Source organism: Streptomyces sp. ERV7 (genome assembly GCF_001653515.1).
Classification (GTDB): Bacteria; Actinomycetota; Actinomycetes; order Streptomycetales; family Streptomycetaceae; genus Streptomyces.
Genome location: NZ_LYOY01000029.1, coordinates 1 through 114304, shown reverse-complemented (window position 1 = coordinate 114304; position 114304 = coordinate 1). Strand labels below are relative to the sequence as shown.

The window sequence follows — 114304 nt, the reverse complement described above, 5'->3', positions numbered from 1 at the left end:
CGGGCGCCGGGGCTCTCGCCGTCGTGCAGTTCCCGCAGTGTCGCCGCCACGCACGCCCGGGCCTCACTGTGGGACCCCGAGTCGAGCAGCGCCTCGGCGCGTCCGATGAGCCCCCACACGATCCACAGACGCAGCCGCAGCCCTCCGGCGATGTCCAGGGCCTCCTGGTACGACTCCAGGGCTTCGTCGAGCCGGCGCCCCAGGCGCAGCGCGTGCCCCAGCATGACCAGGGCGGCGATCGTCTGCCAAGCATCGTCGACCTGACGGGCGGCGGCCAGTGCGGCACGGCTGTGCTCGACGGCCTCCTCGACACGGTGCGCCTGGCGGTGCGCGATGCTCATGCCGAGGAGCGTCACGGCCTCACCGACCAGATCCTCCGATCGCCGAGCGGCCCGCAGCGCCTGGTCGGCCATCGGCAGCCAGCCCTGTACGGGATGCCGGTCCAGGAACGGCGTACGCAACAGGGCGGGCAGCTTCCACGCCACCTCGTGGTGGCCCGCCTCGGCCGCCGTCCTGCTGACCGCCACCAGGTTGTCGGTCTCCACGGTGAACCAGGCCATGGCCCGCTCGTAGTCCGACACGTCCGGAAGCCCCGGCAGATCGGTCCGCGCAGGATGCACATGCCAGTCGTCGGCGTACTGGGCGTCGTGCACCGCGGCAGCCGCCCCCATCGCCTCCAAATACCACTCGCACAGCCGGCGCAGCGCGGACGCCCGGCCTTCCGGCGTCTCGTCGTTGACCGCCTGTTCGAAGGCGAATGCCCGGAGCAGGTCGTGGAACTGAAAGCGGTCGTAGGCGGACGCGGAGATCAGATGCGTGCCGGCCAGGGAGTCGAGCAGCCGCCGTGCGGTGACGGTGGAGACGTCTGCCAGGGCCGCCGCGGCGTGGACCGAGAAGTCCGGTCCGGGGTGCAGGCCCAGCAGCCGGAACATCCGGGCGGCCTCGCTGCCCAAGGCACGGTAGGACCAGGCGAACACGGTGTGCACCGCGTCGCTGTCCTCCTCCTCGTCCGCCGAGAGAGCTATCCACAGGGAGGACTCGTCCTGCAGATCACTGATCAACTCGCTGAGCGGCATGTGCGGCCGGGCTGCCGCCCGCTCGGCCGCGATGCGCAGCGCCAGGGGAAGGCGGGCGCACAGCCGGGCCAGCTGGATCAGTTCGGGCTCGGGGTCCGGGCCGCGGTGCCCCCGGGTGCTGTCCCGTAGCAGCCGCACGGCTTCGTCCTCGGCGAGGACATCCAGGTCCAGGCGGTGTGCGCCGTCCCGGGCCACCAGTCCGGACAACCGGTCACGACTGGTCACCAGCACCATGCAGGAGGCGGTCCCGGGCAGCAGGAGACGCACCTGGCGTACGGCCGCGGCGTTGTCCAGCACGATGAGCATGCGCCGCCCGGCCAGCAGGGACCGGTAGAGCGCGGCCTTGTCCTCGGGGTCGTCGGGGATCGCTCCCGGAGCGACCCCCAGGGCGCGCAGGAACCGTTCGAGCGCCTGATCGGCGGTGACGGGCGGTCCCGCGTCATAGCCCCGGAGGTTGACGTGCAGCTGGCCGTCGGGGAAGCGGTCCTTGACCCGGTGCGCCCAGTGCGTGGCGAGGGAGGTCTTGCCGACGCCCGCGGTGCCGGCGATCGTCGAGATCACGACGGTCTGCGAGCTCTCGACGCCACGGGCCAGGATGTCGTCGAGGCTGTCGAGAGCCGCCTGTCTTCCGACGAATCCCCTCACGTCTGCGGGAAGTTGCCGCGGACTCGGCCCCAGGGCAGGGTCGGCGTGGTGGAAGTGGATGCCACCGCTGACGTCGCGCGCCTGGACCACGTCCCAGGCGTTCCCGGACAACTCCGAGCGCGTGGTCCCGGACCGGTCGGGCTCGCGATCGCCCCGCCCTTCGGCACCCCCCATCGGCACGGCCTCTCGCTCGTACGCGGCTGAGCACCGCCCATGCGGTGTCCTCCTCACAGTCAACCAGCTACCGCGCCCATCAGCGGCTGGATGCACAGCATTTGACGGTCCGTCGATCTGGCTGTGATCCGGGCGAATCCCTAATCTGGAGCGGTGGCTGTCTCAGCGGATCCTGAGGTCATCGTTGTCGGGTGCGGGGTGGCGGGGCTGACGACCGCGCTGGTGCTGTCGGAGGCGGGACGAGCTGTCACCGTCGTCTGCGACCGCGAACCCCAGCGTACGACGTCCGCGGTCGCCGGGGCTTTGTGGGGACCGTACGTCTTCGACGATCCCAGGGTGCTGGAGTGGAGCCTGCGCAGCCTGCCGGACCTGACGGCGATCGCCGCCGATCCGCGGTCCGGCGTGCGCATCACCCCGGGGATCGAAGCCTCGCGCGAGCCGGCGCGGCCGCCGGCCTGGCTGCGTTCGGTGAGCGGATTCGCCCCCTGCGGCCCGTCCGAACTGCCGCCCGGCTTCGGATGGGGGTGGACCTACCGGGCCCCGGTCTTCGACATGCCCGTCTACCTCGGCTACTTGATGGGCCGTCTGCTCGCCACCGGAGCCACCGTTCGGCTGCTGGACAGCCCGTTGCGCGACCTGGACCAGCTGCTGGAGATCGCCCCTGTGGTGGTCAACTGCGCCGGACTCGGGGCCAGGGATCTGGTGGGTGACCGGCAGGTGACGCCGAGTTGGGGCCAGTTGGTGATCACGGAGAATCCGGGGATCGAGGGATTCTTCTCGGACTTCCCCGAGAGCGAGGACCCCACGTACTGGATCGCCCACCCCGACCACGTCGTCCTGGGCGGGATGGTCAGACACGGCAGAAGCGACCTGCGGCCGGACCCGGAGGCCGCCGAGCGGATCGTGGCGCGCTGCGCCGCCGTCCTGCCCGCACTCGGCCACGCCGAGGTCAGGGAGCTCCGGGTCGGTCTACGGCCGGTGCGGCCGCGCGTACGGCTGGAACGCGGCAGCCACCACGGCGCCGTCGTGGTGCACAACTACGGTCACGGCGGCTCGGGCGTCACACTGTCGTGGGGTTGCGCGCGGCAGGTCCAGTCCCTGATCGGTTGAGGAGGAATGCCGTGCCCCTGTCCCTGCCCCGGTCCCTGCCGCTGGACGCCGAGCGCTACCACCCCGACCCGCGAGAACCTGTGGACCGCTGGTTTCAGACGGCGAGTGCCTCCAACGTCCGCACGACGATGGCGGTCGTCGCCGACCTCGTGGGCCCGTCGTGCAGAGCCGTGGTCGATCCCTTCGCCGGCGGAGGCAGTTCGGCGATGGCGGCCCGACTGATGGACCTGCCGTTCTTCGGGATCGAGATCGACCCGGTCCTCGCCTGCGTCAGCCTGGCGAAGAGCCGGGCCACCGTCCGCCATGCCCGGATACTCCGGCGACTGCCGCCGATCCGCGACCCCGAGAGCCTGCTGCCGGTGCTGGCCATGCTCCCCGCGTACGCCAGTGCCGACGAGGTGGCGGTCGCGTCCTGCTTGGCCGTCGTGCTGGCCCTACGGGCCTCGCGCGGAACTCCGCTCGGATACGAGGACGTCACCGGCGATCTCGCGCGCCTGCGGCCCCCCGCCGCCACCGGCCGGGTGGTGTGCGCGGATGCGACAGCCCCGGTCGGCTGGCGCGGCCTGGCGGTCCCGAAGGCGGGCATCGTGCTGTACACCTCGCCGCAGTTCGGACGGCGATCGCCGCTGCTGGGCGCCCCGCCGCGGCTGACCGCGTCGGCTCGCGACGTTCTCGCCGCCGCCGAGGCCGACCAGGGACGCAAGGCGGCTCCGAAGGATTCGGGCTTCGCCGCGACCACCGTGGCCATGCTGCGCCAGGCGGCCGCGATGACGCGGCGTGCGACGGTGATCATCGAGCACGAACCCGACGACGACGGGCACGACGCGACGCGGGAGGTCCTGGAGCAGGCCGCCGCGGCGCTGCCAGGACGGGTGCACGACGCCCGCGTCATCGTCTGCGGACAGTTCACCTGGCGCGGGCCGCTGTCCCTCATTGTCTTCGAGCTGCGGTAAGGGTGCGATGACGTCCTCGACAACCGGCGCTTCGCCCGCTCCCGGCCGAGGCGATGACGGCGGCCAGGGCCGCATGCCACAGGAGGGCACATGAAGGAGCAGCTCATCGTCCTGGTGACCGGAACGGCCGTGGTGCCGCAAGAGGCCCGCCGCCTGATCACCGACCGTGGGTTCGCCCTGCGGGAGGTCACCGACGACCACCTGGGCGCGGACGGCCTGCATACGGCGCTCGACGGCGTCTCCGGGTACCTGATCGGCGGATACGAGGAGCCGCGGCCCGCCCACTTCGAACGAGCCGTGGCCCTGGAAGCCGTCGCGTTCGTCGGCACCGACTTCCGCAGCTATGTGCCCGGCTGGCGCACGGCGTACGACTTGGGGATGGCTTTCGCGAACACACCGGGCGAGAACGCGGCCTCGGTCGCGGAGTTCACCGTCCTGCTCGCGCTCGCCCTGGCCCGCCCGTTCACCGACACCATCATCGGGCCCCGGCATTCCCCGGCCGACCCGAGCACCGCGGTGTCGCCTCCCGAGGGCCGCGAACTGGGCGGCCGCACCCTGGGAGTGGTCGGCGCGGGCCGGATCGGGGCACGCGTCGCCACGATGGCCCAGGGGCTGGGCATGCGCGTGCTGTACACCTCCCCTCGGCGCAACCATGCGCTGGAGGCCGCCTCCGGCATCGCGTACACCGGCCTCGACGACCTCCTCTCCCGGTCCGACGTGATCAGCCTGCACCGGCCGGGGCCCACCGCGGACGAACCGCCGCTGCTCGGCAGGCGGGAGCTGGAGATCTGCAGGGACGGCGCCCTGCTGGTGAACACGGGCCATCACGATCTCGTCGATCCCGTGGCGCTGGCCTGGGCCGTCGAGCACAGGAACCTCCGGGCCGCGGTGGACGGCCTCGGCCCCGGGGACGCCTGGGCCGCGCTCACGGCGCTCGGCCCGGAACGCTTCCTGTCCGTCCCCCAGATGGGCTTCCTCACCCGGGACGCGGGGCTGCGCGCCGGCCTGCGCGCCGCCCGCGCGGTGTGTGACGTACTGTCAGGGGCCGGTTCGCCCGATGTCACCAACCCTGATTTCCGCGAACGGAGGGCAGCCGTGCGGCGCGGCGGCGCGTAGTGCCGCGGCCGAGGCGGAGCTCCGCACTCAGCAGGGCGCGAACGGCTTGGTCTGGTAAGCAACGGCAGCCGTCGTACCGGCGGGACCCTGCGGCCAAGACCTGGCGTACGTCCTGTGCAGCCACCGGTCGTGGCCGTCCCAGCGTGGCGTGAACGCCGTGCGGCCGTGGACGACGCGCGCGTTGTCGAGGATCAGCAGGTCACCGGGGCGCATCCGCACGGTGTCGGTGACCTCGTCCAGCGCCTCGGACAACGCCCGCAGGGCTCGACGGGCCGATGGGTCGCCGGGCTCCAGCAGTTCGCGGTCGAAGGCGAGCCGAGGGTCAGCGGGAACACCGTCGACGACCAGCACGTGTGCCCGCGGGCTCGTTCCGTCCGTACGACGGAAGGCCAGGTCCGTCCCACATGCCATACGGTGCTCGCGCAGGACCTCCAGTTCGACGGCCCCGAGCAGCGCCAGCGCGGCCCGGGCGCCCGCCACGGTCGTCCCCGCAGCGCCGTCGTGGTCCGCGCGTGAGCACGCGAGCAGCAGGAAGTCCGGTCGCCATCGGTGGTAGAGCATTTCCGAGTGCGGCAGCAGCGCAGTGGTCGAGCTCTGGGCCGACAGCGGATGGGCCTGCGGCGACGGACAGATGTCCTGAAGCAGACTGCCCGAGTACAGCTCACGGTAGGCGGTGGGCACACCCATTGCCGTACATGTCGCCAACAGCCAGCCTTCCATGGCAAGCAGAGGTCGCTCGACCGGGGCGGGCCTGATGTCAGGCGTCCTCGGCAGTACGCCGGGTACATGGGGAAGATCCGTCACATGAAGATAGCCATGGCCGTCCTGTCCCGTTCTCAGCGCCTCCAGACGCTCCAGAAGCGGGCCCGGCAGCCTGGCGGCCATCCTGGCTGCGCCGCGCACGAACGCGGCGACATCGCGACGCGGCACCGCAGGCAACTCCACGGACAGGCCACCGAGTTGGTCACGCCATTCTCCACACGAAATGCGCACGGAATGCTCTGCACCCATGGCCCGTCACTCGTCTCCCGACGCCACCAGGGAGTCGTAGAACAGGCAGCGCGCGTCGAGCGCCTCGCTGACGCCGTACTCGATGTCCGCCCTGTTCGAGGGGACTTCCGCAGCGGCGTCGATCAGCGACTCCAGAAGTTCCGTGTGCCGGGTGTCGGCTTTCATGTTCTCGGTGAAGTACGAGAGGTCGGCCGACGGGAAACGGGACCGGACGGCGGCTTCCAGCGGGCGGAATTCGGCGAGCGACAGATACTCGTTCGCGTAACAGAAGGCTCCCACGCCTCGCCAGGCGCTCGACGTCGTGAGTTGGCGCTGCGTCTTGAGGAACGCCAGCGTCCCGTCGGTCGCAGGGCAGTCCAGTCGATCCCTGTCGACTCCCATCGACTCAAGGAGGTTGTCGAGCAGCACGGCGTGGGCCAGGTCGGGATTTCCCTCACCGAACTCCTCCCACAGGTTTTCCGCGAGCACCGTCCTCATGCGGAAGTCATCGGCGCACGAGATCAACAGACCGATGGACCGGGGAAAGGCGTACGACACATGGCGTTCCTGAAGCCCCCAGGCGACGAGATGCCCGGGATCGGCTCTGCCGGAGGACACCAACGTGAGAAAGGGGTGGCGAAGCACCCTGTGCCGATCCACGAAACTCCGCAGATGCTGCGACGTTGCGCGCATGGCGTCCACCTCCGCGGTATCCGATCGCCTCAGCCTTGCGTCGACGGCGTCTCCGCCCCGGGGGCAGGTGGTGGTGGAGCGGTGGTGTTGAAGGTCAGACCGGAGAAGTCCCGCCCTTGCAGCACGTGACCGTACTGGGTGCCGCCGCTCACCGTGTTGTGGACGTCGCCGTCGCGGGTACGCATCGATTCCACCTGTTCATTCCACTGCCGCAGGTCGGTGGAGAACTCCGGATCCACCGCGGCGCGCGTCGCCAGCGCGGTGCTCAACGCCTGTGCACGCGCCGTATCCCCGGGCTCCGCCTGAAGCCGGATCAGCTCCGCCTCTCCGGTGCTGACAGCCGGATCCTGCGCGGACGCGTCGTGGTCGTGCCCGAACGGGCGGCGTACCAGCGCGGTGAGCCCCAACCACGCCTGGTGGCCGAGCGCACCACCGGCTCCACCTGCCAGTTCCGCGAGCAACGCCGTCGACACCGGATCCATGCCCCACCGCCTTCGGCGCATCCCGCCCGACCAGGACTGGACACGTTACCGGCCCGGCGATGCCGCACGGAAGATAAGTGCGGAACTGGCGCATACTGTGGCCGCTCACCGACACGGACGGGATGAGCGGTGCGGTGCTGCACAGTGGACTGGCCGGTCATCTGTCACCGCTCATGCCCAAGCCGGACCTGCGCAGTCGCGCCCAAGCCGTCGTCACGGCCTACGAAACAGGCGGCCACGGTGAACATCATCGAGTGCCGGCACCCGGGACGGTCCGGGCCTGGCGGGGGTCGGGGGGCTCGTCCCGCAGCAACAGGACGGGGGCGCGAAGGGCGAAGGCGCCGGGGAGGTCGAGCCGGCCGCCCCGCTGCTCGGTGAGCGTGACCCCCTGCACCGCGAGGCTCGCGTCGATCCCGCACTCCCCCGACCGGACGCCGATGAGGTGGGCGTCGCGGATGACGCAGACGAGACCAGAAATCCAGAAGACCACGGTCAGCTCCACGTCCAGCGTGCCGATCTTCACACCGTCCACGAAGACATCGACGTACGGCCGGTGCGCCGAGGTGATCCGATGGGTCGCCAGTGCGACGACCTCCTCGCTGCCCGGGGCGTTTCGGGTGCGGCGCGCGGCATCACGCAGGGCGGCGTATCTGCGCCAGCCGTCCGCCATCAGATCGAGCATGTCGAGTCTGAGGAAGTCGTCGATGACGGTGGCCAGCTCGTGTTCGACGGCCCGGTCGGCGGCGGGTGTCCTGCCGCGCACGGGGCCGAGCAGCGGACCAGCCGTTCCATGGGCGCGCAGCGGGGTGTCGAGGTCCCCGCCCGCGCCGAGCAGGAACGAGCGGACGGTCAAGGCGGGCGGGGCCGTCGTCGCGTTCGTGAATGTGGTCATCGGTCCACCTCGTCAATGCTCGCAGAGCCGGGGTCCGCGTGGGGGTCGAGCCGGATCGTGCGGGTGGGGGGTTCGCCGGACGGGCTCTGTTCGGTCAGGTCGGCGGTCGCGGCGGCCGGGCGGAGGGTGGCGCGAACGTGACCGCGCACCCAGCGCGGGCCGCGGTGCAGCCGACCGAAGTAGACGGCCGCGGCGACGGCCAGGATCAGCGCGGCGCCGAGGGAGGCGGGGGCGACGACCCAGGCGACGGCGCCGGCGTTGTCGGTACCGCCGGTACTGCCGGTGTCCGTACCGCCGGTCTGCGTACCGCCGGTGTCCGTACCGCCGGTCTGCGTACCGCCCGTTTCGGTACCGTCCTCGTCCGTGACCGTGAACGGGGCTTCGGCGTACTGGTCGGGATCGGCCGTGCAGACGGCCCGAATCGTGTGCGCGCCCGGCTCTGCGTCGGCTGGGACCGTGATCTCGGCGGTGAAGGCGCGGGAGTCCGGGACGGGGGTGGTAGCGAAGGGCGGATCTCCGCTGTCCCATTGGAAGTCGACGTCCGGGCATGTGAACCCGGTGCCGTCCGCCTGTACGGTCGCGCCTTTCGCGTCCTGCGTGGGGGCGAGGGTGAGTACCGGGTTCGCGGGGCTCTCGACGACGAGGACGGCGTCCGCGTAGATGCCCGGTTCGCCGGTGCACGCGGCCCGGAAGGTGTACGTCTTCGGGGTCGTCTTCTCCCGGACGATCTCCGTGTACGAGAAGTCGCCGTTGCTCGCCACGGGGATCCCGGATGCGATGGTGGTCCCGTCTTCAACCACGTAGAGATCGACGCTCTTGGCGGAACACTGTGTGAACCCCGTGCCCTGGACGTCGATCGAGGTCCCGACCGGTCCGTGGTCAGGATCGAGCGTCAACGTCCGGGTGTCGGCGGGCGTGGTGTCGTCACCGCTGGTCACGGTGAACGGGGCCTCCGCGTGGTAGGCGTTGCCGGAGTCGACGTCCGGGTCGCAGGTCGCCTCGATCGTGTGGTCCGGCCCCACGGTGGCGTCCTGCGGAACCACGATGGTGCCGTAGATCTTGGGATCATCCACCGTCGCAGGTGTCGCGTGTTGGCCATCGAAGGTGAGCGTCGCCTTGCCACAGGTCTCGAAGCCGGTGCCGGTGACCGACACACTCGTTCCGCGCTGCCCCTCACTGGTGGAAAGGGAAAGCTCCGCCGCCTTCAGCTGGGTGCCGGCTGCCGCCAGGGGCGTAAAAGCGAGGGGTCCCACGCTGATCGCGGTGCTCAGAAGTACCGCCATCAACAATCGACGCACCAGTCGCACGGCGGAGAACATGAGGGAGTGGGGGTATTGGGAGGACCACCTCCCATTGTCCTCCCTCGCCGATCAGAGCACCAGCCCGCGCGGGTCCGACACCACCGGCTGGACCGCCGAGCAAAGTTGGCGGCTCAACAATCCGGACTGTTGTTGTAAGCGGGTTTTCCCAACTGCGGCGCGGGCCTTGCCCACGTGGTCGGTGACTGTCATCGTCGGGGCTTGCGCCCGGCATGACGGCCTGGGCGAGGTGAACCGGGGGTACGAGATGAAGATTCTGAAAGGGCGGACGTCGAGACGAAGGGCGTTCGTGCTGGGGACTCTCGTGGTGATCGCGGGGCTGCTGCAGGCGCCGACCGCATCGGCGACCGATCCGGCAGCCGCTCCGCCCGGCTACGGCGGACCCTTCAGCTCGTGCCCGGGCCAAACGTGGAAGACCGTGACCCTGCGCAACGGCACCACGGAACTCGGGTACATGCAGATCTGGTACTCCGGCAGCTACAAGGGGGGTACCTACTGCGCGCGGGCCGGCGACGGGATCTCCGGTGCGCATCACATGGAGATCGTCGTCCGTCGCGGGGACTGGCAGACCTCCTGGTACGACTCGGGCACCTACAACGACTACGCCGGCTACATCGACGTGTACGGCGCGGCGACGAAGTGCGTGCACTTCTTTGGCCGGGTCACGGTGAACGCGGTGAACTACGAGCGGACTTGGCTGACCCCCGAGTGCCTTTGACACACCGACAGCCGTCTACCGGGGCCTGGGCGCGGGTGCTGGGGCGGTGTGACCGTTCAGCAAACGGAGGTCACCCGCCCGGTCCTCCCAAGGTCTCCCCCCGTGCTACGTGGCGGGCACCCGCACGGCGGCCAGCACTGGGAGGTGGTCCGTGGCTGCCCGCAGGTCTCGTTCCCGGACCCCAGTCAGCCCCATCGGCACTCCGCACCCCAGCACCTGAACCCCGTCCGTGGCGAAGACGGCGTCGATGCGCTGGAGCGGGTCGCCCAGCCGGGTGGTGTGCTCCCGCCCCCACGGCTTCGTCGCCCAGCCGTCCTGCAGGGCACCGGCGAGCAGGCCGAAGGTATGGCCGTCGGGCCGGTCGTTGAGGTCGCCCGCCGCGACGGCGTGCGGGACGTGCAGGGCGGAGAGCTGGTCGAGCAGCAGTCGGCCCTGCTCGTAGCGCTCCTGGTCGTTGATGCTCAGGTGACAGCTGAGCACACCGAGGCGGGCCCGGCCGAAGCGCAGCACGGCGGTGGCGAAGCCGCGCTGGTGCAGGCCGGGGGTACGGGGCAACAGAACGTCCTCGGTGTGCTCCACGTGGGCGCGGAGCGAGGCGAGGATCATGGGACCGGAAGCGGTGGCGCCACCCGTCACGTAGACGAGGTCGGAAGTCCTCGCGAGGCGGGCGGCGGCCTTGCGCCAACGGAAGAACCGGGGCGCCTCCTGGATGCAGACGACGTCGGGCCGACAGGCCCGGATCACCCGGGCCAGGGCCGCGACGTCGTCGCGCATCGAGCGGATGTTGTAGCTGAGCACACGCACCACCACGGAACCGTCCGGCTCCGTCACCGACTCGGGCAGATCCTCCACGCTTCCCCTTCCTCCGACGACGGCATGAGCAAGACCAGCCGACCGGAATGGTGTGGCGCGGCCCCGGCTGTACCGCACCCGCCGTCATGCGGGGCCGAAACATCCCCGCCACGGCCGATACGAGCAGATTCTCAACCGGAGCCTAGTGCGTCCGAGCCCGCTCCAGCCGCACGCCTTCCCGACGGTGATACACCGTCAGACGCGGCGCTTGGCGTCGCGCGGCCCACCCGCCTGTGGCCAGTGCCCGCCGTGCCTGTCGCACCGAGCGGCACGCCATGGCCGACACAGCCAGGGCCGGGCCCTTGCGGCCCACGCCGATGCCTGTCGCTCTCATTGCCGTCTCCTGCCTGGAAGTCGGACACGTGCTACGGCTTCCTTCGTCCTTTCCGTACCCCACCCGGCTCATCCGGAGGCGAGCCGATTGAGCCATCCAGGAACGTCGTGCGGAACCGGTGGATGGCCCCACGCCGCTCGGTCGACGTGCGCTGCCCTAGCTGCTGGAAGGCGCGGCGGACAGGGCTGGGTTGGGGGTGAGGATGCGGCGCAGGATGTCCTCGACCTCATCACGCGTGGGAGCTTGCGTGCTGGCCAGGCCGCGCAGGGTCAGTCCGTTCATGGCGGCGGTGGCGGCGCGCGCCGTGGACACGTCGACGTAGCCCAGCAGGAGATCCGTGGTGGTCCGGGTGTACTTGTCGACGAGGGGGCGCAGGGCAGGGCGGCGCAGTGCTGCGACGTAGAGCTCGAGTTCGACGGTCTCGTAGGCGCGGTTGGGCCCGAAGCAGCTCATGAGGACGTCGGTGAGCAGCACGACGAGCTGATTGCTGGTCAGGGTCGGCCGGTGGGCGGCCCACTCATCGAGCGTGGTGGCGTAACGCTGGTAGGCGCGTTCCAGGGCGGCCTGGATCAGGTCGTCCTTGGTCGCGAAATGGTAGGTGGTCGCCCCCAGAGGTACGTGGGCCTCTTCGGCGACGGCGCGATGGGTCAGCCCTTCGATGCCGCGGGCGGCGATGACACGCTCGGTGGCTTCGGCGATTTCCGCGATTCTGCGCTGCGGGTCCCGGCGGCGCCGGGCGGGCTGGTCGGCGGCCATGGCGTCGAAGCCTCTTTTCAGGATCATGGGCAAGCGGAGGTATGTCGGCGCCCGCGCTCATGCGCGGTTGGAGTGCGGTGTTCCCAGTGGTTGGGCGGCCAGTTCACGTTCGAGTGGGGTGCGGTAGCAGGGAATGACGCGGGTGGTGCCGAGGAAGGCGGTCAGACGGTCGGTCTCGGTGGCGATGGCGGTGCGGGCCGCACGGCCCGGGTCGGCGAACAGGTGGTGGTTGATGTGGCCGTCGCGGTGCTGGGCCCAGGACCCGATGATGCGGCCGTCCCACCACAGCGTGGGGCCGATGTTGCCGTTACGGTCGAACAGGGCCTTGGTATGGGCGGGGTCGAGGTAGAAGTCACGGTGGCGCCAGCCCATGGGGGTGGGGTCCAGGCTCGGCAGCAGGACTGCGGCGGGCTCGGATGCGCGGACGGTTTCGGTGTCGTCGGGCAGGACGTAGCCGGTGCCCTCGTCCAAGGCGACTTCGACGGCGTCGGCCGCCGCGAGGGTCTTACGGGTGACGCTCACGCTCCAGCCCGTCCACCACTTGAGGTCCTCGGCTGTGGCCGGGCCGAAGGCGGTGAGATAGCGGCGGGCCAGCTCGGCCTGCGCCTCGGGGGCGGGGAGTTCGGGCAGGGGGTCGGCCGTCGTCCAGCGGAACTGGGCGGAGGTCCAAGAACCCGCCGGGCGGGAGCGGCGGACGCGGCCCTCGGCTGCGAGCACCCCCAAGACGGTCGCGCACACGCGTTGGCGGGACTCGTACGGCTTGCCGGGGAACGTGACGATCTGCTCGGCCAGGTCGGGTACGGCAGCGGCGAGTTCGGCGGCGGTGGCCTCCCCGCGTGCGGCGAGCGCGGCCAGCAGGTCCTGTTCCGCGACGGTGTAGCGGGCCTCGTCCCAGCCGACCGCCGCCCCGAGCCGCTTGACCGCCTCGGGGCGGTGGCGGTGGCGGTCCTTGGCGGCGGCGGCCTGGATCAGGGGCGCCAGGGCGGCCGGGACGGCGAACATGGTGCGGCGCATGCACCGCAGGCGTGTCATTGCCGCGGGGTCGTAAAGCGCCTGGTCGATGTCCTCGACTGTAGGGATGCGCATGCGGGCCGACGCGCTGAGGAAGACGGTCGCCGGGTCGGTCGCGTGCAGACCGATCAGCGCCTGCGCGACGTCCTCGACCCCGGCCACCCTGGCAGCAGGGGTCAGCAAATGGCGACGGGCCAGGCGGGCACGGCGCTCAGCGGGGGTGACACGACGCGAGGCGGTGGACATCGGACTGCTTTCGGAAGCGGGGACGACGGGTGGCCAGAAGAAAGCCCATGACGGCGGATGTCACCAGGTCTGCTTCTGAGTGACGGCGATGACGTAGCCGTGGGGGTCGGAGAAGTAGAAGAGCTTCTGCCCGTGGTGCTCCATCACGTCCTTCTCCACCGTGACGAGGGGACGGATCTTCTTGACGTAAGTGTCGAAGTCGTCGACGGCCAGGTAGAACATGCCGAACGCGCCGACGGGGGTGTCCTTGAGGGAGGGCAGCCAGCCGCGCAGGTGCTCCTCGTGGTAGAGCATGAGGGCGAACTCGCCCTCGAACAACAGGATGCGGAGGTCGTCGTTGGCGTCGTCGCCTGCGGGCAGGGCGGTGAAGCCGAGCTTCTCGAAGAAGTCGACGGCCGCCTGGGTGTCGGGGACGCCCAGGCACGGGGAGATCGCGGGAGCCTTCATCGGGGATCACTCCTTCAGAGACAGGCACGGGGCACAGGTATGCCCCGGCCAGGAGATTCGGGCGGATGGGCCGGCATCACAGGCGACACGGCCAGGGGGCACGCGTGGGCCGGTCCGGCGGGAGCTGCGGGGCAGCATCCCATCCGTATGGGACATAAGTACTATAACCCGCGATCCGGAACAGTGCAATACGGACATCTAGCCTGCCTGTGAGTGGGGCGAAGCCGCGCCGAGGCCCCTGCCGGGCACGGCACTCCGGCTCGGGCCATCGGTACAGTCCGGCGTGTCAGTACATCCGTACTAATACGGCAGCCTTGCACCACCCGAGCCGCCCGTGCGACGCCCGCCCCGAGAGGTCACACCGTGGTCGGAGATGATCCGCTCACCGCGACCTCGCCGTCAGCGAGCGCGGCCCGGCTGTGGCGTCCGGCTCCAGGCCATGCGCGACCACGGCAGCGCCAGGTCGTCGACGGATCTCACGGTGCGGGGTGCGAGACCGGAGGGGACGAGCGCTTCTCGGTGCCGGGCGAAGACCGAGTCGACATACCGGTGCCCGGTGTCGGCGGCGATGAACACGACAGTGCGGTCCGGGGCCTGCGCGCGCTCCCATCCGGCAGCCAGATAGCCCGCCCCGGTCGAGAGCCCCGCGAAGAGCGCGTGCGAGCGCAGAAGGTCGACGCTACCGGCGCGCGCCGCCTCGAAACCGATCCAGTGGATGGTGTCGTACGCCGTGTGCGAGACGTTGCCGAAGGGAATCGAGCTGCCGATTCCGGCGATGATGATCTCCGGGTCGGTGAGGTGTTCGGCGCCGAACGTGACGCTGCCGAAGGGCTGGACGCCGACGAGTTCGACGTCGGGGGTGTGTTCGCGCAGGTAGCGGGCGAGGGCTCCGGTCGAGGCGCCGGAGCCGACGCCGCCCACCAGGGTGAGCGGGTGGCTGCCGGTTTCCGCGCGCAGCCGGTCGGCGACGGCCCGGTAGCCGAGGTAGTGGATGTCGTCGTGGTACTGGCGCATCCAGTGGTACTCGGGGTGTTCCCGCAGGATCTCCTCGATCCGGGCGACGCGCCGTTTCTGGTCGAGTTTGAGGTCGTCACCGCAGGGTTCCATCTGCTCCAGCTCGGCTCCCAGGACAGCGAGTTGGGTGCGCAGGGTGCGGTCGACGGTGGTGGAGCCGACGATGTGGCAGCGCATGCCGTAGCGGTGGCAGGCGAGGGCGAGGGCGTAGGCGTAGATGCCGCTGGAACTGTCGAGGAGGGTGTCGCCGCGGCGTACGGTGCCGGTGTCGAGGAGGTGACGGACCGCCGCCATGGCGGAAACCACCTTCATGGTTTCAAAGCGGAGGCAGAGGAAGCGGTCGTCGAGGCGTACGAGGTCGGGGCGGCCGATCGCTTCGGCGATGTGCGTGTCCATGCGGGGGCTCCTGCGGGGTGGGGTGGATGGTGAAGGTGCGGGTGGTGGGGATTCCTGCCTGGGCCAGGGCGGATCGGCAGCCGTGCAGCCGGTGTGGGAGTGCGGGGGCGGCCGGGTCGAAGAGCAGGCCGGCCACATTGCCGCTGTGGGCGATCTGCACGCCGACGGCGCCGGTGTGCCAGGCGATCCGCAGAAGGGTGGGGAACTCGTGGTGTGGTAGGTGGCGTTGGCCGAGGCGGGCGCTGTGTGTGCTGACGTAGCCGAGCAGTGCGGTGTCGTTGTGCGTGATGGCGAGGCGCAGCAGGTTCCGCAGGCGGGCGTAGGCGGTGATGTCGCTTTCCTGGTAGGTACGTGGGGGCAGGGCGAGGGTGTCGACGGGGCGGCCGCCACCGAGGGTGCAGCCGACGACGACCGCCGGGGGCAGGGAGTGGCCGAGTGCCTCAAGGACGCGGCCCTCGCGCTGGGCGAAGAGCACGGGGCGCCCGTCCAGCATCAGCGGGTCGCAGGCCTGTTCGGCGCGGACGGCCAGGTGGGCGACGGTCTGCTGGGTGAGCTGGACGCCGTGGGCGTCGGCGACCGCGCGGATCGAGGCGATGACATCGCTGGTGGATGAGCCCATGCCCAGGCCCACCGGGATGTCGCCGTCCAGGTGCAGTTCGCCGCCGCAGGCCGCGTCCGTGCAGCACTCGGCGAGCACCAGGGCCGCGGCGCGCAGGGCCTTCGTACGGCCGGGCGGGCTGACCGAGAGGTGCTCGCTCGGGGTGCCCGGGCGGCGGATGAACCGAGCCCGGGTACCGAGGCCGTGCATCGGCAGGGTGACCAGAGCCTCGCAGCGACGGCCGTGGGTATCGAGGAAGAGGCCCTGCAGGATCTCACCGTGGTGACAGTGGGCGTGCCCGGCGCCGAACGTGGTGGGAGTGGCACTCACACGCGGTCCTGCGAGCGGTAGCGGTACAGGGTTGTCTCGTCAGCGCTGAACTGTGAGAAGGGGAAGGGCTCCGCGGACAGTGCGCTCACCCCGTGGTCCAGGAAGGCGCGGGCGATCGCGCTGCCGGTCTGGGCGTAGACGACCAGGGGTATCCGACGGTCGCGGCAGCGTTCGACGATCGTGTCGAAGGAACCGTTGCTCAGGGTCATGCCGGTCGCCACGACGGCGTCCGCCGCGCCGAGTACCTCGTCCATGTCGTCGGTGACGTTCTCGCCCCACTGGGTGGTGCGCAGGTTGAGGTCGCACGGCAGTGGCACGCCTCCACGGTCGCGGATGGCCGCGAGCAGCGGGTTGACCACCCCGATCAGGGCGACCTCGGCGCCCTCCGGGATGTCGAGCAGCCCGGCGATGGCCGCGTCTCTGGCCCGCGCGCGCACTTCGGGCGGCCCGGCGGGCAGGGTGACCGGCTCGGCGTGTGCCGTCTCGCGGTGCGGTGCGGCCTCGGCGAGGTAGGCGTCGAGTGCGGCGATCCGCAGGGGCCGCGGGCTCTCGCGCAGCAGCTCGGCGAGGGAACTGCCCGAGGCGTCCCGGCAGATGGCCGGATCGATCTCCCCGGCCTCGAAGGCACAGGCCCCGAACGACGCGCCGAGGCGGACCAGGACGTATTGGTTGAGGTAGGTCGTGGTGCCGCCCTTGAGGCGGGTGCCGTGGTGGATCCAGAAGACGCTGGTGGCGGTCAGCTCTTCGGGATTCGGGCCGTGTTCACCCTTGAGTACGTCACGGATGAGGGTGTCGACGTTCATGTGCGGTCTCCTCTTGCGGTCATGGTGGTGGTGTTGGGGAGGGGGTCCAGCCGGGGCAGGGGGCCTCGGTAGGTGACGGCGAGCCGTCCGAGGGGGTCGGGGCCGATCTCCGCGTCGACCTCGAAGACCTCGGCGAGGCGAGCCGGGGTCAGGACGTCCTTGGGCGGACCGTCGGCGATCAGGCGGCCGTGGTGGAGGAGGAGCAGCCGGTCGCAGTAGCGGGCGGCCAGGGACAGGTCGTGCAGGGCGACCAGAACCGTCTGGGCGGTGGCGGCGAGCAGCTCCAGCAGGTCCAGTTGGTGTTTCACGTCGAGGTGGTTGGTCGGCTCGTCCAGGAGGATCGCGTCCGGCTGCTGGGCCAGGGCCCGTGCCAGGTGGGTGCGTTGGCGTTCGCCGCCGGACAGCTCCTTCCAGGGGCGTGCGGCCAGGGCGGTGAGGCCGAGGCGGTCGAGGGCGGCGGCGACGATCGCCCGGTCCTGTGCGCCGGGGCCGCGCCAGCGGTCCTGGAAGGGGATGCGGCCGAGTCCGGCCACATCGGCGACGCGCAGTTCGCTGTCGGTCTCGGCGCTCTGCTCGACGAAGGCGAGGCGCTGGGCGATGCGGCGGGCGCCGAGGCCGTGGATCGCCTGTCCGCCGTGGCACACCTGGCCGGCGCCGGGCGTGCGCAGCCCGGCAAGGCAGCGCAGCAGGGAGGACTTGCCCGAGCCGTTGGGCCCGATGAGTCCCACCGTCTCGCCCTCGCCGACAGCCAGGTCGACGCCGTCCACGATGGTCACGCCCCCGGCGCGCCAGGTGAGCCCTTCGGCGGTGATCCTCACAGCTCCCCCCGCTTGCGCAGGACCAGCAGGAACAGGGGCGCACCGAGGAGCGCCGTGAACACTCCGACCGGCACCTCCTGCGGTGCGAACGCGACCCGGGCGAGCGCGTCGGTCCACACCAGGAAGACCGCGCCCAAAAGGGCCGAGAACGGCAGCAGCACCCGGTGCAGCGGGCCGACGAGGAACCGTACGACGTGCGGGACGATCAGCCCCACGAAGCCGATCTGTCCCACGGCGGCGACCGCCACCGCGGTCATCAGGGACGTCACCACCAGCAGTGCGGTGCGTATCGTCCGTACGTCGATACCGAGCGAGGCCGCGGTGTCGGCTCCGAAGGCGAAGCTGTCGAGGGCCGGCGCACTCCCCCACAGCACGGCCAGACCGACCGCGGTGACCGGGGCGCAGACGGCTACGGCGTCCCAGCGGGCCGAGGTCATCGAGCCGAGCAGCCACTGGGTGATCGCCCGCATCACCTCGGCGTCACCCGAGGCCATCAGGATCAGCGAGGTCAGGGCGGTGAACAGCTGGGCCACGACGACCCCGGTGAGCGTGATGCGTACCGAGTCGAGGCCGCTGCGGCCGAGGAGGAGCATCAACAGGCCGAAGGAGCACAGAGCCCCGGCGAACGCTCCGCCGGTCACCCCGAGGGATCCGGCGCCCAGCCCGAGGACGACCACGGCGACCGCGCCGGTGGAGGCGCCCGAGGAGATCCCCAGGAGATACGGGTCGGCGAGGGCGTTGCGGGTGACGGCCTGCAGCGCGGCTCCGCACACCGCGAGCGCGGCGCCGACGCAGGCGGCCAGCAGGACGCGCGGAATACGCAGCTCCCACACGAGCGAGTCGGCCAGCGGGGGAAGCGCCGTGACGTCCAGGCCGCCGTGGGCGCCGACGGTGCGCAGCAGATCGGCGTAGCCGACATCGGTGGTGCCGATGCGGACCGACGCGGCCATGGAGACGAGCAGGACCACGAAGGCGAGCAGCAGGAGCAGGGCAGTGGGGATGCGTCGGGTGCGCATGCCCGCGCCCGTCCGCGTCGTCACGACAGCCCGCCGCCCCGCTGACGCGTGTGACACCCCGCCGCGGGACTGTGCCCGATCGGCCGAAGGCGTGTCCACCGTGCCCAGGGCTTCCGTGGCGGCCTTTCGGCTAGCGGACATAGCCGAGTTCCTTCATCCCGGCGGTGAGGCGCGGCAGGGCGCTGACCGTGCGCACGGAGGGGTCCATCTCGGTGCCGGGGACCTCGATGATGCGCTGGTGGGTGAACGCGTCGAGCTTGGAGACCAGCGGGTTGGCGCGCATGGCCTTGAGCTTGTCGGCGGCGCTGTCGCCGGGCTTGCCCCGCTCGGAGAGGTCACCGACGACGATCAAGTCCGGGTCGCGGGAGGCTATCTGCTCCCAGCTGACCGCGGGCCAGTCCTCGTCGACGTCGTCGAAGGCGTTTTTGGCGCCGACCAGGCGGCTCATCTCGCTGGGCATGGCACTCCTGCCCGCGACGTAGGGGGTGTCGCCGTAGACGGAGTAGACCCAGACGATCCTCGGCGCGCCCTTGACCCGCCCCGCGGTCTTCGCGGCCTGCTCCAGGACGGCCCGCTGCTCCTTGACGAGGGCGGCCGCGCGGTCCTGGACGCCGAAGGCCTTGCCGAGTGCGGTGTAGTCCTGGAAGAGCAGGTCGAAGGGGGACTTGCCGGCCGCGTTCTGCTTCGGGCAGTCAACCGCGCTGACGTAACTGGGCAGTCCCAGCCGAGCCAGCTCCTCGCGGGTGCCGACGCGGTCCTTGGTGAAGTAGTCGGTGAACCCGGCGACCGCGAGGTCCGGGGTGGCGGCGCGCAGCTGCTCACTGCTGAGGATCTTGGGGCTGAGCACCGGGACCTTGGCGTAGGCGTCCCGGAACTCAGGGGCGATCTTCGTCTTGAGGTTGGAGGTGCCCGCCATCCGCTGTTCCAGCCCGAGGGCCAGCAGGACCTCGGTCGAGGACTGGTCGAGGGCGACGGCCCGTCGTGGCGCGGCGTCCAGGGACAGCTCGTGCCCGCAGCTGCGCACTTGCTTGCGGGCCTGCGTCTCCTTGCCCGCCTCATCGCTGTTGTGCGCGGTGTCGGGGGTGTTTCCGCAGCCGACGGCGGCGAAGGCGAGGGCCAGGGCGGCGATTCCGAGGCGGGCAGGGTGGCGCATGGATCCTCCGGGAGAGCGCGTAGGGGCGGCAGGAGTCGCACGTACGGCACAGGGCTGCGGCAAGACCCCCGTGGACGGGCGGCGACGAGACGAAGATACAGTAATGACAATCGTTTTCATCAACCCCCTCACGCCCCATCCCGTTCCGACACCCCTCCGGCTCTCCTCACCCACCTCAACGGGCCGCATCCGTAAGGGGTTTGAGGTCGCCACCCGAAAGGAATCCCCCGCCGTGACCACCACACCCGTCCGGATATCCGAGTCAGAGAAGGCTCCACGCACCCGGTCCGTCCTGCGTGAGGCGGCCTTCCTGCGCCTCTGGTCCGCCACCACCGCCTCCGGGCTCGCCACCTGGGCACTGCCCTTCGTCCTCGGCCTCGCCGTGCTGGACCACACCATTGGTGCGGCCACCCTCGGCCTGCTGCTCGCGGCGCGCACCGCCGGCTTTCTCGTGGCCGTCGCCATCGGCGGGGTGCTCGCCGACCGGTACTCACGCCGGGCCGTCGTCGCCTGGGCCGGGCTCGCCGCGGCCGCCGCAACACCACTGCTCGCCTTTGGGCTCGGCCGCTCCCCGGCGCTCATGGCGGGGGCGGCCCTGGTGGCGGGGGCCGGGCAGGGCGCCTGCCGTCCCGCCTTCCAGGCGCTCACCGCCGAGGTCGTGGACGGCGAGCGCCGTCAGCAGGCCAACGCCGCGATGACCTTGGCGGTACGCGCCACCACGCTCGGCGGGCCCTCTCTGACCGCCCTGCTCGCACTGTGGCTCGATACCAGCACCCTGCTGCTCGGCATCGGTCTGCTCTGGCTGATCGCGGCGCTCGTTCCGGGCCCCGGCGCCCCCAGGACCGCGCCCGCCACCACCGAACACCCCTCCTTCATCGGGGAGTTCACCGAGGGTCTGCGCGAGGCACGGCGCCACCCGTGGTTCCTGGCCGGCCTCTGCGCGCTCACCACGGTCATCGCCACCGGCTACTCGGCGACCGGTGTCGCCCTCCCGCTCATCAGCCGCGACCGGTACGGCACCCAGTGGGTGCTCGCCGCGGCGATGACCGCGTACACCCTGGGCGCGCTCGCCGGCGCCCTCCTCACCGCCCGCCTTCGCCCGCGCGCCCAGGGATGGACGGCCCTGGCGGGGCTCGGCTGCTACGGATTCGCGCCGCTCAGCCTGGTCTTCGACGTGCCGCCCGCACTGGTGATCACGGCCTACGTCCTGGCCGGGCTCGGCATCGAGCTGTTCAACGTGCCCTGGTTCACGGCCACACAGCGCGAGGTCGCCCCCGACAAACTGGCCCGGGTCTCCGCCCTCGACTTCCTGATGTCCTACGGTCTCGCTCCGGCCGCGCTGGCCCTGATGGCACCGGCGATCGACGCCCTGGGCACCAGGACCGTCCTCGCGACCTGCGCGGCGCTGTGCTTCGCCGCACCGGCGGCCGCGGCGCTGGTGCCGAGCAGCCGGGACTTCACCCGGCGACCGGGACAACAGACACCAACCGCCTGACATCCCGCTCGCGGCCCCACTCCACACCCGGCGCCGCGAGACCCATCAGGACGCCGCGCCGGGCCCCTGGAGCGGGCAGGGCGAAGGGGGCTGCGGCGCGGCCGCGTACGGACGACGTATCAGCAGGGAAGCGTCACCTTCTGGCTGTAGGCGTGATACTGGATGAGGTCACTGTCGAAGCCCCAAGCGTGCACCTGGTAGACGTGACTGCCGCCGACACAGGCGACGCCCGTCCCGAACGAGTTGCTGAAGGGGCCGTTCTGCCAGAACTCCGAGGTCTTCACCACAGCGCCGTCGCGGATGATCCTCAGATGGATCTTCGCACCGCCGTCCGCGGGCAGCGTGGAACAGTTCCACTTCGATTCTCCCCAGACGTAGTTACCGGCATGGTTGGGGTTACTGACACTCACCGCGCACTGGCCCAGCGGGGCGGCGCTGTGCGCGACCGCCGGGGCCGCGCCGATCCCCGGCACTGCGGCAGTCAGGGCCAGGGCGGTAACAACGCGCTTGATGAAGGGACTGAGAGGCATCGCGGTCTCCGGCTCTCGGGTGGGCCATCGGGTTCGGGACCCGTACAGCAAGATCACATCTTCGCTACCCACAGTAGCCAATAGAATGCACAGAGTCATGCAACTGTGTGCATTCGCCGGCTCAGGCGGGGGCGCGTGGAGGCGTACGACATGACGAAGCGCGCGGCCGGGCGCCCATGGAGCCCGAGCGCGCATCCCGACGCCGTTCAACCGCGCCTCCTCCCGGATACGCGGGAGGGCCGCGTCCGCCGTCCCGTCGCCGGAAGCGGTAGCCGTCTCCGTGTCTTGTCGGAGAGACTCCTCGGCGTGTCTGACAACTCGTTGCTCGTCGCCTGCCTCACTGGTGTCACGGCCATCGCGGCCAGCTCGCTGGCAAGCTGGCTGACCAGCAGGGGTAACGCCCGTGCCGCTCGGGTCCAGGTCGACGCCACCACCGACGCGCAGCGCCGCGAAGGTCTGCGCCAGACCCGGCGGGCCGCCTATCTGGACCTCATCGAGCGGGCCCACGCCGTTGCCGACGGGCTGCGGGGAGTCGACGCCCTCTCCTCCGCCGAGTGCGAAGCCGCCCTGGCCGCTCACCGTGAGCGGCATCAGCAACTACGCCGCGCCGTAACGCTGATCGGCCTGGAAGGTCCCTCCAGCGTCGAGGTCGCGGCATCGAACCTGTTGATCATGTCGGGTACGCTCAGCACCGCTCTCGCGGCCACCGCCGAGAACGTCAGCCGGGACAACCGCCGCGAGTTCCAAGAGACCCTGCGCGCCTATATACGGCTGATCAGGCCCATCGTTGACGCGGCCGCCGCGGCCCTCAACGAGGCGTAGGGGCCTCAGGATCAGGCCGACTCCCGGACGACCAGTTCCGTGGGGAGGATGACCGTGGACGGCTTCTCCCCCGCGATGCGGGCGAGAAGCATCCGCACCATCTCGCCGCTGATCCGGTCCCACGGCTGACGGATCGTGGTCAGTGGGGGGCGGGCGGCGAGCGCGGCGGGCGAGTCGTCGAACCCACCCACCGCGACATCGTCGGGCGCATGGCGTCCGGCCTGGTGCAGGGCGTCCAGCGCGCCCAGCGCCATCAGGTCCGAGGCGACGAACACGGCGTCGATGTCCGGGGCCCGCTCCAGGAGTTGAGCGACGGCGCTCTCGCCGCCGACACGGCTGTAGTCGCCCGTGGCGATCAGCGCCTCGTCGGCGTGCAGACCGCACTCGGCGAGCATCTCGCGGTAGCCCGCGAGACGTTCGACCCCGCCGGGGGTGTCCAGCGGGCCCGTGACGGTGGCGATCCGACGGCGGCCCGACATGTACAGATGGCGCACCATGTCCCGCGCGCCGTCGCGGTCGTCGGCCGCGACGTAGCCGACCTTGGTCGTCTGGCCCAGCGGCTTGCCACACGCGACCACCGGGACACCTGCCTCGTGCAGCCGCGCCACCACCGGTTCTCCGGAGTGACTGGAGACCAGGAGCACCCCGTCGACGTGACCGGCCTCGATGAAGCGCAGATTGCGCCGCCGTTCGTCCTCCGTGCCCGCGATCATCAGCAGCAGCGGGATGTCCTGAGCGGCCAGCGCCTGAGTGCAGGCCCGCAGCAGCACATTGAAGTTCGGGTCCTCGAAGAACCGCTCCTGCGGCTCGGTCAGCAGGAACGCCACCGAATCGGACTTGCCGGTGATCAGCGAGCGGGCGTGCCGGTTCACGACGTAACCCGTCTTGCGGATCGCCCTGTCGACGGCCGCCTTCGCCGTGGGGCTGACGTAGTGCCCGCCGTTGAGGACGCGCGAGACGGTGCCGCGCGACACTCCCGCCTCGCGCGCCACGTCGTGGATCGTCGAAGGCCTGGGCCTGCTCGCGGGTGTGTTCATGTGCGTTCCCCTCGCTGCTCCCCTTTGATCAGGACTTTACGGCCCCGGACAACAGGTCCAGGCTCCAGAATCGCTGAATGACCAGGAAGAGCGCGATGAGCGGGACGATCGCGAGGAGCGCTCCGGTGATGACGAGCGTGTACAGGGCGGGGGTGTTGCTGCCCTGGGCGAGCAGCGTGAACAGGCCCACCGTGATGGGGAACTTCTCGTCGTCGCCGAGCATGATGTAGGGCAGCAGGAAGTTGTTCCAGATCGCCACGAACTGGAAGAGGAAGATCGTCACCAGGCCGGGCGCCATCATCGGGACGGCGATCCGCAGGAAGATCCGCCACTCCCCCGCCCCGTCCATCCGTCCCGCCTCGACGAGTTCCATCGGAATGGCGGCCTCGGCGTAGATCCGTCCGAGGTAGACGCCGTACGGGGAGAGGATCAGGGGCAGCAGTACGGAGAGGTGACTGTCCGTCATATCGGCCTTGGCCATCAGCAGGTACTGCGGGATGGCGAGGATCACCGGGGGCATCAGCACTCCGGCGAGCAGTACGTTGAAGACGGCCTCCCTGCCCCGGAAGCGGTAGATGGCGAGGGCGTAGCCGGAGACGGCGGAGACCATGGTGGACAGGATCGCGCCGACGCCCGCGTACAGGCCGGAGTTGGCCATCCACTTCCAGTAGATGCCGTCGCGGTAGGCGTTGAGGTCCGCGAGGTTGTCGGTGAAACCGGTGCCGGGCAGGAAGGTGAAGGTGGAGAAGAGTTCCCGGCCCGACTTGGTCGAGGCCACCACGACCCAGACGACCGGGAGCAGGCAGTAGAGCGCCCCGAGGGCGAGGACGGCGGTGGGCAGCAGGGCGATGCGGCGGGGCGGCCCCTGGGCGGTGCCGGGTGCACCCCCACCGCCGCCAACCCCGCCCAGCGGCTCGACTACCGCCGCTTCGCCGACACCACCCTGCGCGAGAACTTCGGCATGGAGCGCGACATCCTGCACCGCCTCGCACCGGGCATCCCCGTCACCACCAACTTCATGACGGCACTCAGCCAGTGCGACTCCATCGACTACTGGGCCTGGGGCCGCGAGGTCGACCTCGTCACCAACGACCACTACCTGATCACCGACGGCCGCCGCACCCATGTGAACCTCGCGATGGCCGCCGACCTCACCCGCTCCGTCGCGGGCGGCGCCCCCTGGCTGCTCCTGGAGCACGCCACCGGCGGCGTCAACTGGCAGCCCCGCAACCCCGCCAAACGGCCCGGCGAGATGGCCCGCAACTCCCTTGCCCATGTGGCGCGCGGCTCCGACGGCGCGATGTTCTTCCAGTGGCGGCAGTCCCTGCGCGGCGCCGAGAAGTTCCACTCCGCGATGCTCCCGCACGCCGGAACCGACTCCAGGATCTGGCGCGAGGTCACCCGACTCGGTGCCGACATCGACTCGTTGGCCCCGGTCCGCGGCACCGGAACCGTAGCCGACCTGGCCATGGTGTGGGACTGGCAGTCCTGGTGGGCGCAGTCCCTGGAGTGGCGCCCCAGCGAGGACCACGACGCCCGCGAGCGCGCGGACAGCTTCTACGAGGCGCTCTACGACCGCCATCTCACCGTCGACTTCGCCCACCCGGAGGCGGACCTGTCCGCCTACCCGCTGGTCGTCGTCCCCGCGCTCTACCTCACGACCGAGGCGGCCGGCCGCAACCTCCAGGCGTACGTGGAGAACGGCGGCACCCTCGTGGTCTCCTGCTTCTCCGGGATCGTCGACGAGCACGACGCCGTACACCCGGGAGGCTATCCGGGAGTCCTGCGCGATGTCCTCGGCCTGACCGTGGAGGAGTGGTCACCGCTCGGTGAGGGGGAGACCGTCGCGATCTCCGGTCCGGACGGGGCCGCGCTCACCGCCGACGTGTGGACCGAGTTCGTGGTGCCGCGCGGCGCCGAGACCGTGTGGACGTACGCGGACGGGCCGGCGGCGCATCGCCCCGCCGTCACCCGCCACCGCCTCGGCGGCGGCACCGCCTGGTATGTCTCCACCCGTCTCGACGCCCCCTCTCTCGACGCGATCCTCAGCGCCGCCTGCGCGGACGCCGGCATCGAGCCCCGGGACGCGCTTCCCCGCGACATCGAGGTAGTGCACCGCCGCGGCGAGAGCGGCCACTTCCTCTTCGCGCTCAATCACACCGCCCACGACGCCAAGGTGCCGCTGCCCGCCCCCGGCACCGAGCTCCTCGGCGGCGAGCGCGCGGCCGGACACCTGGCCGTTCCTGCGGGCGCGGTCCGCGTCGTACGACTCGACACCTGATCTCACCACGACTCCCCGGGTCGGGCGCCTCTTACCGGCCGCACCCGGGTGAAGGCATCACCAGGCACCGCCTCCCTTTCCCTCCACCGTCGAAGGGACATCGACGATGCACGCCGCACCGCGCACCACCATCCGGACCATGCCGAGCGGCAGGCGGACAAGAGCCGTCGCCACCGCCGCGCTCGGCGCCCTGCTCCTGGCCGCGCTGCCCGCCACGGACGCCCATGCGGCGACCGCCCTCACCAACACCGGATTCGAGGCCGACGGCACCGGCACCGCCACACCCGCCGGCTGGTCCACCTACTCGGCCGCGGGCCGGAACGCGGCCTCATTCACCGAGCCCGGTGGCCACAGCGGCGGATACCGGCTCTCCCACTACGCGTCGAGCGCGTACAAGGTGGAGACGTACCAGTACCTGACCGGTCTCGCCAACGGGAACTACACCCTCACCGCATGGGTGCGCTCGGGCGGCGGCCAGAACGCCGCCTACCTGTCCCTGAAGAACTGCGGCGGATCCGAACAGCGCACCGATCTGCCGGTCTCCAGCAACGGCTGGATACGTATCGTCACCTCCGTCTCTGTGACGAACAACCAGTGCACGATCGGCGTCGCCTCCGACGCGAACGCGGGCAACTGGCTCAACGTCGACGACGTGTCGTTCAGGGCCGGCTCAACGCACTTGGCGGTCAAGGGTGCTGACGTTTCCTCACTGGCCAAGAGTGAGGCGCTCGGCGGCGTCTACCGGACCGCGTCCGGCACCTCCGGCGACGCGCTCGCCCTCCTCAGGTCATCCGGCATGAACTACGCGCGCCTCAAGGTGTGGGTGGATCCGGCCGACGGCTACAACAACAAGGCGCGCGTCCTGGCCATGGCCAGGCGGGCCAAGGCCCAGGGCATGAAGCTGCTCGTCGACTTCCACTACTCGGACACCTGGGCCGACCCCGGTGCGCAGGCCAAGCCGGCCGCCTGGGCCGGGCACACGTACAGCCGGCTCAAGACGGATGTGTACGACCACACCCATGACGTGCTGAACGCGCTCAAGGCGCAGGGCACCACGGCCGACATGGTGCAGATCGGCAACGAGACCAACGGGGGGATGCTCTGGCCCGAGGGCTCCACCGACAACTGGGCCCAGCTCGCCGGCCTGCTCAACTCCGGTTACACCGCGGCCAAAGCGGTCTCCTCGTCGACCACCGTGGCGCTGCACCTCGCCAAGGGCGGCGACCTCACCGGCACCCGCTGGTGGTTCGACAAGGCCGTGTCCAACGGCGTGAAGTTCGACGCGATCGGCCTGTCGTACTACGGCTACTGGCACGGCCCGCTCGCCGACTTCCAGACCACGCTCGACGACGCGGCCGCCCGCTACGGCAAGCCGGTGTTCCTCGCCGAGACCGCCTACCCGTTCCGCCTCGACAGCAAGGACGCCCTGACCAACCAGATCGACACGACGGGCGAGCTGGTCGCCGGGTACCCGGCCTCGCCCGCCGGGCAGTCCGCCTGGCTGCGGGACGTGATGAACGTAGTGGAGGCCGTCCCGAACGGCCGGGGCCTCGGAGTCTTCTACTGGGAGGCCCCCTGGACGGCGGTCGCCGGCAACGGCTGGGACCCGAAGGACCCCGCTTCGGGCAACGGCTGGGAGAACCAGGCCCTGTTCGACTACACCGACAAGCTCACCCCTGCGGCCGGCTGGTTCGGTCACCGCTGACTGCGGGCGGGCAGGACCGCCTAGATATAGCCCTCGCGCAGCGCGTACGCGACGGCGTGCGTGCGGTTACGGAGCTGCAGCCGGGTCGTCAGCGCGTGCAGGATGTTCTTGACGGTCCGCTCCGAGTACGCGAGCTTCTGCGATATCTGCCGGGTGTCCAGGCCCTCGGCGACCAGGCGCAGCACGTCCACCTCGCGCGGCGCCATGCCGAGCAGGGGCACCAAGCCCCCTGGGCCGGTCGCCAGGCCCGACTCGGAGCGGTGCAGCCGTCCCATCTGTGTCAGCAGCCTGCTGAGCAGGTCGGGCGGCAGCTCGCCCTCGTCACGCGCCGCGCTGTGCACGGCCTTCAGGAGCCGCTGCTCGGTGACCTGGTGGCGCCAGAGCACGGCGCGCACCCCGCACTCCACCACCGTCAGCAGATCCGATTCGCGCAGCTTGCGGGTGACCAGCACCAACCGCTGTTCCCCGCCGCGCACGACCCGCCGCAGATCCGCCGGAACCGGCTCGTCGATCTGATCGGCGAGCATCACGGTGACGGCCCGGCCGCAGGGCCGAGTGGTCAGCTCGGCCCCGCGGTTGTCGTCCACCACCTCGATCGACGGCTGGTGTCGCAGATGACTCATCACTCCGGCCCGGCTCAGCGGGTCGGATGCCCGGACGGTCACTCTGACACGCTTCGTGATCACGTGTGCCACCTCGCCCTTTCCTGTACGTGTACTGCCCCCGTATGTGCTGGCGTACAGGCTGACCCGGCCCAATCAATAGCGGGTAAACGACCATTGAGGCAGAGCTCCACACGTCATGTCAGGACGTCAGCAACACCGCGTCCCAGGACAGTCGACCGGCGTCCGGCCGCTCGGCGTAGGTGTGCAGGGCGAGGGCCGCGCCCGCCGCGCCCTCCAGGAACCCGGGCCCCTCCAGGCCGTCGAGTCCCGCGCGGACCTCGGCCGCGAGCGCGGGCAGGCGGGCGGCGAGCTCCTCGTCCGCCAGGTCGTGTGCGAGGAGTGCGGCGATGTGGAGCAGCCCGCCGGTGCCGTGGCACAGCCCGGGCCCCTCCAGCATCCGTGTGGCGGCGGGCCGGGCGAGTACGGCGTGCAGCGAGCGGGCGGCCATCCGCCCCCATCCGGGTTCGCCCAGCGCCCGGCCCGCGAGGAAGAGCGCCCGGACCACGCCGGGGCTCCCGTAGCACCACGCGGCCCGGGTGGCCGGAGACGGCGGAAGGGCGCCCGCGAGCTCCTCCTCCGGGCGCAGTGTCATCGCCCAGTACGGTCCGTACGCGTCCTCGCTGCGCCGCTGTGCCAGCCATCCGGCGAGCCGTGCGACGGCCTCCTCCTGGCCGGGCACGCGGGCGCCCTGCTCAAGGGCGAGGGCGAGGACGGCCAGAGGGCCCGGAATCCCGTGCGCCAGGCCCAGGTTGAGGTGGCCGCGCGGGTGGTCGGGGGAAGGGCCGTCGCGGCCGGGTCCGGCCGCCGACCACCAGCCCGGCAGGGTGCCGAGCCCGGTGGCGGCCGGTTCGGCGAGGTCGGTCAGGGCCTGGAGGCAGTGGCGCAGCGCCGGTCCGCGCGGGTCGAGGGCGAGGAGCAGCCGGGCGAGCCCCGCCACCCCCGACACCACGTCGTACTGGTGCGATGCCACTCCCGTACCGGCGGCCCGCGCGGTGCGCAGGCGGTGTGCCCGCTCCACCGCGGCGTCCGCGATGCGGGGTGTGAGGGTCGTGAGCAGCGAGCGATAGGTATCGGGGCCGGTCGCCGCGAGACGGGCGGCGAAGGCGACGGCCGCCATCCCTGTGTAGAGACCGGCGGCGTGCAGCCCGCCGTCGGCGCGTGTCGCGGCGGCGAGATGGCCGTGGGCGACGGTCCGGGCGTCGCCGCCCCGATCGGCCGCCAGCGTGGTGAAGAGCAGCGCGACGCCAGGGTGCCCGGCGGCGAGCGAGTCGGCCCGGGCGCCGGAGGCGGCGACCGCCTCGGGGGTGCGCAGCCGCGCGGCCACCTCGTCGACTGCCTCCCGGGCCGCGCCGACCGACAGGCCGGGGGACGAAAGCGCGGGCGTCATCGCTGCTCCTGGGCGCGTCGGCGGGCACGATGCGCCTCGAAGGCGCCCCGGGCGAGGGCCAGGGCCCGGCGCTCGGCTTCGGGATCGATGCCGATCAGCCGGTTGTGGCTCATGTGGAGGAGGCTGCCCGCCACCGGCTCGGGCGGCATCCGGTCCGGGTCACGCTCCCTCAGCTCGGCCAACAGCGCGCCGTGGTCGGCGAGTCGTGCGGCGCGCCGCTGCCATGCGAGGGCCAGCTCGGGCGAGGAGGAAACGGGAGTGGGTCCGTCGGGGCCGATCGCCCGCAGCACGGCGGCGCGGTTGTCACGGAAGGCGCGGTGCTCGCCCTCCGACTTCGGGTAGGCGGCGGGCAGCCAGATGTCGGCGGGCGGGCCGCCCGCGCCTGCCAGGAAGTGCCGGGCGATGTCGGCCGTGTTGACCGCCGAGAACAGGTCGCGCTCGGGGCCGGGCCGGCCGCGGGCCGCTCCGGCGGACAGGGCCACCAGGCTGTCGGCGTGGAAGACCCGTTCGGCGGCGGCCATCGCCTCGGGGCCGCCGTAGCGTTCGAGCTCCGGGTCGTACGTCTCCAGGCGCAGCCCCGAGGCGAGGTGTGCGGCGCGAAGCTCGGCGGCCCAGTCACGTACGACGGTGAGCAGGTCGGCCGTCCGCGCGGGCGACTCTCCGTGGAAGCGGATCCTCAAGTGCGGCTCGGGGTCGCGGTAGCGGACGAAGAACCAGCGGTCGATGCCGTCCGGGAGCGCCGCGGCGAGCTGGGGCAGCCACTCCTCGATGACGGTGTCCTGCCGGGCTTGCGGGGTGTCCACGCGGGCGTACAGCCAGTCACCCCCGGGCAGTGAGACCGTCCCGGGTGTGCGGCGGACGGCCATGGGCGGCCTCTGAGGCCGGGGCGCGGGCTGCTCCTTCGCACGGAGCGCGACGACCAGCTCGGCCGTGTGGGCTCCCTCGGGGCTCCGCAGCCAGCCGGGCCCGGCGGCCGCCGGGTCCTCCTGGAGCAGCGTGGTCCCGGCGGTGCGCGCATGGGCGTACAGCAGCCGCTGGTGCCAGGAGAGGTCGAGGTCGAGCGTGATCCGCCGGTCGCCGGTGACGAGGCGCACGGAGGCCGGTACGCCCCAGCGCCGCCGCCACCCGGGCAGGGCGGCGCACCACTCCTCGTATGCGGCGGTGGGCAGGGTGAGCCGCCAGGAGGCCGGGGCCAGGATCGTGCGCCCGTACCGTACGCGCGGGAGCGCGGGGTTGGTGGCGGCCGTGCCCCAGTCCCAGGGCTGCCAGAGCCGGTGGCCGCTCAGCCGGCCCACCTCGTGCAGGAAGCGGGCCACGTTGGGGGCGCCGGTGCGCTGGTTGAGTACGTGGTGGGCGGTCACCCGCACCGGGCGGCCGAGGCTGCGGGAGTGGACGCCGAGTCCTTCCAGGTCGGCGTGGACCACCAAGTCGTCGAGCGGCAGTACGTTCGGCCCCGCGGTGTCCGGGAACGCGCTGACGACGACGCGGTGGCCGAGCCAGCGCGGGGTGCGGGCGATGTTGGCGTGGCGCGGCCGGGCGGGAGTGAACTCCAGGTGCACCGGAACCGGCTCGCCGTCCATGCCGGTCGCGGCTTCGGTGCCGCTGACGCACGCCATGAGCTCCGGCCCGCCCAACTCCGCGGCGAAGCGGCCGAACGTGGCACCGGCCACATCGCTGCCGACGGCCGGGGAGAGCGCGATCCTGAACTCCCCGGAGTCCAGTTGTCCGGTGGACGCCCCGATCAGCTCCGCGTACAGCTCGAAGGCGTCCGGAAGACGGTTGGCGGCGGTGCCGTCCGGTGCGGGACCGGCAAGGCGGGCGAAGAGCGCCTCGTCGAGCACCACTTCGGGGAGTGGTCTGCCCGGGGACAGGTCGGCGAGCGCCCCGGCGGCGAGTTCGGCCAGGAGCCGTCGGCGCTCGGTGTCCTCAGGGTCGGCCTCGTGCGGTGCCGCTCCGGCGTCCGACCGGGGAACGGCCGGGTGCTCGTACCCGGCCGGCGGCCCCAACCCGCCGGCGGGATCGAGGAGTTCGGTCACCGGAACGGCGCGGTGTGTGCCGTACCGCTCGACGAAGGCCTGGTGGTAGGCGCGCAGATGGGCGGGGGCGCTGCGGGGCGGGGAGGGGCCACCGAGATCGCGCTCCACCTTCCGACGAACCCGCCGGGCCCGGCTCGCCACCCTCTGCGCGGCGCGCCGCTCGCCCAGGGCTTCGAGGATCGCGGCGAGACCGCTCAACCCGGCCGCGAGCGCCGGACGATGGACGGCGGGGTCCTCCCGGGCCAGCCGGGCGTACAGTGCGACGCTCTCCTCGGCCGCCGCCCGGGCGGGCGCGTGCCGCTCCAGCGCCGCGAGCACCGCGGCCAGGGCGCCGAGCGCCGCGGCCAGCGGCTCGCGGTGGGCGTCGGGGCGCGGGGCCGCCAGCTCGCGGTGGACGGCCACCGCCCGCTCGACGGGCCCGAGCGCCTCCTCGTACCGCCCGGCGTGGACCAGCAGGGCGCCGTGACCGCCGAGCGCCTCGGCCAGGTCCGGGCGGTACGTGCCCGGTCGCGCGGCGGCCAGTTCCTCGGCCATGGCGAGGATGTCGGCCGAGGCGGCCAGTGCCTCCTCGTACCGTGCCGTGAACTCCGGCTCTTCCATGGGCCGTTCGTACCGCCCGGGGGAGCGGGGCGCCAGCCCCGGGAGCCGGAGTCCTCAGAAGCCGTGTCGGGCGCCGCCGTCCACCGGGAGCATCAGGCCCGTCAGATACGACGCCGCGGGTGAGAGCAGGAACGCGGCCGTGCGGCCGAACTCCTCCGGGGTGCCGTAGCGGCGCAGCGGGATCCGGGACTCGTTGGCCGTGCGGGCGGCCTCCGCGTCGCCGGAGAGGGCGTCCAGCTGGCGGACGCGGTCGGTGTCGATACGGGACGGGAGCAGACCGACGACACGGATGCCGCGCGGGCCCAGCTCGTCCGCCATGGACTTGGCGAGGCCCGCCAGGCCCGGGCGCAGGCCGTTGGAGACGGTGAGGCCGGGGATCGGCTCGTGGACCGAGCCGGACAGGACGAAGCCGATCACCCCGCCCTCGTCCAGCTCCTCCGCCGCCGTACGCGCCATCCGTACCGCGCCCAGGAACACCGACTCGAACGCCGAGCGCCACTGCTCGTCCGTGTTGTCGGCGAGGAAGCCGGGCGGCGGGCCGCCGACGCTGATCAGTACGCCGTCGAAGCGGCCGAACCGCTCGCGGGCGGTGGCGATCAGCCGGGCGGCCGCGGCGGGGTCCGCGTTGTCGACGGCCACGCCCAGCGCGTTCGGGCCGAGCTCCTCGGCGGCCTCGGCCACCGCCTTCTCGTCGCGGCCGCTGAGCACCGCCTTCGCGCCGTCGGCCGTGAGGGCCCGCGCCGAGGCGAGGCCGAGGCCCCGGGAGGCGCCGGTGACGACGTAGACGCGGTCCTTCAATCCAAGATCCATGCGCCTATCCTGCCTCCAGCCCCATCGCGGTCGCCACCAGCCCGATGTGGCTGAACGCCTGCGGGAAGTTGCCCAGCTGCCGGCCGGCCGCCGGGTCGTACTCCTCGGCGAGCAGTCCGACGTCGTTGCGGAGCGCGAGGAGCCGCTCGAACAGCTCCCGCGCCTCCTTCTCGCGGCCGGTCAGCCGCAGCGCGTCGGCCAGCCAGAACGAGCAGACCAGGAAGGTGCCCTCGGCGCCGGGCAGACCGTCCACCGTGGTGCCCTCGGTGCTGTAGCGGCGCACGAAGCCGTCGTGGCCGAGCTCGGCGCGCACCGCGTCCACCGTCCCGATCACCCGCGGGTCGTCGCCCGGCAGGAACCCGACCCGGGGGATGAGCAGCGTCGCCGCGTCCAGCTCCACGGACCCGTACGCCTGGGTGAAGGTGTTCCGCTCGGCGTCGAACCCCTTCTCGCACACCTCCCGGTGCACTTCGTCCCGCATCCGCCGCCAGCGCTCCGCGTCGCCGCGCCGGGACGGGTCGGCCTCCAGGGCCTGCACCGCGCGGTCGGCGGCGACCCACGCCATCACCTTGGAGTGCACGAAGTGGCGGCGCTCCCCGCGCACCTCCCACAGTCCCTCGTCCGGCTCGCGCCAGCGGGACTCCAGGAAGCCGAGCAGGCTGAGTTCGACGTCCCAGGTGTGCCGCTTGGCGGCCATGCCCGCGGTACGGGCCAGATGGAGGGAGTCGATGACCTCCCCGTACACGTCGAGCTGGAGCTGTTTGACGGCGGCGTTGCCGATCCGCACCGGGGCGGAGTCCAAGTGGCCGCTCAGCCAGGGCAGTTCGACCTCCGGCAGCCGCCGCTCGCCGCCGAGGCCGTACATGATCTGGAGGTCGGCCGGGTCGCCCGCGACCGCGCGCAGCAGCCAGTCGCGCCAGGCCGCCGCCTCGTCGAGGTAGCCGGCCGACACCAGCGCGTCCAGCGTCAGTGTCGAGTCGCGCAGCCAGCAGTAGCGGTAGTCCCAGTTGCGCACGCCCCCGATCTCCTCCGGGAGCGAGGTGGTGGGGGCGGCGACGATGCCGCCGGTCGGTGCGTAGGTGAGGGCCTTGAGGGTGATCAGGGAGCGCACGACGGCGTCCCGGTGCGGGCCGGAGCAGCGGCACTTTCCGGCCCACTCGCGCCAGTCCGCCAGGCTCTCCTCCAGCGCCTGGAACGGATCGAGTATCGACGGCCGGGGCTCGTGCGAGGGATGCCAGGTCAGCACCATCGCGACCTTCTCGCCCGGCCCGACGGTGAAGGTCGAGCGGGTGCTCATCTGCTGTCCCCAGGTCTTGACGGGGGGTTCGGTGCGCAGCCACGCCGAGTCGGGGCCGGCCACCGCCACCCGGTGGCCGTCGGCGCGCCGCACCCAGGGCACCACCCGGCCGTAGTCGAAGCGCAGCCGCAGCACGGAGTTCATCTCCACGCTCCCGCTGACGCCCTCGACGATCCGTACGACGTCGGGGGCGGTGTCGCGCTGCGGCATGAAGTCGAGGACGCGGACCGTGCCGGTGCGGGTCTCCCAGACGGACTCCAGAACGAGCGAGTCGTCGAGGTAGGCGCGCCGCGTGCAGTCCCCGGCGCCCGCCGGGGCGACCCGCCAGTGGCCGTTGTCGTCGTCGCCGAGCAGCGCCGCGAAACAGGCCGCCGAGTCGAACCGGGGCAGGCAGAGCCAGTCGATGGAGCCGTCCCGGCCGACGAGGGCGGCGGTCTGGAGGTCGCCGATGAGGGCGTAGTCCTCGATGCGTTGGATACGTCGCGTCACGCTCTGGCGTGTTCCCGCCCGGCGGAATTGTCAATCAGGTCAGTACGTCAATAGGACCGGACGGTACGGGCGGATCGGGCGGGGACGGTCAGGCCGTCGCCGGTGCGGGCTCCGCGGCCCCGGCCTTCGCCGCCGCCTCGGCCCGGTCCCGCTTCTCGCGGCGGACCAGGATCACCCAGCCGACCGGGACCCCGGCGGTGAACAGCCACCACTGGACCGCGTACGCCATGTGCGGGCCGATCGAGGAGTGGTCCGGGGCCGGGATCAGCTCGGGGGAGTCGTCCGACTCGGGCGCGGTCTGCTCGATGTAGCCGCCCAGGACCGGGCGGCCGAGCGCCCTCTGCTGCTGGGCGCTGCTGATCAGCATCACCTGGCGGGGCGGCAGGCCCTTGACGTCCTTGATGCCGCTGGCCGCGGTCGTCTGGTCGGCCATCAGCCGCCCGGTGACCGTGACCTCGCCCTTGGGCGGGGCCGGGATCCGCGGGAACTCGGTCTGGCTGCCGTTGTCCGGCACCCAGCCGCGGTTGATCAGCACGGCCGGGCCGCTGTCGAGGACGAACGGGGTGAGCACGTGGTAGCCGACCCGCCCGTCGGCGGCGGTCCGGCGGCGCACCACGACCTCGTGGGCGGTGTCGTACGTACCGGTGGCGGTGACCCGGCGCCAGTACTGGGCGTGCGGGACGGTGTGGCCGGGGGAGGTGAGCGCGGTCACCGGGACCGGCTCGGCCTTCAGGTTGTCCGCGATGACGCCGTTCTGCGCCACGCGGTGCTGATGGCGGTGCAGCTGCCAGAAGCCCAGCTCGATCATCGTGGGGATGAGAACGAGGGCGAGGAGGGTGACGAGCACCCACTGCCGGGACAACAGGAAGCGATACACCCCACGACGGTACAACTCGGCCGTGGGGTGTTCTCAGGGGGGGCGGGGGTACGCGGACTCAGACCTTGTCGACGATGCCCACCCGGCCCTCCGCTCGGGCGCAGTGCCCGCCGCAGTACCAGTGCCCCTCGACCTCGACGCCCTGGCCGATGATCTGGACCCGGCAGTGTTCGCAGATGGGCGCCATGCGGTGGATGGCGCACGAGAAGCAGTCGAAGACATGCACCACGCCCTGCGCGTGCACCTCGAAGGACATCCCGTAGTCGTTTCCGCAGACCTCGCAACGTGCCATGCGCCACAGGGTGGAGCGCGCCGCGCCGGAACGGCGGGCGGCACGCCAGACGGTCACCCGTCTGCCGGAGCCACGTCCCGCAGCAGCTGGGTGAAGGCCGCCTCGTCGACGACCGGGGTGCCGAACGACTTCGCCTTCACGGTCTTGGAGGTCGCCGAGTCCGGGTCGTTGGTCACCAGCAGGCTGGTCAGCCGGGAGACGCTGGTCGCCACGTGCAGCCCGGCCTCGATCGCACGGTCCTCCAGGAGCTCCCGGTCGATGGAGGTGTCACCGGAGAACGCCACCCGCATGCCCTGCTTGAGTGGTTTGTCCGCTTCGTAACGACCGGGGTTGGGGTGCGGGCACGCGGGGCGCTTGCGCGCGGGCCGCCAGCTGGAACCGCGTCCGTACGACCCGGTGGCCTGGTAGCCGATACGGGGGGTGGCCGGGCCGTCCGACCACTCGGTGAGCGGGCGGCACTCAAGCAGCGGCAGCCGCGCCCCGACCCGCGCCGCCTCGTGCAGGCTCGGGCGGAACGCCTCGGCGAGCACGCGCGCGTCGTCGAGCGCGTGGTGCGCGCGCTGCTGCACCACTCCGAAGTGCGCGGCCAGCGACTCCAGCTTGTGGTTGGGCAGCGGCAGGTCGAGCTCCTTGGAGAGCGCGATCGTGCACAGCCGCTGGCGCACCGGCGCGGCACTCTTCGCCCGGGCGTACTCCCTGGCGATCATCTGCCAGTCGAAGATCGCGTTGTGGGCGACCAGGACCCGGCCGTCCAGGCGCTCGGCGAACTCCTCGGCGATGTCCGGGAAGAGCGGCGCGCCGGACAGGACGTCGGTGGTCAGGCCGTGGATCCACACCGGGCCGGGATCGCGCTCCGGGTTGACCAGCGTGTACCAGTGGTCCTCGACGTTGCCCTGGGCGTCCAGGCGATAGACGGCAGCCGAGATTATCCGGTCGTCGCGGGCGAGGCCGGTGGTCTCCACGTCGACGACCGCGTACCCCTGCGGGTAGGCGGCCGGCCACGTCGCTGCTGCTGTCGTACGGTCGTCGAGCATGGTCACAGAGAATACGGGGCCGCACTGACAGTCCGACCGGCGCCCGTCAACGCGGCCGCGCGAGCAGCCCGTCCACCAGGGCCCGTACCGAGGCCGCGAACAGCTGCTCCGGGTCCGGCGGCCGGGCCAGCGCGCGGGCCAGCGCCGGGTCGTACTCGGCGGGCGCGGTGTGCCAGAGCTCGTCCTCGCCGGGGTGCTGGGCCGGGGCGCGTTCGCGGTAGCGCTCGACCAGGACATGGCCGACGACCTGGAACTGGACGGCCCGCACCACCCGCGCGGCGGCGGTCCCGCGCAGACCGGCCGTGTGGACCTCGTGGACCAGGGCCTGCTGGGCGGGCAGGAACATCCGGTCGGTCAGGCCGCGTTCGTGGACCATCGCGATCAGGTGGGGGCGCTCGCGCAGCTCCCGGCGCAGCGCCGTGGCGACCGAGACGATCCGGGCGGCCGGGGTGCGCCCGCGCGGCCGGATCTCGCCCAGTTCCCGCACGGTCCGCTCGACGAGCGCGTCGAGCAGCGACTCGCGGTTGCCGACGTGCCAGTAGATCGAGGTGACCGCGGTGCCCAGTTCCGCGGCGAGCTTGCGCATGGTGAGCGCGGCCGGGCCGTGCTGTCTGACCAGGGCCCCGGCGGCCACCAGGACCTCCTCGCGGCTCAGTGACGTACGCGTCACGGCCCGCCTCCTCCCGACTCCGGTTCCCGCACGGGTCTTTACCCTTCATCGGGCTCGGTGTAACTGTGTTACAGACCCGGGGGACCGCACTGCGAGGCACGACCCAGGAAGGGTGGTACGCCATGGCACGCGTACGGTACGGCGCACGGACCGAGGACGAGATCCGGGCCGCGCGCACCGCGAGCGCACGTCTCCCCGACATCTGGTCCACCGGTGTGGTGGCCGTCTGGGAGAGCGATCCCGACGCGGTGGCGGCCGTGCTGCCGCCGCCCCTCAAGCCCGCCGGAGATTCACTCGTACGGGCGAACATCAGCCGGGTCGACCTGCCCGGCTATCCGCTGGGCGCGGGCTCGGTGGCGGTCTCCGCCGTGCACGACGGGCAGCCCGGCTGGTATCCGCTGGTGATGCCGATGACCCATGAGCGGGCGCTGATCGGCGGGCGCGAGGTGTTCGGCGAGCCGAAGAAGCTCGGCGAGGTCACCGTCGAGCGCGACGGCCTGGTCGTGCGGGCCGCGCTCGCCCGGCACGGCATCGCCTTCGTCGAGGTGCGCGGCGCGGTCGACAGCGTGCTGCCGCTGCCGGAGCCCACCGAGAAGGTCGACTTCTACTTCAAGTTCCTGCCCGCCGTGGACGGCGAGGGCTTCGACGCGGACCCGGTGCTCGTGCACTGCGTACGCAACGAGAAGATCCGCAAACTGGAGCGGATCACCGGTGACGTGGTGCTGCGCGAGTCCATGTACGACCCGGTCGCGGACCTCCCCGTCCGCCGTGTCGTGGAGATCACGATCGGCGAGAAGACCACCGACCAGCGGGGCCGGGTGGCCGAACGGGTCAGCGCGCGGGACCTGTTGCCGTACATCCACCAGCGCTACGACGATCCGCAGCAGATCCTCGACGGGCCGCCGGCCGGGAGCGTGTGATGCGGCTCACCGAGGGGCAGGTCGCCGTCGTCACCGGCGCCGCGAGCGGGATCGGGCTCGCCATGGCCCGCCGGTTCGCGGCCGAGGGACTCCGGGTGGTCCTCGCGGACGTCGAGGAGGCGGCCCTGGAGAAGGCCGCGCGGGAGCTGCGCGCGGACGGGGCGCGGGTCCACGCGCGCGTGGTCGACGTCTCGGAGCGCACGTCCGTGCGCGAGCTCGCGGACGCGGCGTACGACACGTTCGGCGCCGTCCACGTGCTGTGCAACAACGCGGGCGTCGGCTCGGGCGCCGAGGGCCGGATGTGGGAGCACGAGGTCAACGACTGGGAGTGGGCGTTCGCGGTCAACGTGTGGGGCGTCTTCCACGGCATCCAGGCGTTCGTGCCGCGCATGATCGCCTCCGGCGAAGCGGGCCACGTCGTCAACACCTCCTCGGCCGACGGCGGGATCGCGCCGCTGCCCACCGCCTCCGTGTACGCGGTCACCAAGGCGGCCGTCGTCACCATGACCGAGTCGCTGTACGCGCATCTGAAGGCGGAGCACGCGCGCGTGGGCGCGTCCGTGCTCTTCCCCGGCCCGCACATGCTGCGCACCGGCCTGTGGGAGTCGCACCGCAACCGCCCGGCCCGGTTCGCCAAGGAGCGCCCGCGCAGGGCGCCCTACCGCAGCCTCGGCCAGTGGGAGGCGGCGATGCGGGAGGCCGGGCACGAGGTCGAGTTCACCCCGGTCGAGGAGGTCGCCGAGACGGTCGTCGACGGCATCCGGGCCGACCGCTTCTGGATGCTCCCGGAGAGCGAGCACAGCGACGGCCAGATCAGGGCCAGGTCGCGCTCGATGCTGGACCGGGCCGACCCGTCGTACCTGGAGAACTTCATTCTGGACTGAGGGACAGAGGGATCCGTCATGCCACAGCGCAGCAGCACACCCGAAGGCGAGTACCACGACCCGTACCTGATCATTTCCTCCGACTGCCACGCCGGGCTGCCCACCGAGGAGTACCGGCCCTACCTCGACCCCCGCTTCCACCGGGACTTCGACGGCTTCCTCGACGGGCGGGAGCGCCGCCGCGAGGAGATGACCCGTCTCGGCGTCCGCAACGAGGCCTTCGCGGACAAGTGGTTCGCCGACAACGAGGAGGGCCTCAAGGGCGGTTGGGACGCCGCCCGCAGGCTCAAGGAGCTCGACGGGGACGGGGTGGCCGCCGAGGTCGTCTTCCCCGACGCGGACGCCGTCGACAGCCGCACCGCCGCGCCCTTCGGAGTCGGCCTCGGCCTCTCCGGCGACCAGGACCCCGACCTCGGTATGGCGGGCGCGCAGGCGCACAACCGCTGGCTCGCCGAGTTCGTCGGCCAGCATCCCGAACGGCACTGCGGGGTCGCCCTGCTGCCGGTGACCGGCGACGTGGACCGCGTGGTCGCGGAGATCCACCGGGCGAAGGAGTCCGGCCTCGGTGCGCTGATGATCCCCTCGATGTGGGTGGACAAGGCCCCGTACCACGACCGCCGCTACGACCCCGTCTGGGCGGCGGCCGCCGAGACCGCGATGCCGGTCGTCACCCACTCGGGAGCCGCGCCCCGCCACGAGTACGGCGACCACCTCGGCATCTATGTCAGCGAGGTCACCTGGTGGCCGGCCCGGCCACTGTGGTTCCTGCTCTGGTCCGGTGTCTTCGAGCGCCACCCCGGACTCCGCTTCGGGGTGGCGGAGTCGGGCTGCTGGTGGCTGCCGAACCTGCTGTGGTTCATGGACCGGCTGTACCTGGGCGCGCACGGCGGCAAGAAGCTCTCGCCGTTCGCCGAGCTGAAGCGCCCGCCCAGCGAGTACCTGGACCGCCAGATCTTCGTCTGCGCCACCAACACCAAGCGGCGCGAGCTGGCCCAGCGCTACGAGATCGGCGTCGACAACATCCTCTGGGGCTCCGACTTCCCGCACCCGGAGGGCACCTGGCCGCACACCCGGGAGTGGCTGCGCAGGACCTTCCATGACATCCCGGTCGCCGAGACGCGCCGGATGCTGGGGCTCGCGGCGGCGGAGGTCTTCGGCTTCGACACCGCGAAACTGGCCCCGCTGGCCCGGCGCATCGGCCCGACCCCGGCCGAACTCGGCCAGAGCGAGGACCAGTCGGCGGTGGAGGCGTCCTGGGCGCGCTCGCGCGAGGTGGGACGGCACTGGCTGACCGAGCACGACTTCCCGGTTCTGGGGGTGTCATGAGCACCGACCGCTACACCGTGATCTCGGCGGACTGCCACGCGGGCGCCGACCTCCTCGACTACAGGCCGTATCTGGAGAAGCGGTACCACGACGACTTCGACGCCTGGGCCGCCACCTACGTCAACCCGCACGAGGACCTGCTCGCCGACACCGCCGACCGCAACTGGAACTCCGGGCGGCGGGTCGCCGAGCTGGAGGCGGACGGGATCGTCGCGGAGGTGGTGTTCCCCAACACCATCCCGCCGTTCTTCCCCTCGGCCTCCCTGATGGCCCCCGCGCCGACGGGGGAGGAGCTGGAGCGGCGCTGGGCGGGCCTGCGGGCGCACAACCGCTGGCTGGCCGACTTCTGCGCGCTGGTGCCGGGCCGCAGGGCGGGCGTCGCGCAGATCCTGCTGAACGACGTCGACGCGGCGGTGGCGGAGATCCACCGGGTGAAGGAGGCGGGCCTGACCGGCGGCATCATGCTGCCCGGTGCCCCGCCCGGCTCGGGCGTCCCCGAGCTGTACTCCGCCGTCTACGACCCGATCTGGGCGGCCTGCGCCGACCTCGGCGTACCCGTCAACCACCACGGCGGCTCCGCGTCGCCGCCGCTCGGCGAGGAACCGGCCGCGCGGGCCGTCTTCATGGTGGAGACGACGTGGTTCTCGCACCGGGCGCTGTGGCACCTGATCTTCGGCGGCGCGTTCCGCCGCCACCCGTCGCTGAAGCTGATCCTCACCGAACAGGGCTCGGGCTGGATCCCCGGGGTGATCGAGATGCTCGACTACTACCACGAGCGCCTGGTGTCGGCGGCGACCCGGGCGGCCACGGCGGAGTCCAAGTTCGGCGCGGGCCTGGCCGAGTCGATGGGCGAGGGCCCCAGCCGGGTCTGGCGCGACAACTGCTATGTGGGCGCCAGCTTCATGCGCCCCCACGAGGTGCCCCTGCGCGACCGGATCGGCCTCGACAAGATCATGTGGGGCAGCGACTACCCGCACGACGAGGGCACCACCCCGTACTCCCGCGAGGGCCTGCGCATCGCGTACGCGGGCCTGCCGAGGGACGAGGTGGCACGGATGGTGGGCGGCAACGCGGCCCACGTCTACGGCTTCGACCTGCCGTCCCTGGACGCGATCGCGGCGAAGGTGGGCCCGGCCGTCGAGGAGATCGCCGAGCCGCTGAAGGAGATCCCGCCGGACGCGACGAGCCCGGTGTTCGCGCGGGGCGGGTCGGTACGGGTGTGGTGAGGCGGGGGGTGAGAGCCTTCGCCGCATGACGGAAGCGGAGACGGCCGGGGGCCACGACGAGGCCCACGGCGGGGCCCTCGGGACGCGTCTGAACGCCCTGAAGGTGCTGATCAAGCCGTAGTCCGGCGCGCCGGGGCCGGGCGGTGCTCCCGCCCGGCCCCGGCCCACCGCTAGCGCACCGCGTTGAGGGCGTTGACGATCCCCGCCCCGTAGAAGCCGCTGTGGTGCCTGCCGCCCTCGCAGACCGCGTCCGCCTTGCCGTCCCCGTCGATGTCGTACGGGTCGGGGCAGGCGGTCGGGTCCGCGCCCTCCTTCAGGAGCTCCTTGATCTTCCAGGCGGGCGCGTGCGGGTGCGCGGACTTGAGCAGCGCGGCCACGCCCACCACGTGCGGGGTCGCCATCGACGTACCCGCCATGTAGGCCCACTTGCCGCCGGGCACCGGGCCGAGGATCAGCCCGCTGGTGGCCGGGGCCTGCGGCGGCTGGTAGGCGGTGGAGTCGCCGCCGGGCGCGGCCACGTCCACCACGCCCAGGCCGTAGTTGGAGAACGAGGACTTCAGGCCCTTGGCCCCGGTCGCGGCGACCGTGACGACTCCCGGCAGCTGGGTCGGGATGTCGAAGCACTCGCTCGGGTCGATCTTCCGGTCGCCGGGCGTGCTGTCGTTGGGGCTGGCCGGGTCGGTGAGGGAGTCGGCCGCGAGGTCGTAGCTCTCGTTGCCCGCCGCCGCCACGTTCACCGTGCCCTTGGACTCGGCGTACCGGCCGGCCCGGGTGATCGCCTCGACCAGCGCCTTCTGGTCCGGGTCGGTCTTGCAGTTGAAGTACCAGGGGTCGGTGTAATAGCTGTTGTTGGTGACGTCGATGCCGTGGTCGGCGGCCCACATGAAGCCGCAGACGACGGCCTCCGTATAGAAGAAGCTGCCGCCCTGGGTGGAGACCTTGATGGCGGCGACCTTCACGCCGGGCGCCACACCGGTGACGCCGACGCCGTTCTTCGCCGCCGCTATCTCGCCCGCCACATGCGTACCGTGCGGGGAGCCGCCGGTGGTGAACGGCCGCCAGGCGCCGTCGGTGGTGTCCGGCGTCCCGCCGATGCAGCTCACCGACTTGGACCGGTCGAAGTTGGGCGCGATGTCCGGGTGGGTGTCGTCCACGCCCGTGTCGATGACGCCGACGGTCACCCGGGAGCTGCCCAGGGTCTTCTCATGGGCCTTGTCGGCCTTGATGGCCTTCAGGTCCCACTGGAGCGGCTCCAGCGGGTCCTCGCCCGCCGAGGCCCCGGCGGTGGCGGCCCGGACCTCCTCGGCGGTGAGCGCCCTGGGCGCGCCGACGTCGGTCGTGGTCTGCGCGGGCAGTGGCGCGGTCCGGGTCGCCCCGGCCGACTCCACGCCCCGTACCGCCCGCATGGCCGTGGCGAAGGCGGGGTTCGCGGAGTGGACGACGATCACGCCGATCCGGTCGTAGGACTGGACGACCGTGCCCCCGGCCGCCTCGATCGCCCTTCTGACCTTGTCCGCGTGGCCGTATCCCTTGCGGAGGTTGACGACATAGCTGAGCGAGGGCGAGTCGGCGGCGGGTGCGGCCTTCACCGCCGCGCCGCCCGTCGGCATGGCCGACGCCGTGCCCGGCAGGACCGCGAGCGCGGCGGCGGTCGCCATGACGACGGAGACGGCGAGGGAGCGGTGCGTACGGGAGAGGTGCAACGTCATGGGGTCTCCATGTGGCTGGATGTCTCGGTACGTACGGGAAGGAGCTGTACGAGGGGCGCGGCGCTGTCCGGCCGCGCCCCTCGGCCGTGCTGCTACTCGGTCACCGCGCTCAGCGCGTTGACGACGCCCCGGCCGTAGAAGCCGTTGACGCGCTTGCCGCCCTCACAGGTGGAGTCCTGGACGCCGTTGCCGTCCGGGTCGTACAGGCCCGTGGGGCAGCCCGGGTTGTCGGCCTGCTCCTTGAGCATCTCCCGCAGCTCGGCCGGCGATGCCCAGCGGTGCTTGGACTTCAGGAGCGCGGCGACGCCGGCGACGTGCGGCGTGGCCATGGACGTGCCCTGCTTGTAGCCGTACAGCCCGCCCGGGAGCGTCGCCAGGATGCGGCCGTTCTTGTCCGGGGTGTCCGGGATCTGGTACTTGTCGCCGCCCGGCGCGGCCACGTCGATCTGGCCGAGGCCGTAGCTGGAGTAGTACGACTTGACGTTCTGCACGCCCGTCGCGGAGACCGTGACGACCCCCGGCAACTGGGCCGGGATGTCGGGGCACTTGGCCGGGTCCACGGTCTGCGAGGGGTGCGGCGCGGGCTGGTCGTCCGGGCTGGAGGTGTCGGTGATGGCGTGCTTGGACAGGTCGAAGTTCTCGTTGCCCGCCGCCGCCACGTTGAGGACGCCCTTGTGCTCGGCGTACTTGCCGGCCCGGGTCACCGCGTCGAGCAGTGCCTTCTGGTCCGGGTCGCTCTTGCAGTTGAAGTACCAGGGGTCCACGTAATAGCTGTTGTTGGTGACGTCGATGTGGTGCTCGGCGGCGAAGACGAACCCGCAGACCACCGCCTCGGTGAAGAACAGCCCGCTGCCCTGCTCGGCGACCTTGATCCCCGCGACCTTCACACCGGGCGCGACCCCCGCGACCCCGATGCCGTTGCGGGCCGCGGCTATCTCGCCCGCGACATGCGTGCCGTGGTCGCTGCCGCCCGCATAGGGCCGCCAGGCGCCCGGCGAGGTGTCGGCGACGCCGCCCACGCAGTTGGCCGACTGGGCGGCGGAGAAGTTCGGGGCGAGGTCGGGGTGGGTGTCGTCCACGCCCGTGTCGATCACGCCGACGGTGACCCGGCGGCTGCCCGGGTAGATCTTGGCGGCCTTGTCGGCGCCGATCGCCCGCAGGTTCCACTGGTTGGCCTCCAGCGGCTCCTGGCCGGGCGCGGCCGCCGCCTTCGCCTTCGCCGCCTCGGCCGGGGTGAGCGCCTGGGTGGTGCCCTCCTCGGTGGTGGCCTGGGCCTTCAGGGGCGTCGTCCGGGTGGCACCGGCCGAGGAGACGCCCTTGGTTCTGCGTATCTCCTGGGCGAAGGCGGGGTTCGTGGAGTGCACGACGACCACGCCTATGCGCTCGTACGAGACGACGACCGTGCCGCCCGCCTTGGCTATCGCCTTCTGCACCCGGGCCGAAGTGCCGTGCCCGCCGGTGGTGTTGACGACGTACGACAGGTTCGGCCCGTCGGTGGCGGGGGCCGGTGCGGCCGAGGCCGTACCCGCCGGGAGGAAGCCGAGCGAGGCCGTGAGCGCCAGGCCGGCGGGGAGCACGAGGGCCCGACGCCGTCCGGATCCCAGATGAGCCATGGGTTCTCCACATCATCCGTGAGAGCCGTCCAGCCGCGGGTCACGGATGGACGGGTACATGACCAGCGAAGCTATCGCTGATCATGCGGGCCCATCAACGAGTTCGGGCGGGTTGGTCCGAGAACATCGCGTCGATCGCGCGCCCGCACGGCCGGATCACCCGTCTGTGGAGCCGCCGGGGAGAAAAACGACCGGTCTGAACCGAGACGCGACGCCCTCCGTGCCGTTGTCAGGGGGACCACCATCACCCGTCCCCGACAGTGAGGTCCCCCTTGTCGTCCATCCCCACCGCACCCGTATCTCGAGGAGACTCCGTGGCCACCGACGTGCCACCGCCCGAAAGCGGTATCGACACGCGCCCCGCCCAGCCCCCCACCGAGAAGTTCGTCGAGGTGCAGGCCAGCGAGGAATTCGCCGAACTGCGCCGCACCCACCGCCGCTTCGCGTTCCCGCTGACGGTCGCCTTCATCGCCTGGTACCTGCTGTACGTCCTGCTGTCCAACTACGCGGGCGGCTTTATGGGCCACAAGCTGTTCGGCAACATCAACGTGGCCCTCGTCTTCGGCCTCGCCCAGTTCCTCACCACCTTCCTCATCGCCTGGTTCTACTCGCGGTACGCGGCCGCCAAGCTCGACCCCCGCGCCGAGGCGATCAAGTCCCGCATGGAGGCCGACGCATGAGCGCCCCGTACGCCCACCTCCCGCTCGCGGCGACCGCCACCACCGAGCACCGGCCGCTGATCATCACGCTGTTCGCGGTGTTCGTCGTCGCGACCCTGGTCATCACCGTCTGGGCGGGCCGCCAGACCAAGAGCGCGGCCGACTTCTACGCGGGCGGCCGCCAGTTCACCGCCTTCCAGAACGGCCTCGCGGTCTCCGGCGACTACATGTCCGCCGCGTCCTTCCTCGGCATCGCCGGCGCCATCGCGCTCTTCGGCTACGACGGCTTCCTCTACTCGATCGGCTTCCTGGTCGCCTGGCTGGTGGCGCTGCTCCTGGTCGCCGAGCCGCTGCGCAACTCCGGCCGCTACACCATGGGCGACGTGCTCGCGTACCGGATGCGCCAGCGGCCCGTACGGACGGCGGCCGGCACCTCCACCATCGTCGTCTCGATCTTCTACCTGCTGGCGCAGATGGCCGGCGCCGGCGTCCTGGTCTCGCTGCTGCTCGGCATCACCAGCGACGCGGGCAAGGTCCTGATCGTCGCGCTGGTCGGTGTGCTCATGATCGTGTACGTGACGATCGGCGGGATGAAGGGCACCACCTGGGTGCAGATGGTCAAGGCGGTGCTGCTCATCGCGGGCACCATCCTGATCACCTTCCTGATCCTGCTGAAGTTCGACTTCAACCTCTCCGACCTGCTCGGCAAGGCCGCCGAGAACAGCGGCAAGGGCAGTTCCTTCCTGGAGCCGGGTCTGAAGTACGGCAAGACCGGCACCTCCAAACTGGACTTCATCTCGCTCGGCCTCGCCCTGGTGCTCGGCACGGCGGGCCTGCCGCACATCCTGATCCGCTTCTACACCGTCCCCACGGCCAAGGCCGCCCGTAAGTCGGTGAACTGGGCGATCGGCATCATCGGCGCCTTCTACCTGATGACGATCGTGCTCGGGTTCGGCGCGGCCGCCCTGCTGAAACCGGGCGACATCACCGCCTCCAACCCGGCGGGCAACACGGCGGCGCCACTGGCGGCCCTGGAGATCGGCGGCGGCAGCGGCTCCAACGGGGGCGCGATCCTGCTCGCGGTGATCTCGGCGGTCGCCTTCGCCACGATCCTCGCGGTCGTCGCGGGCCTCACCCTCGCCTCCTCGTCCTCCTTCGCGCACGACATCTACGCCAACGTCATCCGCAAGGGGAAGGCGACCGAGCAGGAGGAGGTCCGGGCCGCCCGCTGGGCCACCGTCTTCATCGGGGCCGTCGCCATCGTGCTCGGTGCCTTCGCCCGCGATCTGAACGTCGCCGGTCTGGTGGCGCTCGCCTTCGCGGTCGCCGCCTCCGCCAACCTGCCGACCATCCTCTACAGCCTCTTCTGGAAGCGGTTCACCACCCAGGGCGCGCTGTGGTCGATCTACGGCGGGCTGACCACGGCGGTCGTGCTCGTCCTGTTCTCGCCGGTCGTCTCCGGCAACCCGAAGACGTCCATGTTCAAGGGCGTCGACTTCCACTGGTTCCCGCTGGAGAACCCCGGCCTGATCTCGATCCCCGTCGGCTTCCTGCTCGGTCTGATCGGATCGCTCCTGTCCAAGGAGGAGCCGGACGCCGGCAAGTACGCCGAGCTGGAGGTCAAGTCCCTCAGCGGAGTGGGCGCCCACTAGGGAGCTCCGTACGGGCACGAGCCGCGGCCGCGTCGTAGAGTCCTACGACGCGGCCGCGCCGCACCTCGTGTCAAACGGCCCCCGCTGTTGTCACCCCTCTCGCGTAGGCTCGGCCGTATACACCAACCGGTAATCGGGGGAGGGGGCCCACAGTGCTCATCGACACATACGGCCGTGTGGCCACTGACCTGCGCGTCTCGCTGACGGACCGCTGCAATCTGCGGTGTACGTACTGCATGCCCGAAGAGGGCCTGCAGTGGCTGGCCAAGCCGGACCTGCTCACCGACGACGAGATCGTCCGGCTGATCCGCATCGCCGTGACCGACCTCGGCGTCACCGAGGTCCGCTTCACCGGCGGCGAGCCGCTGCTGCGGCCGGGCCTGGTCGGCATCGTGGAGCGCTGCGCGGCCCTGGAGCCCCGCCCCCGGATGTCGATCACCACCAACGGCATCGGCCTGAAGCGCACCGCCGCCGCACTGAAATCGGCCGGTCTGGACCGGGTCAACGTCTCCCTCGACACCCTGCGCCCCGAGGTCTTCAAGACCCTCACCCGCCGCGACCGCCACAAGGACGTCATCGAGGGCATGGAGGCCGCCCGCGCCGCCGGGCTCACCCCGGTGAAGGTCAACGCGGTCCTGATGCCGGGGCTCAACGACGACGAGGCCCCCGACCTGCTGGCCTGGGCCGTCGCACACGACTACGAGCTGCGGTTCATCGAGCAGATGCCGCTCGACGCCCAGCACGGCTGGAAGCGTGACGGAATGATCACCGCCGGTGACATCCTGGCCTCGCTGCGTACGAGGTTCGCGCTCACCCCCGAGGGCGACGACGAGCGGGGCTCGGCGCCCGCCGAGCGCTGGGTGGTGGACGGCGGACCGCACCGGGTCGGCGTCATCGCCTCGGTCACCCGCCCGTTCTGCTCGGCCTGCGACCGGACCCGGCTCACCGCAGACGGCCAGGTGCGCACCTGTCTGTTCGCGCGCGAGGAGTCCGATCTGCGGGGCGCGCTGCGCTCGGGAGCGCCGGACGAGGAGATCGCCCGGCTGTGGCGGCTGGCGATGTGGGGAAAGAAGGCCGGATCCGGTCTGGACGACCCGGCTTTCCTTCAGCCCGACCGCCCGATGTCAGCGATCGGCGGCTGACTCCCACTCGGCGAGCGGCACCACGTCCTTGAGGAACCCGCGCACGCCCAGGAACTGGGAGAGGTGCTCGCGATGTTCGTCGCACGCGAGCCAGGTCTTGCGCCGCTCGGGCGTGTGCAGTTTCGGGTTGTTCCAGGCCAGGACCCATATGGCCGCAGTGCGGCAGCCCTTGGCGGAACACACGGGGGTCGCGTCGGCGATCTCGTCACTCACGGATACATTCTGCGCCATGAGCGGGGGGTGACATGGCGACGCCGAGCAGCCACGGGGGGAGCTGCCCGGCGTCGGTCCGTCGCTCCGACGGGGGATGCGGAGCGCCTACGCAGTATGTCACGGGGGACCCGGTGCGGTGCACCGTAACTTCATGATTGATCTGAGCTTTTCTTGAGCTTTGCGGACGGTGACGGATCAGGTCTGCTCGCGTGACCACTGTTCGTGGTCAGGGGTCCCGGAGGGCTCCGCGGGTTCCGCCGGACCGCCCGCCGGGGCCGCTCCGAGCATCGGCCGGGACGGCGCCGGGACGAATGTCGAGGGCAGTGAAGGCACGTTCTCCCGCCCCGCGTTGGCGATCACCACAGCCACATAAGGGAGCAGGGCTCCCAACACCAGGGTCACGATTGCGACAGGGCGTTCGATGTTCCACAGGACAGCCGTGAGAACCACCGACACCGTACGGATCGACATCGAGATCACATAGCGGCGCTGCCGCCCCCGCACGTCCTCGGCGAGACCCTGCCGGGCCCCGGTGATCCGGAAGACCTCGGCTCCGCTCCGCTTCCGCATCAAGCTCCACCACCCGACTCCACACCGGACTCTCCCCGGTCCGGACTGTTCACACCGTACGCCCGGGATCCGCCGGGTTCGAGACCGGGGCCCGTCCGGCCTGAGTGATGAAGCCGATCCGTACTGCGTACGGACGAGTCCGACATGCGCCGTATGGCGGATGGGTCAACACTGGCTGCGACTGCTCATGTCGAGCGGAACGAGGAGGCAGCCATGGGCTGGTTGTGGGCGATCATCGTGGGATTCGTGCTGGGCCTCATCGCGAAGGCGATCCTTCCCGGCAAGCAGCACAGTCCACTCTGGCTGACGACCATCTTCGGCATCATCGGCGGTGTGGTCGGCAACTCGATCGCCCGGGCGATCGGTATCGCCGAGACCAAGGGCATCGACTGGGGCCGGCACGGCCTCCAGATCGCGGCCGCGGTCGTCATCGTCTTCCTCGGCGACATGCTCTACATGGCGATGCGGGGCAACAAACAGCGGGCCTGACGCACGGCGGGCCTGACGTGCGACGGTACGGCGAGGGGGCGGCCCCGTAACGGAACCGCCCCCTCAACACTTACCGTCCGCGCAGGTCAGGCGCCCTTGACCGCGATCGCGGCCAGGTTCTTCTTGCCCCGGCGCAGCACCAGCCAGCGGCCGTGCAGCAGATCGTCGGCGGTGACCACCGCGTCCTCGGACGTCACCTTCGCGTTGTTCACGTAGGCCCCGCCCTCCTTCACCGTGCGCCGGGCAGCCGACTTGCTCGCCACCAGCTCCACCTCGGCGAACAGGTCCACCACCAGGCCGAGCTCGGCGACCTCGGCGTGCGGCAGCTCACTGAGCGCGGCGGCCAGCGTCGCCTCGTCCAGCTCCGCCAGCTCGCCCTGGCCGAACAGCGCCTTCGACGCGGCGACGACCGCCGCGCACTGGTCGGCGCCGTGCACCAGCGTCGTCAGCTCCTCGGCGAGCGCGCGCTGCGCGGCGCGCGCCTGCGGACGCTCCTCGGTGAGCTGCTCCAGCTCCTCGATCTCCTCGCGGGACTTGAAGCTGAAGATCCGCAGGAACTTGGAGACATCGCGGTCGTCCGCGTTCAGCCAGAACTGGTAGAACGCGTACGGCGTGGTGCGCTCGGGGTCCAGCCAGACCGTGCCGGACTCCGTCTTGCCGAACTTGGTGCCGTCCGCCTTGGTGATCAGCGGGGTGGCCAGCGCGTGCACCTCGGCCTCGGGGGCGACCCGGTGGATCAGGTCGGTGCCCGCGGTGAGGTTGCCCCACTGGTCGCTGCCGCCGGTCTGCAGGGCGCAGCCGTGCCGCCGGTAGAGCTCCAGGAAGTCCATGCCCTGGAGGATCTGGTAGCTGAACTCGGTGTAGCTGATGCCCACGTCGGAGTTCAGTCGCCGGGCGACCGCCTCCTTCGCGATCATCTTGTTGACCCGGAAGTGCTGGCCGACATCGCGCAGGAACTCGATCGCCGACAGGCCCGACGTCCAGTCCAGGTTGTTGACCATGGTCGCGGCGTACGGGCCGTCGAAGTCGAGGAACCGCTCGATCTGCCCGCGCAGCCGCTCGACCCAGCCCGCGACGGTCTCGGGCGCGTTCAGCGTGCGCTCCGAGTTCGGCTTGGGGTCACCGATCAGACCGGTGGCCCCGCCGACCAGGCCCAGCGGGCGGTTGCCCGCCTGCTGGATCCGGCGCATGGTCAGGATCTGCACCAGGTTGCCCAGGTGCAGGCTGGGCGCGGTCGGGTCGAAGCCGCAATAGAACGTGACGGGGCCGTCCGCGAACGCCTTGCGCAGTGCGTCCTCGTCAGTGGAGAGGGCGATCAGCCCGCGCCACTGCAGCTCATCGACGATGTCCGTCACGGTCGTACGTCTCCTAGGTATGGGTATGAAGGTGCAGCAGCCAGTGTATGGGGGTCAGACGCCCTGGCTGACCGAGCTCATGTTGAAGTCCGGCACCCGCAGGGCCGGCATCGCCGCCCGGGTGAACCAGTCGCTCCACTCCCTCGGCAGGGTCTTCTCGGTCCGCCCGGCCTCGGTGGCCCGCGACAGCAGGTCCACCGGCGACTCGTTGAACCGGAAGTTGTTGACCTCCCCGACCACCTCGCCGTTCTCGACGAGGTAGACGCCGTCCCGGGTCAGCCCGGTGAGCAGCAGCGTCGCCGGGTCCACCTCGCGGATGTACCAGAGGCAGGTCAGCAGCAGGCCCCGCTCGGTGGCCGCGGCCATCTCCTCCAGGGAGCGCTCGCCGCCGGCGTCCAGGACCAGGTTGCCGATCGAGGGCGTCACCGGCAGCTGGGTGAGGGCCGCGCTGTGCCGGGTGGTGATCAGGCGCTCCAGCTTGCCGTCCCGCATCCATTCGGTGGGGGCCAGCGGCAGTCCGTTGTCGAAGACGGAGGCGTCGTCGCCGGAGGAGTGCGCCAGCTGGAACGGCGCGGACTCCAGGCCCGGCTCGTTCGGGTCGCTGCGCAGGGTCAGCGGCAGCCGGGCCAGCTTCTCGCCGAGCCGGGTGCCGCCGCCGGGCTTGGAGAACACCGTCCGGCCCTCGGTGGCGTCCCGCGCGTTCGACGACCACAGCTGGTAGATCAGCAGATCGGCCACGGCGGTGGGCGGCAGCAGCGTCTCGTACCGGCCCGCGGGCAGGTCGATACGGCGCTGGGCCCAGCCGAGCCGGACGGCGAGCTCCTCGTCCAGGGCGCCCGGGTCGACGTCCTTGAAGTCCCGCGTGGAGCGCCCGGCCCAGGCCGACCGCGCCCGGTCCGGCGACTTGGCGTTGAGCTCAAGGGTGCCGGTCGGCTGGTCGTGGCGCAGCCGCAGCCCCGTCGACGTGCCCAGGTACGAGGAGGTCATCTCGTGGTTCGCGAACCCGTACAGCTCCCGGCCGCCCGCGCGGGCCCGGGCGAAGGCCTCGCCGAGCGCCGGGGCGAACTCCCCGAAGACGGCCGAGGAGGTCTCGGCGGGCGCGTCGGTGAAGTCGGCCGCCACCGGTACGCCCTCGACCAGCGGCTGGGCGTCCTCGGCGGGCCCGGCCCCGCGCGCCGCCGCCTCCGCCGCGCGCACCAGCGGCTCCAGGTCGCCGGCGGTCACGGCGGACCGGGACACCACGCCCGAGGCCGTGCCCTGCGCCCCGTCGACGGTCGCGATCACGGTGAGGGTGCGGCCGCGGGTCACGCCGTTGGTGGTCAGCGCGTTGCCGGCCCAGCGCAGATTGGCGGAGGAGTGCTCGTCCGCGATGACGACGCACCCGTCGGCGGTGGACAGCGAGAGCGCCCGCTCGACGATCTCGTGCGGCTTGACGGTCGTACGAGAGCTCATCGCCCGGCCTCCTGCGTGGTGTTGAGACTGTGCTTTCCCGGGGGGTAACCCCCGGACCCCCAGCCGGGGGCGGTGCGGCGTGTCCGGAGATTCATCGCCCGGCCTCCTGCGTCGTGTTGAGGATGTTCACGCCCCGGAACAGGGCCGACGGGCAGCCGTGGGAGACCGCCGCCACCTGGCCCGGCTGGGCCTTGCCGCAGTTGAAGGCGCCGCCCAGGACGTACGTCTGGGGGCCGCCGACCTTCTCCATCGAGCCCCAGAAGTCCGTGGTGGTCGCCTGGTAGGCGACATCGCGCAACTGGCCCGCCAGCTTGCCGTTCTCGATGCGGAAGAACCGCTGGCCGGTGAACTGGAAGTTGTATCGCTGCATGTCGATCGACCAGGAGCGGTCGCCGACCACGTAGATGCCGCGCTCCACGCCCCCGATCAGGTCCTCCGTGGAGAGCCCGCCCGGGTCCGGCTGGAGCGAGACGTTCGCCATGCGCTGGACCGGGACGTGCCCGGGGGAGTCCGCGAAGGCGCAGCCGTTCGAGCGGCCCAGGCCCGTCAACTTGGCGATACGGCGGTCCAGTTGGTAGCCGACGAGCGTGCCGTCCTTCACCAGGTCCCAGGACTGCGCCTCGACGCCCTCGTCGTCGTACCCGATCGTCGCGAGCCCGTGCTCGGCCGTGCGGTCACCGGTCACGTTCATGACCGACGAGCCGTACGCCAGCTTGCCCAGCTGGTCGAAGGTGGCGAAGGAGGTGCCCGCGTACGCCGCCTCGTAGCCAAGGGCCCGGTCCAGCTCGGTGGCGTGGCCGATCGACTCGTGGATGGTCAGCCACAGGTTCGACGGGTCCACCACCAGGTCGTAGCTGCCCGCCTCGACGCTCGGCGCCCGCATCTTCTCGGCGAGCAGCGCCGGGATCCGCTCCAGCTCGCCGTCCCAGTCCCAGCCGGTGCCCGTCAGATACTCCCAGCCGCGCCCCACCGGCGGCGCGATCGTGCGCATCGAGTCGAACTCGCCGGTCTTGCCGTCCACCGCGACCGCGGTGAGCTGCGGATGCAGCCGCACCCGCTGCTGGGTGGTGACCGTGCCCGCCGTGTCCGCGTAGAACTTGTTCTCGTGGACGGTGAGCAGCGAGGCGTCCACGTGCGCCACCCCGTCCGCCCGCAGCAGCCGCTCGCTCCACTCGCCGAGCAGCGCGCTCTTCTCCTCGTCCGGTACGGAGAAGGGGTCGATCTCGTACGAGGAGATCCAGGTCCGGTCGGCGTGCACCGGCTCAGGGGCCAGCTCGACCCGCTCGTTCGAACCGGCCGCCGCGATCACCTGCGCCGACAGCTTCGCCATCGCCACGGCCTGCGAGGCGACCTTGGCGGCGGCGTCCATGGTGAGGTCGACCCCGGAGGCGAAGCCCCAGGCGCCGCCGTGCACCACCCGGACCGCGTAACCGAGGTCCGTGGTGTCGGAGGATCCGGACGGTTTGGCGTCCCGCAGCCGCCAGGCCGCGCTGCGCACCCGCTCCAGGCGGAAGTCGGCGTGCTCGGCGCCGAGCGCGCGGGCCCGCGCGAGCGCCGCGTCGGCGAGCGCCCGCAGCGGCAGCGCCATGAAGGCTTCGTCGAGGGGATGGGTCCCTGAGGGCACAGTTGTCTCCTGTCGTGTGAGACCGGTCGCCCCGATCATGTCGCGGTTCGGGGCCGCCTGCCTATCCCTTTCTGTAGGGACCCCACAGCGCTTTACGTACGCCACTGTCACAGGTCGATTCCCCGTACAACGGCCGGTACCGATAGTTTGCGGAAGTACGAAACCGCTATCGAAAGGGTGATCCGTTGAGCCGCTCGGTTCTCGTCACCGGAGGAAACCGGGGCATCGGCCTCGCCATCGCCCGCGCTTTCGCCTCCATGGGCGACAAGGTCGCGATCACCTACCGCTCCGGCGAGCCGGACGCCCTCCAGCAGGAGGGGTTCCTCGCCGTCAAGTGCGACATCACCGACACCGAGCAGGTGGAGCAGGCCTACAAGCAGATCGAGGAGGCCCACGGGCCCGTCGAGGTGCTCGTCGCCAACGCCGGAGTCACCAAGGACCAGCTGCTGATGCGGATGTCCGAGGAGGACTTCACCTCGGTCCTGGACACCAACCTCACCGGCACCTTCCGGGTCGTCAAGCGCGCCAACCGCGGCATGCTGCGCGCCAAGAAGGGCCGTGTCGTCCTGATCTCGTCCGTCGTCGGTCTGATGGGCTCGCCCGGCCAGGCCAACTACGCGGCCTCCAAGGCCGGTCTCGTCGGGTTCGCCCGCTCCCTCGCGCGTGAGCTGGGCTCCCGCAACATCACTTTCAACGTCGTCGCACCCGGTTTTGTCGACACCGACATGACCAAGGTGCTCACCGACGAGCAGCGCACCTCGATCCTTTCCGGGGTACCGCTGGGCCGCTACGCGCAGCCCGAGGAGATCGCCGCCGCGGTCCGCTTCCTCGCCTCGGACGACGCCTCGTACATCACTGGTGCCGTCATCCCGGTTGACGGCGGATTGGGCATGGGTCACTGATCACATGAGCGGAATTCTCGACGGCAAGCGCATCCTCATCACGGGTGTGCTGATGGAGTCGTCCATCGCCTTCCACGCCGCCAAGCTGGCCCAGGAGCAGGGCGCCGAGGTCATCCTCACCGCCTTCCCGCGGCCCACGCTCACCGAGCGCATCGCCAAGAAGCTCCCCAAGCCCGCCAAGGTCATCGAGCTCGACGTGACCAACCAGGAGCACCTGGACCGGCTCGCGGGCCTGGTCAAGGACGAGCTCGGCAGCCTGGACGGCGTCGTCCACTCCATCGGCTTCGCCCCGCAGGACGCCCTCGGCGGCAACTTCCTGAACACCCCCTTCGAGTCGGTCGCGACGGCGATGCACGTCTCGGCGTTCTCGCTGAAGTCGCTGACCATGGCCTGCCGCCCGCTGATGAGCTCCGGCGCCGCGGTCGTCGGTCTGACCTTCGACGCGCAGTTCGCCTGGCCGCAGTACGACTGGATGGGCCCGGCGAAGGCCGCCCTGGAGGCGACCTCCCGCTACCTCGCCCGTGACCTGGGCAAGGAGGGCATCCGCTGCAACCTGGTCTCGGCGGGCCCGATCGGCTCCATGGCCGCGAAGTCCATCCCGGGCTTCACGGACCTGGCGGACGTGTGGAACACCCGCTCCCCGCTGGAGTGGAACATGGCCGACCCCGAGCCGACCGGCCGCGCCATCGTGGCCCTGCTGTCGGACTGGTTCCCGAAGACCACGGGCGAGATCGTCCACGTCGACGGCGGCGTGCACATGATGGGTGCGTAGGACGCCTGACGGCGTCATGACCGGTGTGGGCGTCCGCTGTGGCGGGCGCCCGTATCCGGCGCGTACAGACGGCGGCCGTCTTTCCCCGCTCCGGCGGGGGGAGGCGGCCGTCGTGCGTGTCCGACCACTTCCCCGCAGACTGATCGCAGCGGACAAGTCGGGCAGTCGGCCGGGGAGGAGGTGGGGCGGTGCGGCCCTTGCGTACGGCCCAGCGCCGAGCCGTCGCCCTGGTGGCGCTGCTGCTCACGGCCCTCGCCGCGCTCGTGGCCCCCTCGGTCGTACGGGCCGCCGCCTCCGACGACCCCGCCCCGGCCGCGGCGCCCGAGCCCTTCGGGGCCGACTGCCACACCTTGGTACGGGGCTCGCACGTCATCGCGTACTGCCACAACCCCTACCCCGACACCGACCGGGTGCGGCTGCACACCGAGTGCGCCCGCTGGTGGGACGTCGACGCCGACGCGGCCCCGGTGGAAGTGGCGCCGGCCCAGACCGTACGGCTCACCGACCGGTGCTGGAAGGAGGTGCGGGCGGTGTGGGTCACCCATGAGAAGCCGGGCGCACCGCCGGCGCCGGAGCGCCGGCGTGGTGCGGTGCCGGGCACGTCCTAGGGGCGCGGGGCCGTGACAGGCGCGGCTCCGCCGCGCGGGCGCGACCGGCCGGGGACGGCCCGCGGCCGAAAGCCCCCGCGCGGCGAAGCGTTCACACGTGATCGCTCAGGCAGACGAACGCATGGCCCGCGGCCTCCGAGGCAGCGGTTTCCGCGTCGCCCGCCCGGATCGCCTCGACGAGGCGGGCGTGGTCCATGTGGTTCTCCGGCCGCAGCTCGCGGCCCACGTCGTCGCGGAGCCAGTCGCGCAGGAGGTGGCCGAGGTCGGCGTAGAGCTCGGTCAGGACGTCGTTGTGCGAGGCCGCGACGATCGCCAGGTGCAGGGTGGCGTCGGCGGCCACGAACGCCTCCGCGTCACCCGACTCCCAGGCCTCCTCGCGCCGTGCGAGCAGCGCGTCCAGCTGGGCCAGATCACGTGGCGTACGCCGTTCGGCCGCCAGCCGGGCCGCCGACGACTCCAGGGTGGAGCGCAGTTCCGCCACATGGCGGGGGTCGGCGTCCGCGAAGCGGCGGTGCATCACACCCGCCAGCTCACTGGTCGCGACGACATACGTGCCGGACCCCTGGCGGATGTCGAGCAGCCCGTTGTGCGCGAGCGCCCGGACCGCCTCGCGGACCGTGTTGCGCGCTACCCCCAGCTGCTCGACCAGCTCGGGTTCGGTGGGGATGCGCGACCCCACCGGCCACTCGCCCGAGGTGATCTGGTTGCGCAGCTGCGCGATCACCTGGTCGGCGAGGGCGGACCGCCGGGGAGAGCTCAGCGCCATGCCGCTCCTAATGTTCGTGGCCGTCGTCTCGCGGCCATCATCTCGTGACCGTCCGGGCGATTGGACAACCAATCATCCCATGATTCTATGATGGCCCCATGGCCGACGACGAGACCCGCACCCTGAGCCCCGCGCCGGGCACCACCCCCCACGCCGGAGACCCTCTTCCCGCCCCTGTCGCCCATGCTCACCAGGCCCCCCGGGATTGTTCCAGATTGTCCCATTCGCGCATGATCCGTACGCAGTCATGGGTGCTTACTACTTTCCGGGCGCGTTTCGGCTGAGTCAACGGCGCGCGCGTACACGTCTGTTGCTCGACTGCAACAGGTCTGTGCACGTTATTCACAAGGGCCGGGTTTCGGATACGAGCCCGGGCCTGAAATAGTTCCCCACGATGTTCGCCATCCCTAGACTCCCTGTATCGGGGGATTGCTCGGGGGACAACAAGTGGGGCATGGAGTGCCGGAACTCGTACTGGAATTGAATGGCAGGACCTGGACGCTCGACGCGTCCCGGTCGTACACCCTCGGACGTGATCCGCAGGGCGACATGGTGATCGACGACGCCAGGGTCTCGTGGCGGCACGCCACGATCAGCTGGGGCGGCCGGAGTTGGGTCATCGAGGACCACGGCAGCACCAACGGCACCTATGTGCAGGGTCAGCGGATCCACCAGATGGAAATCGGCCCCGGGTCCGCGGTGCACCTGGGCAACGCGACCGACGGCCCGCGGCTGAATCTCACCGCTGCCGCTGCCGCTGCCGCTGCCGCTGCCCCGGCCGGAGCCGCCGCGTACAGCGCGCAGCCCGCCGCCGCCCAGCAGGCACCGCAGCAGGCGCCGCCGCAGCAGCCCCAGCACGGCGGCGCCGGCTGGGCTCCGCAGCAGCCCCAGCAGCCGGCTCCGCAGCAGCAGGTCCCGCAGCAGGCACCCCAGCAGGCCTGGCAGCAGGCGCAGCAGCCGCCGCAGGCCCAGGTCCCGCAGCAGCAGGGCCCCGGCCAGGGAGCGGGCGCGCCGCCGGTCTACGGCGACCGCAGCCCCACCACGTTCCACCAGGTGGCCCTCGGCCGGGTGATGCGCATCGGCCGTGCGCTGGAGAACGAGCTGGTCGTCTCCGACCTCCAGGTCTCGCGCCACCACGCCGAGTTCCACTCGACGCCCGACGGGCGCATGGAGATCCGCGACCTCGGCTCGCACAACGGCACGTACGTCAACGGTATGCCGATCGCCAAGGGCGGCTCCACGCTGCTCGGGCCGAACGACATCGTCGGCGTCGGCCACTCCACGTTCCGGATCGTCGGCGACCGCCTTGAGGAGTTCGTCGACACCGGTGACGTCTCCTTCTCGGCCCGCCACCTCACCGTGACGGTCGACGGCGGCAAGGACATCCTCAAGGACGTCTCCTTCGGCGTCCCGGAGAAGTCGCTGATCGCCGTCATCGGCCCCTCGGGCTCCGGCAAGTCCACCCTGCTCAAGGCGCTCACCGGCTACCGGCCCGCCAACAAGGGCGACGTGCTCTACGACAACCGGAACCTGTACAAGCAGTTCGCCGAGCTGCGCCAGCGCATCGGTCTGGTCCCGCAGGACGACATCCTGCACAAGGAACTGACCGTCAAGAAGGCCCTCAAGTACGCCGCCAAGCTGCGCTTCCCCGCGGACACCACGGAGAACGAGCGCAACCAGCGGATCGACGAGGTCCTCGGCGAGCTCAAGCTGGACATCCACAAGGAGAAGAAGGTCACCTCCCTCTCCGGTGGCCAGCGCAAGCGCGTCTCGGTCGCCCTGGAGCTGCTGACCAAGCCGTCCCTGATCTTCCTGGACGAGCCGACCTCCGGCCTCGACCCGGGCATGGACCGCGACGTCATGCAGCTGCTGCGCGGGCTCGCCGACGACGGCCGCACGGTCCTCGTCGTCACCCACTCGGTGGCCGAGCTGGCGATCTGCGACAAGCTCCTGGTGATGGCGCCGGGCGGCTCGGTGGCGTACTTCGGTCCGCCCGAGGAGGCCCTGAACTTCTTCGGCTACGGCACCTGGGCCGATGTCTTCTCCGCCTTCGAGAACTACCGCGACTACGACTGGGCGGGCCGCTGGAAGGGCTCGCAGCACTACCAGATGTACGCCGCGGACATCGACGCCGTCGCCGCCCAGTCGGTCCAGATGCCGGCGCCGAACCAGATGCGCCCGCCCAAGCCGCAGAGCTGGGGCGCCCAGCTGTGGACGCTGATGCGGCGGTACTCGTCGGTCATCGCCTCCGACAAGGGCTTCCTGGGCCTGATGGTGATACTGCCCGCCGTCCTCGGCGCGGTCAGCGTGGTCATCCCGGCGAAGTTCGGCCTGGCCCCGCCGACCGGACCGAGCAAGTTCAACAGCGACGCGGGCACGATCATGCTGATCCTCGCGGTCGGCATGTGCTTCTCGGGCGCGGCCAACTCCGTACGAGAGCTGATCAAGGAACGGGTCATCTACGAACGGGAACGGGCCACCGGCCTCTCCCGCTCGGCCTATCTGATGTCCAAGGTCATCGTGCTCGGCGTGATCACCGCGATCCAGGGTGTCATCATCTGCGGCATCGGCTTCTCCACCCGGGACCTCCCCGCGGAGGGCCTGATCATGCCGCCGGCCGTCGAGATCTGCCTGGTGGTCATCGCCCTCGGCTTCACCTCGATGATGTTCGGCCTGGTCATCTCCTCGCTGGTGAAGACCGCCGAGAAGACCATGCCGCTGCTGGTCATGTTCGCGATCGTGCAGGTCGTCTTCACCGGCATCCTCTTCAAGGTGTTCGGTTCGATCGGCCTGGAGCAGTTCGCCTGGCTGATGCCCTCGCGCTGGGCCATCGCGGGCGCCGGTTCCACGCTCGACCTCGCGCACCTGATGCCGCCGTGGGACCAGAACAAGCCCACCGACCTGGACCCGCTGTGGGAGCACTCGGCGAGCCAGTGGGGCATCAACATCACCGTGCTGATCGCGCTCGGCGTGGTCTGCGGCTTCGCGGTCGCGCGCCTGCTGCGCCGCCACGAGCCCGAGGTCATGCGCAAGTAGCGCGGCCTCCGTACGTACGCCGAAGGGCGGCACCCCGCACGGGGTGCCGCCCTTTCGTGTGCCGTCGGCCTCGGTCAGTAGGCGCCGTTGACGTTGTCCATCGAGCCGTACTTGTCCGCCGCGTAGTTGGCGGCGGCGGTGATGTTGGCGACCGGGTCGTAGATGTTCCACGACGTGCCGGCCACGTGGTACGCGGTGAAGGTCGGCTGGATGACCTGGAGCAGACCCTTCGACGGGACACCGTTGATGGCGTTGATGTCCCAGCCGTTGATGGCGTTCGGGTTGCCGGTCGACTCACGCATGATGTTGCGGTACAGACCGTTGTACGAACCCGGGATGCCCTTGGACTTCATGATGTCCAGGGACTCGCGGATCCAGCCGTCCAGGTTGTTGGCGTACACCGGCTTGCGGGCGGCGGCGCGGCTCGCGGCGGCCTCGGCCGCGCGCTTCTTCGCCTCGGCCTCGGCCTTGGCCTTCGCGTCGGCCGCGGCCTTCGCCTTGGCCTGCTTGGCGGCGGTGACGTGCTGCTTGGCGATGTTCGCCTCGACGGCCTTCGCGTTGGTGCCGGCGGCGGTCACGGAGAAGGCGACGGGCTCGGCGGCCACGGCGGTACCCGACTCGCCACTGCCCGGCAGGACAGAGAAGGCGAGGGCGGCGGCGCCGAGGGCGGCGACACCGGCAATCGAGATCTTGTGCGTCTTGTTCAGACGACTGTGACCAGGGTTGCTGGACTCGGGCATGGTTGTGGGACCTCTTCCGAATGGCGGGGACGGCACACGAAAGCGCCGCGGCGGTGAGCCGCAGCGCTGTGCGACGGGAGCCATTCTTAGCGGCCGCAAAATCCTGTGGCAAAGGTGTGACGTACGAACCGAGATAGTGGATCAGGGGCGGGGAAAACGCGCCTCCCGCCCCTGCTCACCCCGCTCACAGGGCCTTTATGCCTCCACTATGCTGCTTCGTAAGTGATGTGCGTCCTATGCGCGGGCTCACATCGACCACGTAACAGTCTCACCATCAGTTGCATGAGCAATTCGGTGCGTAAGGGTTCTCGTCCGGAAGGATGAGGTGGACGTCGCCGAACTCGTGCCAGAGATAGAGCCCGCTCAGCGCCTCGGCGTACGCGGCGCCCACCGCCGCCCGCCCCGCGAGCGCCTCCAGCATCAGCAGATGCGAGGCCTCCGGTTCGTGCAGCCCGGTCAGCAGCCCGTCCACCACGCGTACCCCGCGCTCGGGCGTCACCACCAGATCCGTCAACCCCGACGCGGCCCGTACGATCCCGTCCGCCCCGGCGGCCGACTCCAGCGCCCGCACCGCCGTGGTCCCCACCGCCACGATCCGCCCGCCCCCGGCGCGCGCCGCGTTCACCAGCCGCGCCGTGGACACCGGCACCTCGAACCGCTCCGGATACGGCGGCTCGTGCGCCTGTGCCGAGGCCACCCCCGTGTGCAGGGTGAGCGGCGCGAACTGCACCCCGCGCCGCACCAGCTCCGCGACGAGCTCCACCGTGAAGGGCCGCGCCGCGCTCGGCATCTCCGCCGAGCCCACCCCGTCCGCCGAGGGCAGCGCGAAGACCGTCTGGTACGCGGACAGCGGCTGGTCGCCCGCCGTGTACGCGTACCGGATCGGCCGCCCGTACCTCACCAGCAGCCCCGGCACGTCCGAGGTGTCCGCCCGGGCCCACCACAGCCGGTCCCCGTCCGCGCTCAGCGCCTCCTCCAGCACCAGGCGCCGCCCGCCCGGCAGCGCCACCGTCGTCCACGCGCGCGTACCGGTACGCCGCCGGGTGCTGCCCGAGGGCTGCGGAGCGCGCAGCTCGACCGCCCAGCGCCCGTCCGGGCCCAGCGTCGAGAAGTGCACCACCACCCGCTCGCCGTCCACCGTGCCGTCCACGGCGGACGGCATGGTCGCCGAGGTGTTGACGACCAGGACGTCACCGGCCCGCAGCTGTCCGGCCAGCTCCCGGAAGGTGTGATGGGAGACCTCGGTGCCGCGCGACACCAGCAGCCGTACGTCGTCCCGCCCCGAGCCGCGCACCTCGGCGGGCACCGAGGCCATCAGCTCCTCGGGCACCCGGACGGCGATGTCCGCCGTCATCGCGCCCACCGCGCCGTGGCGCGCTGCCTCATCGGGCCACCTCCACCAGCGCGGCAGCCGTGTACCGCCCGCTCACCGGGCGCCGCTCGATCAGGCTCAGGAAGCCCGGTACCACCGTCTCCGGCTCCGGCCGCCCCTCCTCGTCGCCCGGCACGGCCGCCCGGTACAGATCGGTGCGCATGTCGCCCGGGTCCACCGCCCACACCCGCAGCCCCGGCTCCTCCACCGCGAGCACGGCCGCCAGCTGGTCGAGCGCCGCCTTGGACGCCCCGTACCCGCCCCAGGTCGCATAGGCCTCGGCCGCCGCGTCCGAACTGACCGCGAGCACCGCGCCCGCCTTCGAGCTCCGCAGCAGGCCGAGCGACTCCTGTACGAGCCCGAGCGCCGCCACGACATTGGTCTCCAGAGCCGCCCGGAAGCCGTCCAGGCCCTGCCGCTCCAGCGGCACCAGCGGCTCGGCGCCCAGCGCGCTCGCGTTGTGCACCAGCAGGTCGAGCCCGCCCAGCTCCGCTGCCGCCACCACCAGCGCCCGGCGGTGCACGGCGTCCGTCACGTCCCCGGCGAGCGCCACGACCTTCGCCCCGGGCCGCGCCAGCTCCCCGGCCGTCTCCTGTAGTACGGACGCGGTCCTGGCGTCCAGGACGAGGTCCCAGCCGCGTGCGGCCAGCGCCCCCGCGAGCGCCCGCCCGAGCCCCTTCGAAGCCCCCGTGATGATCGCTACCGGCATGATCTTCCGTCCCCTCACAGTCCGCTGCGTCGCTGTCCCACGTCGGCGGTGCGCGCCGGCCGCACGGGCAGGGTTCCGCCGACAGCCCCTTCATGTCGTGCCACACCCCGGCGAAGCCCTGGTCGAGCCGCTCCTGGTAGAGCCCGCCCCACCACTCACGCGCGCGTGGATCGGTGAAGTCGGGATACGCGCACTCGCCCGGCCAGACCACGCCCCGCACCTCGTCGCCGCGCGCGTCCCGCACGAACGCGTCCGCCGCGAGACCGCCCTCGTACACCGCGTTGCCGCGCTGCGCCTTCACCGCCGGGTCGACGATCGACACCAGCCGCACACCGTCCTCGGCCAGGTCCTTGGCGAGCCGGGGCAGATCCGGGAAGTGCTCGCGGTCGACCGTGAACACCTGGTGGGCGTCGTAGTGGTCGATGTCCAGATGGAGCGCGGACAGCGGCAGCCCGTGCTCGCGGTACCCGGCCACGACCCGGCGCACCTCGGCCTCGCTGCCGAAGCCCCAGCGGGCGTGCTGCGGGCCGAGCGCCCACGACGGCGGCAGCGCGGGCGCGCCGGTCAGCGCCGTCCATCCCTGCAGCACGCGCGCGGGGGTGCCCGCCACCACCCAGCAGCGCAGCGGCCCGCCCTCCATCCGCAGCTCGCTGCTCCCGTGCCGGTCGTGCCCGGACCCGGCACCCTCCTCGCCCTCGCGCAGCAGGACCCGGCCGTCCCAGGTGTTGTCGTAGAACGCCAGATGGGTCCCGGCGTCCGCCACCACCAGCTGCACCGGCATCGTGATGTACAGCGGGTCGTCGCCGGGGGCGAAGCCGCCGCGCGGGTCCGAGTTCCACAGCCGGTACGCCCGGTCGCGCAGCCGGGGGCCGTCCGCCCGCCCGCCGAGCCCGAACACGCGCGCGTCGGCGGGGACTTCGGAGCGCTGCACCCAGCGCGCGGGACCGCCGCCGACCGGCTCCCACCAGCGCGGCGGCAGCTCGCGGCGGAGGACCACGCCGCCAGGGGTGCGCACCTCCACGGCCCCGTGCCGGGACACCGCCACCATCACCCGTTCGGAGACCACCCGCCAGCCGCCGTCCGTGTCGGGCTCCAGGACGGCGCGCGCGTCGGGCTCGGGCGCGGGCCCGGCGAGCGCGTAGGACGGCTCCGGACCGGCTCCGTCCCAGCCCCAGAACACGGCGCCGCCCGACGCCACCCGCACCTCCAGCTCGGAGCGCGCGAACCGCACCACGCCACCACCCGGCCGGGGCTCCGCATCCCGCACCTGACCGGGCACCCGGGCGCGCTCGGGGCCGCGTGCGGGCAGCCCCCACGCGTCCGCACGGCGCCGCCGCAGGGCCGAGCGGACCGCCCGCAGCCCCTGCACCGAGCCGACCGCTTTCACCGAGCGCACCAGGTCATTGCCGTCCATGCGGCTCACCCTGCCATCCGCCTCATGAGCTGTGTGCTTCGTTCAACTTCCGTTCACCCGTGGTGGCACCACATCGACAGCTGCCGGACTATGGGCGGGACACCCTGGTGCGGAAGACGATCACATGGCATGGTCCCTGTGAGCCGCCGCATGCGCACACCCCTACGCGTGTGCGCGCGGCACACGCACACGACGCGTACCAGCCCGGGAGCCGACCCATGACCTCACCAGCGAACGCCGCGCCGCAGCCCGCGCCCCTGTGGCAGCCGGGCCCCGACCGCATCGCCGGGGCGCGGATCACCGCGTTCCAGACCTGGGCCGCCGAGCGGTACGGCGCACCCGCCGAGGGCGGCTACGAGGCGCTGCACCGCTGGTCCGTCGCCGAACTCGACACCTTCTGGAAGGCTGTCGCCGACTGGTTCGACGTGCGCTTCTCCACCCCGTACGAAACGGTGCTCGGCGACCGGTCGATGCCGGGCGCCCAGTGGTTCCCCGGCGCCACCCTCAACTACGCCGAGCACGCGCTGCGCACCGCCGAGGACCCGGCCCGCGCCGACGACGCCGCGCTGCTCCACGTCGACGAGAGGCACGAGCCCGTCGCCACCAGCTGGGCGGAGCTGCGCCGCCAGGTCGGCTCGCTCGCCGCCGAGCTGCGCGCCCTCGGCGTACGGCCCGGCGACCGCGTCAGCGGGTATCTGCCGAACATCCCGCAGGCCGTCACCGCGCTCCTGGCCACCGCGGCCGTCGGCGCCGTGTGGACGTCCTGCGCCCCCGACTTCGGCGCGCGCAGCGTCCTCGACCGGTTCCAGCAGGTCGAACCCGTCGTCCTGTTCACCGTCGACGGCTACCGCTACGGCGGCAAGGAGCACGACCGGAGCGACGTCGTCGCGGAGCTCCGCCGTGAACTGCCCACCCTGCGCGCCGTCGTCCACATCCCGCTGCTCGGCACCCCTGCCCCCCAAGGAACTCTCGACTGGTCCTCGCTCACTGAGAGTGACAACGAGCCGGTCTTCGAGCAAGTTCCCTTCGACCACCCGCTCTGGGTGCTCTACTCCTCCGGCACGACCGGCCTGCCCAAGGCCATCGTCCAGTCCCAGGGCGGCATCCTCCTCGAACACTTCAAGCAGCTCGGCCTCCACTGCGACCTGGGCCCCGAGGACCGCTTCTTCTGGTACACCTCCACCGGCTGGATGATGTGGAACTTCCTCGTCTCCGGCCTGCTGACCGGCACCACGGTCGTCCTGTACGACGGCAGCCCGGGCTTCCCGGAGACCGGCGCCCAGTGGGCCATCGCCGAGCGCACCGGCGCCACCCTCTTCGGCACCTCCGCCGCCTATGTGATGGCCTGCGGCAAGGCGGACGTGCACCCGTCCCGCGACCACGACCTCTCGCGCGTGAAGTGCGTCGCCACCACCGGCTCGCCGCTCCCGCCCGACGGCTTCCGCTGGCTGCACGACGAGGTCCGCGAGGACCTTTGGATCGCCTCGGTCAGCGGCGGCACCGATGTGTGCTCCTGCTTCGCGGGAGCCGTCCCCACGCTCCCCGTGCACATCGGCGAGCTCCAGGCCGCCTGTCTGGGCACGGATCTGCAGGCCTGGGACCCGCAGGGCAAGCCGGTGACGGGCGAGGTGGGCGAGCTGGTCGTGGTCAACCCGATGCCCTCCATGCCGATCCGGTTCTGGAACGACCCGGACGGCAGCCGCTACCGCGACAGCTACTTCGAGATGTTCCCCGGCGTGTGGCGCCACGGCGACTGGATCACGATCACCGACCACGGCTCGGTCGTCATCCACGGCCGTTCCGACTCCACCCTCAACCGCCAGGGCGTCCGTATGGGGTCGGCCGACATCTACGAAGTCGTCGAACGCCTCCCGGAGATCCGCGAGTCCCTGGTCATCGGCCTCGAAGAGCCGGACGGCGGCTACTGGATGCCGCTCTTCGTCCACCTCGCCGAGGGCGCCGTCCTGGACGACGCCCTCCGTACGAAGGTCAAGCAGGCGATCCGGGAGCAGCTCTCCCCGCGCCACGTCCCGGACGAGATCATCGAAGTCCCGGGTGTGCCGCACACACTGACGGGCAAGCGCATCGAGGTGCCGGTCAAGCGCCTGCTCCAGGGCACGCCGCTGGAGAAGGCGGTCAACCCGGGCTCGGTCGACAACCTCGACCTGCTGCGCTTCTACGAGGCGGTGGCCCGCAAGCACGGCTGACCGGAGTGCGCCCCGGCCGCCCACAGGGCCGGGGCGCGGCCTCTCACCCTCCGTACGTGGCCTCGGACTCGCCCAGCACCTCGCCGAAGTCCGAGGCCAGCCGGGCCGCCTCGGCCGGCTCCAGTCCCGCCGCGGTGATCCGTACACCGGCCCCCGAAGCGATCCGGAACCGTGCCCCGGCGGCGACCCACCACCCGCGCGAGCGCAGCCCGTTCACCACCGCGGACTCGTCCCGCACCGGCACCCACAGGTTCATCCCGCTCGCCCCGTGCGAGGCGATCCCGCGCCGCTCCAGCTCGCCCGCCAGTGCGCGGCGCCGCTCTCCGTAGGCGTCACGCGCGCGGTGCACGAGCTCCTGCGCCATCCGGTCGGTGAGCAGCCCGAGGACCGTGCCCTGGAGCAGATGGCTGACCCAGCCGGAGGTCAGCAGCAGCCGGCCGTCGTGCCGCGCCAGCGTCGCCGGGTCACAGGCGGCGGCGGCCCACCGCAGGTCCGTGCCCAGGTACTTCGTCACCGTGCGCACATGCGCCCAGCGGGCCAGCCGCCCGCCCTCCGTCAGGGTGTGCAGCGGCGCCCCCGCGATCTCCGCGGCGTGGTCGTTCTCGATCACCAGCACCTCGGGAGCCCCCCGCAGCACCTCCACCAGCTCGTCCCGGCGCCGCTCGGAGAAGCAGCCGCCGTACGGGTTCTGCGCCCGCGGGCTGCACACCACGGCCCGCGCCCCGGCCCGCAGCGCCTCGCGCAGGGCCTCGGGCCGCATCCCCTCGTCGTCGACGGCGACCGGGACCGTACGCAGCCCCATCACCTGCACCAGGTCGAGCAGATGGTGGTAGCCGGGGTCCTCCATGGCCACCGCGTCGCCGGGCCGCAGCTCGGTGGTGAGCAGCCGGGCCACGCAGTCGAGCGCGCCATGGGCGAAGGTCACCGACCCGTTCGGCACGCCGTCGGCGCCCAGCCACTCCTGGACACGCTCCTCCAGCAAAGGAAGCCGGGGAGTCGCCCGGTGCGACCGGGCGCCGGCCGTCATCCGCACCGGCGCGGGCAGTTCGGGCAGGAAGGCGGGGTCGGGGTGGCCGCCCGCGAGGTCCCGCAGCCCCTCCGGCACCTTCGGCGGGCGCCGAGAGGCGACCGAGGGCGCGGCGGCGACCACGGTCCCGCCCCGTGTCGTCGCCGACGATCGCCGACGCGGCGTCATCCGGTGAAACTTTCCCGGCCAACAGGGCATTTCCCCATGCGGCCAGCCGACCTGAACGTGGTTCCGAGAACATGGACCCAGCCTAGGTACTGGCCCTCACGGCAGGTCCACTCCCGCAGTGGCGTAGGTTTTCCCTGGGAGACTTCCCCGGGACCCTGCGCACAGGCACAGCCCGGACCTCAAGACGATTGCATGGGGAGACAACGCGCTCATGAGCGATGTACTGGAGCTGGTGGACGTATCCGTGGTCCGCGACGGACGCGCTCTGGTGGACGACGTCTCCTGGTCGGTCAAGGAGGGCGAGCGCTGGGTGATCCTCGGCCCCAACGGCGCCGGCAAGACCACCCTCCTCAACATCGCCTCCAGCTACCTCTTCCCGACCACCGGTACGGCGAAGATCCTCGGCGACCCGCTCGGCAAGGTCGACGTCTTCGAGCTGCGCCCCCGCATCGGCGTGGCCGGCGTCGCCATGGCCGACAAGCTGCCCAAGCGCCAGACCGTGCTCCAGACGGTGCTCACCGCCGCGTACGGCATGACCGCCACCTGGCAGGAGCAGTACGACGCCGTCGACGAGGAGCGCGCCCGCGCCTTCCTCGACCGGCTCGGTATGACCGACTACCTCGACCGGAAGTTCGGCACCCTCTCCGAGGGCGAGCGCAAGCGCACCCTGATCGCCCGCGCCATGATGACCGACCCCGAGCTGCTGCTCCTCGACGAGCCGGCCGCCGGTCTCGACCTGGGCGGCCGCGAGGATCTGGTCCGCCGCCTCGGCCGCCTCGCCCGCGACCCGTACGCGCCCTCGATGGTCATGGTCACGCACCACGTCGAGGAGATCGCCCCCGGCTTCACCCACGTCCTCATGATCCGTCAGGGCAAGGTGCTCGCCGCGGGCCCCATGGAGACCGAGCTCACCTCCCGCAACCTCTCCCTCTGCTTCGGGCTCCCGCTCGTCGTCGAGCACCGCGGCGAGCGCTACTCGGCCACCGGCCTCCCGCTCGCCTGACCCCTCGCGGATCGCAGGTGCACTGTCCGTGACGGGGTGCCCGGACCTACCATGAACTCGTGGACGCATGGGTTGGGTGGCTGATCGCGGCGGCTGGTCTCGGGATTCCCCTGGTGCTGACCGCCATGCCGGAATTCGGCATGCTGGCCGTCGGCGCGGTCGCCGCGGCCGTGGGCGCGGGCCTGGGGCTCGGAACCGTCGGGCAGGTCCTCGTCTTCGTCGTGGTCTCGGTGGCCCTGATCGCCGTCGTCCGGCCCATCGCGGCCCGGCACAGCGCCGAGCGGCCCCGTCTCGCCACCGGCATCGACGCACTGAAGGGCCGTCAGGCCGTCGTCCTGGAGAGAGTCGACGGCAGCGGCGGCCGGATCAAGCTCGCGGGCGAGGTCTGGTCGGCCCGCACCCTCGACGGCGGCCAGTCGTTCGAACCCGGTCAGCAGGTCGATGTGGTCGAGATCGACGGAGCGACTGCCATCGTCATGTGAACCATGCCAGGATCATCCGGGCCGGGAGCCGCACAGCTGCCGGGCACTTCCTAGAGGCAAGAAAGGCACGGGGAACGCGATGTCAGCGATCATCATCGTCCTGATCATTCTGGTGGTGCTGGTCTTCATCGCCCTGATCAAGACCATCCAGGTGATCCCGCAGGCCAGCGCCGCGATCGTGGAGCGCTTCGGCCGCTATACGAGGACGCTGAACGCGGGCCTGAACATCGTCGTCCCCTTCATCGACTCGATCCGCAACCGCATCGACCTCCGCGAGCAGGTCGTGCCGTTCCCGCCGCAGCCGGTGATCACCCAGGACAACCTGGTCGTCAACATCGACACCGTCATCTACTACCAGGTGACCGACGCCCGCGCCGCCACGTACGAGGTCGCCAGCTACATCCAGGCGATCGAACAGCTCACCGTCACCACCCTCCGCAACATCATCGGCGGCATGGACCTGGAGCGGACCCTCACCTCCCGTGAGGAGATCAACGCGGCCCTGCGCGGCGTCCTCGACGAGGCCACCGGCAAGTGGGGCATCCGCGTCAACCGCGTCGAGCTGAAGGCGATCGAGCCGCCGACCTCCATCCAGGACTCGATGGAGAAGCAGATGCGCGCCGACCGTGACAAGCGCGCCGCGATCCTCCAGGCCGAGGGTGTCCGGCAGTCCGAGATCCTGCGCGCCGAGGGCGAGAAGCAGTCCGCGATCCTGCGCGCCGAAGGCGAGGCCAAGGCCGCCGCACTGCGCGCCGAGGGCGAGGCCCAGGCGATCCGCACCGTCTTCGAGTCCATCCACGCGGGCGACCCCGACCAGAAGCTCCTCTCGTACCAGTACCTCCAGATGCTCCCGAAGATCGCCGAGGGAGACGCCAACAAGCTCTGGATCGTGCCCAGCGAGATCGGCGACGCGCTCAAGGGCCTGTCCGGCGCGTTCGGCAACCTCGGCAGCGGGATGTCCGGCTTCAACACGGGATCCGAGCGCCGCGAAGAACCGCCCGTCGACTGACACCAGTTGACTGCGTCGTACACCATCCGTGCATGATCAGTGCGGCCCCTCGACCTCCATGGCGGGGAGGCGTCTCACTGATTGTGTAAGGAGATGGCGTTGTCCATCTGGGAAGCACTCGCGATCTTCGCGGCCGGCATCGGCGCCGGCACCATCAACACGATCGTCGGCTCAGGCACCCTGATCACCTTCCCCGTGCTGCTGGCCACCGGTCTCCCGCCGATCACGGCGAACGTGTCCAACACCCTCGGTCTGGTCTCCGGCTCCATCAGCGGAGCCATCGGCTACCGCCGCGAACTGCGCGGCCAGACCCGCCGCATCGTCCGCCTCGCCTCCACCGGCCTGCTCGGCGGGCTGCTCGGCGCGATCCTGCTGCTCGCGCTGCCGTCCGACGCGTTCGACGCGATCGTCCCCGTACTGGTCGGCCTCGCGCTGCTGCTCGTCCTGTTCCAGCCGCGCATCGCCGCCGCCGTCAAGCGCCACCGCGAGGCCACCGGCACCCAGGCCCACCCCGACGGCGGCCCCGTCCTGCTCGTCGGCCTCTTCCTCGCCAGTGTGTACGGGGGCTACTTCGGCGCGGCCCAGGGCGTCCTCTACCTCTCCCTGATGGGCCTGCTGCTCCCCGAGAGCCTGCAGCGGATCAACGCGGTCAAGAACATCCTCGCGGCCCTGGTCAACGGGGTCGCCGCGGTCTTCTTCCTCTTCGTCGCCGACTTCGACTGGACCGCCGTGCTGCTCATCGCGGTCGGCTCGACCCTGGGCGGCCAGATCGGCGCCAAGGTGGGCCGCCGCCTGAAGCCCGCGGTGCTCCGAGGGGTGATCATCGCGGTCGGCGTGGTGGCGATCGTTCAGCTGGTGCTGCGCTGAGATGTGGAGAAGGGGGCCCACCGCTTTCGCGATGGGCCCCCTTCTCCACACACCGTTACGCCGCCCCCCGAGCCAGCCACTCGGGCAGAGCGGAGCGATCCCCGGCGGCCATGGCCAGCAGCATCGCATCAGCGGGCGACGGCACGAACGGCTCACGCAGCAGCGGCATCCCCGCCTCGTCCGGCGTCCGGTCCGCCTTGCGGTGGTTGTCCTCGGCGCAGGACGCCACCGTGTTGAGCCAGCTGTCGCGCCCGCCCTGGGCCCGCGGCACCACGTGGTCCACGGTCGTCGCGCGCCGCCCGCAGTACGCGCACCGGTGCTGGTCCCGGACCAGCACCCCCTTTCTCGACCACGGAGCCTGTCTTCGGAAGGGCACCCGTACGTACCGGCAGAGTCTGATCACCCGCGGCACCGGTATCTCGACCGCGGCGGCCCGCATCCTGAGCTCGGGATGCTCCTGCTCGACGACGGCCTTGTCCTGGAGGATCAGCACGACCGCACGGTTGAGAGTGACCGTCGAGAGCGGCTCGAAGCTCGCGTTCAGTACCAGCGTGTCCCGCATCATGCCCACCTCCGCGTAGTGCCGGCCCACCCCCTGGCGGGCTTGGATCAACTCTGGCCGGGCCGGCCACGACGGACAACGCATTAAAAATGCCCTGCTCTGATCTCTCCAAGACCAGAGCAGGGCAAACAATGAAGGAACGATCAGCTACCCGGAGTCAGCTGTTCGAGGGACCGGTGTACGTACCGATCAGCTGTGCGCGTGCCAGAGTGTGGAACCGCAGATGGAATCCGACCACGGCGGGCGACGCCTCCGCGTCCGGCCCCAGCTTCGCGGAATCCACCGCGTACACGGTGAAGACATAGCGGTGGGACTCCCCGGCCGGCGGAGCCGCCCCGCCGAAGTCCTTCGACCCGTAGTCATTGCGGACCTGGACCGCCCCGGCCGGCAGACCCTCGAACTTCCCGCTGCCCGCGCCGACCGGCAGCTCGGTCACCGACGCCGGGATGTCGAACACCACCCAGTGCCAGAACCCGCTGCCCGTGGGCGCGTCCGGGTCGAAGCAGGTCACCGCGAAGCTCTCGGTGTCCGCCGGGAACCCCTCCCACCGAAGGTGGGGAGAGGTGTTCCCGGCCGCGTACACCTGCGCGTCCTGCAGCGGCGCACCCTCCTGGACGTCCTCGCTCACCACGGTGAACGAGGGCACCTCGGGGTGGAAGTCATGGGGGAGCGGCGGCCTCTTGAGCTCGCTCACGCGAGCACCTCCTGATCGGTATCCAGCAGATCGGTATCCAGGGATCGGGGCCGAGCCTAGAACCAGTTGCGCCGGCCGCCGACCTCCGCCAGCCACTGGTGCAGATACGCCGCCCAGTCAGTCCCCTGGTAGTCGTGCAGACCCACCTGGAAGGAGCGGTACGAGTCGCTGCCCTCGCTGAACAGCCCCGGCTTCTTGTCCATCTCCAGGACCACGTCCATCGCGCGGTCGTCCGCGACGAAGGTCAGCTCCACCTGGTTGAGGCCGCGGTACTCCGACGGCGCGTAGAACTCGATCTCCTGGTAGAACGGCAGCCGCTGGCGCGTGCCGCGGATGTGGCCGCGCTCCATGTCCGCGCTCTTGAAGCGGAAGCCCAGCTGGATGAAGGCGTTGAGGATCGCCTGCTGCGCCGGCAGCGGGTGCACGTTGATCGGGTCCAGGTCACCCGAGTCCACGGCGCGCGCGATCTCCAGCTCCGTCGTCACCCCGATGTGCATCCCGCGCAGCGGCTGACCGTCGACCGTCGTGACCGGCGTCTCCCACGGAATCTCCAGGCCGAACGGCACCACGTGCACCGCGCCCGCCTTCACCTCGAACGCGCCGCCGAGCCGCAGCTTGGTGAACTCGATGTCCTGCTTGGCCTCGTGGTCACCGCCCTCGACCTCGACACGTGCCTGGAGCCCGACCGAGAGACCCTCGATCATCTGGTCCACGGATCCGCCCTGGATCCGCACCTCGCCCTGGACGAAACCGCCCGGCACCACGTTCGCCTCGGTCAGCTCGGTCTCCACCGAAGCGCCACCGGCACCCAGACTCGCAAGCAGACGCTTGAATCCCATGCTGTTCCCTCCATAGATCCTGCCCCCACTAAACGCAAAACCACGGCCTCCGGTTCCGTCCCCCCAGCCGGTACCCTCGGACGCCATGATCGCGGCCCCCGAACGTACGCCACTGCCTCGCGGATTCTTCGACCGCCCTGTCCTGGAGGTCGCCCCCGACCTCCTCGGCCGCACCCTCGTGCGCCTCACCGCCGAGGGCCCGGTCGAGCTGAGGCTCACGGAGGTGGAGGCGTACGACGGCGCGAACGACCCCGGGTCGCACGCCTTCCGCGGCCGCACGGCCCGCAACGGCGTGATGTTCGGCCCGCCCGGCCACGCGTACGTCTACTTCACGTACGGGATGTGGCACTGCCTGAACGTGGTGTGCGGCCCGGAGGGTGCGGCGAGCGGGGTGCTGCTGCGGGCGGGAGAGATCCAGGTAGGCGCGGAGCTCGCGCGTAAACGTCGAATCTCGGCCCGAAATGACAAGGAACTGGCCAAAGGCCCGGCCCGGCTGGCCACGGCCCTCGACGTCGACCGGGCCCTCGACGGCACGGACGTCTGCACCGGCACGGACGCGCCCCTCTCCGTACTTACGGGGACCCCGCCACCCACCGACCTGGTACGCAGCGGACCGCGCACCGGCGTGGGCGGCGAGGGCGCCCCACATCCCTGGCGGTTCTGGATCTCTGACGACCCGACAGTCAGTCCGTACCGGCCGCACCAGCCACGCCGACGCGCAACTTGACTCGGCCTTGCCGGAGGCCTAACGTAGCCCGAGCCGCTTGAGACGGGCCCTGCTGTTCAGCAACCCGAAGCGGCCACCCACTACCTACGACTGACCCCAACGGGTCCTTGTTTCGGCATGCCGGAATTCGGATTCAGTGGCTCGATTATGAGCCGCCCGGGAAATCAGCTAAAGTAGTGACCACGCCGAAAGGGAAACCGCGAAAGCGAAAACCCTGAAAGCAAATCCCGCCGACCGGGAATCGGACACGAAAGAGTCTGATAGAGTCGGAAACGAAGGAAGCGCCCGGAGGGCCCGGAAACGGGAACAAAGGAAGCGTCCGTACCTTGAGAACTCAACAGCGTGCCAAAAGTCAACGCCAGATTGACAACCCCGGCCTGCCAGTGATGGCGGGTTGGAGGTTCCTTTGAAAAGTCCATCCGCTTGCGGGTGGCAACAACACAGCGAGGACGCTGAGGACGACTGGTCTTATTCCGACTGGTTCGTTCCGCTCTTTCGTGTGTGTGCACCGGATTACCGGTAAACATTCATGGAGAGTTTGATCCTGGCTCAGGACGAACGCTGGCGGCGTGCTTAACACCGGCCCCGCGCCGCGATGACGACCGTGGCGGGTTCCGCCGCGACGACCGCCGCGATGACCGTGGCCCGCGTCGCGACGAGCGTCCTTCCTTCCGTCGTGACGACGACCGTGGTGGCCGTCCCTCCGGTGGTGGCTTCCGTCGTGACGACCGTCGCGATGAGCGTCCGGCCCCGCGTCGTGATGACGACCGTGGCGGGTTCCGTCGCGATGACCGTCGTGACGAGCGTCCTTCCTTCCGTCGTGATGACGACCGTGGTGGCCGTCCGTCCGGTGGCGGTTACGGCCGTCGTGACGACAATCGTGGTGGCGCCGGTGGCGGCTTCCGTCGTGACGACCGTCGTGACGAGCGTCCGGCCCCGCGTCGTGATGACGACCGTGGCGGGTTCCGTCGCGATGACCGTCGTGACGAGCGTCCTTCCTTCCGTCGTGATGACGACCGTGGTGGCCGTCCCTCCGGTGGCGGTTACGGCCGTCGCGACGACCGTCCGGCCCCGCGTCGCGATGACGACCGTGGCGGGTTCCGTCGCGACGACCGCCGCGATGAGCGTCCGGCTCCGCGCCGTGACGACGACCGCGGTGGCTACCGAGGCCGTGACAGCCGCGACGACCGCGGTGGCTTCCGTCGTGACGACAGCCGTGGTGGCACCGGTGGCGGCTTCCGCCGCGACGACCGTGGCCCGCGCCGCGATGACGACCGTGGCGGCTACCGAGGCCGTGACAGCCGCGACGACCGCGGCGGCTTCCGTGGCGGCGACGACCGCCGTGAGCGCGACCGCGACCGCGAGCCGATCAAGCGGCTGCCGATCGACGAGGACGTCACGGGCAACGAGATCGACGAGGACGTGCGTCAGGAGCTGCTGAGCCTGCCCAAGACCCTCGCCGAGGACGTCGCCCAGAACCTGGTCATGGTCGCCCGCCTGATCGACGAGGACCCGGAGCAGGCGTACGCGTACTCGCGCATCGCGCTGCGGCTCGCCTCCCGTGTGGCGGCGGTCCGTGAGGCGGCCGGGTTCGCGGCGTACGCGACGCAGAAGTACTCCGAGGCGCTGGCCGAGTTCCGGGCCGCGCGGCGGATGACCGGGCACGTCGAGCTGTGGCCCGTCATGGCCGACTGCGAGCGTGGCATGGGCCGGCCCGAGCGTGCGCTCGAGATGGCCGGTGCGCCGGAGGTGCAGAAGCTCGACAAGGCGAGCCAGGTCGAGATGCGTCTGGTCGCGGCCGGTGCGCGACGGGACCTGGGGCAGCTGGACGCCGCCATCGTGACCCTGCAGAGCCCGGAGCTGGCGTCGAACTCGGTGCAGCCGTGGACCCCGCGTCTGCGGTACGCGTACGCGGACGCACTGCTCGCCGCCGGGCGTGAGGACGAGGCGCGCGAGTGGTTCGCCAAGGCGCTGGAGTCCGACAAGGACGGCACCACCGACGCCTCCGACCGGCTGGCCGAGATGGACGGCGTGGACTTCGTGGACGCCCTCAACGAGGAGCAGGGCGAGGCCGACCTCGTCGACGAGTCGGACAGCCTGCCGGACGACGAGGACGACGACGACGACGAGGACGAGGACGAGGACGAGGACGAGGACGACGACCGCGCCGAGGTGGACGTGGACGTGAGGGACACCGACGACCTCGACGCCGACGCTGACGCCGACGACTTCGACGAGCCCGAGGCCGAGGTTGACGCCGACAAGGGTCCGGTCGACAAGGCCTGAGCCCCTGTAGGCAGTTGAGTTGAGAAAGGGCGGCACCCCGGCCGGGGTGCCGCCCTTTCTCGTATGTGCTGCTACCGCTCAGTTCACCGTGAGGCTCCGCAGCACCAGGCCCGTCGCCGGCTTGGGGCCGAAGGACGTCGACTTGCGGGGCATCGTGACGCCCTGGCGGGCCAGGTCGCGGACGACGTCCTCGCGTACGGGATGCATCAGCACCGCCGTGCCGCCGCGCCGTTCCGCCTGTTCGACGGCGGCCGCCGTGTCGTGGATGTACATGATGTCCTCGGGCGCGTCCGGGATGCGCCAGACGTGGTCCAGGAGCGTGGAGTGGAGCACGGTGGCGTCCAGTTCGCGCCAGGCCTGCGGGCGGTCCGTGCGGACGGTACGGGCGAGCAGGTCCGGGTCGGGGCGGTCGAGCAGATGGAAGTGCCCGTCGCCGGCCAGCAGGAACGCGTTGCCCGCGCTGCTCGCCTCCGCGAGGACGTCGAGCGCGTCGGGCAGCGGAACCGCGAGCGTACGGACGCGGAAGGCATCTGTTTCGGCCACTGCGGCCAGGGCGTCGCTGACCGGAAGCCGGTGCAGCAGCCGGTGGATGGCGCGTACCCGCAGCGGATAGCGGGCCGTGTCGACGAGCAGGACCAGGCCGAAGTCCCAGGGGCCGGGCGCCGACTGCTCCGAGCGCAGCCGCAGATAGGTCGCCCAGCGGTGGTGGCCGTCGGCGATCACCGCCTGGTGGTGGGCGAGGTCCGACTGGATCTCGGCGAGGTCGGCGGGGTCCGTGACCGCCCACAGCCGGTGGCTGTAGCCGTCCTCGGTGGTCGTGGCGAGCAGCGGCTCGCGGCGGGCCGTGCGCTCGATGACCGCGCCCGCGCCCGTCGGCGTGCTCCCGTTGGCGCCCGTGTCGCCGTGGTAGGTCAGGAGCAGCGGTTCGAAGTGCGCGGCCGTCGTCCGCATCAGGTCGGCGCGGTCCTCCACGACGTGCGGCATCACGTCCTCGTGCGGCAGCACCACGCCCTCGGAGGGCTCCGAGAGGGCCAGCGCCCCGATGAGGCCGCGCTGGAGGAGTCCGCCGTCGTGCTGCTCGTACACGTACAGCGCGGGCTCCGGATCGGGGGCGAGGACGCCCTCCGAGAGCCAGTCGTCGAGGGTGAGCGCGGCCTGCTGGTGCCGCGCCCTGGGCGTGGCGGCCTGCGGCAGGATCAGCCGGACGATGTTGTACGGGTCCGCCGACTCCAGGTGCAGGAGCCCGTCCGGCCGCACCACCACGTCGTACGGCGGGGAGGTCACGGCCGCGAGGCTGCCGACGCGCTCGGGTACGTAGCGCAGCCCTCGGAAGGGGATCAGGCGCAGCCCGTCGTCCGTACGCCCAGTTGTGGTCATTGGTGCATGGTAAGTGGGGTGCGGGCATGCGCGATGATCGGGGGGAGAGCATCGAGCGAGGAGTGGATGAGGATGAGCCAGCCGAGCAGGACCCGGCCGAGCGGCAGCGCGCGGGCGCTGAGCGAGGCGTACGACACGGCTCTGCTGGATCTTGACGGGGTGGTGTACGCGGGCGGCGAGGCGATCGAGCACGCCGTCGGCTCGCTGGGCACGGCGCGTGAGGGCGGGATGCACCTGGCGTACGTGACCAACAACGCGCTGCGGACGCCGGACGCGGTGGCGGCGCACCTCACGGAGCTCGGGGTGCCGGCCGAGTCCGGCGATGTGATCACTTCGGCGCAGGCCGTGGCGCGGCTGATCTCCGAGCAGGTGCCGCAGGGTTCGCGGGTGCTGGTGATCGGCGGCGAGGGGCTGCGGGTGGCGCTGCGCGAGCGCGGTCTGGTGCCGGTGGAGTCGGCCGAGGACGGCCCGGCGGCGGTGGTGCAGGGGTACGGCGGGCCCGACCTGGCCTGGGGCAGGTTCGCCGAGGCGTCCTACGCGATCGCGGCCGGGGTGCCGTGGTTCGCGTCCAACACCGATCTGACGATCCCGAGCGGGCGCGGTATCGCGCCGGGCAACGGGGCGGCGGTGGAGGTGGTGCGGATCGCGACCGGCGCCGAGCCGCAGGTGGCGGGGAAGCCGCTGCCCCCGATGCACCGGGAGACGGTCCTGCGGACGGGGGCGCGCAGGCCGCTGGTGGTGGGGGACCGCCTGGACACGGACATCGAGGGCGCGTTCAACGGAGGCGTGGACTCGCTGCTCGTCCTCACCGGGGTGACCGACGGCGCCCAGCTGCTGTCCGCCCGGCCCGAGCACCGGCCGACGTTCGTGGACGCGGATCTGCGGGGGATGCTGACCGGCCAGCCGGAAGTGGCTGAAAATGACGGTGAGTTCGGGTGCGGCGGGTGGACGGCGGCCGTACGCGACGGGGAGTTCGCCCTGGACGGCGAGGGTGAGCCGCTGGACGGGCTGCGGGCGCTGTGCGCGGCGGCCTGGACGCATGCGGGTGAGGGTGTGTGTGAGCTGGACGCGGGGAAGGTGCTGGGCCGGCTGGGGCTGTGAGCGGCGCGCTCGGGGGCCGGGAGGCGCTCGCGGGCGGTGAGCGTTATGCATGACAGAGGGCCTCATGCGCGATCAAGGGCCCCGTCGAGTGGTTAGCAGGGTAGGCTAACCTAACTTTCGTGTTGGTAGACAGCCCTTCCAAGCCGAACGCGGAGACCGCTCCCGCGCCCCCGACCCCGACCGCCCGGCGGCACGCCCTGCGGGCCGCCGGACTGCTCGCGGCCGTCGGGGTCCTGGCCCTGGTGGCCCTCGCGAGCATCGCGGTCGGCGCCAAACAGATCCCGCTCGCGGACGTCTGGCACGGGCTGTTCCACTACTCCGGCACCACCGACGACGTCATCGTCCACGACACCCGGGTGCCCCGCACCCTGCTCGGGCTGCTCGTCGGGGCCGCGCTCGGCGTCTCCGGCGCGGTGATGCAGGCGCTCACCCGCAACCCGCTGGCCGAGCCCGGCATCCTCGGCGTCAGCGCGGGCGCGTCGGCCGCCGTGGTCTCGGCGATCAGCTTCTTCGGCGTCACCAGCCTGACCGGCTATGTCTGGTTCGCCTTCGCCGGAGCCGCGCTCGTCTCGGCGCTCGTCTACGTCCTGGGCGGCAGCCGCGCCGCCACCCCGGTCCGGCTGGCGCTCGCGGGGACGGCCGCCACGGCCGCGCTCTACGGCTACGTCAACGCCGTGCAACTGTTGGACTCGGCCGCGCTCGACCGGGTGCGGTTCTGGTCGGTCGGCTCGCTGGCCTCCGCCAACGCGGACACCGTCACCGAGATCGCGCCGTTCGTGCTGGCCGGTCTGGTGCTCGCCGCGCTGATCGCCCGGCCGCTCAACGCGATGGCCCTGGGCGACGACACCGCCCGCGCCCTGGGCGCCCACCTCACCCGGACCCGCGTCCTGTCGATGGTCACCGTCACCCTGCTGTGCGGGGCCGCGACCGCCGCCTGCGGGCCGATCGTCTTCATCGGACTGATGGTCCCGCACCTCGTCCGGGCCATCACCGGGCCCGACATGCGCTGGATCCTGCCGTACGCGGCCGTCCTCTCACCCGTGCTGCTGCTCGGCTCCGATGTGATCGGCAGGGTGATCACCCGGCCCTCCGAGCTCCAGGTCGGCATCGTCACGGCGCTCATCGGCGGGCCCGTGTTCATCTTTCTCGTCCGCCGCAAGAGGATGGCTCAGCTGTGAAGGCCGTACGCACGCCCGGGGGTTACTCGTTCCGGGCCGACACCCGCTCGCTGGTCGCGGTCGTGGCGCTGCTGGCCGCGGCGCTCACCGCGGGCGTGGTCCTCGTCGGCAGCGGCGACTTCGACATCGCGCCGCTCGACGTCGTCCGTACGCTCTTCGGCTCCGGCACCGCCCAGCAGGACTTCATCGTCAACGAGCTGCGGCTGCCCCGGGTGCTCGTCGGGCTGCTCGTGGGCGCCGCGTTCGGCGTCTCGGGCGCGGTCTTCCAGTCCATCTCCCGCAATCCGCTGGGCAGCCCGGACATCATCGGCTTCGGCCAGGGCTCGTCCGTGGGCGCCCTCGTCGTCATCGTCTGGTTCGGGGGCAGCGCCACCCAGGTCGCGGCCGGCGCCCTGATCGGCGGGCTCGCGACCGGCGTCGCGGTCTATCTGCTCGCCTGGAAGAAGGGCGTGCACGGCTACCGCCTGGTGCTCGTCGGCATCGGTGCCGCCGCGATGCTCACCGCCTGCATCCAGTACCTGCTCACCAAGGCCCAGCTGGTCGACGCGACCCGGGCCATGGTGTGGCTGACCGGCTCGCTCGACGGGCGGGACTGGGCGCAGGTGTGGCCGCTGCTCGCGCTGTTCGCGGTGCTGCTGCCGGTGATCCTCGTGTACGGGCGGCCGCTGCGGATGCTGGAGATGGGCGACGACGCGGCGTACGCGCTCGGTGTGCCTGTCCAGCGGACCCGTACCGTACTGATGCTCGCCGCCGTGCTCCTCAACGCCGCCGGGACCGCGGCGGCCGGGCCGATCTCCTTCGTCGCGCTGACCTCGCCGCAGCTCGCCCGCCGCCTCACCCGGGCCACCGGGCCCAACATCCTGGCCTCCGGCTGTATGGGCGCGACCCTGCTCGTCACCGCCGACTGGGCCTCCCAGCGGCTGTTCGGCGAGAGCAAGCTGCCGGTGGGCGTGGTGACCGGCGTGATCGGCGGCGTCTATCTGCTGTGGCTGCTGGTCACCGAGCGCAAGGCGGGCCGGATATGAGCGGCCCGCATGTCCCCCACCCCCGTACGGATTCCAGGAGTACGAGCATGCAGCGCCTCAGCGCCGATTCGGTGACCCTCGGCTACGACCGGCGGGTGATCGCCGAGGACCTGTCGGTCCAGATCCCGGACCACTCGTTCACGGTCATCGTCGGCCCCAACGCCTGCGGCAAGTCCACCCTGCTCAGGGCTCTTTCGCGGATGCTGAAGCCGAGTGCGGGGCGGGTGCTGCTGGACGGGCGGACCATCCACGCGATGCCCGCGAAGAAGGTCGCCAGGACGCTGGGGCTGCTGCCCCAGTCGTCGATCGCGCCGGACGGGATCACGGTCGCGGACCTGGTCGCGCGCGGCCGCTATCCGCACCAGGGGCTGCTGCGGCAGTGGTCGCCCGAGGACGAGCGGATCGTCCAGGAGTCCATGGACGCGACCGGCGTGGGAGAGCTGGGGGAGCGGTACGTCGACGAGCTCTCCGGCGGGCAGCGCCAGCGGGTGTGGATCGCGATGGCGCTGGCCCAGCAGACGCCGCTGCTGCTCCTCGACGAGCCGACGACGTTCCTGGACATCCAGCACCAGATAGAGGTCCTGGACCTGTGCGCCGAGCTGCACGAGTCCCAGGGGCGCACGCTGGTCGCGGTGCTGCACGACCTGAACCAGGCCGCCCGGTACGCCACGCATCTGATCGCGATGCGCGGCGGCGGGATCGTGGCCGAGGGGGCGCCGTCGAAGATCGTCACGGCGGAGTTGGTACGGGAGGTGTTCGGGGTCCGCTGCCAGGTCATCGACGACCCGGAGACGGGCACTCCGCTGGTGGTGCCGGCGGCGCGGCAGCGGGACACGGCGCCGGTGTCCTGACAGGGCGAGTGGGCTAGAGCAGCGTCCGCAGCCTCAGCAGATCGCGGAACCCGGCCTCCAGACGGACCCGCCCCGACGTCCACGCCCGCGCGAAGTTCAGCTCGCCCGCGACCATCGCCACCAGGTCGTCGCCCTTCATGGCCAGACGGATCTGGGCGCGCTCGGCCGGCGGGCCCTCCAGCGTCCGCTCGACCTCGATGCGGCCGTCCTTGAGGCGCCCGGTGAACGTACGGTCGAGGTCCGTGATGTGGCAGCTCAGCGAGCGGTCCAGGGCGGCGGCGGCGCGTACGTCGCCGTCGGCGCCGGCCAGGCTGTCGGAAAGTGCGTCGAGTGCCGCGCGGCACTCCTCGGTCGTGGCCATCGTGATCGACCGTACCGCAGGCCCACGCGGTAGCGTCTGGGCATGAGCGACTTCATGCCGGAGCCCGAGGCGGAGGCCGGAGCGCCCGGCGACCCCGTCGGCCCGGCGCCCCTGGACGTGCCCCGCGACCCCACCGGCGACCCCCGGGTGGACGCCCTGGTCGAGCGGCTGGCGGACGTCGACCACCTCGATACGGACGGACACGTCGAGGTGTACGAGGATGTACACGGGGGGCTGCGCGAGACGCTGAGCGCGCTCGACGCCCGCCCGGGGCCGCCGGCCCCGTCCCCCGCTTCACATACGTACGACAACAGGAGCTGAACCGAACGTGGCAGGAGTGGCACGCCGCCGCCTCGACGCCGAGCTGGTCCGCCGGAAGCTCGCCCGGTCCCGTGAGCACGCGGCGCAGCTGATCGCCGCCGGGCGCGTGACGGTCGGCAAGACCGTCGCGACCAAGTCCGCCACCCAGGTCGAGACCGCGGCCGCCATCGTCGTCGCCGAGGACGGCAGCGACCCGGACTACGTCTCGCGCGGCGGCCACAAGCTGGCGGGCGCGCTGGCGGCCTTCGTTCCGCGGGGACTGAAGGTCGAGGGGCGCCGCGCGCTGGACGCGGGCGCCTCCACCGGCGGCTTCACCGATGTGCTGCTGCGCTCGGGCGCCGGGCACGTGATGGCGGTGGACGTCGGGTACGGACAGCTCGCCTGGTCCCTTCAGAGTGACGACCGGGTCACCGTCAAGGACCGTACGAACGTACGGGAGTTGACGCTCGACGACATCGACGGCGAGCCGGTCGGCCTGGTGGTGGGGGACCTGTCCTTCATCGCGCTCGGCCTCGTGCTGCCCGCGCTGGTGCGGTGCTGCGCGCCCGACGCCGACCTGGTGCTGATGGTCAAGCCGCAGTTCGAGATCGGCAAGGACCGGCTCGGCAACGGCGGTGTGGTGCGCAGCCCGGAGCTGCGGGCCGAGACGGTGCGCACGGTGGCCGCGCAGGCCGCCGGGCTGGGGCTCGGTGTGCTCGGCGTCACGGCCAGCCCGCTGCCCGGACCCTCCGGCAATGTCGAATACTTTCTGTGGCTGCGGGCCGGAGCGCCCGCGCTGGATCCGGCTGATGTGGACCGTGCAGTGGCGGAGGGACCTAGTTGAGCTCGTTGGGGAACGCGGAGGAGACGCGCGGGGGGGACGGTTCGTGCGAGCGGGATGCGGTCGGGCGCACGGTGTTCCTGCTCGCGCACACCGGGCGGCCCGCCGCCATCCGCAGCGCGGAACTGGTGGTACGGGGACTGCTGCGCTGCGGTATCGGGGTGCGGGTCCTGGAGGCGGAGGCGGCCGACATCCCGCTGCCCGCGTCGGAGTCCGTGCGGACGGTCAAGGAGGCGACCCCGCAGTGCCTCGACGGGTGTGAGCTGCTGATCGTGCTCGGCGGGGACGGGACGCTGCTGCGCGGCGCCGAGTTCGCGCGGGCGTCCGGGGTGCCGATGCTCGGCGTCAACCTCGGCCGGGTCGGGTTCCTCGCCGAGGCCGAGCGGGACGACCTGGACAAGGTCGTGGACCGGGTCGTCACGCGCTCCTACGAGGTCGAGGAGCGGATGACCCTCGACGTCGTGGTGCACAGCAACGGCGATGTGGTGCACACCGACTGGGCGCTCAACGAGGCGGCCGTGCAGAAGGTGTCGCCCGAGCGGATGCTGGAGGTCGTCCTGGAGATCGACGGGCGGCCGGTGACGGGGTTCGGGTGTGACGGGATCGTGTACGCGACGCCGACCGGGTCGACGGCGTACGCCTTCTCGGCGGGCGGGCCGGTGGTGTGGCCGGAGGTCGAGGCGCTGCTGATGGTGCCGATCAGCGCGCACGCGCTGTTCGCCAAGCCGCTGGTGACGTCGCCGAGTTCGGTGCTGGCGGTGGAGGTGCAGCCGCATACGCCGCACGGGGTGCTGTGGTGCGACGGGCGCCGGACGGTGGAGTTGCCGCCGGGGGCTCGGGTGGAGGTGCGGCGGGGTGCGGTGCCGGTGCGGTTGGCGCGGCTGCATCACGCGTCGTTCACGGACCGGTTGGTGGCGAAGTTCGCGCTGCCGGTCAGTGGGTGGAGGGGTGCGCCGCACTAGGGGCGGGATTTGAGCCCCACCCCGCCCCTTCACCTAGACCCCCTCTGGGTGAGGGTGTGGGGGGCGTCGCACACAGGGCCCGGGACCTCGTAAGGTCGGGGGCGTGTTGGAGGAGATGCGGATACGGTCGCTCGGGGTCATCGACGACGCTGTCGTCGAGCTGTCGCCCGGGTTCACCGCGGTGACCGGCGAGACCGGCGCGGGCAAGACCATGGTCGTCACCAGTCTGGGGCTGCTGCTCGGCGGGCGCGCCGACCCCGCGCTGGTGCGGATCGGCGCCAAGTCGGCGGTCGTCGAGGGGCGGATCGCGCTGCGCGCGGGCGCCACCGCGGCGATCCGCGCGGAGGAGGCCGGGGCCGAGCTCGACGAGGGCGCGCTGCTGGTCAGCCGTACCGTCTCGGCGGAGGGCCGCTCACGGGCGTTCCTCGGCGGACGCTCCGTGCCGGTCGGCGTGCTCGCGGAGCTGGCCGACGAGCTCGTCGCCGTCCACGGGCAGACCGATCAGCAGGGCCTGCTCAGGCCCGCCCGGCAGCGCGAGGCCCTCGACCGGTACGCGGGGGACGCCGTGGCCGGGCCGCTGACCAAGTACGCGGAGGCGTACCGGCGGCTGCGGGCCGTCGCCGGGGAGCTGGAGGAGCTGACCACGCGGGCGCGCGAGCGGGCGCAGGAGGCCGATCTGCTGCGGTTCGGGCTCGACGAGATCGCGGCGGTCGAGCCGCTGGCGGGCGAGGACGTGGAGCTCGCGGCGGAGGCCGAACGGCTCGGGCACGCCGAGGCGCTGGCGTCGGCCGCGGCCCTGGCCCACTCCGCCCTCGCGGGCAACCCCGAGGACCCCGAGAGCGTCGACGCGACCACCCTGGTCGCGGGCGCCCACCGGGCCCTGGAGGCCGTCCGGTCGCACGACCCCGCCCTGGCCGCGCTCGCCGAGCGCATCGGCGAGGTCGGCATCCTCCTCGGCGACGTGGCCGGCGAGCTCGCCGGGTACGCGGACGACCTCGACGCCGACCCCCTGCGGCTCGCGGCCGTGGAGGAGCGCCGGGCGGCCCTGACGGGGCTGACCCGGAAGTACGGGCAGGACATCGAGGGCGTTCTCGCCTGGGCGCAGCAAGGCGCCGCGCGGGTGACCGAGCTGGACGGCGACGACGACCGGATCGGCGAGCTGACCGCCGAGCGGGACGGGCTGCGCGGGGAACTGTCCGCCCTGGCGCAGGAGTTGACCGACGCCCGCACCGAGGCCGCCGCGCGCTTCGCGGACGCGGTGACGGCCGAGCTGGCGTCGCTGGCGATGCCGCACGCCCGGGTGTCGTTCGCGGTGCGCCAGGTGGAGGACGCCGAGGGCGTCGAGGTGGACGGGCGGACCGTGGCGTACGGACCGTCCGGCGCGGACGAGGTGGAGCTGCTGCTCGCCCCGCACCCGGGCGCCCCGGCGCGGCCGATCGCCAAGGGCGCCTCCGGCGGTGAGCTCTCCCGGGTGATGCTCGCGGTCGAGGTCGTGTTCGCCGGGACGGACCCCGTGCCCACGTACCTCTTCGACGAGGTCGACGCGGGCGTCGGCGGCCGGGCGGCGGTCGAGATCGGCCGGCGCCTGGCGAAGCTCGCCAAGTCGGCACAGGTCGTCGTGGTGACCCATCTGCCCCAGGTGGCGGCTTTCGCGGACCGCCAGCTGCTGGTGGAGAAGACCAACGACGGCACCGTCACCCGCTCCGGCGTCACCGTCCTGGAGGGCGAGGACCGGGTCCGCGAGCTCTCCCGGATGCTGGCGGGCCAGGACGACTCCGAGACGGCCCGGGCCCACGCGGAGGAGCTGCTGGCGACGGCACGGGCGGAGGGGTAGCCACGATCGCCCTGACCGGGTGAGCCCGCCGCCCGGCGGTTCACCCGTGTGGGTGGTCCCCCGGAGCGGTCCGCCGCCTGTCGGCACGGGGAAACGTCCGGACGGGGGCGGAACGTCCGTACGGGCTGGCATCCTTGGCCGGGGTCCACACCGGCCCACCGCCGACCCGGGAGCCTGTTCACGTGTCACAGCTGCGTACGGTCCAAGTGCTGGGCGGCGGCAGCGCGGGCAGCAGCGCGCATGTGCGCTCGCTGGCGGCGGGCCTCGCCGCGCGGGGCGTCCGGGTCACCGTCTGCGCTCCGGCCGCGCTTGAGCGGGAGTTCGACTTCCGGGGCGCGGGCGCCCACTTCGTGCCCGTCCCCCGGCGCGGCGACCCGGTGGCGGTCGGCGCCCTGCGGGCGGTCTGCGCGGGCGCGGACGTGGTGCACGCGCACGGGCTGCACGCGGCGGTACGGACCGCCCTGGCGCTCGGCGGGCGACGCGCCGTCCCCCTCGTCGTCACCTGGCACATCGGCTCCCACGCCGACGGCGCCAGAGGACAGGTGCTGCGCATGCTGGAGCGGCGGGCGGCCCGGGCGGCGGCCGTGGTGCTCGGCACCTCCTCCGACCTGGTCGACCGCGCCCGGCGGCGCGGCGCCCGCGATGCCCGGCTCGCCGCGGTCGCGGTGCCCGGGCCCCGTACGCCTGTTCCCGACGGCAAGGCGCGGGCCGAACTCGGCGCCGTGGACCGGCCGTTGCTGATGGCGGTGGGCAGCCTGGTCGAGCACCGGGGGTACGACGTGCTCCTGGACGCGGCCCACCGCTGGAAGGCGCTCGACCCCGTACCGCTGCTGGCGATCGCCGGGGAGGGCAGGCTGCGGGCCGCGCTCAAGCGGCGCATCGAGGCCGAGGCGCTGCCCGTGAAGCTGCTGGGGCGGCGCGACGACGTCACCGAGCTGCTGGCCGCCGCCGACGCGGCCGTCCTCCCGAGCCGCTGGGAGGGGCGCTCGCTGCTGGCCCAGGAAGCGCTGCGGCTCGGGGTACCGCTGGTCGCGACCGCCGTGGGCGGAGTGCCGGAGCTGGTGGGGGACGCGGCGGAGCTGGTGCCGTACGGGGACGCGGCGGCGCTCGGGGAGGCCGTGGCGCGGCTGCTCGCCGACCCCGTCCGGCGCCGCGAGCTCGCCGAGGCCGGTCCCGTGCAGGCGGCGGACTGGCCGACCGAGGACGAGACGGTGGCCCAAGTGCTGAGCGTCTACGACGAGTTGACGCAGCGGCAGGGCGGCTGAGGCGCGCCGCTCAGGCCACGTGGCGGCGGGCCCGCAGGGCCAGGGACAGCGCCAGTACCGTCTGCGGGTCGTCCAGGTCCGTGCCGAGCAGCTCCGCGATCCGGGCGAGCCGGTTGTAGAGCGTCTGCCGGTTGAGGTGCAGCTCGCGGGCCGTCTCCGCCTTGCGGCCGGCGTGCGCCAGATAGGTCTCCAGGGTGGGCAGCAGCGGCGGCCGCGAGGCCGCGTCGTGGGCGCGCAGCGGGCCGATGGCGCGCTCCACGAACGCCGCCAGGTCCGGGTGTTCGCGCAGCCGCCACAGGAGCAGGTCGATGTCCAGGCGGCGGGCGTCGTACCAGGGGCGCTCGGACAGGCCCTGCGCCGCGGCGGCGGTCTCGGCGGCGTGCCGCAGCCCCGCCGAGGCGGCCGTCCAGCCGCCCGCGGCCGCGACCACCACGACCGGCTGCGCCCCGGCCCGGGCGAGTCCGGCGCGCTCCACGCCCGCCCGCAGCGCCGCCGCCACCCGGTCGGCGACCGCGTGGCGCTCCGACTCCGAGCGCAGCCCGAGCAGCAGGGGCACCCGGCCCTCCACCGGCCGTACTCCCAGCAGGACCGGTACGCCCACCGAGGACAGCTCCTCCAGGACCGCGCGGGCCAGGACGGCCCAGTTGCCGGTGGGGGAGGACTCCGAGAGGTCGGAGGTCAGCCGCATCACCACCGGCAGCAGCGGGCCCTCGCCCGGCTTGAAGCCCAGTACCTTGGCCTGCGCGGGCGCGTCCTCGGCGCTGATGCGGCCCTCGGCGAGGTCGGTCAGGAAGTCGCCGCGCCCGCGCGCCGCCAGCTCCTCCTCCTGGCGCGCCTGCATCAGCACCACGGCGAGGATGCCCGCGGCCCGCTCCGCCGCCATCCGGTGGACCGGCAGCAGCGGCGCGGCGACGGCGAGCAGGACGAGCCGGGCCCGCACCGCGCCGGTGCCGTGGCCGCCGCCGGGCACGTCCACCACGACGCCGCCGGTCGGCGGTCCCGACTCGCGGGACTCGCGCTGGCCGCGCAGCCCCTCCCAGACCTGGAGCGGATCGGCCCCTGCCTCGCCGGAGCCCGCGGCCGCGTAGAGCAGCTGGCCGTCCGGGGTCTCCAGGAACACCGGATTGGCCGTGAAGTCGGCCAGGATCGACAGGACCTGGGGCACACCGCCGCCCGAGAGCAGTGCGCCGGTACACCGCCGGTGCACCTCCTCGGCGCGCTGGAGCAGGGCGTAGTGGCCGTTGACGATCTCGGTGTGGATCTCCTCGGTCACCGTCACGAACGGGACCTCGCGGTGCAGCGCGACCAGCGGCAGCCCGGCCGCCCGCGCGGTGTCCACGAGGGTGGCGGGCAGCCTGCTGAAGCGCGGGCCGAGCTCGACGACCAGGGCGGCGATGCCCCGCTCGGCGAGGCGGCGTACGAAGGCGCGCTGTTCGGCGGGGCGGGTGCCCAGGCCGAGGCCCGTGGTGAGCAGCAGTTCGCCGCCCTTGAGCAGCGAGGCGATGTTGGGGACCTCGCCCGCGTGCACCCAGCGCACGGTCCGCCCCAGCCGCTCCGCGCCCGCCACGACCTCGGGGAGCCCGCCGCGCAGCCCGGGCAGTTCGAGAGCGCGCTGCACGGTGATCCCGCCCTGGCTGTCCAATGGGGTTCACCTCGTGTTTTGTCGTACCGGACGGTGATGCGGGTCACGGTACGACACACGTCTTCGTTTCCGTCAGGCCGGGGCGATGTTGTGGTTGTAGCGGAAGACGTTGTCGGGGTCGTAGGCGCGTTTCACCTCCGCGAGCCGCCGCATGTTCTCGGCGCCGAGGCCCGCGACCACCCGGGCGGCGCCCTCGTCGCCGGTGAAGTTGAGGTAGACCGCGCCGGTCGACCAGGGCTGGACCCGGGCCCGGACGTCCTTGACCCACCGCATACAGCGCTCGTCGTCGGCCGGGTCCTCCCAGATCCCGAAGGGGTGTACGGCCCAGGGAGCGTCGCGGTAGGGCACCGGGTACTCGGCGGGGCCGTCGGCGATGGCGCCGCCCAGCGGGAAGATCACGTGCTGGGTGCCGGTGGGCGTCGGCAGGGACTCGCCCAGGGAGCAGAAGACGTCCACGAGTTCGTCGGGCAGACCGGTCAGATACTCGGCCGACCAGTAGTTCCGCATCCCGGGCGGGTCGTCCATCATGCACTGCATGTCGGCGTACGGCATGGCCGTGACGATCTCGACCTCGTGCGGCAGGGCGATCAGCGGCTGGGCGACCTTGCGCATGGCCTCCTCGCCGCCCGCGTACGTCACGAGGGCGCCGCACAGCACCTTTCCGACCAGGTGCTCGGGGATGAACGGCTCGGGCGGGGCGGTCATGTACAGGACGCCGCCGCTCGCCTCGGCCGGCCCGTTCTGGATGATCTCCCGATAGATGTGGGCCACCTCGGAGGCGTGCTCGGGCAGGTACAGCAGCATGGCGATGGCGTACTCGGGCAGATCGTGCAGCCGCAGGGTGAGCGAGGTGGCGACGCCGAAGTTGCCGCCGCCGCCGTGCAGCGCCCAGAACAGTTCGGGGTTCTCCTCGGCGCTGGCCGTCACCACGGATCCGTCGGCGGTGACCAGCTCGACGCCGAGCAGGTTGTCGACCGCGAGGCCGAACCTGCGGTCCAGCCAGCCCGATCCGCCGCCGAGGACGAAGCCGCCGACGCCGGTGGTGGAGACGCGCCCGCCCGTGGTGGCCAGGCCGTGCGGCTCGGTGGCCCGGTCCAGATGGCTCATGACGGCGCCGCCCTGGACGCGCACGGCGTGGGCGGCCGGGTGGACGGTGACCTCGTGCATCCGGCGCAGATCGATGACCAGGCCGCCCTCGTTGAGGGCCTGGCCGGAGACGCTGTGGCCGCCGCCGCGTACGGCGATCTTCAGATCCAGGTCGCGGGCGAAGCGTACGGAGGTGACGACGTCCGCGTCGGACTCGCACTGGGCGATCACGGCGGGGCGCCGGTCGATCATGGAGTTGTAGACCGTCCGGGCCTCGTCGTAGCCCGGATCGCCCGGGGCGAACACATCGCCGGAGAGGTCTTCGCGGAGCTCGGCGAGAGCCGTGCCCGCTTTCGAGGGGGTCGTCATGGCGCGCCCCCTTCATGAGGGGACAGGACATCTCCACTCTAAGCGGGCACCGGCCCGGGGGCGCGGCGAACTACCCCCCGTACGCCCCCGAGGCGGTCAGCCGCAGTGCCGTGTCGATCAGCGGAACGTGGCTGAAGGCCTGCGGGAAGTTCCCGACCTGGCGCTGGAGCCGCGGGTCCCACTCCTCGGCGAGCAGCCCGATGTCGTTGCGCAGCGACAGCAGCCGTTCGAAGAGCTTGCGGGCCTCGTCGACCCGGCCGATCATGGCCAGGTCGTCCGCCATCCAGAACGAGCAGGCCAGGAACGCGCCCTCGTCGCCCTCCAGACCGTCGCAGCCCGCCTCCTCGCCCGCCGTCGGGTAGCGCAGGATGAACCCGTCGGGCGTGGACAGCTCGCGCTGGATCGCCTCGATGGTCCCGATGACCCGCTTGTCGTCCGGCGGCAGGAAGCCCATCTGCGGGATCAGCAGCAGAGAGGCGTCCAGCTCCTTGGAGCCGTAGGACTGCGTGAAGGTGTTGCGCTCCTTGTCGTACCCCTTCTCGCAGACGTCGCGGTGGATGTCGTCGCGCAGCTCGCGCCACTTCTCCAGCGGCCCGTCCGCGTCGCCCGACTCGATCAGCTTGATGGTGCGGTCCACCGCGACCCAGGCCATCACCTTGGAGTGCACGAAGTGGCGGCGCGGGCCGCGCACCTCCCAGATGCCCTCGTCCGGCTCGTCCCAGTGGTTCTCCAGGTAGTTGATGAGCTTGAGCTGGAGCAGCGAGGCGTAGTCGTTGCGGGCCAGGCCCGTCATATGGGCCAGGTGCAGGGCCTCGGTGACCTCGCCGTACACATCCAGCTGGAGCTGGTGGGCGGCGCCGTTGCCGACCCGGACCGGGGCCGAGTTCTCGTACCCCGGCAGCCAGTCCAGCTCGGCCTCGCCCAGCTCCCGCTCGCCCGCGATCCCGTACATGATCTGCAGGTTCTCGGGGTCGCCCGCGACCGCCCGCAGCAGCCACTCGCGCCAGGCGCGGGCCTCGTCGCGGTAGCCGGTGCGCAGCAGCGAGGAGAGGGTGATCGCCGCGTCCCGCAGCCAGGTGTAGCGGTAGTCCCAGTTGCGCGAGCCGCCGATGTCCTCGGGCAGCGAGGTGGTGGGCGCGGCGACGATGCCGCCGGTGGGGGCGTAGGTCAGCGCCTTCAGCGTGATCAGTGAGCGGACCACGGCCTCGCGGTAGGGCCCGTGGTACGTGCAGTGGTCCACCCACTCCCGCCAGAAGCCCTCGGTCGCCTCCAGGGCCGCCTCCGGCTCGGAGAGCGCGGGCGGCTCCTTGTGGGAGGGCTGCCAGCTGATGGTGAAGGCGATCCGCTCACCGGGCGAGACGGTGAAGTCGGAGTACGTGGTGAGGTTCTTGCCGTAGGTGTCCACCGGCGTGTCCAGCCAGACCGAGTCCGGGCCCGCCACCGCGACCGTGCGGTTGTCGACCTTGTGCACCCAGGGCACGACACGCCCGTAGCTGAAACGCATCCGCAGGGCGCTGCGCATCGGCACCCGGCCGCTGACGCCCTCCACGATCCGGATCAGCTGCGGCGCGCCGTCGCGCGGCGGCATGAAGTCCGTGACCCGGACCGTGCCGCGCGGGGTGTCCCACTCCGACTCCAGGATCAGCGAGTCGCCCCGGTAGCGGCGCCGGTCCGCCCGGGGTGGCGGCGCGTCGGCCGCGTGGGCCGGGCCGATCCGCCAGAAGCCGTGTTCATCGGTGCCGAGCAGTCCGGCGAAGACGGCGTGCGAGTCGAAGCGTGGCAGGCACAGCCAGTCGGTCGTGCCGTCCCGGCAGACCAGTGCGGCGGTCTGCATGTCTCCGATGAGTGCGTAATCCTCGATGCGCCCGGCCACGTGCAATCTCCAGTCGAACGGCCACGTCCGCCCCGCGGGGCGCTTACTGCTACTGCGACTGCGGTCAAGGGAAGGCCAACGAGCGCATGTTGTGGGTGACGGCCGGGGTGGTGCCGTGCTACCAGCGGCTCGGCGGCGAGTGTCCGAGCAGGATACGACGCACGTGGGTGATCCGCCGATGCCTTCCGGCAACGCCACTGCGCCGTCCGGGTGACTGGTGCACACAGGGTTGCCCGGGCGTGTGCGGAGCGTGGCCGGAAGCGGCGCGCCGCACTCGCTGATACCCTGGTAGCCCGTGGCCGGGTGGTGAAAAAACCCCCGAACCGCAGCGACGGCGCCCCCCGGAAACTCGTAGGCAACTCGTACGAGATCCACAGAGGGTGACCGGCACGCACTTCAGACAGCGACCACGGGAGCCCCCTCTTGGCCATGCAGACTCGATCCTTGGCATCCTCGACGACCAAGCACATCTTCGTCACCGGGGGTGTCGCCTCTTCCCTCGGCAAGGGTCTGACTGCCTCCAGCCTGGGTGCGCTCCTGAAGGCGCGGGGCCTGCGGGTCACGATGCAGAAGCTCGACCCGTACCTGAACGTCGACCCGGGCACGATGAACCCGTTCCAGCACGGCGAGGTGTTCGTCACCAACGACGGCGCCGAGACCGACCTGGACATCGGCCACTACGAGCGCTTCCTCGACGTCGACCTCGACGGCTCGGCCAACGTCACCACCGGCCAGGTCTACTCGCAGGTGATCGCCAAGGAGCGGCGCGGCGAGTACCTCGGCGACACCGTGCAGGTCATCCCGCACATCACCAACGAGATCAAGCACCGCATCCGCCGGATGGCGACCGACGACGTCGACGTCGTCATCACGGAGGTCGGCGGCACGGTCGGCGACATCGAGTCGCTGCCGTTCCTGGAGACCGTCCGCCAGGTCCGCCACGAGGTCGGCCGCGACAACGTCTTCGTCGTGCACATCTCGCTGCTGCCCTACATCGGCCCCTCCGGCGAGCTGAAGACCAAGCCGACCCAGCACTCGGTCGCGGCCCTGCGCAACATCGGCATCCAGCCCGACGCGATCGTGCTGCGCGCCGACCGCGAGGTGCCGCTGTCCATCAAGCGCAAGATCTCGCTGATGTGCGACGTCGACGAGGCCGCCGTGGTCGCCGCCATCGACGCCAAGTCGATCTACGACATCCCGAAGGTGCTGCACACCGAGGGACTGGACGCGTACGTCGTGCGCAAGCTCGACCTGCCCTTCCGCGATGTGGACTGGACGACCTGGGACGACCTGCTCGACCGCGTCCACAACCCGGAGCACGAGGTCACGGTCGCGCTGGTCGGCAAGTACATCGACCTGCCCGACGCGTACCTCTCGATCACCGAGGCCATGCGCGCCGGCGGCTTCGCCAACAAGGCCCGCGTCAAGGTCAAGTGGGTCACCTCGGACGACTGCAAGACCCCGGCCGGCGCCAAGAAGAACCTCGGCGACGTGGACGCGATCCTGGTGCCCGGCGGCTTCGGCGACCGCGGTGTCAACGGCAAGATCGGCGCGATCCAGTACGCCCGCGAGAACAAGGTGCCGCTGCTCGGCATCTGCCTGGGCCTCCAGTGCATCGTGATCGAGGCCGCCCGCAACCTGGCCGGCATCCCGGACGCCAACTCCACCGAGTTCGACGCCGCCACCGCCCACCCCGTCATCTCGACGATGGAGGAGCAGCTGGCGTACGTCGAGGGCGCGGGCGACCTGGGCGGCACCATGCGCCTGGGCATGTACCCGGCGAAGCTCGCCGAGGGCTCGATCGTCCGCGAGGTCTACGACGACCAGCCGTACGTGGAGGAGCGCCACCGCCACCGCTACGAGGTCAACAACTCCTACCGCGCGGAGCTGGAGAAGAAGGCGGGCATCGTCTTCTCGGGCACGTCCCCCGACAACAAGCTCGTCGAGTACGTCGAGTACCCGCGCGAGGTGCACCCCTACCTGGTCGCCACCCAGGCGCACCCGGAGCTGCGCTCCCGCCCGACCCGCCCGCACCCGCTCTTCGCGGGTCTGGTGAAGGCGGCCGTCGAGCGGCAGGAAGCCGCGCGCAAGACCGCCAAGAAGTAACCAGGCGATACGGTTGCCGGGGTACGGGTCCTGATCGGACGCGTACCCCGGTTTCTGTTTTGCGGGAGGACATCGATGCAGCTCCAGGACACCCCCGAGGAATGGCGCGTCGTCGCCACCACGACCCCGTTCGAGGGCAACAAGACCAGCGTCCGCACCGACGACGTGGTCATGCCCGACGGCACGGTCGCGCGCCGCGACTACCAGGTCCACCCGGGCTCCGTGGCCGTCCTCGCCCTCGACGGCGCGGGCCGGGTCCTGGTGCTGCGCCAGTACCGCCACCCCGTGCGCCACAAGCTGTGGGAGATCCCGGCCGGGCTGCTGGACGTGCCCGGCGAGAACCCGCTGCACGCCGCCCAGCGCGAGCTGTACGAGGAGGCGCACGTCAAGGCCGAGGACTGGCGGGTCCTCACCGACGTCTACACCACGCCCGGCGGCTGCGACGAGGCCGTACGGATCTTCCTCGCCCGCGATCTGTCCGAGGCGGAGGGCGAGCGCTTCGAGGTCTCCGAGGAGGAGGCCGACATGGAGCTGGCCCGGGTGCCGCTGGACGAGCTCGTCCGGGGCTCGCTCGCCGGTGAGCTGCACAACAACTGTCTGGTGGTGGGCGTCCTCGCGCTCACGGCCGCGCAGACGGGGCCGGGCCTGGAGTCGCTGCGCCCGGCCGAGGCCCCCTGGCCGGCCCGCCCGTTCGAGAAGTAGCCGTCGCCGGGCCGGCGCGCGGGGGAGCGCGACGGCCCGAACGGCGTACGCGCCGGTATGCCCTTCCGACCATCCGCTGATCCGATCGGGCGACCTGCCCGCCGCGCTCCGCCGGGCCGCTGACCATGCGTGAACTACGCTCGGAACGCCCGTGCGGAGACCCGCCGGGCTCGGCTCGTGCGCAGCGGACGGAGCGTGGCCCGTGACGGATCAGGCGGTGGACGTGGGCGGCTCTGCCGCGCAGGGCGAGCCGGACGCGCCGCAGACGACCGGCCGTCAGTTCTTCGGCCGCCAGCGGGAGTTGAAGGAGCTGCGCGAGGACGTGGAGCGGGCGGGGCTCGACACCCTGTCCGGCCGCAAGTCGCCGCGCGCCCGGGTGCTGCTGATCGCCGGACGCCCCGGTTCCGGGCGGACCGCCCTCGCCGAGGAGCTGGCCCGCCTGCTCGCCCAGGACTACCCCGACGGGGTACTGCGCGCCCGGCTGCGCGAGCCCGGCGGCACCCCCGTCCCCGCCGAGCGGGTGGCCCGCGAGCTGCTCGACGTCCTCGATGTCCCGGTGCCGCCCGGCGGCGGCGAGGACGAGCTGACCCAGCTGGTGCGCGAGGCGCTCGCCCAGCGGCGCGTGCTGCTGCTGCTCGACGACGCGGTCGACGCCGAACAGGTCGACCCGCTGCTGCCGCAGAACGCCGACTGCCTGGTCGTGGCGACCGCCCGCGGCCCGCTCACCGGCATCCCGGACGTCCGGCCCTGCACCCTCGGCGGCCTGGACTCCAAGGCGGCCGTCGCCTTCCTGGAGAGCTTCACCGGGGCGGTGCGGATCACGGTGGACCCGCGCACCGCCGAGAACCTGGTCGAGGAGTGCGCCGGAGCGCCCGCGGCCGTCGCCCTGGTCGGCGGCTGGCTGGCCGTGCGCCCCCAGTCGGCCGTCTCCGACGCCGCCAAGCGGCTGCACGCGCTGCCCGAGGACGGCGGCGCCCTCGGCGGCCAACTGCCGGTCGCAGAGCGGCCGTTGGTGCGCGCCTTCCGGCTGGTGTACGAGTCGCTGCCGGGGCCCAACGCCCGCCTCCTCCGGCTGCTCTCGCTCGCCCCGGCCGGCATCGCGGACGCCCAGACGGCCTCCGCGCTCGCCGGGTGTTCGGTGTCGGCGGCGCAGAACACCCTGGAGGACTTCGTCGCGTACGGGCTGCTGAGGGTCGAGGGCGACCCCGAGGAGCGGCCCGCCCAGTACGCGGTGCCCGGCTGGCTGGCTCCGCTGTTGCACAGGCTCGCGGAGTCCGCCGACCGGCCCGGCGAGCTCCAGCTGGCCCGGGCCCGGATGCTGGAGCGGACCGTACGGCTGCTCCAGTCCTGCCGGGCGGTCACCGAGCCCGACGGCTCCCCGGCCCGCAAGAAGCTCGCCGGGCTGCCGCGCGCCCTGCGCTTCCCGAGCGAGCGGCTGGCCGCCGCGTGGCTGGACACCCGCCGCCCGGCGCTGCTCGCGGCCGCCCGGCTCGCGGTCGAGGACGGCGAGCTGGACACGCTGGCCCGACGGCTGGTCGCGGCCCTGGTGAGGGCCCTGGCGGCGCACCGGGGGACCGAGGCCGCCGCGCCCGATCTCTATGGTCTGCACCAGCTGGTTCTCGATGTCGCCGAGCGGCGCGAGCTGCCCCGGGAGAAGGCCGCGGCCCTGCTCAATCTGGGCGATCTGGACGCGGAGGCCGGGCGCACCGGCGACGCCCTGGTGCGCTACCGGGCGGCCCTGGACGCGGGCCGGGACGCGAACGACCCGTACGCCACCGGCCGCGCGATGGAATCCGTAGGCGGCGCCCACCAGGAGCTGGGCGACTGGACGCGGGCCGCCGACTGGTACGGGCGGGCGCTGGCCCAGCGGCTGGCGCGCGGCGAGCGGGAGGACGAGGCGCGGCTCTACGGACGCATCGGCGCGGTGCTCACCTACGCGGGCCGCTACGGCGAGGCACTCCGCAGTTGGCGCGCCGCCGTGGCCGGATACCGCCGTCTGGGTGATCTGCCGAGCCAGGCGCGGGCGCTGAGCGAGGCGGCCCGGGTGCAGGAGTACGCCGGGCGGCCCGAGGAGTCGCTGCGCACCTGCCGCGAGGCCGTGGAGTGGGCGAGGCAGGCCGGTGATCTGCGTCTCCAGGCCGCGCTCCAGCTGCGCCTCGCGGACACACTCGACCGGCTCGGGGACCCGGCGGGGGCACGGCTGCACCGGGGCGCGGCCGAGCGGCTGCTGGAGCCCGAGGGAGGAACTGGGGAGGAGGGAGAGGCTCCGGCCTACGAAATCCGCAGTGCTTCGGCCAAAGATTAGTTGTTTGTAAGGGTAGACAGCGGGAAAACCTTCATTAGACTGGCTCCGCCGCACCTTCTTGCGGTGTCTCCCGGTGCGCCTTGGTGCATCCGGGTATGTATGGATTGCACCCCCCTTATCCCCTGAGCCAAGGACCGTGATCGACGTGAAGGTCGGCATCCCCCGCGAGGTCAAGAACAACGAGTTCCGGGTGGCCATCACCCCCGCCGGCGTGCACGAGCTGGTGCGCCACGGCCACCAGGTCGTCATCGAGCAGAACGCCGGTGTCGGCTCGTCGATCACGGACGCCGAGTACGTGGCCGCCGGCGCCGAGATCCTGGGCACCGCCGACGAGGTGTGGGCCGCCGCCGACCTGCTGCTGAAGGTCAAGGAGCCCATCGCCGAGGAGTACCACCGCCTCCGCAAGGACCAGACGCTCTTCACCTACCTGCACCTCGCCGCCTCGCGCGAGTGCACGGACGCCCTCCTGGAGTCCGGCACCACCGCCATCGCGTACGAGACGGTGGAGACCGCGGGCCGCGCGCTGCCGCTGCTCGCCCCGATGTCCGAGGTCGCGGGCCGCCTGGCCCCGCAGGTCGGCGCGTACCACCTGATGCGCTCGGTCGGCGGCCGCGGCGTGCTCCCCGGCGGCGTCCCCGGCACCCACGCCGGCGAGTGCGTCGTCATCGGCGGCGGCGTCTCCGGCTGGAACGCCACCCAGATCGCCGTCGGCATGGGCTTCCACGTGACCCTGCTCGACAAGGACATCAACAAGCTCCGCGAGGCCGACAAGATCTTCGGCACCAAGGTGAAGACGATCGTCTCCAACGCCTACGAGCTGGAGAAGGCCGTCGTCGAGGCCGACCTCGTCATCGGCGCCGTCCTCATCCCGGGTGCCAAGGCCCCGAAGCTGGTCACCAACGAGCTCGTCGCCAAGATGAAGCCCGGAAGTGTCCTTGTCGACATCGCGATCGACCAGGGCGGCTGCTTCGAGGACTCGCGTGCGACCACCCACGCCGAGCCGACCTTCATGGTCCACGACTCGGTCTTCTACTGCGTCGCCAACATGCCGGGCGCGGTGCCCAACACCTCCACCTACGCGCTCACCAACGCCACGCTGCCCTACATCGTGTCGCTGGCGAACAACGGCTGGGTCGAGGCGCTGCGCCGTGACCCGGCGCTCGCGCTGGGCCTCAACACCCATGACGGCCAGGTCGTTTACGGCCCGGTCGCCGAGGCCCACGGCCTGCAGACCCTTGAGCTGAGCACGCTCCTCGGCTGATCCGACACGCCGTGACGGCGGGCTGACGAAACGGTTCGTCAATGTACGTCGTCAACCTCGCGCACCCGGCCGGACCTTGTCGCCCAAGGTCCGGCCGGATGTGTATCGCGACACTTCCACCGGAGTGTGGCAGGCTCGCTCAACTCGCCTCGAACGTAACTCTTTAACCGTTTCGCGCACCCCTGAAACTCGCGCTCTGATGCCCGTACGCCCTTGACAGAGCGGTGTTCGGTTGCCGACACATCCGGCCGGGTCCGGTGGATTGTGTTGCTGCGGACCGGTGACACGCCATAGAGTCGCCAACCGTCGGCATGGTGCCACGCTGACCTATCGATAAAGTTTCCTGGTCACTTCCAAGGAGGTAAGACGACTTGTGAATGAGTCGACATTTACTCCCGGAGGTGGTCAACCAGGGATGCCCGCACGGGGCCATGGCCCTTCGGGGCCTGCTGAGGCTGTCGGCTCCGTCGCGGTCCAAGCCTTCGCAACCACCCCGCACATGACGACAGCCCCACGGATGATGGACGGCCTACACGTGAACGCCATGGCCGGCAACGAGAGTGGCCGGGACACCGCTGCTTTCGCCGACTTTGAGGAAGTGCCCCAGGGGCACTTCTACGACCCCGACGCCGAGTACGAGCCCGACCCCGAGTACGCGGCCACCCTCGCCCCCGACGCCGCACGCCAGCGCCGTGAGCGGATCGGTCCCACCGGACGGCCGCTGCCGTACTTCCCGATCCCGGGTCCGCTGACCGACCACGGTCCCGCGAAGATCATCGCGATGTGCAACCAGAAGGGCGGCGTCGGCAAGACCACGTCGACCATCAACCTGGGTGCCGCGCTCGCGGAGTACGGACGCCGGGTGCTGCTCGTCGACTTCGACCCGCAGGGCGCCCTCTCGGTGGGCCTGGGTGTGAACCCGATGGAGCTCGACCTGACGGTCTACAACCTGCTCATGGAGCGGGGCATGTCGGCCGACGAGGTGCTGCTCAAGACCGCGGTTCCCAACATGGACCTGCTGCCGAGCAACATCGACCTCTCCGCCGCCGAAGTGCAGCTGGTGAGCGAGGTCGCCCGGGAGTCCACGCTCCAGCGCGCCCTGAAGCCCCTGATGGCCGACTACGACTACATCGTGATCGACTGTCAGCCCTCGCTCGGTCTGCTCACCGTCAACGCCCTGACGGCGGCTCACAAGGTGATCGTGCCGCTGGAGTGCGAGTTCTTCGCGCTGCGCGGTGTCGCCCTGCTGACCGAGACGATCGAGAAGGTCCAGGAGCGGCTCAACCCCGACCTGGAGCTCGACGGCATCCTCGCGACCATGTACGACTCGCGCACGGTGCACAGCCGCGAGGTCCTGGCCCGGGTGGTCGAGGCCTTCGACGACCACGTCTACCACACGGTGATCGGCCGGACCGTGCGCTTCCCGGAGACCACGGTCGCGGGTGAGCCGATCACGACGTACGCGTCCAACTCCGTCGGTGCCGCCGCCTACCGCCAGCTCGCCAGGGAGGTGCTCGCCCGGTGTCACGCCGAGTGAGTCTGCCCGGGGCCGACGAACTGTTCCGTACGACCGGAGGAATGGCGCTCCAGTCCTCCACCCCGAGGCGGACCAACGGCGAGGCGAAGGTGCCCGGACCGGCGGGCGAGAGCGACCCGGTCGCGGAGGAGTCCGCCGGGCGGGCCGAGCACTCGGCGGCCGAGGAGGAGCCGGCGTCGGGCGAGCCGCGCAGCCGGGCCGCCGCGGCGTCCGGGGAGGCCGCCAAGGGGGCCGCCGCGGCCCGCCAGGGCGCTCCGGCCGCCGCGAGCACCGCACAGCAGCGCCGGCGGGCCCGGGCGGCCAACCGGCGGCCCAGCGGGCGTGAGCGGCACGACGAGAAGATCACGGTGTACGTCTCCGCGGAGGAGCTGATGGACCTGGAGCACGCGCGCCTGGTCCTGCGCGGGGAGCACGGGCTCGCCGTCGACCGCGGGCGGATCGTGCGCGAGGCGGTCGCGGTGGTCCTGGCCGATCTGGAGTCGCGGGGCGACGCGAGTATTCTCGTGCGGCGTCTGCGGGGCCGGTAAGCACTAGCCTGCGGTGCGGCCCTCGCTGCCGGCCGCGCCTCGTACCGCCCGCTCCGCACCCTCTGGAACGCCTCTTGCCCACCGCCGACGATCCGAACGTTCCCGCTGCGCGGGGGGCTCGCCGTGCGCTCGGGCGAGGGCCGGGGGGGTCTTCCCCCACCCTCCCCCACCCCGCCCCCTCCCGAAAGCCCTTGGCGGGCGGCCGGGGGAGTGGCCGAGGAGGAAGTTCTCCCGGGGGCTGCGCCCCCGGACCCGCAGGCGGGGCTGCGCCCCTGCACCCCCTCGGAGGCTGCGCCCCCGGATCCCGCTCCTGCCTCGGACCCCGCTCCTGCCTCGGACCCCGCTCCCGCTTCTGCCCCCGCTCCCGCCGAGGCGCCGGACCTTTCGTCGGCGGCCGCGGACCGTCCCGGGCTGGTCGCGCAGTTCCCCGCGCCCCTGGAGGCGCGGCCCGAGGCGGGCGACAGTGCCGCCGACCGCGGTGACGGGCGGTTCACCGTTCGGCTCGCCAACTTCGAGGGGCCGTTCGATCTGCTGCTCCAGCTCATCTCGAAGCACAAGATGGACGTCACCGAGGTGGCGCTCTCGCGGGTCACCGACGAGTTCATGGCGCACATCCGCGCCATGGGGGCGGACTGGGACCTCGACCAGACCACCGAGTTCCTCGTCGTCGCCGCCACGCTGCTCGATCTGAAGGCGGCCCGGCTGCTGCCCGCAGCCGAGGTCGAGGACGAGGCCGATCTCGCGCTCCTGGAGGCGCGGGACCTGCTGTTCGCGCGGCTGCTCCAGTACCGCGCGTACAAGCGGATCGCGGACATCTTCAGCGAGCGGCTCGACAGCGAGGCGCGCCGCTACCCCCGTACCGTCGGGCTTGAGGCGCACCACGCCGAGCTGCTGCCCGAGGTCGTCATCAGCATCGGCGCCGACGGGTTCGCCAAGCTGGCGGTCAAGGCCATGCAGCCCAGGGCCGAGCCGCAGGTGTACATCGATCACATTCACGCGCCGCTCGTCTCCGTGCAGGAGCAGGCCGCCATCGTGATCTCCCTGCTGCGCGAGGCCGGGGACGTGAGTTTCCGGGAGCTCACGCTGGACGCGCCCGACACCCTCACCGTCGTCGCCCGCTTCCTCGCCCTTCTGGAGCTCTACCGCGAGAAGGCCGTCGTCCTGGACCAGGACGAGGCCCTGGGCGAGCTCATGGTGCGCTGGAGCGGGGGCGACGGGGCCCAGCCGGCCGTGACGGACGAGTTCGACCAAGTTGTGGAGGTGGAGACGGCGTGATGCAGGAAGCCGGGGAGCTCGCGCTCAAGCCCGCCCTTGAGGCCGTTCTCATGGTGATCGACGAACCGGCGACCGAGGAGCACCTGGCGAAGGTGCTGGAGCGGCCCCGGCGGGCCGTCGCGGACGCGCTGCGCGAGCTGGCGGACGAGTACACCGTCCAGGGCCGCGGCTTCGAGCTGCGGCTGGTGGCGGGCGGCTGGCGGTTCTACAGCCGGGCCGAGTACGCCCCGGCCGTCGAGGGCTTCGTCCTGGACGGGCAGCAGGCGCGGCTCACCCAGGCGGCCCTGGAGACCCTGGCGGTCGTCGCGTACCGCCAGCCGGTGAGCCGGTCCCGGGTCTCGGCGGTGCGCGGAGTGAACTGTGACGGGGTCATGCGGACCCTGCTCCAGCGCGGTCTGGTCGACGAGGCGGGCACGGAACCCGAAACAGGTGCGATCCTGTACAGGACGACGAACTACTTTCTGGAGCGGATGGGCCTGCGCGGCCTGGACGAGCTCCCGGAGCTCGCGCCCTTCCTCCCCGAGGCGGACGCGATCGAAGCAGAGACCCTGGAGGGTGTGCCGTCGTTCGATCCGGACGCGCTGGACGCCCCGGAAACCCACGCAGACGACAAGACGGAACTTTGATGCGAAGCAGCGGCAGTAACAGCAGCGGAAACAACGGCGGGAGCCGTGGTGGCAACAGCGGCGGCCGCGGCAGCAGCGGTGGTGGCGGCCGGGGCGGCAGCGGCGCCGGCGGCCGGGGCGGCGCCGGACGCGGCGGTGCCGGCGGCGGCCGGGACGGCCAGCGCCAGGGCGGCGGCCCGCGCCAGAGCGGCAGCGGCAAGCAGCGCCCGCTGCGCCCCGAGGAGCGCACCTACGACGTGGGCGGCGACGCCCCCCGCGGCGGTCGCGGCTCGTCCGCGCGCGGTGGCGCCAAGGGCGGCCCCAAGGCGCCCCAGGGCGGCACCCCGGTGCGCCGCGGCCCGCACGGCCAGCGGATGGGCCAGTCGCGTCCGCGCGAGCTGGACGCGAAGATCGAGCAGCGCAACCGCGACCGGTACGCGGACAAGCCGCAGATCAAGACCCCCAAGACCTTCCCCGGTGCCGAGCAGGAGGGCGAGCGGCTGCAGAAGGTGCTCGCCCGTGCCGGCATGGGCTCGCGCCGCGCCTGCGAGGAGCTGATCGAGCAGGCCCGTGTCGAGGTCAACGGCGAGATCGTGCTTGAGCAGGGCATGCGCGTCGACCCGGAGAACGACGAGATCAAGGTGGACGGTCTGACCGTCGCCACCCAGTCGTACCTGTTCTTCGCGCTGAACAAGCCCGCCGGTGTCGTCTCCACGATGGAGGACCCGGACGGCCGCCAGTGCCTCGGCGACTACGTGACCAACCGGGAGACCCGGCTCTTCCACGTCGGCCGGCTCGACACCGAGACCGAGGGCATCATCCTGCTCACCAACCACGGCGAGCTGGCCCACCGGCTGACCCACCCCAAGTACGGCGTGAAGAAGACCTATCTGGCCGCCATCACGGGCCCGCTGCCGCGCGAGATCGGCAAGCGCCTCAAGGAGGGCATCCAGCTGGAGGACGGCTACGCGCGCGCCGACGCCTTCCGGGTCATCCAGCAGACCGGCAAGAACTACCTCGTCGAGATCGAGCTCCACGAGGGCCGCAAGCACATCGTGCGCCGCATGATGGCCGAGGCCGGCTTCCCGGTCGAGAAGCTGGTGCGGGTCGCCTTCGGCCCCATCGCGCTCGGCGACCAGAAGTCCGGCTGGCTGCGCCGCCTCACCAACACCGAGGTGGGCATGCTGATGCGCGAGGTCGGCCTGTAGCCGCCCGCCGAATTCCGCCACTGAGCCCGGCCCCCGACCGACGGGGGCCGGGCTCAGTGGTGTGTGCGCCCCCTCGGATGCCATGCGCGCGCCGGTTGTGCGCGCCCCCGCACCGCCTTTATAGTCAGCATGACTATTAAAAAGCGACGGTGCGGCGGGAGGGGGTGGCGGCGATGAAGCGGTACGGACACGGCCTGGTGATCGGCACGTTCTGTCCGCCGCACGCCGGCCACCACCACCTCGTACGGACCGCCGAGGACCGCTGCGAGGCGCTGACCGTGCTGGTGTGCACGGCGGCCGGGGAACTCGTGGCGGCCCGGACGCGGGCGCGCTGGATGGCCGAGGTCCATCCGCGCGCCCGTGTCGTCCGTTCGGTCCGCTCGGTGCGCACCACCGGGCGGGTGGACGCGGTCTTCACCTCCGAGCGGCACGGGGACCGGCTCGCCCGGGCCTTCGGCGCCGAGCATGTGTGCGTCGACCCCGAGCGCGCGCTCTTCCCGGTCTCCGCCGCCGCCGTGCGCAAGGACCCGGTGGGCTGCTGGGACTTCCTGGAGCGGCCCGTACGGGCCTGGCTGACCCGGCGGGTCGCGGTCCTCGGCGCCGACCCGGCCGCCACCACCCTCGCCCGCTCACTGGCCGAGCGCTACCAGCGGCGCGGCGGGGTCTGGGCGGGCACCCGGTGGGTGCCCCGGTGCGAGCGGGCGCGGGAGGAGCAGGCGGCGCGCACGGGGGCGCCGGTGCTCTTCTGCGCGGCGGGGACCGCCCGCGCCGAGCGCCATCTGTGGCTGCTCGCGGGCCCGCAGGACGGCGGGCTGCCCGGCCACGGCCGCAAGGTCGTGCTGCGGGGCGCGGGCACCGCCGGGATGCTGGGCGCCGCCGTCGAGGCGGTCGACACGTTCCTGGGCGAGAGCTGGGGCCTGGACGAGCCGCCCGAGGGGCGTTGGTGAGCGCGGCGGGCCCGGCCAGCGCGCCGGAGGGCTACGACCCGTACGCCTTCGAGCCGTTCGCGGTCACCGTCGACCTCGCGGTCTGCACGGTCCGCGACGGCACTCTGCACGTCCTGCTGATCCGGCGCGGCGAGGAGCCGTACAAGGACGAGTGGGCGCTGCCGGGCGGGTTCGTGCTGCCCCGGGAGAGCGCCGGGCAGGCGGCGCGGCGCGAGCTGGCCGAGGAGACCGGGCTCCCGGACGAGGTGGTCGCGGGCCTGCACCTGGAGCAGCTGCGCACCTACAGCGACCCCGACCGCGACCCGCGGATGCGGGTGGTCTCCGTCGCGTACACCGCGCTCGTACCGGACCTGCCGGAGCCGCACGGCGGCGGCGACGCGGCGCACGCGCAGTGGGTGCCGTTCGGCGCGTACGGGAGTCTCGCCTTCGACCACGAGCGGATCGTGGCCGACGCGCACGACCGGATCGGCGCCAAGCTCGAATACACCTGTCTGGCCACCGCGTTCTGCCCGCCCGAGTTCACGCTCGGCGAGCTCCGACAGGTCTACGAGACGGTCTGGGGGACCGCCCTGGACCGCCCCAACTTCCGACGCAAGGTCCTCGCCACGCCCGGCTTCGTGGAGCCGGTGGCGGGCGCCGCGCGTCTGACCGGCGGCCGGGGCAAGCCGGCCGCGCTGTACCGGGCGGGCGCGGCGACCGCGCTGCACCCCCCGCTCCTGCGGCCGGAAGGACGACCCTCATGACCCCTCGAGTGAACAGCCGGGCCAAGCAGGCGGCGACCGGCTCGCTGATCGGACTCGCGCTCGGGGACGCCCTCGGGTTCCCGACCGAGTTCATCGGCGTGCCCGCGATCCTGGCCAAGTGCGGGCCCTGGCGCGAGATGCGGCTGCCCTCGCCCGCGATCGTCACGGACGACACCCAGATGACCCTGGCGGTCGGCCAGGGCATACGGGCCGCCATGGACCGCGGGCTCCTCGGCCCGCGCCGGCTGGAGGGGCCGGTGCGCGAGGGGTTCGTGCGCTGGTACCACTCCCCGGAGAACAACCGGGCCCCCGGCCGCACCTGCATGGTCGCCTGCGGGCTGCTCGACAGCGAACTGCCCTGGCAGCAGGCCAGCCGGCTCGGCTCCAAGGGCTGCGGGGCGAACATGCGGGTGGCCCCGGTGGGCCTGGCGCCCGGTCTGAGCGAGGAGCAGCGGGCGGGCGCGGCCCAGCTGCAGTCGGCCCTCACCCACGGCCACCCCACCGCCCTGGCGGCCAGCGACCTGACGGCCCGGGCGGTCTTCCTGCTGGCCCAGGGCGCGGACCCGGTGGGCCTGGTCGGCCAGCTGCGCTCGTACGCGTACGAGAACCGCACCCGCTACCACGACCGCTGGCTGGGCGACCTGTGGACCTACGCCCACGACGAGACGCCCGCCGCCTTCATGGCGCGCGGCTGGGACGAGTGCCTGGACGCCCTGGACCGCGTCCTCAAAGCCCTGCACAACCCGTCGCCGGAGACGGACCCGTGTCTGGAGGCGGGCGACGGCTGGGTGGCCGAGGAGGCCCTGGCCACCGCCCTGGTCTGCTTCCTGCTGTTCCCGGACGCCCCCCTGACGGCGCTGCGCCGGGCGGCCTGCACCAAGGGCGACTCCGACTCCATCGCCTGCCTCACCGGCGCCTTCGCGGGCGCCCACCTGGGAGCCGCCGCCTGGCCCAAGGAGTGGGCGGAGCGCATCGAGTACCGCAGCGAGCTGCTGACGCTCGGGGCGCTCTGGGATTCGTGATCCCCCCGCTCCCGTACCGCCGCGACTACGGGGGCGGCCGGAGCGCCGAGTCCCGGCGGACCCGGAACAGGAAGTCGGTCACACGGGCCTCGTCGGGGGCCGCGGGGAGCGGGGTGCGGGTGGCGGCCTTCGTGGTCTCCTCCGTCAGGCGGGCCATCCAGGACTCGATCTCGGGCCACGGGACCTCGCCGTGCCGCACCGCCAGGAGGCGGTCGCGGTCGGGGCCCACGTCGATCGTCAGGACGCCGGTGCGCAGCAGGTCGCGGCAGCTCGTCATGAGGCGGAGCAGGTGCATCGCGTGCTTCCAGCGCGGGGCGCCGTGCCGGCGTACGTCCGCCTCCAGCTTCCCGCGCTGGCTCAGCGCGTAGCCCGTGAAGGTGGCGTGGGCGCGGCGGGAGAGGAACGCGTCGCGCAGGGCGAGGAGCTCGCGGCCGGTGTCGTCCACCTGCTCCACGAGCGGTGAGTGCAGGCACTCCAGGATGTTGGGGTTGGCGCGCAGGGCCAGTTCGCAGAAGCGTTCCAGCTCCCAGCTGAACTGCTCCTCGGCCGGGCCCTCGATGTGCGTCGGCGGCTTCTCGAAGCGCCAGAAGAGGGCCGTCGGGGCCACGTAGACGCCGCGGCGGTCCGTGTCGCTCTCCGGCGTGGCCAGGCCGAAGGCGCGTGAACCCATCACACAGGAGTACACGGTGTGGTCACGGACCAGCTGCTCGGGCGGCGTCATCCGCCGATTGTGGCCGGTCAGGCCAGGCGGATCGAACCGTTTTCGACCGTGATCGGCTTGGCCGGGAGCGGACGGGGCGCCGGGCCCGCCGCGACCGAGGCGTCGGCCACGCGGTACTTGCTGCCGTGGCAGGGGCAGTTGATCGTCCCGCCGGCGACGTCCTTGACCGTGCAGCCCTGGTGGGTGCAGATCGCCGAGAACGCCTTGAAGGTGCCCGCCTCGGGCTGGGTGACTACGACCTTCTTCGCCGCGAAGACCTTGCCGCCGCCGACCGGGATGTCCGACGTCTTCGCCAGGACGTCGCCCTGCGGGGACGCGGAGGAGGACTTCTCGGGGGTGTTCGGGGCGAACGCGACCGGGGGAGAGGTCTCGCCCTCGGCGGGCGTGCTGCTCGTACCGCTGCTCTTGTCGTCGCTGCTGCCGCAGCCGGCCAGCGCGGCCGTGCCCGCGGCCGCGGCGAGCACCGCGCGGCGGGAGGTTGGCGTCGTCATGGGCAGCATCTTGGGGCAACCCCGCGGCGAATCCGGTGACGCGCGCGTGCCGTACGCCCTATGGCCCAACCCAGCGCCCGCCTTCCCGGCGCAGCTCCGCCACCTCCACCACGGCGTCGCGCGCGATCGGCCCGTGGACGTGGGGGAACGCCTGCCCCTTCCCCTCCCAGCGGACCTCGGCGCCAAGCTTCGCCTCGTCGACGCGCAGCAGCAGGAGCGGGGCCGGCGCGTCGGCGTAGAGGGCGTTCGCGACCGCCAGGGCGGAGGTGCGGTCGGCCGAGCAGTGGACGAAGCCCTCGGACGCGAGGGACGCCGGGGCGTACGGGCCCGGCCCGGCCGCCGACCACTGAGGCCCGGGCACCACATGGAAGATCATTCCCCCGTTCTACCGCACGTTCCGCCGACGCCGGCGGGGGGTGATCGCCCGAGTGGCGCAGCCCCCGCCCCTGGGTGACATTGACCGTGCTCCCACCCACTTCTCGAAGGGCAGGACCATGGCGGGAAACGAACTGGGCGGCCTTCTGGGCGGCCTCCTCGGCGGCGGCAGCGGCTCCGGGGCCCCGGCAGGCGGCGGGGCCGGGAACATCCTCGGCGCGCTGCTCGGAGCCCTCGGCGGCGGTGGCCGGAACGGCGGCAACCCGCTCGGCGGGCTCCTGGACACGCTCACCGAGGCCGGCCTCGCCGACCAGGCCCAGTCCTGGGTCGGCAGCGGCGACAACCGGCCCGTCAGCGGCGCGCAGATCCAGCAGGCCCTGCCCGACGACGCCCTTCGGCAGGCCGCACAGCAGGCGGGCGTGACGCCCGAGCAGGCGGCCGACCAGATCGCGCAGTCACTGCCGCAGGCCGTGGACCAGCTGACCCCCGGCGGTGAGCTGCCAGGGTCGGGCACCTCCCTGGAGGACCTGATCAAGCAGCAGAACCTGTAGCGCGCCGGGCTCCCACGGCGGTCGCCCCCGTCCCACGGGCCGACCGCCGACCCCGTGCGCGCCCGGGGCTGACTAGGCTGAACGGGCAAGCCCGTACGTCCGCCCCGGCGCAGCCGCCGCACTTCGCAAGGATCACCCCGTGAGGACCGCACTCGTCATCGGTACCGGCCTGATCGGTACGTCCGCCGCGCTGGCCCTCGCCGCCCGCGGCGTCGCCGTTCACCTGGTCGACCACGACCCGGGCCAGGCCCGCACCGCGGCCGCGCTCGGCGCCGGGACCGACGAGGCGCCCGAGGGCCGGGTGGACCTGGTGATCGTGGCCGTGCCGCCCGCGCACGTCGCCACCACGCTGGCGGAGTCGATCCGCTCGGGCGCCGGCCGCGCCTACATCGACGTCGCCAGCGTCAAGGGCGGACCCCGCCGCGACCTGGAGGCGCTGGGCTGCGACCTCTCCTCCTACATCGGTACGCACCCGATGTCCGGCAAGGAGCGCTCGGGCCCGCTCGCCGCGACCGCCGACCTCTTCGAGGGCCGCCCCTGGGTGCTCACCCCGACCCGGGACACCGACACCGAGGTGCTCAACCTCGCCCTGGAGCTGGTCGCGCTCTGCCGCGCCGTGCCCGTGGTGATGGACGCGGACGCCCACGACCGCGCGGTCGCCCTCGTCTCGCACACCCCGCAGCTGGTGTCGTCGATGGTCGCCGCCCGGCTGCGGGAGGCCGACGAGACGGCGGTGCGGCTGTGCGGGCAGGGCATCAGGGACGTCACCCGGATCGCCGCCTCCGACCCCCGGATGTGGGTCGAGATCCTCTCCGCCAACCCGGGCCCGGTGGCCGACGTGCTGACCGGCATCGCCGCCGACCTGGACGAGACCGTACGGGCGCTGCGCTCCCTGGAGTCCTCCGACGAGCAGAAGCGGCGCGGCGGCGCGGCCGGCGTCGAGGACGTGCTGCGGCGCGGCAACGCGGGCCGTGAGCGCGTCCCCGGCAAGCACGGCGCCGCCCCCACGGCGTACGAGGTCGTCGCGGTGCTCATCAGCGACCAGCCCGGCGAGCTGGCCCGGATCTTCGCGGACGCGGGCCGCGCCGGGGTCAACGTCGAGGACGTGCGCATCGAGCACGCCACCGGCCAGCAGGCGGGCCTGGTCCAGCTGATGGTCGAGCCGGCCGCGGCCCCCGGTCTGACGGCGTCGCTGCGGGAGCGGGGCTGGGCGATCCGGCAGTGAGCCCGGCCCCGGCGGTGCCGGGCGGGGATCTGGGCGCACGTATGAGCCAGTAACCTTGTACGGGGGCGGATGCCTGCCCGCCCACCCCGTCCCCGTACCAGGAAGGTGTCCGTCACCGTGGAAAGCGCCGCCCGGACCGCCCCGGCAGCTGTGATCGTCGCCATCGACGGCCCTTCCGGCACCGGCAAGTCCAGCACCTCCAAGGCGGTCGCCGCCAAGCTGGGGCTGAGCTATCTGGACACCGGCGCCCAGTACCGGGCGATCACCTGGTGGATGATCACCAACGACATCGACACCGACGACCCGGCGGCGATCGCGACCGCGGCCGCCAAGCCGGTCATCGTCTCGGGGACCGACCCGAACGCGCCGACCATCACGGTGGACGGCCTCGACGCGTCCGGCCCGATCCGTACGCAGGAGGTCACCGCCAAGGTCAGCGCGGTCAGCGCCGTCCCGGAGGTGCGGGCGCTCGTCACCCAGCTCCAGCGGGACACGGCGGCCTCCGCCCCCGCCGGGATAGTCGTCGAGGGCCGTGACATCGGTACCACCGTGCTGCCCGACGCCGACCTGAAGGTGTTCCTCACCGCCTCCCCGGAGGCGCGTGCCGCCCGCCGCAGCGGCGAGCTGAAGGGTGTGGACGTCGTCTCCACCCGGGAGGCCCTGCTGAAGCGGGACGCGGCCGACTCCGGCCGCAAGACGTCCCCGCTGGCCAAGGCGGCCGACGCGGTCGAGGTGGACACCACGGAGCTCACCCTCGACCAGGTCATCGAGTGCGTGGTCACGCTCATCGAGGAGAAGCGGGCCGCCAAGTGACGACAGCTCCCACGGAGCGGGGCGCCGAGGTAGGGCGCCGGATCGGCGTCGGCCTGATGTACGGGCTGTGGAGGCCCCGGGTGCTCGGCGCCTGGCGGGTTCCGGCGAGCGGCCCGGTCATCCTCGCCGTCAACCACGCGCACAACATCGACGGGCCGATGCTGATGGGGACCGCGCCGAGGCCGGTGCACTTCCTCATCAAGAAGGAGGCCTTCGTCGGGCCGCTGGACCCGTTCCTGCGCGGGATCGGGCAGGTGGAGGTGGACCGGTCGACCGTCGACCGGACCGCGATCGAGCAGGCGACCGGGGTGCTGGACGGCGGCGGTGTGCTCGGGATCTTCCCCGAGGGCACCCGGGGCGACGGCGACTTCGCCTCGCTGCGCGCCGGCCTCGCCTACTTCGCGCTGCGGTCGGGGGCGCCGATCGTCCCGGTGGCGGTGCTGGGAAGCACCGAGCGCCGGGGACGGTTGATAAAGGCGCTGCCGCCGCTGCGCAGCCGGGTGGACGTCGTCTTCGGCGACGCCTTCGAGGCCGGCGACGGCAGCGGCCGGCGGACCCGTACGGCGCTGGACGAGGCGACCGTACGCATCCAGGAGCGGCTCACCCGCCACCTGGAAAACGCCAGGCGCCTCACCGGGCGCTGAGCGAGACTTGGGACTTGAGTAGTGGACCGGACGCCCGGTCCATCGATGACGCAGAACGAGGAACGGACTTCATGAACGACCAGCACGACCACGGAGCACTCGGCGACGCCGAGTACGCGGAGTTCATGGAGCTCGCCGCGGAAGAGGGCTTCGACATCGAGGACGTCGAGGGCGCGATCGAGGAGGCGGGCCACGGCCCGCTGCCCGTCCTCGCCGTCGTCGGCCGGCCGAACGTCGGCAAGTCGACCCTGGTGAACCGCATCATCGGCCGCCGCGAGGCGGTCGTCGAGGACAAGCCGGGCGTCACCCGCGACCGCGTCACCTACGAGGCGGAGTGGGCGGGCCGCCGCTTCAAGGTCGTCGACACCGGCGGCTGGGAGCAGGACGTGCTCGGCATCGACGCGTCCGTGGCCGCCCAGGCGGAGTACGCGATCGAGGCCGCCGACGCCTGTGTCTTCGTCGTGGACGCCAAGGTCGGCGCCACCGACACCGACGAGGCCGTCGTCAAGCTGCTGCGCCGGGCCGGCAAGCCCGTCGTGCTGTGCGCCAACAAGGTGGACGGCCAGTCGGGCGAGGCGGACGCCGCCGCGCTGTGGTCGCTCGGCCTCGGCATGCCGCACCCCGTCTCCTCGCTGCACGGCCGCGGCACCGGCGACATGCTGGACGCCGTCCTGGAGGCGCTGCCCGAGGCGCCCGCGCAGACCTTCGGCGGCGCGGCCCCCGGCGGCCCCCGCCGTATCGCGCTCATCGGCCGCCCGAACGTCGGCAAGTCCTCGCTCCTGAACAAGGTGGCGAAGGAGGACCGCGTCGTCGTCAACGAGCTGGCCGGCACCACCCGCGACCCGGTCGACGAGCTGATCGAGCTCGGCGGGGTGACCTGGAAGTTCATCGACACCGCGGGCATCCGCAAGCGGGTCCACCTCCAGCAGGGCGCCGACTACTACGCCTCGCTGCGCACGGCCGCCGCCGTCGAGAAGGCCGAGGTGGCGGTCATCCTGATCGACGCGACCGAGAACATCAGCGTCCAGGACCAGCGCATCATCACCATGGCCGTCGAGTCGGGCCGTGCCGTCGTCATCGCGTACAACAAGTGGGACGACCTCGACGAGGAGCGCCGCTACTACCTGGAGCGCGAGATCGAGACCGAGATGCAGCAGGTGGCCTGGGCCCCGCGCGTCAACGTCTCCGCGCTGACCGGCCGCCACATGGAGAAGCTGGTCCCGGCCATCGAGACCGCTCTGGCGGGCTGGGAGACGCGTATCCCGACCGGACGGCTCAACGCCTTCCTCGGTGAGATCGTCGCCGCCCACCCGCACCCGATCCGCGGTGGCAAGCAGCCGCGCATCCTGTTCGGTACGCAGGCCGGCACCAAGCCGCCGCGCTTCGTCCTCTTCGCCTCCGGCTTCCTGGAGCACGGCTACCGGCGCTTCGTCGAGCGCCGGCTGCGCGAGGAGTTCGGCTTCGAGGGCACCCCGATCCACATCTCGGTGCGGGTGCGCGAGAAGCGCGGCGCCAACCGGAAGAAGTAACCCCGTCGCGGGGGCTGCTCCGGGGCTACGGCCTCACAGCCCCCGGCGCGGAGCGGGCGGCAGCGCTGCCGGGAGCTGATGGAGCCCGGTGTGCTGCCGCCCCTGCATATGTCCGGTGCCCCCGCTCATCCCGCTGTTCGCCGCCCCGCTCAGCTGCCAGGGCGCGCCGCTGTGCGCGGGGTACGGGTGGAAGCTCGGGACGGTCTGGGGGTGCGGCACCTGCGGGTGCGTCGGCTGGTGGTGCTGGTGGGCGCCCCGGAACCCGAGGGACCCCGAGTGGCCCACGGCGGCGAAGCCCCGGAAGCCGAGGTCGTCCTCGCCGCTCCGGTCGCCCGGCAGGGCCCGGAAGGACCGGCGGTACTCCGAGTACAGCGCGTCGTAGATCGGGGTGGCCGACTGGCTTCCCAGGAGGTCCTGCGCGGGGCGCATGGAGGGGATCTGTGACTGGTACGGCTGGCGGGAGGGCTCGTATGCGTGCACGTATGTGCCAACGACCCCGACGGCCGTCGGATGCGGGCTGACGGCGGATATCGCGCATCACCGGATGCACGGGGTGATCCGGGCGCGCACGGGGCGCTCTTGTGGTGCCGGGCGCGGAGGGTCGTCGACCGCCACGGGAACGCGGCGGGCCCCGACGGATCCGGGGCCGGACCGGAAGC

Annotated in this window: 104 protein-coding genes and 3 pseudogenes (1 of these 107 cut by a window edge); 54 read left to right on the top strand and 53 right to left on the bottom strand. The window is 71.9% G+C overall.

The genetic code is table 11. The features are described from left to right. Positions 1-1832, bottom strand: the 5' portion of a protein-coding gene (locus A8W25_RS06790) for an ATP-binding protein (protein ID WP_067160724.1). It extends 523 nt beyond the left edge of the window; only the first 1832 of its 2355 coding nucleotides appear in the window; its start codon is at positions 1830-1832; its stop codon lies beyond the left edge, outside the window. A 216-nt stretch (positions 1833-2048) separates the two neighbouring features. Here A8W25_RS06790 and A8W25_RS06785 point away from each other — a divergent pair, with 216 nt between their 5' ends. The 3 genes from A8W25_RS06785 (at position 2049) to A8W25_RS06775 (ending at position 5074) form a co-directional block, all read left to right on the top strand. Next, positions 2049-3005: an FAD-dependent oxidoreductase gene (locus A8W25_RS06785; protein WP_067157533.1), complete on the top strand. Its 957-nt coding sequence runs from the start codon at positions 2049-2051 to the stop codon at positions 3003-3005. An 11-nt stretch (positions 3006-3016) separates the two neighbouring features. Continuing rightward, the gene (locus A8W25_RS06780) at positions 3017-3958 is read left to right on the top strand and encodes a hypothetical protein (protein WP_067157530.1); all 942 of its coding nucleotides are present in this window, start codon (positions 3017-3019) and stop codon (positions 3956-3958) included. Positions 3959-4048: 90 nt separating this feature from the next. Further along, positions 4049-5074, top strand: a complete 1026-nt coding sequence (locus A8W25_RS06775) for an NAD(P)-dependent oxidoreductase (protein ID WP_067157527.1) — start codon at positions 4049-4051, stop codon at positions 5072-5074. Between the two features lie 27 nt (positions 5075-5101). On the opposite strand, the gene A8W25_RS06770 is transcribed toward A8W25_RS06775, so the two are convergent. The 5 genes from A8W25_RS06770 to A8W25_RS06750 form a co-directional block, all read right to left on the bottom strand. After that, the gene (locus A8W25_RS06770; RefSeq protein WP_158942452.1) at positions 5102-5755 is read right to left on the bottom strand and encodes a TauD/TfdA family dioxygenase; all 654 of its coding nucleotides are present in this window, start codon (positions 5753-5755) and stop codon (positions 5102-5104) included. Between the two features lie 336 nt (positions 5756-6091). Beyond that, entirely contained in the window at positions 6092-6757 is a 666-nt protein-coding gene (locus A8W25_RS06765) for a TenA family transcriptional regulator (RefSeq protein ID WP_158942450.1), read from the bottom strand. Positions 6758-6786: 29 nt separating this feature from the next. Then, a complete protein-coding gene (locus A8W25_RS06760) occupies positions 6787-7239 on the bottom strand; it encodes a hypothetical protein (protein ID WP_067157519.1) in 453 nt (150 codons plus the stop codon). A gap of 247 nt (positions 7240-7486) precedes the next feature. After that, positions 7487-8131 (bottom strand): hypothetical protein, encoded by a 645-nt coding sequence (locus A8W25_RS06755; protein WP_067157516.1) that lies wholly within the window; start codon positions 8129-8131, stop codon positions 7487-7489. Beyond that, positions 8128-9204: a hypothetical protein gene (locus A8W25_RS06750; protein ID WP_158942448.1), complete on the bottom strand. Its 1077-nt coding sequence runs from the start codon at positions 9202-9204 to the stop codon at positions 8128-8130. The genes A8W25_RS06755 and A8W25_RS06750 overlap by 4 nt, the downstream gene beginning before the upstream one ends. A gap of 70 nt (positions 9205-9274) precedes the next feature. Here A8W25_RS06750 and A8W25_RS33875 point away from each other — a divergent pair, with 70 nt between their 5' ends. Continuing rightward, positions 9275-10168, top strand: coding sequence for a hypothetical protein (locus A8W25_RS33875; protein WP_158942446.1), 894 nt, complete (start codon positions 9275-9277; stop codon positions 10166-10168). Positions 10169-10273: 105 nt separating this feature from the next. On the opposite strand, the gene A8W25_RS06740 is transcribed toward A8W25_RS33875, so the two are convergent. From A8W25_RS06740 to A8W25_RS06695, 10 genes are all read right to left on the bottom strand, one after another. Further along, complete coding sequence (locus tag A8W25_RS06740) at positions 10274-11020, bottom strand: endonuclease/exonuclease/phosphatase family protein (protein ID WP_067157506.1); 747 nt, start codon at positions 11018-11020, stop codon at positions 10274-10276. Positions 11021-11510: 490 nt separating this feature from the next. Further along, positions 11511-12137 carry a TetR/AcrR family transcriptional regulator gene (locus A8W25_RS06735; protein WP_234386423.1) on the bottom strand — a complete coding sequence of 209 codons (627 nt, stop codon included), beginning with the start codon at positions 12135-12137 and terminating at the stop codon, positions 11511-11513. A 30-nt stretch (positions 12138-12167) separates the two neighbouring features. Then, on the bottom strand, positions 12168-13367 hold the full coding sequence (locus tag A8W25_RS06730) for a winged helix DNA-binding domain-containing protein (RefSeq protein WP_067157503.1): 1200 nt from the start codon (positions 13365-13367) through the stop codon (positions 12168-12170). A gap of 60 nt (positions 13368-13427) precedes the next feature. Next, positions 13428-13814 carry a VOC family protein gene (locus A8W25_RS06725; protein WP_067157500.1) on the bottom strand — a complete coding sequence of 129 codons (387 nt, stop codon included), beginning with the start codon at positions 13812-13814 and terminating at the stop codon, positions 13428-13430. Positions 13815-14213: 399 nt separating this feature from the next. Beyond that, complete coding sequence (locus tag A8W25_RS06720) at positions 14214-15224, bottom strand: pyridoxal-phosphate dependent enzyme (RefSeq protein WP_067157497.1); 1011 nt, start codon at positions 15222-15224, stop codon at positions 14214-14216. Further along, positions 15145-16152 carry a GHMP kinase gene (locus A8W25_RS06715; protein ID WP_079125872.1) on the bottom strand — a complete coding sequence of 336 codons (1008 nt, stop codon included), beginning with the start codon at positions 16150-16152 and terminating at the stop codon, positions 15145-15147. The genes A8W25_RS06720 and A8W25_RS06715 overlap by 80 nt, the downstream gene beginning before the upstream one ends. Continuing rightward, positions 16149-16955, bottom strand: a complete 807-nt coding sequence (locus A8W25_RS06710) for a Rossmann-like domain-containing protein (protein WP_067157495.1) — start codon at positions 16953-16955, stop codon at positions 16149-16151. The genes A8W25_RS06715 and A8W25_RS06710 overlap by 4 nt, the downstream gene beginning before the upstream one ends. Then, positions 16952-17773, bottom strand: a complete 822-nt coding sequence (locus tag A8W25_RS06705; RefSeq protein WP_067157492.1) for an ABC transporter ATP-binding protein — start codon at positions 17771-17773, stop codon at positions 16952-16954. The genes A8W25_RS06710 and A8W25_RS06705 overlap by 4 nt, the downstream gene beginning before the upstream one ends. Beyond that, complete coding sequence (locus A8W25_RS06700) at positions 17770-18789, bottom strand: FecCD family ABC transporter permease (RefSeq protein ID WP_067157488.1); 1020 nt, start codon at positions 18787-18789, stop codon at positions 17770-17772. Before A8W25_RS06700 ends, A8W25_RS06705 begins: the two co-directional genes overlap by 4 nt. A gap of 130 nt (positions 18790-18919) precedes the next feature. Then, the gene (locus tag A8W25_RS06695) at positions 18920-19942 is read right to left on the bottom strand and encodes an ABC transporter substrate-binding protein (protein ID WP_067157485.1); all 1023 of its coding nucleotides are present in this window, start codon (positions 19940-19942) and stop codon (positions 18920-18922) included. 232 nt (positions 19943-20174) lie between these two features. On the opposite strand from A8W25_RS06695, the gene A8W25_RS06690 reads away from it, so the two are divergent. Then, positions 20175-21437: an MFS transporter gene (locus A8W25_RS06690; protein ID WP_067157481.1), complete on the top strand. Its 1263-nt coding sequence runs from the start codon at positions 20175-20177 to the stop codon at positions 21435-21437. A 119-nt stretch (positions 21438-21556) separates the two neighbouring features. On the opposite strand, the gene A8W25_RS06685 is transcribed toward A8W25_RS06690, so the two are convergent. Continuing rightward, positions 21557-21967, bottom strand: coding sequence for a hypothetical protein (locus A8W25_RS06685; protein ID WP_158942445.1), 411 nt, complete (start codon positions 21965-21967; stop codon positions 21557-21559). Positions 21968-22273: 306 nt separating this feature from the next. On the opposite strand from A8W25_RS06685, the gene A8W25_RS06680 reads away from it, so the two are divergent. Further along, the gene (locus A8W25_RS06680) at positions 22274-22789 is read left to right on the top strand and encodes a hypothetical protein (protein ID WP_158942443.1); all 516 of its coding nucleotides are present in this window, start codon (positions 22274-22276) and stop codon (positions 22787-22789) included. 11 nt (positions 22790-22800) lie between these two features. Here the strand turns inward: A8W25_RS06680 and A8W25_RS06675 are convergent, their stop codons facing one another. Next, complete coding sequence (locus A8W25_RS06675; RefSeq protein WP_067157473.1) at positions 22801-23826, bottom strand: LacI family DNA-binding transcriptional regulator; 1026 nt, start codon at positions 23824-23826, stop codon at positions 22801-22803. A 28-nt stretch (positions 23827-23854) separates the two neighbouring features. Further along, positions 23855-24736: a carbohydrate ABC transporter permease gene (locus A8W25_RS06670; protein WP_067160719.1), complete on the bottom strand. Its 882-nt coding sequence runs from the start codon at positions 24734-24736 to the stop codon at positions 23855-23857. Between A8W25_RS06670 and A8W25_RS06665 the strand changes: the two are divergent. Together A8W25_RS06665 and A8W25_RS06660 are read left to right on the top strand one after the other, a co-directional pair. After that, positions 24710-26107 (top strand): annotated as a pseudogene (locus A8W25_RS06665) (beta-galactosidase); the annotation flags it as partial. The gene A8W25_RS06670 and the pseudogene A8W25_RS06665 sit on opposite strands and share 27 nt — an antisense overlap. A gap of 139 nt (positions 26108-26246) precedes the next feature. Then, a complete protein-coding gene (locus tag A8W25_RS06660; RefSeq protein ID WP_067160716.1) occupies positions 26247-27812 on the top strand; it encodes a glycoside hydrolase family 53 protein in 1566 nt (521 codons plus the stop codon). Between the two features lie 20 nt (positions 27813-27832). Here A8W25_RS06660 and A8W25_RS06655 read toward each other — a convergent pair whose 3' ends face one another. From A8W25_RS06655 to A8W25_RS06615, 9 genes are all read right to left on the bottom strand, one after another. Beyond that, complete coding sequence (locus A8W25_RS06655; protein WP_067160713.1) at positions 27833-28498, bottom strand: helix-turn-helix transcriptional regulator; 666 nt, start codon at positions 28496-28498, stop codon at positions 27833-27835. A 118-nt stretch (positions 28499-28616) separates the two neighbouring features. Beyond that, positions 28617-29864, bottom strand: a complete 1248-nt coding sequence (locus A8W25_RS06650) for a lanthionine synthetase C family protein (protein ID WP_067157470.1) — start codon at positions 29862-29864, stop codon at positions 28617-28619. After that, a complete protein-coding gene (locus A8W25_RS06645) occupies positions 29861-32500 on the bottom strand; it encodes a lantibiotic dehydratase (protein WP_067157468.1) in 2640 nt (879 codons plus the stop codon). The genes A8W25_RS06650 and A8W25_RS06645 overlap by 4 nt, the downstream gene beginning before the upstream one ends. 54 nt (positions 32501-32554) lie before the next feature. Beyond that, positions 32555-33310 (bottom strand): SDR family oxidoreductase, encoded by a 756-nt coding sequence (locus A8W25_RS06640; protein ID WP_067157465.1) that lies wholly within the window; start codon positions 33308-33310, stop codon positions 32555-32557. 4 nt (positions 33311-33314) lie between these two features. Further along, positions 33315-35096: a glycoside hydrolase family 15 protein gene (locus A8W25_RS06635; RefSeq protein ID WP_234386311.1), complete on the bottom strand. Its 1782-nt coding sequence runs from the start codon at positions 35094-35096 to the stop codon at positions 33315-33317. An 88-nt stretch (positions 35097-35184) separates the two neighbouring features. Then, positions 35185-35973: an SURF1 family protein gene (locus A8W25_RS06630; protein WP_067157462.1), complete on the bottom strand. Its 789-nt coding sequence runs from the start codon at positions 35971-35973 to the stop codon at positions 35185-35187. Positions 35974-36031: 58 nt separating this feature from the next. Continuing rightward, complete coding sequence (locus A8W25_RS06625) at positions 36032-36265, bottom strand: hypothetical protein (protein ID WP_067160707.1); 234 nt, start codon at positions 36263-36265, stop codon at positions 36032-36034. A gap of 53 nt (positions 36266-36318) precedes the next feature. Next, the gene (locus tag A8W25_RS06620) at positions 36319-37305 is read right to left on the bottom strand and encodes a DEDDh family exonuclease (protein WP_067157459.1); all 987 of its coding nucleotides are present in this window, start codon (positions 37303-37305) and stop codon (positions 36319-36321) included. A 40-nt stretch (positions 37306-37345) separates the two neighbouring features. Then, entirely contained in the window at positions 37346-37969 is a 624-nt protein-coding gene (locus A8W25_RS06615) for a TetR/AcrR family transcriptional regulator (RefSeq protein ID WP_067157456.1), read from the bottom strand. 122 nt (positions 37970-38091) lie between these two features. Here A8W25_RS06615 and A8W25_RS06610 point away from each other — a divergent pair, with 122 nt between their 5' ends. Genes A8W25_RS06610 through A8W25_RS06595 form a run of 4 tightly spaced genes read left to right on the top strand, consistent with a single transcriptional unit; the run spans position 38092 to position 42325 of the window. Next, on the top strand, positions 38092-38889 hold the full coding sequence (locus A8W25_RS06610; RefSeq protein WP_067157453.1) for an acetoacetate decarboxylase family protein: 798 nt from the start codon (positions 38092-38094) through the stop codon (positions 38887-38889). Continuing rightward, entirely contained in the window at positions 38889-39773 is an 885-nt protein-coding gene (locus tag A8W25_RS06605) for an SDR family NAD(P)-dependent oxidoreductase (protein ID WP_067157450.1), read from the top strand. Before A8W25_RS06610 ends, A8W25_RS06605 begins: the two co-directional genes overlap by 1 nt. Before the next feature lie 18 nt (positions 39774-39791). Continuing rightward, the gene (locus A8W25_RS06600; protein ID WP_067157448.1) at positions 39792-41099 is read left to right on the top strand and encodes an amidohydrolase family protein; all 1308 of its coding nucleotides are present in this window, start codon (positions 39792-39794) and stop codon (positions 41097-41099) included. Beyond that, positions 41096-42325: an amidohydrolase family protein gene (locus A8W25_RS06595; protein ID WP_067157445.1), complete on the top strand. Its 1230-nt coding sequence runs from the start codon at positions 41096-41098 to the stop codon at positions 42323-42325. Before A8W25_RS06600 ends, A8W25_RS06595 begins: the two co-directional genes overlap by 4 nt. 170 nt (positions 42326-42495) lie before the next feature. Here A8W25_RS06595 and A8W25_RS06590 read toward each other — a convergent pair whose 3' ends face one another. After that, complete coding sequence (locus tag A8W25_RS06590) at positions 42496-44034, bottom strand: S8 family serine peptidase (protein WP_067157442.1); 1539 nt, start codon at positions 44032-44034, stop codon at positions 42496-42498. 92 nt (positions 44035-44126) lie between these two features. Next, complete coding sequence (locus tag A8W25_RS06585; RefSeq protein ID WP_067157439.1) at positions 44127-45647, bottom strand: S8 family peptidase; 1521 nt, start codon at positions 45645-45647, stop codon at positions 44127-44129. Between the two features lie 314 nt (positions 45648-45961). Here A8W25_RS06585 and A8W25_RS06580 point away from each other — a divergent pair, with 314 nt between their 5' ends. The 3 genes from A8W25_RS06580 to moaA all read left to right on the top strand — a co-directional run bounded on the left by A8W25_RS06580 (position 45962) and on the right by moaA (position 49100). Further along, positions 45962-46327: a DUF485 domain-containing protein gene (locus A8W25_RS06580; RefSeq protein ID WP_067157436.1), complete on the top strand. Its 366-nt coding sequence runs from the start codon at positions 45962-45964 to the stop codon at positions 46325-46327. Beyond that, positions 46324-47958 (top strand): cation acetate symporter, encoded by a 1635-nt coding sequence (locus A8W25_RS06575; RefSeq protein WP_067157433.1) that lies wholly within the window; start codon positions 46324-46326, stop codon positions 47956-47958. The genes A8W25_RS06580 and A8W25_RS06575 overlap by 4 nt, the downstream gene beginning before the upstream one ends. A 152-nt stretch (positions 47959-48110) precedes the next feature. Further along, positions 48111-49100 carry a GTP 3',8-cyclase MoaA gene (gene moaA / locus A8W25_RS06570; RefSeq protein ID WP_067157430.1) on the top strand — a complete coding sequence of 330 codons (990 nt, stop codon included), beginning with the start codon at positions 48111-48113 and terminating at the stop codon, positions 49098-49100. Here the strand turns inward: moaA and A8W25_RS06565 are convergent. Continuing rightward, positions 49083-49331, bottom strand: a complete 249-nt coding sequence (locus A8W25_RS06565) for a hypothetical protein (protein ID WP_067157427.1) — start codon at positions 49329-49331, stop codon at positions 49083-49085. The two genes, moaA and A8W25_RS06565, sit on opposite strands and share 18 nt — an antisense overlap. A gap of 177 nt (positions 49332-49508) precedes the next feature. After that, positions 49509-49883, bottom strand: a complete 375-nt coding sequence (locus A8W25_RS06560) for a DUF3099 domain-containing protein (RefSeq protein ID WP_067157424.1) — start codon at positions 49881-49883, stop codon at positions 49509-49511. Positions 49884-50096: 213 nt separating this feature from the next. Here A8W25_RS06560 and A8W25_RS06555 point away from each other — a divergent pair, with 213 nt between their 5' ends. Beyond that, positions 50097-50372 carry a GlsB/YeaQ/YmgE family stress response membrane protein gene (locus tag A8W25_RS06555; RefSeq protein ID WP_067157421.1) on the top strand — a complete coding sequence of 92 codons (276 nt, stop codon included), beginning with the start codon at positions 50097-50099 and terminating at the stop codon, positions 50370-50372. An 86-nt stretch (positions 50373-50458) separates the two neighbouring features. Here the strand turns inward: A8W25_RS06555 and tyrS are convergent, their stop codons facing one another. From tyrS to A8W25_RS06540, 3 genes are all read right to left on the bottom strand, one after another. After that, the gene (tyrS, locus tag A8W25_RS06550) at positions 50459-51727 is read right to left on the bottom strand and encodes a tyrosine--tRNA ligase (RefSeq protein WP_067157418.1); all 1269 of its coding nucleotides are present in this window, start codon (positions 51725-51727) and stop codon (positions 50459-50461) included. Between the two features lie 54 nt (positions 51728-51781). After that, a complete protein-coding gene (locus tag A8W25_RS06545) occupies positions 51782-53179 on the bottom strand; it encodes a metallopeptidase TldD-related protein (protein WP_067157415.1) in 1398 nt (465 codons plus the stop codon). A 91-nt stretch (positions 53180-53270) separates the two neighbouring features. Then, entirely contained in the window at positions 53271-54767 is a 1497-nt protein-coding gene (locus A8W25_RS06540) for a TldD/PmbA family protein (protein WP_234386422.1), read from the bottom strand. A 221-nt stretch (positions 54768-54988) separates the two neighbouring features. Between A8W25_RS06540 and fabG the strand changes: the two genes are divergently transcribed. From fabG to A8W25_RS06525, 3 genes are all read left to right on the top strand, one after another. Beyond that, positions 54989-55705 (top strand): 3-oxoacyl-[acyl-carrier-protein] reductase, encoded by a 717-nt coding sequence (gene fabG / locus A8W25_RS06535; RefSeq protein ID WP_067157409.1) that lies wholly within the window; start codon positions 54989-54991, stop codon positions 55703-55705. A gap of 4 nt (positions 55706-55709) precedes the next feature. After that, positions 55710-56477: an enoyl-ACP reductase FabI gene (fabI, locus tag A8W25_RS06530; protein WP_067157406.1), complete on the top strand. Its 768-nt coding sequence runs from the start codon at positions 55710-55712 to the stop codon at positions 56475-56477. A gap of 197 nt (positions 56478-56674) precedes the next feature. Further along, a complete protein-coding gene (locus A8W25_RS06525; protein WP_067160705.1) occupies positions 56675-57085 on the top strand; it encodes a hypothetical protein in 411 nt (136 codons plus the stop codon). Positions 57086-57176: 91 nt separating this feature from the next. On the opposite strand, the gene A8W25_RS06520 is transcribed toward A8W25_RS06525, so the two are convergent. After that, a complete protein-coding gene (locus tag A8W25_RS06520) occupies positions 57177-57851 on the bottom strand; it encodes a FadR/GntR family transcriptional regulator (RefSeq protein WP_067157403.1) in 675 nt (224 codons plus the stop codon). Between the two features lie 459 nt (positions 57852-58310). On the opposite strand from A8W25_RS06520, the gene A8W25_RS06515 reads away from it, so the two are divergent. Next, the gene (locus A8W25_RS06515; protein WP_420708412.1) at positions 58311-60887 is read left to right on the top strand and encodes an FHA domain-containing protein; all 2577 of its coding nucleotides are present in this window, start codon (positions 58311-58313) and stop codon (positions 60885-60887) included. A gap of 74 nt (positions 60888-60961) precedes the next feature. Here the strand turns inward: A8W25_RS06515 and A8W25_RS06510 are convergent, their stop codons facing one another. The 4 genes and pseudogenes from A8W25_RS06510 to A8W25_RS32010 form a co-directional block, all read right to left on the bottom strand. Continuing rightward, positions 60962-61627 (bottom strand): transglycosylase SLT domain-containing protein, encoded by a 666-nt coding sequence (locus tag A8W25_RS06510; protein WP_067157400.1) that lies wholly within the window; start codon positions 61625-61627, stop codon positions 60962-60964. Between the two features lie 274 nt (positions 61628-61901). After that, complete coding sequence (locus A8W25_RS06505) at positions 61902-62981, bottom strand: S-adenosylmethionine:tRNA ribosyltransferase-isomerase (protein WP_067157397.1); 1080 nt, start codon at positions 62979-62981, stop codon at positions 61902-61904. A gap of 28 nt (positions 62982-63009) precedes the next feature. Then, positions 63010-63708, bottom strand: a complete 699-nt coding sequence (locus tag A8W25_RS06500) for an SDR family NAD(P)-dependent oxidoreductase (RefSeq protein ID WP_067157394.1) — start codon at positions 63706-63708, stop codon at positions 63010-63012. Positions 63709-63796: 88 nt separating this feature from the next. After that, a pseudogene (locus A8W25_RS32010) lies at positions 63797-65122 on the bottom strand (TIM-barrel domain-containing protein); the annotation flags it as partial. 218 nt (positions 65123-65340) lie between these two features. On the opposite strand from A8W25_RS32010, the gene A8W25_RS06495 reads away from it, so the two are divergent. Beyond that, positions 65341-67329 (top strand): acetoacetate--CoA ligase, encoded by a 1989-nt coding sequence (locus tag A8W25_RS06495; protein WP_067157391.1) that lies wholly within the window; start codon positions 65341-65343, stop codon positions 67327-67329. Between the two features lie 43 nt (positions 67330-67372). Here the strand turns inward: A8W25_RS06495 and A8W25_RS06490 are convergent, their stop codons facing one another. Then, positions 67373-68479, bottom strand: a complete 1107-nt coding sequence (locus A8W25_RS06490; RefSeq protein WP_234386309.1) for an aminotransferase class I/II-fold pyridoxal phosphate-dependent enzyme — start codon at positions 68477-68479, stop codon at positions 67373-67375. Positions 68480-68735: 256 nt separating this feature from the next. On the opposite strand from A8W25_RS06490, the gene A8W25_RS06485 reads away from it, so the two are divergent. The 4 genes from A8W25_RS06485 (at position 68736) to A8W25_RS06470 (ending at position 71885) form a co-directional block, all read left to right on the top strand. After that, on the top strand, positions 68736-69527 hold the full coding sequence (locus A8W25_RS06485; protein ID WP_067157388.1) for an ABC transporter ATP-binding protein: 792 nt from the start codon (positions 68736-68738) through the stop codon (positions 69525-69527). A 59-nt stretch (positions 69528-69586) separates the two neighbouring features. Beyond that, positions 69587-70009, top strand: a complete 423-nt coding sequence (locus A8W25_RS06480) for an NfeD family protein (RefSeq protein ID WP_067157385.1) — start codon at positions 69587-69589, stop codon at positions 70007-70009. A gap of 79 nt (positions 70010-70088) precedes the next feature. Then, entirely contained in the window at positions 70089-71018 is a 930-nt protein-coding gene (locus A8W25_RS06475) for an SPFH domain-containing protein (RefSeq protein ID WP_067157382.1), read from the top strand. Positions 71019-71111: 93 nt separating this feature from the next. Further along, complete coding sequence (locus tag A8W25_RS06470; protein ID WP_067157379.1) at positions 71112-71885, top strand: sulfite exporter TauE/SafE family protein; 774 nt, start codon at positions 71112-71114, stop codon at positions 71883-71885. 55 nt (positions 71886-71940) lie between these two features. On the opposite strand, the gene A8W25_RS06465 is transcribed toward A8W25_RS06470, so the two are convergent. The 3 genes from A8W25_RS06465 to A8W25_RS06455 all read right to left on the bottom strand — a co-directional run bounded on the left by A8W25_RS06465 (position 71941) and on the right by A8W25_RS06455 (position 73980). Further along, a complete protein-coding gene (locus A8W25_RS06465; protein WP_067160699.1) occupies positions 71941-72447 on the bottom strand; it encodes an HNH endonuclease in 507 nt (168 codons plus the stop codon). A gap of 157 nt (positions 72448-72604) precedes the next feature. Next, positions 72605-73141, bottom strand: a complete 537-nt coding sequence (locus A8W25_RS06460) for a YbhB/YbcL family Raf kinase inhibitor-like protein (RefSeq protein ID WP_067157376.1) — start codon at positions 73139-73141, stop codon at positions 72605-72607. Between the two features lie 56 nt (positions 73142-73197). Then, positions 73198-73980, bottom strand: coding sequence for a sporulation protein (locus A8W25_RS06455; protein WP_067157373.1), 783 nt, complete (start codon positions 73978-73980; stop codon positions 73198-73200). Positions 73981-74065: 85 nt separating this feature from the next. Here A8W25_RS06455 and A8W25_RS06450 point away from each other — a divergent pair, with 85 nt between their 5' ends. The 3 genes and pseudogenes from A8W25_RS06450 (at position 74066) to A8W25_RS06440 (ending at position 76993) form a co-directional block, all read left to right on the top strand. Next, the gene (locus A8W25_RS06450) at positions 74066-74707 is read left to right on the top strand and encodes a DNA-3-methyladenine glycosylase (protein ID WP_067157370.1); all 642 of its coding nucleotides are present in this window, start codon (positions 74066-74068) and stop codon (positions 74705-74707) included. Between the two features lie 615 nt (positions 74708-75322). After that, a pseudogene (locus A8W25_RS06445) lies at positions 75323-75961 on the top strand (tetratricopeptide repeat protein); the annotation flags it as partial. A gap of 168 nt (positions 75962-76129) precedes the next feature. Further along, on the top strand, positions 76130-76993 hold the full coding sequence (locus A8W25_RS06440) for a tetratricopeptide repeat protein (protein ID WP_199831689.1): 864 nt from the start codon (positions 76130-76132) through the stop codon (positions 76991-76993). Positions 76994-77071: 78 nt separating this feature from the next. On the opposite strand, the gene A8W25_RS06435 is transcribed toward A8W25_RS06440, so the two are convergent. Continuing rightward, positions 77072-78370 carry a DUF1015 domain-containing protein gene (locus A8W25_RS06435; RefSeq protein WP_067157364.1) on the bottom strand — a complete coding sequence of 433 codons (1299 nt, stop codon included), beginning with the start codon at positions 78368-78370 and terminating at the stop codon, positions 77072-77074. Between the two features lie 72 nt (positions 78371-78442). On the opposite strand from A8W25_RS06435, the gene A8W25_RS06430 reads away from it, so the two are divergent. The 4 genes from A8W25_RS06430 (at position 78443) to A8W25_RS06415 (ending at position 82525) form a co-directional block, all read left to right on the top strand. Beyond that, positions 78443-79471 (top strand): HAD hydrolase-like protein, encoded by a 1029-nt coding sequence (locus A8W25_RS06430; RefSeq protein ID WP_067157361.1) that lies wholly within the window; start codon positions 78443-78445, stop codon positions 79469-79471. Positions 79472-79593: 122 nt separating this feature from the next. After that, on the top strand, positions 79594-80649 hold the full coding sequence (locus A8W25_RS06425; protein WP_067157358.1) for a FecCD family ABC transporter permease: 1056 nt from the start codon (positions 79594-79596) through the stop codon (positions 80647-80649). Beyond that, on the top strand, positions 80646-81674 hold the full coding sequence (locus A8W25_RS06420) for a FecCD family ABC transporter permease (RefSeq protein WP_067157355.1): 1029 nt from the start codon (positions 80646-80648) through the stop codon (positions 81672-81674). The genes A8W25_RS06425 and A8W25_RS06420 overlap by 4 nt, the downstream gene beginning before the upstream one ends. Positions 81675-81721: 47 nt before the next feature. Next, positions 81722-82525, top strand: a complete 804-nt coding sequence (locus tag A8W25_RS06415) for an ABC transporter ATP-binding protein (protein WP_067157352.1) — start codon at positions 81722-81724, stop codon at positions 82523-82525. Positions 82526-82538: 13 nt separating this feature from the next. On the opposite strand, the gene A8W25_RS06410 is transcribed toward A8W25_RS06415, so the two are convergent. Beyond that, positions 82539-82886, bottom strand: a complete 348-nt coding sequence (locus tag A8W25_RS06410) for an SCP2 sterol-binding domain-containing protein (RefSeq protein ID WP_067157349.1) — start codon at positions 82884-82886, stop codon at positions 82539-82541. 42 nt (positions 82887-82928) lie between these two features. Between A8W25_RS06410 and A8W25_RS06405 the strand changes: the two genes are divergently transcribed. From A8W25_RS06405 to A8W25_RS06385, 5 genes are all read left to right on the top strand, one after another. Further along, entirely contained in the window at positions 82929-83207 is a 279-nt protein-coding gene (locus A8W25_RS06405; protein WP_067157346.1) for a hypothetical protein, read from the top strand. Positions 83208-83214: 7 nt separating this feature from the next. Beyond that, positions 83215-84030, top strand: a complete 816-nt coding sequence (locus A8W25_RS06400) for a TlyA family RNA methyltransferase (protein ID WP_067157343.1) — start codon at positions 83215-83217, stop codon at positions 84028-84030. A 5-nt stretch (positions 84031-84035) separates the two neighbouring features. Beyond that, positions 84036-84989, top strand: a complete 954-nt coding sequence (locus A8W25_RS06395; protein WP_067157340.1) for an NAD kinase — start codon at positions 84036-84038, stop codon at positions 84987-84989. A gap of 115 nt (positions 84990-85104) precedes the next feature. After that, positions 85105-86823 (top strand): DNA repair protein RecN, encoded by a 1719-nt coding sequence (recN, locus tag A8W25_RS06390; RefSeq protein WP_067157337.1) that lies wholly within the window; start codon positions 85105-85107, stop codon positions 86821-86823. A gap of 182 nt (positions 86824-87005) precedes the next feature. Next, a complete protein-coding gene (locus A8W25_RS06385; RefSeq protein ID WP_067157334.1) occupies positions 87006-88088 on the top strand; it encodes a glycosyltransferase family 4 protein in 1083 nt (360 codons plus the stop codon). Between the two features lie 10 nt (positions 88089-88098). Here the strand turns inward: A8W25_RS06385 and A8W25_RS06380 are convergent, their stop codons facing one another. From A8W25_RS06380 to A8W25_RS06370, 3 genes are all read right to left on the bottom strand, one after another. Continuing rightward, complete coding sequence (locus A8W25_RS06380; protein ID WP_067157331.1) at positions 88099-89730, bottom strand: PucR family transcriptional regulator; 1632 nt, start codon at positions 89728-89730, stop codon at positions 88099-88101. Positions 89731-89802: 72 nt separating this feature from the next. Further along, positions 89803-91185: an FAD-binding oxidoreductase gene (locus tag A8W25_RS06375; protein ID WP_067157328.1), complete on the bottom strand. Its 1383-nt coding sequence runs from the start codon at positions 91183-91185 to the stop codon at positions 89803-89805. A 70-nt stretch (positions 91186-91255) separates the two neighbouring features. Further along, a complete protein-coding gene (locus A8W25_RS06370) occupies positions 91256-93058 on the bottom strand; it encodes a glycoside hydrolase family 15 protein (RefSeq protein WP_067157325.1) in 1803 nt (600 codons plus the stop codon). Positions 93059-93487: 429 nt separating this feature from the next. On the opposite strand from A8W25_RS06370, the gene A8W25_RS06365 reads away from it, so the two are divergent. From A8W25_RS06365 to A8W25_RS06310, 12 genes are all read left to right on the top strand, one after another. After that, on the top strand, positions 93488-95164 hold the full coding sequence (locus A8W25_RS06365; RefSeq protein WP_067157322.1) for a CTP synthase: 1677 nt from the start codon (positions 93488-93490) through the stop codon (positions 95162-95164). Between the two features lie 75 nt (positions 95165-95239). After that, positions 95240-95866 (top strand): NUDIX domain-containing protein, encoded by a 627-nt coding sequence (locus A8W25_RS06360; protein ID WP_067157319.1) that lies wholly within the window; start codon positions 95240-95242, stop codon positions 95864-95866. Positions 95867-96068: 202 nt separating this feature from the next. Next, positions 96069-98171, top strand: a complete 2103-nt coding sequence (locus A8W25_RS06355) for a tetratricopeptide repeat protein (protein ID WP_067157315.1) — start codon at positions 96069-96071, stop codon at positions 98169-98171. Between the two features lie 145 nt (positions 98172-98316). Further along, positions 98317-99432 (top strand): alanine dehydrogenase, encoded by a 1116-nt coding sequence (gene ald, locus A8W25_RS06350; RefSeq protein WP_067160691.1) that lies wholly within the window; start codon positions 98317-98319, stop codon positions 99430-99432. A 415-nt stretch (positions 99433-99847) separates the two neighbouring features. Next, entirely contained in the window at positions 99848-100969 is a 1122-nt protein-coding gene (locus A8W25_RS06345) for a ParA family protein (RefSeq protein ID WP_067157312.1), read from the top strand. Further along, positions 100954-101496 (top strand): hypothetical protein, encoded by a 543-nt coding sequence (locus tag A8W25_RS06340; protein WP_079125866.1) that lies wholly within the window; start codon positions 100954-100956, stop codon positions 101494-101496. The genes A8W25_RS06345 and A8W25_RS06340 overlap by 16 nt, the downstream gene beginning before the upstream one ends. Before the next feature lie 210 nt (positions 101497-101706). Further along, on the top strand, positions 101707-102771 hold the full coding sequence (locus A8W25_RS06335) for a segregation/condensation protein A (RefSeq protein WP_199831687.1): 1065 nt from the start codon (positions 101707-101709) through the stop codon (positions 102769-102771). Then, entirely contained in the window at positions 102771-103397 is a 627-nt protein-coding gene (scpB, locus tag A8W25_RS06330) for an SMC-Scp complex subunit ScpB (RefSeq protein WP_067157305.1), read from the top strand. The genes A8W25_RS06335 and scpB overlap by 1 nt, the downstream gene beginning before the upstream one ends. Continuing rightward, a complete protein-coding gene (locus A8W25_RS06325; protein ID WP_067157302.1) occupies positions 103397-104584 on the top strand; it encodes a pseudouridine synthase in 1188 nt (395 codons plus the stop codon). Before scpB ends, A8W25_RS06325 begins: the two co-directional genes overlap by 1 nt. 173 nt (positions 104585-104757) lie before the next feature. After that, positions 104758-105531 (top strand): hypothetical protein, encoded by a 774-nt coding sequence (locus tag A8W25_RS06320; RefSeq protein WP_067157299.1) that lies wholly within the window; start codon positions 104758-104760, stop codon positions 105529-105531. Next, entirely contained in the window at positions 105528-106274 is a 747-nt protein-coding gene (locus tag A8W25_RS06315; RefSeq protein ID WP_067157296.1) for an NUDIX hydrolase, read from the top strand. The genes A8W25_RS06320 and A8W25_RS06315 overlap by 4 nt, the downstream gene beginning before the upstream one ends. Beyond that, positions 106271-107296 carry an ADP-ribosylglycohydrolase family protein gene (locus tag A8W25_RS06310; RefSeq protein ID WP_067157293.1) on the top strand — a complete coding sequence of 342 codons (1026 nt, stop codon included), beginning with the start codon at positions 106271-106273 and terminating at the stop codon, positions 107294-107296. The genes A8W25_RS06315 and A8W25_RS06310 overlap by 4 nt, the downstream gene beginning before the upstream one ends. Positions 107297-107321: 25 nt before the next feature. On the opposite strand, the gene A8W25_RS06305 is transcribed toward A8W25_RS06310, so the two are convergent. From A8W25_RS06305 to A8W25_RS06295, 3 genes are read right to left on the bottom strand one after another with little or no spacing between them, the layout of a single operon-like run. Then, a complete protein-coding gene (locus A8W25_RS06305) occupies positions 107322-108017 on the bottom strand; it encodes a DNA polymerase beta superfamily protein (RefSeq protein ID WP_067157291.1) in 696 nt (231 codons plus the stop codon). 17 nt (positions 108018-108034) lie between these two features. Continuing rightward, positions 108035-108508 carry a Rieske (2Fe-2S) protein gene (locus A8W25_RS06300; RefSeq protein ID WP_067157289.1) on the bottom strand — a complete coding sequence of 158 codons (474 nt, stop codon included), beginning with the start codon at positions 108506-108508 and terminating at the stop codon, positions 108035-108037. Positions 108509-108566: 58 nt separating this feature from the next. Then, positions 108567-108884 carry a DUF952 domain-containing protein gene (locus A8W25_RS06295; protein WP_067157286.1) on the bottom strand — a complete coding sequence of 106 codons (318 nt, stop codon included), beginning with the start codon at positions 108882-108884 and terminating at the stop codon, positions 108567-108569. 118 nt (positions 108885-109002) lie between these two features. Here A8W25_RS06295 and A8W25_RS06290 point away from each other — a divergent pair, with 118 nt between their 5' ends. From A8W25_RS06290 to der, 5 genes are all read left to right on the top strand, one after another. Further along, positions 109003-109434 (top strand): YidB family protein, encoded by a 432-nt coding sequence (locus A8W25_RS06290; RefSeq protein WP_067157283.1) that lies wholly within the window; start codon positions 109003-109005, stop codon positions 109432-109434. A gap of 139 nt (positions 109435-109573) precedes the next feature. After that, positions 109574-110659 carry a prephenate dehydrogenase gene (locus tag A8W25_RS06285; RefSeq protein ID WP_067157280.1) on the top strand — a complete coding sequence of 362 codons (1086 nt, stop codon included), beginning with the start codon at positions 109574-109576 and terminating at the stop codon, positions 110657-110659. 105 nt (positions 110660-110764) lie between these two features. Then, complete coding sequence (gene cmk, locus A8W25_RS06280; RefSeq protein ID WP_079125865.1) at positions 110765-111472, top strand: (d)CMP kinase; 708 nt, start codon at positions 110765-110767, stop codon at positions 111470-111472. Positions 111473-111528: 56 nt separating this feature from the next. Then, the gene (locus A8W25_RS06275; protein WP_079126014.1) at positions 111529-112116 is read left to right on the top strand and encodes a lysophospholipid acyltransferase family protein; all 588 of its coding nucleotides are present in this window, start codon (positions 111529-111531) and stop codon (positions 112114-112116) included. Positions 112117-112187: 71 nt separating this feature from the next. After that, positions 112188-113645: a ribosome biogenesis GTPase Der gene (gene der / locus A8W25_RS06270; RefSeq protein ID WP_067157271.1), complete on the top strand. Its 1458-nt coding sequence runs from the start codon at positions 112188-112190 to the stop codon at positions 113643-113645. Positions 113646-113678: 33 nt separating this feature from the next. Here the strand turns inward: der and A8W25_RS06265 are convergent, their stop codons facing one another. Continuing rightward, the gene (locus A8W25_RS06265) at positions 113679-114074 is read right to left on the bottom strand and encodes a hypothetical protein (RefSeq protein ID WP_324616187.1); all 396 of its coding nucleotides are present in this window, start codon (positions 114072-114074) and stop codon (positions 113679-113681) included. Positions 114075-114304: the final 230 nt, after the last annotated feature.

Coding starts and splice junctions, on each gene's coding strand:
- A8W25_RS06775 (WP_067157527.1), top strand. CDS start 4,049: ATGAAGGAGCAGCTCATCGTCCTGGTGACCGGAACGGCCGTGGTGCCG.
- A8W25_RS06765 (WP_158942450.1), bottom strand. CDS start 6,757: ATGCGCGCAACGTCGCAGCATCTGCGGAGTTTCGTGGATCGGCACAGG.
- A8W25_RS06760 (WP_067157519.1), bottom strand. CDS start 7,239: ATGGATCCGGTGTCGACGGCGTTGCTCGCGGAACTGGCAGGTGGAGCC.
- A8W25_RS06755 (WP_067157516.1), bottom strand. CDS start 8,131: ATGACCACATTCACGAACGCGACGACGGCCCCGCCCGCCTTGACCGTC.
- A8W25_RS06735 (WP_234386423.1), bottom strand. CDS start 12,137: ATGATCCTGAAAAGAGGCTTCGACGCCATGGCCGCCGACCAGCCCGCC.
- A8W25_RS06730 (WP_067157503.1), bottom strand. CDS start 13,367: ATGTCCACCGCCTCGCGTCGTGTCACCCCCGCTGAGCGCCGTGCCCGC.
- A8W25_RS06725 (WP_067157500.1), bottom strand. CDS start 13,814: ATGAAGGCTCCCGCGATCTCCCCGTGCCTGGGCGTCCCCGACACCCAG.
- A8W25_RS06720 (WP_067157497.1), bottom strand. CDS start 15,224: ATGGACACGCACATCGCCGAAGCGATCGGCCGCCCCGACCTCGTACGC.
- A8W25_RS06710 (WP_067157495.1), bottom strand. CDS start 16,955: ATGAACGTCGACACCCTCATCCGTGACGTACTCAAGGGTGAACACGGC.
- A8W25_RS06700 (WP_067157488.1), bottom strand. CDS start 18,789: ATGCGCACCCGACGCATCCCCACTGCCCTGCTCCTGCTGCTCGCCTTC.
- A8W25_RS06695 (WP_067157485.1), bottom strand. CDS start 19,942: ATGCGCCACCCTGCCCGCCTCGGAATCGCCGCCCTGGCCCTCGCCTTC.
- A8W25_RS06685 (WP_158942445.1), bottom strand. CDS start 21,967: ATGCCTCTCAGTCCCTTCATCAAGCGCGTTGTTACCGCCCTGGCCCTG.
- A8W25_RS06675 (WP_067157473.1), bottom strand. CDS start 23,826: ATGAACACACCCGCGAGCAGGCCCAGGCCTTCGACGATCCACGACGTG.
- A8W25_RS06660 (WP_067160716.1), top strand. CDS start 26,247: ATGCCGAGCGGCAGGCGGACAAGAGCCGTCGCCACCGCCGCGCTCGGC.
- A8W25_RS06650 (WP_067157470.1), bottom strand. CDS start 29,864: ATGACGCCCGCGCTTTCGTCCCCCGGCCTGTCGGTCGGCGCGGCCCGG.
- A8W25_RS06645 (WP_067157468.1), bottom strand. CDS start 32,500: ATGGAAGAGCCGGAGTTCACGGCACGGTACGAGGAGGCACTGGCCGCC.
- A8W25_RS06640 (WP_067157465.1), bottom strand. CDS start 33,310: ATGGATCTTGGATTGAAGGACCGCGTCTACGTCGTCACCGGCGCCTCC.
- A8W25_RS06625 (WP_067160707.1), bottom strand. CDS start 36,265: ATGGCACGTTGCGAGGTCTGCGGAAACGACTACGGGATGTCCTTCGAG.
- A8W25_RS06610 (WP_067157453.1), top strand. CDS start 38,092: ATGGCACGCGTACGGTACGGCGCACGGACCGAGGACGAGATCCGGGCC.
- A8W25_RS06605 (WP_067157450.1), top strand. CDS start 38,889: ATGCGGCTCACCGAGGGGCAGGTCGCCGTCGTCACCGGCGCCGCGAGC.
- A8W25_RS06600 (WP_067157448.1), top strand. CDS start 39,792: ATGCCACAGCGCAGCAGCACACCCGAAGGCGAGTACCACGACCCGTAC.
- A8W25_RS06595 (WP_067157445.1), top strand. CDS start 41,096: ATGAGCACCGACCGCTACACCGTGATCTCGGCGGACTGCCACGCGGGC.
- A8W25_RS06590 (WP_067157442.1), bottom strand. CDS start 44,034: ATGACGTTGCACCTCTCCCGTACGCACCGCTCCCTCGCCGTCTCCGTC.
- A8W25_RS06585 (WP_067157439.1), bottom strand. CDS start 45,647: ATGGCTCATCTGGGATCCGGACGGCGTCGGGCCCTCGTGCTCCCCGCC.
- A8W25_RS06575 (WP_067157433.1), top strand. CDS start 46,324: ATGAGCGCCCCGTACGCCCACCTCCCGCTCGCGGCGACCGCCACCACC.
- A8W25_RS06565 (WP_067157427.1), bottom strand. CDS start 49,331: ATGGCGCAGAATGTATCCGTGAGTGACGAGATCGCCGACGCGACCCCC.
- A8W25_RS06560 (WP_067157424.1), bottom strand. CDS start 49,883: ATGCGGAAGCGGAGCGGAGCCGAGGTCTTCCGGATCACCGGGGCCCGG.
- A8W25_RS06555 (WP_067157421.1), top strand. CDS start 50,097: ATGGGCTGGTTGTGGGCGATCATCGTGGGATTCGTGCTGGGCCTCATC.
- A8W25_RS06545 (WP_067157415.1), bottom strand. CDS start 53,179: ATGAGCTCTCGTACGACCGTCAAGCCGCACGAGATCGTCGAGCGGGCG.
- A8W25_RS06540 (WP_234386422.1), bottom strand. CDS start 54,767: ATGGCGCTGCCGCTGCGGGCGCTCGCCGACGCGGCGCTCGCGCGGGCC.
- fabI (WP_067157406.1), top strand. CDS start 55,710: ATGAGCGGAATTCTCGACGGCAAGCGCATCCTCATCACGGGTGTGCTG.
- A8W25_RS06520 (WP_067157403.1), bottom strand. CDS start 57,851: ATGGCGCTGAGCTCTCCCCGGCGGTCCGCCCTCGCCGACCAGGTGATC.
- A8W25_RS06510 (WP_067157400.1), bottom strand. CDS start 61,627: ATGCCCGAGTCCAGCAACCCTGGTCACAGTCGTCTGAACAAGACGCAC.
- A8W25_RS06505 (WP_067157397.1), bottom strand. CDS start 62,981: ATGACGGCGGACATCGCCGTCCGGGTGCCCGAGGAGCTGATGGCCTCG.
- A8W25_RS06500 (WP_067157394.1), bottom strand. CDS start 63,708: ATGCCGGTAGCGATCATCACGGGGGCTTCGAAGGGGCTCGGGCGGGCG.
- A8W25_RS06495 (WP_067157391.1), top strand. CDS start 65,341: ATGACCTCACCAGCGAACGCCGCGCCGCAGCCCGCGCCCCTGTGGCAG.
- A8W25_RS06485 (WP_067157388.1), top strand. CDS start 68,736: ATGAGCGATGTACTGGAGCTGGTGGACGTATCCGTGGTCCGCGACGGA.
- A8W25_RS06475 (WP_067157382.1), top strand. CDS start 70,089: ATGTCAGCGATCATCATCGTCCTGATCATTCTGGTGGTGCTGGTCTTC.
- A8W25_RS06470 (WP_067157379.1), top strand. CDS start 71,112: ATGGCGTTGTCCATCTGGGAAGCACTCGCGATCTTCGCGGCCGGCATC.
- A8W25_RS06465 (WP_067160699.1), bottom strand. CDS start 72,447: ATGCGGGACACGCTGGTACTGAACGCGAGCTTCGAGCCGCTCTCGACG.
- A8W25_RS06455 (WP_067157373.1), bottom strand. CDS start 73,980: ATGGGATTCAAGCGTCTGCTTGCGAGTCTGGGTGCCGGTGGCGCTTCG.
- A8W25_RS06450 (WP_067157370.1), top strand. CDS start 74,066: ATGATCGCGGCCCCCGAACGTACGCCACTGCCTCGCGGATTCTTCGAC.
- A8W25_RS06435 (WP_067157364.1), bottom strand. CDS start 78,370: ATGACCACAACTGGGCGTACGGACGACGGGCTGCGCCTGATCCCCTTC.
- A8W25_RS06430 (WP_067157361.1), top strand. CDS start 78,443: ATGAGCCAGCCGAGCAGGACCCGGCCGAGCGGCAGCGCGCGGGCGCTG.
- A8W25_RS06415 (WP_067157352.1), top strand. CDS start 81,722: ATGCAGCGCCTCAGCGCCGATTCGGTGACCCTCGGCTACGACCGGCGG.
- A8W25_RS06410 (WP_067157349.1), bottom strand. CDS start 82,886: ATGGCCACGACCGAGGAGTGCCGCGCGGCACTCGACGCACTTTCCGAC.
- A8W25_RS06405 (WP_067157346.1), top strand. CDS start 82,929: ATGAGCGACTTCATGCCGGAGCCCGAGGCGGAGGCCGGAGCGCCCGGC.
- recN (WP_067157337.1), top strand. CDS start 85,105: ATGCGGATACGGTCGCTCGGGGTCATCGACGACGCTGTCGTCGAGCTG.
- A8W25_RS06375 (WP_067157328.1), bottom strand. CDS start 91,185: ATGACGACCCCCTCGAAAGCGGGCACGGCTCTCGCCGAGCTCCGCGAA.
- A8W25_RS06365 (WP_067157322.1), top strand. CDS start 93,488: ATGCAGACTCGATCCTTGGCATCCTCGACGACCAAGCACATCTTCGTC.
- A8W25_RS06360 (WP_067157319.1), top strand. CDS start 95,240: ATGCAGCTCCAGGACACCCCCGAGGAATGGCGCGTCGTCGCCACCACG.
- A8W25_RS06345 (WP_067157312.1), top strand. CDS start 99,848: ATGCCCGCACGGGGCCATGGCCCTTCGGGGCCTGCTGAGGCTGTCGGC.
- scpB (WP_067157305.1), top strand. CDS start 102,771: ATGCAGGAAGCCGGGGAGCTCGCGCTCAAGCCCGCCCTTGAGGCCGTT.
- A8W25_RS06325 (WP_067157302.1), top strand. CDS start 103,397: ATGCGAAGCAGCGGCAGTAACAGCAGCGGAAACAACGGCGGGAGCCGT.
- A8W25_RS06320 (WP_067157299.1), top strand. CDS start 104,758: ATGAAGCGGTACGGACACGGCCTGGTGATCGGCACGTTCTGTCCGCCG.
- A8W25_RS06310 (WP_067157293.1), top strand. CDS start 106,271: ATGACCCCTCGAGTGAACAGCCGGGCCAAGCAGGCGGCGACCGGCTCG.
- A8W25_RS06305 (WP_067157291.1), bottom strand. CDS start 108,017: ATGACGCCGCCCGAGCAGCTGGTCCGTGACCACACCGTGTACTCCTGT.
- A8W25_RS06300 (WP_067157289.1), bottom strand. CDS start 108,508: ATGACGACGCCAACCTCCCGCCGCGCGGTGCTCGCCGCGGCCGCGGGC.
- A8W25_RS06295 (WP_067157286.1), bottom strand. CDS start 108,884: ATGATCTTCCATGTGGTGCCCGGGCCTCAGTGGTCGGCGGCCGGGCCG.
- A8W25_RS06290 (WP_067157283.1), top strand. CDS start 109,003: ATGGCGGGAAACGAACTGGGCGGCCTTCTGGGCGGCCTCCTCGGCGGC.
- A8W25_RS06275 (WP_079126014.1), top strand. CDS start 111,529: ATGTACGGGCTGTGGAGGCCCCGGGTGCTCGGCGCCTGGCGGGTTCCG.
- der (WP_067157271.1), top strand. CDS start 112,188: ATGAACGACCAGCACGACCACGGAGCACTCGGCGACGCCGAGTACGCG.
- A8W25_RS06265 (WP_324616187.1), bottom strand. CDS start 114,074: ATGCGCCCCGCGCAGGACCTCCTGGGAAGCCAGTCGGCCACCCCGATC.